This window comes from Pseudomonas sp. St316 (genome assembly GCF_018325905.1).
Lineage (GTDB): Bacteria > Pseudomonadota > Gammaproteobacteria > Pseudomonadales > Pseudomonadaceae > Aquipseudomonas.
On sequence record NZ_AP021901.1, the window covers coordinates 57,146 to 172,488 of the forward strand.

The window sequence follows — 115,343 nt, forward strand, 5'->3', positions numbered from 1 at the left end:
GCAGAAAATCGGCGACCTGCTCAAGGATTTCGACCTGGTTGCCCTGCAAGAAGCCGATGGCGGAAGCTTGCGCTCGGGCTACGTCAACCAGGTGGAACACCTGGCCCAATTGGGTGCCTTTCCCTACTGGTACCAGCAACTCAATCGCAACCTCGGACGCCTCGGCCAGCACAGCAATGGTGTGTTGAGTCGCTTGCGCCCGTGGGCGATCGAAGACCATCCGTTGCCCGGACCCAAGGGCCGCGGGGCGATCCTCGCGCGTTTCGGCGAAGGTCCCGAGGCGCTGGTCGTGGTCATGATGCACCTGGCGCTCGGGGCGCGTACCCGGACGATGCAGCTGGCATACATTCGCGAGCTGATCGGCGGCTACAAGCACCAGGTGTTGATGGGCGACATGAACACCCATGCCACCGATTTGCTGCAGACGTCGCCCCTGCGCGATCTCGGTCTGCTTGCGCCACAACTGGAAGCGACATTTCCCAGCTGGCGCCCCCAGCGCTGCCTGGACCATATCCTGTTGAGCCCGACCCTGACCCTCGAACGCGTCGAGGTGCTGGCCCAACCCATTTCCGATCACCTGCCGGTCGCGGTAGAAATTCGTTTGCCAGGTTCGCTCACGGCCGATGCATTCCCCGCGCTGAGTCCTGCCCCTCGCGGATCCGATGAATGAGCGACGACGCCGAACGCTGGAGAGAGAAATACCTCAAGAGTATCGAACAGCAGGAAAAGCTCGAGCGCCGCTGGGAGGCTCGGCTCGACTTGCTGCGGCGTGGCCTGGTGCGCAGCACCCTGGCCGCCGAGGGCACTGACCGGGCTGTCGATCAATGCATGAAAGAGATGCGCGAGGTGGTGCGCACCGATGACATGGATGCTGGCCTCGCTGCCCTGCTGCCGCGCCTGGAAAAAGCCGTGCTCGATTCCGAGCAACGCCGCGAAACCCGGGTCGAGCAAACGAGCACCGCGTTGATCGCCCTGGTTGCCCAGTTGCAGAGCCTGCCGCTGCCCAAGGAAGTCAGCCGGGCGCTGAAGAAGTTTGCCAAGCAACTGGAGGATCGGGCCGGCCAGGCTCGGGAGATTCCGCTGCTGCTCAGCGAATTGAGCGGTTTGCAAGGCAAGGCACTCAATGCCTTGGATGCCCCTGTCGAACCGAGTCGCCCTAGCCTGCTGCAACGGCTGTTTGGTGGCCAAGGCCATGAGGACGCGACGCCCCAACCCCACGAGCCAAACCAGGCCAGCGTGGCGCCTGCGTCAGAAACGGCCCTGCCTGTAGCCGTGGCGCCGGCAACGACCGCAGAATCCGCAGCACCAGCACCAGCACCAGCACCAGCACCAGCACCAGCACCAGCACCAGCACCGCAGCCATCGGTGGCAGAGCAAGCGCCAGCGTTGGAGGCGGCGCCCGAAGCGGTTGCCCTGACTGCGCCGCAGATCCAGATCGCTCCAGCGCCCGCTCCAACACCTGCGGCCGAAGTGGTTCAGCCCGCCAGTGAAGCGGACGACGAAGCAACCGAGCCCGAGCCGCTGCCGTCGCCGGTCGCCGAAGAACCTCCGAGTGCGGCGCCCACACTCGAGAATCCCGACGAGCTGATGCCCCAGGAGCCTAGCCAGGCCCTGCCCGTCCCCTCGCCGCCGCCCGCGGAGCTCGATGAGCCCCTGGCGGCCGTCGATGTGGCTGACGCCCAATACGCCCTGCCCGACTCGCCGGAGCCGTCCTACAGCTCGGTCGCCAAGCATATCGAAGACACGCTGTTGGGCCTCTTGGGCGACCTGACCTTGCCCGAGCGTCATCGACCACAAGCCGAAGCCATGTGTGAGCGTCTGCGAAATGGCTTGAACTGGTACGAATTGTTGCCGATCCTCGATGATCTGGCCGTGCTGATGCTGGCCATCACGGACTCCGGCCAGCATGAATTCGAAGCGTACCTGCAGCGCCTCAATGATCGGCTCGAGTCATTCCAGAGCAGTCTGCAGGCCGCCAGTGAAGACCACGCCGAAAACCTGTCCGCCTCCAGGGAAATGGACACCCAGATTCGTGAGAAGGTGGACGGCCTGCAAAGCAGCGTGAAGGAAGCCGATGACCTGGAAAGCCTCAAGCAGGTGCTCGAGAATCACCTCGAAGGCTTGCTCGGCACCATGGACCACCACCGCCAGCAACGCGATCAACGCGAGCAGGAGGTCTCGGCTCGCCTGAAAAGCCTGGCCGATCGCGTTGCGCTGATGGAGCAGGATGCCCAGGTCGTGCGGGAGAATCTCGAGGAACAGCGGCAAAAAGCCCTGATCGATCCGCTCACCGGCCTGCCCAACCGCGCCGCCTGGTCCGAGCGCCTGGAGCATGAAGTCGCCCAGTGGCAACAACACGGCAACAGCTTGCTGCTGGCTATGCTCGATCTCGATCATTTCAAGCGCATCAATGACAACTATGGCCATCTGGCCGGTGACCGGGTGTTGAAACTCATCGCCTCGGTCCTGCGCAAACGCCTGCGTGGCGGCGATTTCATTGCGCGTTTTGGTGGCGAGGAGTTTGTGCTGCTGGTGCCCAATACCTCCCTGACGGCCGGCGCCAAGCTGGCCGAGGCGCTGCGCCTGGCCATCGAAGCCTGTCCGTTTCATTTCAAAGGCGAGCCGGTGACGGTGACGGTATCCATTGGCCTGACCGCCTTCAAACCAGGCGAACACAGCGATTTGGTGCTTAAAAGAGCCGATCAGGCGCTTTATCGGGCAAAAAATTCCGGGCGCAACCATGTGGAATTAGGCTAAGGGCTAATTGTTCCAATTTGTTTAATATCGCCGCGCGCACCGGATCATCGCGAGGCGATACGTTACACTGTTGCATTACCTCCAGTACGTATTGCCTTCCACCATGAAATTTTTCTCGCTCATTGTTTCTTTATTTATCCTGGCCGGCTGCACCAGCGGCCCGCGATTCGACACCAGCCATCCATCCGTCAACCATGACAACCGTATCCAATTCGTGGTGGTGCATTACACCTCGGCTTCCCTGGAGCGCTCACTGGCCCTGCTGACTCATGGCGAAGTCAGTTCCCATTACCTGATCGGCGACGATAAAGACGCGACCCTCTACAAACTGGTGGATGAAAGCCGACGCGCCTGGCACGCCGGGGAAAGTGAATGGGAAGGCCGGACCTGGCTCAATTCCAGTTCCATCGGCATCGAAATCGTCAATCCGGGTTATGTCGACACGCCCACCGGGCGCCTCTGGTACCCCTACAGCGAAGCCCAGGTCCAGGCCTTGATCGTATTGCTCAAGGACATCATCCAGCGCAACGGGATCAACCCGCGCAGCATCATCGGCCACAGCGACATCGCGCCCCTGCGCAAACTCGATCCGGGCCCGCTGTTCCCTTGGAAGCGCCTGGCGCAAGCCGGCTTGGGGGTCTGGCCGGACGAACAGGCCGTGGCCCGCCAGCAGGCCGTCTTCGCGCCACAGCTGCCGCCTGCCAGTTGGTTCCAGGCCGAGCTGGCCCGCCTGGGCTACCCGACGCCGCAGACCGGTGAGTGGGACGTCGCCACCCACCATGTGCTGGCCGCCTTCCAGATGCACTACCGACCGACCCGCTTCGATGGCACGCCGGATGCGCAAAGCGCGGCGATCCTGCAGGTGCTCAACCAGACAAAATAATGACGCCCGTCTGACGAATCGGGCCAAATCCAAATCAGAAGCTATAACTCATTGGTAACTTTCGGATTACCCATGATGACGGCTGCCCGCGAAACCCTACACAGCTGGCTCCATCGCCCCGCTTTCCTGGCGATGGTGGCAACTGCCCTAAGTACTGTCCTGTTGCTGGCGGGGAGTCTGCTCGTGGTCGTGCAGCAGATCCAGCAGCGTGAAAGCGACCAGATGAATGCCCAGGGCGAGCGCTTTCTGCAGCGCCTGGAACAGCTGTTCGGGCAACTGCGTGAAAGCCTCGATGACCTGCAAAACCAGCCGTTGCGCGGATGCGACGACGACATGATCGCCACATTGCGACAGGTCAGCTTCAACTACCGCTTTGTCTATGAGGCGGAGTATATCGATGGCAGCGGCGTCTGCTCCAATCGTCCACGCCAGAGCGGATTGCCAGTGACCCGCCCGCCCGATATCCGCGGGCCGACCTACAATTACTGGCTCAACACCACCACAGAGCCCGACGAAGACCGCGCGGCCTTGATGCTGGGGCGCGGCAACTTTCGGGTGGCCACGTCCCGCGGGCATTTGACCGATGTGGTCGATTTACCACCGGGCAGCAGCCTGCTGGTCGTCCTGGATAACGGTAAACGGGCCATTCCCGTGCTCGGGACGGACCAGCACTGGCCGCCGGTCGAGCCTTGGCCACCGAAAAGCCACAGTGCCTTGCAAGTGACACAGAACCGGCTGATCTATCGAATGCCGACCGACAGCCCGGTCTATCAACTGGTGCTGATCGCCCAGCGCAACGGTTTTCAGGTTCCGACCAATGCCTGGTGGATGCTGCCCATCAGCCTGATGCTGGGCTTGGGGATTGGTTTCCAGGTGTTTCTGCTGGCGCGCCAGCGCCAGTCCATGGACGCCGAACTGCATGGGGCCATCCGGCGTGGTGAATTGCAGGTGCTTTACCAGCCGATTTTCGACCTGAGCAGTCGCAACTGCGTCGGGGCTGAGGCCTTGCTGCGCTGGCGACGACCGGACGGCACCCTGACCAGCCCGGACCTGTTTATCCCGATGGCCGAGAACACCGGGCAGATCCGCCAGATCACCGATTTCGTGCTGCAGCGGCTGTTCGATCAATTGGGCCAGCTGTTGCGGGCCAATCCGCAGCTGTATATCTCGGTGAATCTGGCGGCCTGCGATGTGATGGTGCCGCGTATTGGTGAGGTGATCGCCCGCCTGTTGGCGCTGCATCGCGTGTCGGCGCACCAGATTGCCTTCGAAGTGACCGAGCGTGGGTTGGTCGATGTGTTGGTCGCCCGGGATAACCTGCAATCGCTGCGCGACGTCGGGCATCAGGTGTTGATCGACGATTTCGGTACTGGTTATTGCAGCCTGGCCTACCTGCAAACCCTGCCGGTGGACTGCTTGAAAATCGACAAGGCCTTTATCGACGCCTTGGGCCACGATGCCGCCAGCAGCGGCGTGGCCCCGCATATCATTCGCATGGCCCATGCGTTGCAACTCAAGGTGATCGCCGAAGGCATCGAGCATGAAGCCCAGGCTTCCTATTTGAGCAGCGAAGGGGTGAGGTTCGGCCAGGGCTGGTTGTTCGCCCATGCCCTCAGCGCGGTGCAGCTCATCGAACTGATTACCCGTGGCCGACGCCTGCGTGGCCGCCGCCTAGATGACGAGGCCTGAGTCTCCTCAGGCCATGAGCTCAGACCGCCAGCGCCATGTAGAACTGTGTGCCCTGCCCCGGCCTTGAATAAACGCCCATGCGCCCGCCGTGGAGCTGGACGATCTCCTTGCACAGCGCCAGGCCGAGGCCAGCACCACCCTTCTTGCGTCCGACCTGGACGAAAGGTTCGAAGATCCGTCCCTGCTGGCCGTAGGCAATGCCTTCACCGTTGTCTTCGACACTGATGATCACCCGCTCACCGTGACGCCGGGCTTGCAAGCGGATCTGGCCGTTTTCGGCGGTGTGGCGCAGGGCGTTATCGATCAGGTTATCGAGCACGCGATCCAGTTGCGCAGCGTCGGCATGCAGTCGCGGGAGCGGGCCCTGGATCGCCACGAGCAGCTCGATACCCTTGGTTTTAGCCTGCTCGGCAAACCGCAGCCGGGCCGCTTCCAAGAGCTCGTCGATGGAACAAGGTGCCAGGGTCAGCTTCTGCAGGCCGTTCTGGTAGCGAGAGAAGTTCAGCAGGTCATTGATGAGCTGCATCAGTCGCTGCATTTCTTCGGTGACGGTGTTGAGCAGGTCGGCCTCGCGCGACTCCTCTGGAAAATGAAGGCGCTCCCGTAACAGGCCGAAGGCCATGTGCATGCCCGTCACGGGCGTGCGCAGCTCATGGGAGGCGCGCAAGACGAACTCGCTGCGCACCCGTTCGAAGGCGCGTTGTTCGGTCACGTCATGCAGCACCATGACCGCGCCGAGAATGTGGCCTTGGGTATGACTGACCGGGGTGAGGCTGTAGGTGAGCAGCCGCGACTCGCCATCCACTTCGATGCTCAGGTCTTGCGGCGCGCGCTCCAGGCTTCTACCGCGCAGGACCAGGTGCAATTCTTCATCCAGTTCAAGGCGTCCCAGCGCCTCGCCCAGTCCTTGGCCCAGGCGCTCCTCATCCCAGCCCAATTGACGCTGGGCCACCGGGTTGAGGTGCTCCAGTTGACCTTGGCGGTCGATCATCAGCAAGCCGTCGTCGATGCTGTCGAGCACCGCTTGCAAACGTTGCTGGCCGGCGAGCAGCTCATCGACGTTGGTGGCCTGATGCTCACGCAAGGCCTCGGCCATGACCCCGAAGCGACGGGTCAGGAGATTCAACTCAGCGGCCGAGGAAACGGGTAGCGTAATCTCGAAATTGCCTTGGCCGATGTCGTCCGCCGCTGCGGCCAGTGCCTCGATCGGCGCGCCGAAACGTCGGGCAATGCCATGGGCCGTGATAAACCCGATGATCAGCACCGCAAACCCCACCAACCCCAGCAGTCCGGAAATCCACATCGCGCGTTCACGGGTGCGGTCCTGGGTTTCACTGATGTTGGTCAGGGCCTGGCGATAGCCCTCGATCAACCCGTTGCGCAGCACGTTGAATTTTTCGGTGAGGTCCTTGATGTTCGTGAGCTGGCTCGGCTGCTGGCGAGACGCGGTGAAGGCTTCAAAAAAATCAACGTAGTCGGCCTTGGCCCTGCTGAAGCTGACTGCCGCATCGTCCAGCGCTCGTTCGTGGGCGATGCCTTCGTCGATCAACGCCAGGTATTGCCGCTTGGAGGTCTCCAGCGCGGCCAGATCGGGCTTGTCGTCGAGCATGATCATCAACTGATCGCCGAGGGTCTGGCGCAGCTTGAGGCCCAGGTCCAGCAGGACGAAGTTGTCGCGTACCGATTGTTCCTGGGTGTTGGCCATCTGCATCACGCTGACCAAGCCAAGCACCAGTCCCAGCAAGGCTACGGTGATCAGGGCCGAGATACTGAGAAACAGTCGTGTGCGCAGCTTCATCGCCAGTTTCATAAGGTGCCGCTCACAAGTTGTACTGCTTGCGTTTGCGATACAGCGTGGAGGCATCGATACCCAGGGTCTTGGCCGCCTGGTCGAGGGTGTCGGCCGTGGCCAGCACCGCGCCGATGTGGGCTTTTTCCAATTCGTCGAGGCTCAGTGCTGCGCCGATGCGCGGCGCATTGTTGACCGGTTGCTCGGCCATGCCCAAGTGACTGATTTCGACTTTTTCCTGAGGGCAGATGATGCTGGCGCGCTCGACCACGTTGCGCAGTTCCCGGATGTTGCCCGGCCAGCGATAGCCTAGCAGCGCTTCGCGCGCCTCGTCGCTGAAGGCCCGGGCCGGGCGCGCGTATTCCTTGACGAAGCGGGCCAGGAAGCGGTCGGCCAGGGTCAGGATGTCTTCGGCGCGCTCTCGCAACGGCGGCAGGTGCAGGGTGATGACGTTCAGGCGATACAGCAGGTCTTCGCGAAAGCGTCCGTCGCGCACCATGTCTTCGAGGTTGAGGTTGGTCGCGGCGAGAATCCGCACGTCGGCGCGCCGGGTGACTGGGTCCCCTACCCGCTCATATTCCTTGTCCTGGATGAAACGCAATAACTTGGGTTGCAATGTCAGGGGAAAATCGCCGATCTCGTCGAGAAACAGCGTACCGCCGTCGGCCTGGTTGACCCGGCCCAGCGTACTCTCGCTGGCCCCGGTGAAAGCCCCACGGCTATGGCCGAACAATTCGCTTTCCATCAGTTCAGCGGTCAGCGACGGGCAATTGATCGTGACGCAGGACTTTTTCGCGCGCTTGCTCCAGCCATGGATAGCCCGGGCCAATTCGCCTTTACCGGTGCCGGACTCGCCGAGGATCAGGATGTTGGCATCGGTACTGGCGACCTGGCGCGCGGTTTCCAGGACGACTTTCATCGCCGGGCTGTGGGAGTCGAGGCCGTCCTTGGGCTTGCGCACCTCTCCTTCAAGGGCTTCGAGCCTTGCCGACAGCTGGCGTACTTCCAATTGCTTGGCGGTCGCCAGGCGCAATTGATCGGGGCTGCAAGGCTTGACCAGATAGTCGGCCGCCCCGGCCTGGATCGCATCGACCGCGGTATCGACGGCCGAGTGGGCGGTGACGATGACCACGCGCATCCAGGGCGCCTGGATACGCATTTGTGCCAGGACATCCAGGCCGTTGTCCTCCCCCAGGCGCAGGTCGAGAAAACACAGGTCGAACACCTGGCGCTGCAGGAGTGCGTCGGCCTGGGCGGCGCTGTTGGCAGTGGCGACGCTATAGCCTTCGTCTTCCAGGCAGTATCGGAATGTACGCAGGATGGCGGACTCGTCGTCTACCAGCAGAATGCGGCCTTGGTGCTCAGTGGCGGATTCCATTTTTCCTACGCTCCTTTAATGAATGATGTTGGTTAGTGTCAGAAAAATCGGGCAAGTTGCATGGTCGATTCTGAGGGAATATTACTCACCGAGAATGGCCCTGTGGACGTGTGACTCCTAAAAGACTGATTTGAGTTCCTTTTTTTATGAATCGTCTGGTTCGGACGGTTCTCATCGCCCATTCCGTCAGCTGTGTCTGACAGCCAATTCAAAAACAATCTAACGTCTTTTCTTGCTGATTCGTGCAATACGCACGACTGGCGCCTGCGCCATCGTGCAGGATGCGCTCCCGGCACGTTGCGTTTATTTGTTAACTTATTGATTTTAAAGGTTTTTAGTTGGTAAAAAATCCTGGCACGCCGACTGCAATGCTCTGGTCAACGTGGCGTTAGCGCGCCTCAACCAGATCACCGCACTCGGGTGGGGAGGAATTCCAGGATGAATCGTCAAAGTGTCGCCCAATTGCGCCTCTCTCCCCTGCACATCCAGCAGGGCCTATGGGCTGCCCTGGCGCTGCTGGTCACCCTCGTAACGGGCCAGCAATGGTTGCTCTGGCACGAAAGCCAACAGCCCGAAGCGCCGCAGGTGTCGATTCACCGTGCCCCGCAAACCCATTTCAGCGCCGTCAGTAGCCTTCAAGAAGCGTCCGCTTCAATGCGCATGATGGATGTCGAGCAGGTTCAGCCATTGACCGCCATGCCGCGTGAAGAGCGCTGGGTGTTTTAACCCGATGAACCGGTCGTCCGTTGCGCCGGAACCATCACCGCAAGACCCTCACTAAATAGAAAAGCGTAAGGAGAATCACCATGTTGAGCTGGGCAATTACCTTCCTGATCATTGCCATCATCGCCGCTGTACTGGGCTTCGGTGGTATCGCAGGCACCGCCACGGGCATCGCCAAGATTCTCTTTGTCGTGTTTCTGGTGATGTTCATCGCTTCCTTCTTCTTTGGCCGTCGTGGCCGAGGCTGACCATGAGCGTTTCACTCAAGGGACTGGCCGCCGCCCTGTTGCTGGGCGGCAGTGCCATGGCAATGGCTGCCAATGATGGGCAGATGCGCGTCAACCAGTTGCTGGAGGCCGACCCGCAATACCGCGAGACCTGGCAGCACGTCGTGAAAAAAGAAGAACGCCTGCCCGAATGGGTGATGAACCTGTCGGGCGATTCGGAGCAAATGAATGCTGTCGAGGAAGATGGCGACAAGTATTTGGTGGGACCGCTGTGTGAAACCCAGGCAACGTGTCGCAGCAAGCGCCTGATCGTCGCCTTCAGTTTCGACAAGGACGAGGCCTATGCCATGTTGGTGGAGGTCCCCGCCGGGCTGCCGGCCGACAAGTCCCCGACGCGGCATGCCGACTACCGATTCCTCGGCAAGCCCGATGAAGGTATGCAGAAACTGTTAATGGAACAACTCAAGAAAGATCCGAACTGGTACTGATTCTGAAAATGGGAAAAGCAGTCCTGCTTTTCTCTGCTGCACAGCCCGAGGAGGGCCGGTGCATGACCAGGGGGCTGGGACGTTCTGACCGATGAGGGTCGGAGTGACCTACGGGCACAAGGAGTGCCTGCGAAAGGGCCGGGTCAGGTAAAAGCTGCGACGCAAGTTCGCAAGGCCATCACGGCTTGGCGGACTTGCGTAGAGCTTTTTGTTCGCACAATGCGTGCGCCAGAGCGGTGGGTGGATTCACCGCGGCAATTGGCTCAGCGATGCGGCATTTTGTCTCCTCCCGCCGATTTTTTCCCCTTTCCCCAACCGTATATCGGAGAATGCCGGGGCAATTTCTCTCTTGGGCCGCGTCCCGATTCGCTGCTGTTTCATCGGTTCCCCACGTTTGCGAGAGAAAGCCCAGCACGCTGAAATGGCCGGTTCACGGCACTTATGCCTGCATAAATGTCGTATCCGAACCGCTTGGAAGGCGGGTTTCGTTTGAAAAATCTCATGCCGATTCGGCATAGGGTAGGCGTTTACGGCATTAGACGAGCCCCCCTTGCATCGCAATAGTTGCGCCTTTTTTCGCCTGCCAGTAAGCCGCTAACGCGCTCGGGGTGACCTTATACGGGGGCAGGGGCGCGAATGTTTTTCGTCATCGACGATCCGTTCGCGCCCCTGTCCGAGTCCAACTGAAGTAAGGGTAACGATATGAAGAAGGCACGACTAAGCCTCGCCTGGCAGATCCTCATCGGTCTGGTGCTCGGGATTGCATTGGGCGCGCTGCTCAACCATTTCAGTGCCGAGAAGGCCTGGTGGATCAGCAACGTGCTGCAACCGGCGGGCGATATCTTTATCCGTCTGATCAAGATGATCGTGATCCCGATCGTGATTTCTTCGTTGATCGTCGGCATTGCCGGGGTCGGTGATGCCAAGAAGCTCGGGCGCATTGGTCTCAAGACCATCCTTTACTTCGAAGTCGTCACCACCATCGCCATCGTCGTCGGCCTGCTGTTGGCCAACTTCTTCCACCCGGGCAGCGGCATCGACATGAGCACCCTGGGCACGGTAGATATTTCCAAGTACCAGGCCACGGCGGCGGAAGTCCAGCATGAGCATGCGTTCATCGAGACCATTCTCAACCTGATCCCATCCAATATCTTCGCCGCCGTCGCCCGTGGCGAGATGCTGCCGATCATTTTCTTCTCGGTATTGTTCGGCCTGGGCCTGTCCAGCTTGCAATCGGACCTGCGCGAACCGCTGGTGAAAATGTTCCAGGGCGTGTCGGAAAGCATGTTCAAGGTCACCCACATGATCATGAACTACGCCCCGATCGGCGTGTTTGCCCTGATCGCGGTAACGGTCGCCAACTTCGGCTTCGCGTCGCTGCTGCCGCTGGCGAAACTGGTGATCCTGGTTTACGTCGCCATCGCCTTCTTCGCCTTCGTGGTGCTGGGCCTGATCGCCCGCCTGTTCGGCTTCTCGGTGCTCAAGCTGATGCGCATCTTCAAGGATGAGCTGGTGCTGGCCTATTCCACCGCCAGTTCCGAAACCGTGCTGCCGCGCGTGATCGAGAAGATGGAAGCCTACGGCGCGCCGAAAGCCATCTGCAGTTTCGTGGTGCCCACCGGTTATTCGTTCAACCTCGACGGTTCGACCCTGTACCAGAGCATCGCGGCGATTTTCATTGCCCAGCTCTACGGCATCGACCTGTCCATCAGCCAGCAATTGCTGCTGGTGCTGACCTTGATGGTCACCTCCAAAGGCATCGCCGGTGTGCCGGGCGTTTCGTTCGTGGTGCTGCTGGCCACCTTGGGCAGTGTGGGCATTCCGCTGGAAGGCCTGGCCTTCATCGCCGGTGTCGACCGCATCATGGACATGGCCCGTACCGCGCTGAACGTCATCGGCAACGCGCTGGCCGTGCTGGTCATCTCCCGTTGGGAAGGCATGTACGACGATGCCAAGGGCCAGCGCTACTGGAACTCCCTGCCGCACTGGCGCAGCAAAGAGCCGCTGCCGGCGGGGGAAACCTCCAGCCATTGATCACCAAAGATCCATTGGGGGTGTTTGGGCCAGCAACAACGTGCCTGAACAACCCCGACCATTGTGGGAGCCGAGCTTGCTCGCGATGGCGTTGGATCAGTCAGCATTGATGTCGGCTGACACTCCGCCATCGCGAGCAAGCTCGGCTCCCACAAGGATCTCTGTGATCCCCTGAAGCAACAACCAAACCCCGGAGCAATCCGGGGTTTGTCGTTTCTGCCAGCCCCGCTATCATTCGCGGCATCTTCCGGGGGATTTAACTGATGCTCAATGGCCTGTGGCTTGGCTTCTTTATCGTGGCTGCCGTGTCGGCGCTGGCGCAGTGGTTGATCGGCGGCAACGCCGGGATCTTCGCCGCAATGGTGGAAAGCATCTTCGCCATGGCCAAGCTGTCGGTGGAGGTAATGGTCCTGTTGTTCGGCACCCTGACCCTGTGGTTGGGCTTCCTGCGCATCGCTGAAAAGGCCGGCATCGTCGACTGGCTGGCCAAGGCCCTCGGCCCGCTGTTCTTGCGCTTGATGCCGCAAGTGCCTGCCGGCCACCCGGCCATTGGCCTGATCACCCTCAACTTCGCCGCCAATGGCCTGGGGCTGGACAACGCGGCCACCCCCATCGGCCTCAAGGCCATGCGCGCCCTGCAAGACCTCAACCCCAGCCCGACCATCGCCAGCAATGCGCAGATCCTGTTCCTGGTGCTCAACGCCTCCTCGTTGACGCTGCTGCCGGTGACGATCTTCATGTACCGCGCCCAGCAAGGCGCGCCGGACCCGACCCTGGTGTTCCTGCCGATCCTGCTCGCCACCAGCGCCTCGACCCTGGTGGGGCTGCTGTCGGTGGCGTTCATGCAGCGCCTGCGGTTGTGGGATCCGGTGGTGCTGGCTTACCTGATTCCGGGTGCACTGGCGCTGGGCGGTTTCATGGCACTGCTGGCGACGCTCTCGGCCACGGCCCTGGCGGGACTGTCATCGATCCTCGGCAACCTGACGCTGTTCGGCTTGATCATTGTGTTCCTGGTGGTGGGTGCCCTGCGCAAGGTCAAGGTGTATGAGGCCTTCGTCGAAGGCGCCAAGGAGGGCTTCGACGTCGCCAAGACGTTGCTGCCCTACCTGGTAGCAATGCTCTGCGCGGTGGGCGTGCTGCGGGCTTCGGGGGCGCTGGATTTCGGCCTGGACGGCATCCGTCACCTGGTGCAGTGGGCCGGCTGGGACACGCGCTTCGTCGATGCCTTGCCGACCGCCATGGTCAAGCCGTTCTCCGGCAGCGCCGCCCGGGCGATGCTGATCGAGACCATGAAGACCTCCGGCGTCGACAGCTTCCCGGCCTTGGTGGCAGCGACCATCCAGGGCAGCACCGAGACCACGTTCTACGTGCTGGCGGTCTATTTCGGCGCCGTGGGCATCCAGCGGGCGCGCCATGCCGTGGGCTGCGCGCTGCTGGCGGAGTTGGCCGGGGTCGTGGCGGCGATTAGCGTTTGCTACTGGTTCTTCGGTTGACCTGAGTCTCCCCGCGGCCCCTAGGGTTGGGTCGGCGTTGCGAAACGCTGGCCTTGCTCCAATGTCCAGGCCACCACTTCGGCCGTCAGCCGGTCACCGGCCCGGCCAAAGCCGTCCACCACCGCCGGCACTTTCACATCGCTGAGCGGCTGGCGCACTTCAAAACGGCGACTGGCCAGGATGCGCTGGTCGAACCCGCGCACCAGCAGCGCGTCCAGGCGAATCACCACGTTGGCCGCAGTGCCCTGGTATTCGGTCTGGAACGCCTGCAATTGCCCGCCCAGCTCCAGGTCTGCTTGCAGGTTGCTGTCGGCGACGCTCAACAACCTGACGCGTCCATCCTGGGCGAAGCCATCGAGCAGGCGGTTGCGCAACAGCACGGGGGCAGGGTCGCTCCAGCGCGAAGCGGCGTAACTGCTGAACAGATTGCCCTGGGGGATCACCGCGATTTTCGGGCTGTTGAGCACCTCGCTGGCCTGGGGGCTGGCCAGGCGCAGCGACCAGCTCACCGCCGCGCCCGCAGATGCCGGGGTCTGGGTGGCGGGCAGGCGATAGACGTCCGCAGGTTCGCTCTTGGGCAGGATCGAACAACCGGCCAGCAGGATAAAACCTGTCAGCAACAGGGCAGGGCGGATGAGTCGATTGGACGGCTTCATGGCGTGAACTCCTTGTCCTTGTCATTGCCCAGCAAGTAACCGCTGGGGTTGGCATCCAGGCGCCGGGAGATCCCCCGCAGGGCGCTCAGGGTTTCGCGCAGTTCACGCACGGCTGGCGCCAGGGCATTGAGGCCCTGCATGCCGTTATTCAATGAATCGCGGTTGTCGTTCAGCAGCTTGTCGAGGGTCGCGGTGCTGCGAGCCAGGGACTGCATGGCCTGTCCGGCGCTGCCGAACGCCTGTTTGCCCTGGTCGTCGAGCAAGCCATTGGCGTTGCGCATCAACGCCGTGGTCTGCTCCAGCGTGGCACTGGCCTGTTTGCCGATGGACGCCAGTTGCTGCATGGCCTGGCGAATGTCGCCGCGCTGCTCGGCAATGACCCCGGTGGTTTGCTCCAGATGCTCAAGGGTCTTGCCCAGGCGCTGAACGTTGTCCGAGGAAAACACCTCGTTGGCGTTGTGCAGCAGCAGGTTGATGCTGGTCATCAAGTCATCGCTGTTGTTGAGCAGGCGGGCGATGGGCGAGGGCGCGGCGATGATCACCGGCGGTTCACCGTTGTGCCCGGTCAGCGCCGGGCTCTGGGGCGTACCGCCGCTGAGCTGGATGATCGAGGTGCCGGTGATGCCGGTCAGTGCCAGCTTGGCCTGGGTGTCCTGCTTGATCGGTGTTTCACCGCTCAAGCGCACCCGCGCCAGCACCCGGCGCGGGTCGTTCGGGTCCAGGCGCAGGTTGACGACGTCGCCGACCTTGATGCCGCTGTACTCCACCGAACTGCCCCGGGACAATCCGCTGACCGCCTCGTTGAACACCACTTCGTAATCCTTGAACTCGCTGTCCACGCTGGACTTGGCCAGCCATAGGCCAAACAGCAGGGCGCTGGCCACCACAATGACGGTGAACAGGCCGATCAGCACATGATGGGCTCGGGTTTCCATGTCAAACCTCGTTCGATTGTGTAGCGGCCGATAACGCCGCGCGGCCGCGCGGGCCATGGAAGTATTCGTGAATCCAGGCGTCGTCGGTTTCCGACACCTTGTCGATGACATCGGCCACCAGCACTTTTTTCTGCGCCAGTACCGCCACCCGGTCGGTGATGGTGTAGAGGGTGTCCAGGTCATGGGTGACCAGGAACACGCTCAAGCCCAGGGCATCGCGCAGCGTCAGGATCAACTGGTCGAACGCCGCCGCACCGATGGGGTCGAGGCCGGCGGTGGGTTCGTCGAGAAACAGGATGTCCGGGTCCAGGGCCAACGCCCGGGCCAGGGCGGCGCGCTTGATCATGCCGCCGGACAGCGAGGCGGGGTACTTGTCGGCGGCCGATAACGGCAGGCCGGCCAAGGCCAGTTTCACCGCCGCCAGGTGCTCGGCGTCGACGCGGCTGAGCCCGGCGTGTTCGATCAGTGGCAGGGCGACGTTTTCTGTCACGGTCAGTGACGAAAACAGCGCACCTTTCTGGAACAACACGCCAAAGCGTCGCTCCACCCGCGAACGTTGTTCCGGGGGCAGGCTCGGCAAGTCCTCGCCGAACACCCGCACAGAACCTTCGCTGGGCCGGTTCAGGCCGACGATGCTGCGCAGCAGCACCGATTTGCCGCTGCCGGAGCCGCCGACCACGGCGAGAATCTCGCCCTTGTACACATCAAGGTCGAGGTTTTCATGCACGCTCTGGCGGCCAAAGCGATTGCACAGGCCGCGCACTTGAATCACTGCCTCGGTGGGCGGTCGCGGGGGTTGGCTCACCAGTTCATCTCCATGAAAAACAACGCGGCCACGGCATCGAGCACGATCACCACGAAAATCGACTGCACCACGCTGGACGTGGTGTGGGCCCCGACCGATTCGGCACTGCCACTGACCTTGAAACCCTCCAGGCAGCCCACCGCAGCGATCAGGAAGGCAAAGATCGGCGCCTTGACCATCCCCACCACGAAATGCTGCACGCCAATGTCCGACTGCAACAGCGTCAGGAACATGGCCGGTGAAATACCCAGCGACAACGCGCAGACCACGCCGCCACCGATAATCCCGGAAAGCATGGCCACGAAGGTCAGCATCGGCAGCGCCACCAACAACGCCAGCACCCGTGGAATCACCAGCAACTCGACCGGATCGAGGCCCAGGGTGCGGATCGCGTCGATTTCTTCGTTGGCCTTCATCGAGCCGATCTGCGCGGTGAACGCGCTGGCGGTGCGGCCCGCCATGAGGATCGCCGTGAGCAACACGCCGAATTCGCGCAGGAACGAGAACGCCACCAGGTCCACGGTAAAGATGCTGGCGCCGAAATCGGCCAGCACGGTCGCCCCGAGGAACGCTACCACCGCGCCCACCAGGAACGTCAGCAGGGCGACGATGGGAGCCGCGTCCAGGCCGGTCTGTTCGATGTGGACGACCATCGGGGTCATGCGCCAGCGCCGGGGGTGAAACAGGTTGCGGGCCAGGGTTTCCAGGATCAGGCCGACAAAACCCAGCAATTGCAGGGTGTCTTGCCAGACTTTGTCCACAGCGCGACCGATGCGCGTCAGCAACTGTGTCATCACGCTGACCTGGGGCTCTTTCACCGGCACACAGAAGTCCGTCAGCGAGCGATAGACCGTCTGCAACAGCGCTCGCTCGGCGGCCGGCAAGCTGCAATCAGGGTGCTCGGCGGTCCTGCCCAGCCGTTCGGAACCCAGCAGTTCCACCAGCAACGAAGCCCCGGCGGTGTCGAGGGTGCCGAGGCCATTGAGGTCGATCAGGGTGTTTTCGTCGTATTGGCCGCGCAAGGATTCGCTCAAGCGCTTGAGCTGCGCGTAATGAGCCAGCGTCCAGTCGCCGCTGACCCATAGCTTCGCCGCAGGGCCGGACTTATCCAGTCGGGCAGTGCCAATGGGGGATCCTGGGGTCATACGCTCCATGCTCGTTCGACTTGAACAGCGCTACCTAATAACACGACCGCCGTCATTTTGCCTCGGGGGTGGCGGCGCTCACATTGAACCGCAGCACACCGATCATCTGGCCATTTTCCGTCAGCACCCGCACCTGCCATTTGCCGGTCGGGTCTTGCGGGAAGTTCTGTTTGTGGGTCCAGGCGCGATAGCCTTCCTTGCGGCCGCCGTGAATGTCCAGGGCAATGCGGTCGACTTCTTTGCCGTTGAACTGCCAGACGTGATAAATCCGCTCGTCGAGCCCGCGCGGCGCGTTGATGGCGGTGTAGGCGTACAGGCCATTGCTACGGATCTGGTCGGCGCTGACCTCTTTGAGACTGTCGCCCGGCGTGCGGTCCTCCACTTGGGTACTGATCGCCACTTCGGTCATCCACAGCGTGGCCGGCGGCACCCAGGAACGCAGCACCCAGCCAGTGGCGCCAATCCCCAGGGTGATGCACAGGATTGCCAAGGCGTTGCGCACGGTGCGGATCGGGAAGATCGAGGCCAGGCTCGGGAACGACAGCAGCATGGCAATGCCCAGCGCCAGCTTGAAACTTTGGTCGGTGGTCAGGTGCAGGATGACCGGTAACGCGGTGAGCAGGGCGGCGAACAGCGTCAGCGTGTGCAACGCCAGGAACGCCCAGCGCCGCGGTGCCAGCCATTTGTAATAGAGCGGGTCGGTGATCGAGATCAGCGCCGCGATCGTCAGCAGGCCGGTGAAAATCAGCTGGCTGCTGTTCCAGGTGGTGGTAATGAAGAAAAACGGCAGGACAAAAAACAGGCTTTCCTGGTGAATCATCTGCGTGGCGTAGCGCAACAGCGGCTGGGGTATTTCCCGTTTGAAAATCCGCGTGAACAGCCGGGTCATGCTGTTCTCGACCATCAGCCAGAGCCAGCTCACCAGCATCATGATGGCGATCCAGGTCGCCAGGCCCTGCTGGCGGTCCACCAGCATGAAGCTGCCGAGTCCGGAGATGAAACCACCGAGCGCAATGACCCCTGGATAGCGCTTCATTAGTTCGAGGAGGCGCTGGATGTAGAGCGTCAGGTTTTGCATTCGGTGGTTTCACAGTAAGTCGTAGGAAATATCCCTGACAGAGTATCGTCAGGGCATCGATGTGACGAGCGCGCTTTTGTGGCGAGGGGATTTATCCCCGCTGGGTTGTGGGAGCACAGCTTGCGCGCGAAACCGGCGTCTCGATGTAAAGATCGCATCGCCCCCATCGCGGGCAAGCCTTGCCCACTGAAGGGCAACACCATCGCGAACCTATTCTTCGTTCGTTCGAGCCCTGCGGCGCACCTGCCACACCACCAACCCGAGCAACAGCAACCCCAACAAGCCGCCCAGCCCCCAGACGAGCTCATCGTCACCGAGCAACGGCTTTTCGATGCGCAGGTAACCCGGGTCCTTGAGCAGTTCGCGCAGGGCCACGTTGGCCTGTTCCAGGCTCACCTCCTGCAGTCGCAGGGCCGGGTTGGCGAAGCGGCCGTCTTCATAATCGCCCAGGGCGCCCCAGTAGTAATCGGCCAGTGCGCTGTTGCCTTGAACCGCCCAGGACTGATGGGCAATGGCCGCGCGCTTGATGCGCACGAAATCGGCGGGGTCCAGGCCATCCTTGAGCAATCTCTTGCGCAGTTCTTCCAGCGCCTGTTCGGCTTCGGGCAAGTCTTCGCGGGACAGATCGGCGTTCAGGCTGAAGAAGCCAACGCCGCCGAACACCTCGCGTTCGGTCCACGGCCCGTAGGACAGGCCGCGGGCCAGGCGCAATTGGCGATAGAGCGCCCAGTCCAGGTAATCCTTGAGCAGGTCGAAGGTTTCGTCATGCTGCTCATCCAGCACCGGCTCCGGGAACAGCCAATGTAGCTTGGCGCTGTTGCCGACCAGGCCATGGATCAGGTTGCGCTTGGTGACCGCCTTGTAGCGGATCTGCGGCAGCGCCTCATGTTCGCTGGGCTCCACCGGCTCGAGTTCGCCAAAGGCGCGCTCCAGGTAGGCCGGCAACAGTCGGTCGAGGTCGCCGACCACGATCAGCGTCATGTTGTTCGGCGCATACCAGTCCTTGCGCACCTGCTTGAGCCGGGCAAGGGTGAGGTGTTCGACCTCGGCCCGTTCCGCGCAGCGCAGGCCCAACTCAACCGCCAGCTGGTTGCTGGCCTTGTGGCCCAGGTCTTGGTGATCGAGCCAGCGTTGCAGGTGGGTGTAGTGGCCGCCGTCTTCGCGTTCCACCACCCGCTTGGCCGCTTCCAGGGCTTTTTCATCGACGCGGGTGCGGGTCAACAGCGCCAGCAGCAAGTCCAGGACCTTGCGTTGATTACGCGCCGGCGCTTCGATGACGAACGTGGTGTCGGCGTTGCTGGTGAAGGCATTCCACTCGCCACCCAAGGCCTGCATGCGCTCTTCCAGGCCGCCTTCACCGCTTTCATCGACGCCGCTGAACAGCAAGTGTTCGAGCAGATGCGGCAGTTCCTTGTCGGCGCAACTGAAGTCGTCCAGGCCCACGCCGACCACCAGGCGAATGGCCACGTGCCCGCGTTCGCTACCGGGCTTGAGCAGCAATTGCATCCCGTTGGGCAAGGCGTAACCCTCGACCTGAAACCGGTCCAGGGCAACTGCAGGCAAGGCACCGAGCAAGAAAAGGGTGAATAACAGAGCACGCATAAACGGCTTCCTGGCGACTGACAGTCCAATCCTACTGACTGGTCAATGCGTCAGATGTTCAAGGCGAATGGGTAATGTCGGAAATTTCATCCGCCGCCAGTGCGCCGATCTCGGCCGTCTCCAGCACCACATAAGCGCTGCCGCAAAACAGCGAGTTGAGGCGTCTCATGTCGGCGATCAGCTCCAGGTGCAGGGAACTGGTCTCCAGGCTTTGTACGACCTTGCGCTGCAGGCGGCTGACATGGGCGTGGGCCATGCGCCGCTCCTGCGCCCGAAAGCGCCGTTTCTCACGCAGCAACTGGCGGGCGCTTTCCCGGTCGGCACTGAGAAATACCGACAGCCCCAGCCGCAGGTTGGCGATCAAGTGGCTGTGCAGCCCCGCCAACTCCTCCAGGCCTACGTCGGAAAAGGAGCGACGTTGCGAGGTTTTCTGCTGCTGGACCTTGCGCAACATGCGCTCGATGAGGTCGCTGGCCAGCTTGAGGTTGATCGCCAGCTCGATGATTTCCGCCCAACGGCGGCTGTCCTGTTCGCTGAGGTCCTCGCGGGGCATTTGCGCCATGTACAACTTGATTGCACTGCACAGCGCTTCGACGTCGTCGCTCATGCGCCGCATATCCTGGGTCACCGCCGTCTGCGCGCCGCGCAGCACGTCCAGCATGGCTTCGAGCATGCTTTCGATCAGATCGCCGATGCGCAGGGTTTCTCGGGCCGCGTTCGCCAGCGCCAGGCTTGGGGTGACGAGGGCCGTGAGGTCCAGGTGCCGTGGCTTGGCCGTGCCGTTGGTCTCGGGTCGTTCCGGCATCAGCCAGGCGCAGAGCCTGGCCATGGGGGCAACGCTGGGCAGCAGTACCAGGCAACGCACGGCGTTATAGAGCAGATGAAAACCGATCACCGTTTCCTGAGGGCTGAAATCCAGGCTGTCGAGCCAGACCACCAGCGGATCGAGCACCGGAATGATCAACAACAGCCCGATCAGCTTGTACAGCAGGCTGCCCAGCGCCACCTGGCGCCCGGCGGTGTTCTGCATGCTGGTGCTGAGAAACGCCAGGACGCCGCTGCCGATGTTGGCGCCGATCACCAGGCCGATGGCCACTGGCAGGCTGATCACCGCGGCCCCGGCCAATGTCGCGGTCAACAGCACGGCGGCCAGGCTGGAATAGGAGATCATCGCGAACAGCGCGCCGACCAGCGCATCGAGCAGGATGTCACCGGTCAGCGAGGCGAAGATCACTTTCACGCCCTGGGCATGGGTGATGGGAGCGGCGGCCTCGACGATCAATTGCAGGGCCAGGATGATCAGGCCCAGGCCGATGCCGACCCGGCCCATTTGCCCGACGCGCGTCTGTTTGCGCGACAGGAAAAAAATCACCCCGAGGAAAATCAGCAGCGGCGACAGCCACGACAGGTCGAGGGTCAGCACCCGTGCCATCAGCGCGGTGCCGACATCGGCGCCGAGCATGGTCGCCAGGGCAGGAGTCAGCGCCATCAGCCCCTGGCCGACGAACGAGGTGACGAGCATGGCCGTGGCGTTGCTGCTCTGGACCATGGCCGTGACCATGATGCCCGCGACAAACGCCAGCCAGCGCCTGGACATGTTCTGGCCGATGACATGGCGCAGGTTCGAGCCATAGACCCGCAAGATGCCGGTACGCACGATATGCGTGCCCCAGATCAGCAGGGCCACAGCGGAGAGCAAATTGAGCAGGGTCAGCATGAGAAGCCCCCTGTTAGCGTCCCAAAGGAACAAATTGACGATGTCACATTCTTCTTTCTTGTACTTAAGCTGTAGTTGGCGAACGGTTCGGGCGCCAGCATTGCACAGCTAAAGAATCGTTTGAAACAAAACTGTCATGAAAACCCGGTCGATGGCTATCTTCAAAACGATGAGATCCCTGTGGGAGCGAGCTTGCTCGCGATGGCGGCCTGACAGTCAATGAAGAGGTCGACTGTCCTGCCCTCATCGCGAGCAAGCTCGCTCCCACAGGGACACGGGCATGAAAAAGGGGCTGCGAAAGCCCCTTCATTCACTGCCCCGCAACCCTTACTGGCCCGGAATATCCTTACGCAGTTTCACCGGATCCTGCTGCTTGCGCTTGCGCGCAATGGCGGTACGCATCTTGATGTTGATCGCTTCCACCGCCAGGGAGAACGCCATGGCGAAGTAGACGTAGCCTTTTGGCACGTGCACGTCGAACGACTCGGCGATCAGCACGGTGCCGACCACCAGCAGGAACGACAGCGCCAGCATCTTCAGCGACGGGTGCTTGTCGATGAACTCACTGATGGTGCCCGAAGCCAGCATCATCACCAGCACCGCCACGATGATCGCGGCGACCATCACCGGTACATGGGAAACCATGCCGACCGCGGTGATGACCGAGTCCAGGGAGAACACGATGTCGATGATCGCGATCTGGATGATGGTATAGAGAAAGTTGCCGCCCTTGCCCGAAGGCTCGTCGCCGCTTTCGTCTTCGCCTTCCAGCGCGTGGTACATCTCCTGGGAGCTTTTCCACAGCAGGAACAGGCCACCGAAGAACAGGATCAGGTCACGACCGGAGATGCCTTGGCCGAAGACTTCGAACAAATCGGCGGTCAGGCGCATGACCCAGGTGATGGACAGCAGCAACAGGATCCGCGTGACCATGGCCAGCGCCAGGCCGAAGATCCGGGTGCGCGCCTGCATGTGCTTGGGCATGCGGCTGACCAGGATCGAGATCATGATGATGTTGTCGATGCCCAGGACAATTTCCAGGGCGGTCAAGGTAAAGAAGGCAACCCAGATTTCCGGGTTGGTCAGCCATTCCATGTGAATTCCTTTGAGCGAGTGTTAAACCACGACGCCAGCGATGAGCTGGCGGCGTAGTCGTTTGATGCCGTTACAGTTACAGAGTGCTGAACAGTGGGAAAGTCCCCAACAGCAATGCTGCAACCAGTATGCACAGGCAGACCAGTACTGCCCACTTCAGGGTGAAACGTTGGTGATCGCCGAACTCGATCCCGGCCAGCGCGACCAGCAGGTAGGTCGATGGCACCAGCGGGCTCAGCAGATGGACCGGTTGGCCAACGATCGAGGCGCGGGCCATTTCCACCGCCGTGATGCCGTAGTGGCTGGCCGCTTCGGAAAGCACTGGCAACACACCATAGTAAAACGCGTCGTTCGACATGAAGAACGTGAATGGCATGCTGACCAGCGCCGTGATCACCGCCAGGTACGGGCCGAGGAAATCAGGGATCACCGCCAGCAGGCTTTTCGACATGGCATCGACCATGCCGGTGCCGGACAGGATACCAGTGAAGATACCTGCTGCGAAAATCAGGCTGACCACCGACAACACGCTGCCGGCATGCGCCGCGACGCGATCCTTCTGCTGTTGCAGGCAAGGGTAGTTGACGATCATCGCGATGCTGAAGGCCACCATGAACAGCACTGGAAGTGGCAGGAGACCGGCGATCAGGGTACACATCAACACCAGGGTCAACAGGCCGTTGAACCAGATCAGTTTCGGACGGCGCGCATCCGGGAACTGCGAAACGCTGAGTTCACTGTGATCGATTTCGTCGCCGATCAGATGCAGCTCACCCAGGCGCGCACGTTCACGCTTGCCGTAGAAATAGGCGATGACCAGGATCGCCACCACACCGGCGGCCATTGCCGGGATCATCGGCACGAAGATGTCGGACGGGTCCACGTGCAGGGCACTGGCCGCACGGGCCGTCGGGCCGCCCCACGGGGTCATGTTCATCACGCCGCCAGCGAGGATGATCAGGCCAGCCATGATGCGCGGGCTCATGCCGATACGGCTGTAGAGCGGCAGCATCGCGGCCACGCAGATCATGTAAGTGGTCGCGCCGTCACCATCAAGGGAAACGACGAGCGCCAGAACGGCGGTACCGACCGAAACTTTCAACGGGTCGCCCTTGACCAGCTTGAGGATCTTGCGCACGGCCGGGTCGAACAGGCCGGAGTCGATCATCAGGGCAAAATACAGAATCGCGAACATCAGCATCACCCCGGTCGGGGCGAGCTTGGTGATGCCTTCGAGCATCATCGGGCCGATTTTCGGCGCAAAACCGCCGAACAGGGCGAACAGGATCGGGATGATGATCAAGGCGATCAGCGCGGACAGGCGCTTGGTCATGATCAGGAACATGAACGTGATGACCATGGCGAAGCCAAGGAAAGTCAGCATAGGAAATACTCCAGGCGTGGCACGGCGGGCAAAAGCGAACCGAAAGGGTCAGCGCAGGATGCAAGGCTCGAGACGGACGGATGGAGTGGGTGCAGCGGGACGGGTAGCAGCGGACATCAGAATCACCATTGTTGTTGTTAAAAGGGCCGAACGAGCCTTGAAAACTCGCTTTTGGCCGACCGGTCTTTTGCCGGGAGTGAGTCGATCCTAATCGCGCAAGCTTTCAGCAAGCTTTCGCCGCTGCAATGGAGTTTTTCTGTAGGGCAAGGCTTACCTGTGGGAGCAAAGCTTGCTCGCGATGAAATTGACACATTCCTGATTGAGCGCCGCGGTGTCTTTATCGCGAGCAAGCTTTGCTCCCACGGACAATCTGCGCTCCACCGATAAATCAAAATACTGAAAGATCCAACGGCCGCACCGCCCCCATCCAGATCGCATGCTCGGTATGGTCGATCAGGTCATCGCCGGTCTCCGGGTGCAGGAAAATCACCAGTCCTTTGCGATTGAGCGCCAGCCACGGCAAGACCACGCCGATGTACTGCGGATCGAACGCCAATTGGCAACTCCAGTCCGGGTGCGGGCCGACCGGGCGCTGATGGACGCGGCCCATTTTCAGCGGGAACAGCTGCGCCGCTTCCTCGCACAGGGCGCGCGCCTGGTCGAGGGTATTGGCGTCGAAATACACGTGGGCGTGGTAGCCCTTGATCCGCTGCATCTGTCACTCCTTGAAAAAGGGGCCGAACCCTCGCCGTTTTCCGCGGGTCAGAGGCCTTATACGCGGAAAAAAAAAGGAAAAAAGCCATGAAAAACGCCGAAACCCCGGTCATCAAAGTGGTGCTCTATGGTGCCATGAGCAGCCTCGGCAGTGCGTTGATGGCTGAAATGCTGCGGCGCCAGCACGAAGTCATCGCCATTCTCGACGATCTTACTGCCCTGGCTCCACGCCCGGGCCTGCGGACCAAGACCGGTGATCTCTTCGATCCCGAGCGGGTCAAGCAAAGTGTTGCCGGTGCCAGCGCCGTGGTGTGTCTGCTGAACGCGCCGGGGTTGCCGATGAACAGCGAACAAGTGGAGCGCACATTGATTCCCGGCCCGGTGGAGCAAGTATTGGCCGTGGATGCACTGATCGCCGGCATGCAGGCGGTGAATGTTCCCCGGCTGTTCCTGGTGGGCGACTTTGCGATGCTCGACGAGGAGCCGACGGACGACGATTTGCAGCGCCATGCCGCCGAAGAAGTGCTCGATGCCCTGAAGAACAGCCCGTTGCAGTGGACCTTGATCAACGCACCCTATGCCGCGCCAGGCTTGGGCATCGAGCATTTCAGCCAGGTCAGTACCAGCCTCGAACCCGGCATGGCCGAATCCTTGGAGCGGCTCAACCGGGTGGCGGTCGGCATCGCCGATGAGCTGCGCCTGAACCTGCATGTGGGCGAGCACGTCAGTTTTGTCGCGGCGGTGTAGTGCATTAAACGGCAATGGAAGGCAGCGGCAGTCCGGTGAGCGATTCGGCACTGTTGGCCTGTTCTTCCATCAGCCAATCCACGAATTGCCTGATCAATACGCCGCGCCGTTTGCGCTGGGGCAAGACCACGTAATAACCCAGCCGCGACAGCACCGTTTCAGCGATCGGACGACACAGCAGGCCCTGGGCCAATAAGTTATCCACAAGGTGCCGCCAGCCGATGGCCACGCCCTGGCCGCCAATCGCCGCCTGGATCAGCAACGTGTAGTTGTCGAAGCGCAACTGCCCGGGGGCCGGCGGTGACGTGATGCCCAGCTCGCGAAATACGCCACTCCAGTCGAACCAACTGCTGCTGTTGCCCGCACGCAGGTGCAGCAACGGAAATTCCGCCAAGGCCTGGGCGGGCAAGGGCATGGGGCGTTCCTTGAGCAGCAGCGGGCTGCACACCGGAAAGACTTCTTCGCTGAACAGCCAGCGACTTTCGCCTTGTTTGAAGCGACCGTCGCCGAACAATACGGCAACGTCGATATCGGTGCGCAGCATGTTGTGGTTGCGCTCGCTGGTCACCAGGCTGACGTCCACCTGCGGGTTGGCCGCGTGAAAGCGATGCAGGCGTGGCATCAGCCAATAAGCGGCGAAGGCGAAGTCCGTGGCGACCTGCAGCACCTCATGCTGGTGCTGGGCGGTGATCGCGCTCAGCCCGGCATCGATGCTCTGCAAGCCGGCCTGCACCTGCTCGAACAGGATCGTCCCGGCCTCGGTCAGTTCGATACCGCGATAGATACGGTCGAACAACCGCGTACCCAGTTGCTCTTCCAGGCGCTTGATCTGCTGGCTGATGGCCGGTTGCGTAGTGCCCAGCTCAATCGCCGCCGCCGTAAAGCTTTGTTGGCGAGCTGCGGCTTCAAAGACACGGAACAGTTCCAGGGACAGGTCACCCAGGGCGTCATACATAAGCTGTGCTTATCCTAGTCATTATCCTGCATGGGCTTTACCCCAAAACCCGGGGGCTACATGCTCAATCGCAGCAATATCGCATAACTGCCTACTATGGAATGCCGCGAATACATGAAGCGCAAGAACATTCTTTTCATCATGGCCGATCAAATGGCCGCGCCAATGTTGCCGATCTACGGTCCTTCGCCGATCAAGCTGCCGAACCTGTCGCGCCTGGCCGCCGAGGGCGTGGTGTTCGATGCTGCCTATTGCAACAGCCCGCTGTGTGCCCCGTCGCGCTTTACCTTGGTGAGCGGCCAGTTGCCGAGCAAGATCGGTGCGTATGACAACGCGGCGGATTTTCCTGCAGACGTGCCGACCTACGCTCATTACCTGCGCCGCCTCGGCTACCGCACGGCGCTGTCCGGCAAGATGCACTTTTGCGGGCCGGACCAGCTGCACGGCTACGAAGAGCGCTTGACCAGTGACATTTACCCGGCCGACTACGGCTGGGCGGTGAACTGGGACGAGCCGCACGTGCGGCCCAGTTGGTACCACAACATGTCGTCGGTGTTGCAGGCCGGGCCGTGCGTGCGCACCAATCAGCTGGATTTCGATGAAGAAGTGGTGTTCAAGGCCCAGCAATACCTGTTTGACCACATCCGTGAGGACGGTGACCAGCCGTTTTGCCTCACCGTATCGATGACCCACCCACACGACCCGTACACGATTCCCAAGGCGTTCTGGGATTTGTATGACGACAACGACATACCGTTGCCGCAGACCCCGGCGCAAACGGCGCTCGATCCCCACTCCCAGCGGCTGCTGAAGGTCTATGACCTGTGGGACAAGCCACTGCCTGTGGATAAGATTCGGGATGCCCGCCGCGCCTATTTCGGCGCGTGCAGCTACATCGACAGCAACGTCGGCAAGCTCCTGCAAACCCTGGAAGACACCGGTCTGCTGGACGATACGATCATCGTGTTCTCCGGCGATCATGGAGACATGCTCGGCGAAAAAGGGCTCTGGTACAAAATGCACTGGTTCGAAATGGCTGCCCGCGTACCCTTGCTTATCAGCGCGCCGGGGCAGTTCGCCAGCGGCCGGGTGGGCGCGGCGGTGTCTACCGCCGACTTGCTGCCGACCTTGGTGGAGCTGGCTGGCGGCACGCTGGAACCGGGTTTGCCGCTGGATGGCCGTTCGCTGGTGCCGCATCTACAAGGGCAGGGCGGGCATGACGAAGTATTCGGTGAATACATGGCCGAAGGCACCATCAGCCCCTTGATGATGATCCGTCGCGGTTCGTGGAAATTCATCTACAGCGAAGATGACCCGTGCCTGCTGTTCGACGTACACAACGACCCCAAGGAACTGGAAAATCTCAGCCAATCGCCTGAACATCAGTCCCTGTTCGCCGAATTTCTCGCCGAGGCGCGCGCCAAATGGGACATCCCGACGATTCACCGACAGGTGCTTGCCAGCCAGCGGCGGCGCCGTTTTGTCGCCCAGGCGCTGACCCTGGGCAAACTCAAGAGCTGGGATCACCAGCCGCTGGTGGACGCCAGCCAGCAATACATGCGCAATCACATCGACCTCGACGATCTGGAGCGCAAGGCCCGTTATCCACAACCCTGCCAAAACCAATAACGTAAGGGGCAAGCCATGCAAAAGTTATCCACAGTACTGACTGCTGGACTGTTGGCGTTGAGCAGTGTTTCGGCCTGGGCCGAGCAAAGCTGCGAAACGGTGAAGATGGCTGATCCGGGTTGGAGCGACATCGCCGCCACCAATGCCATCACCGGTTTCCTGCTGGACGGGATGGGCTACAAGGCCAAGGTCGATACCCTCGCGGTGCCGATCACCTTCGGTGGCCTCAAGGACGGTCAGGTGGATGTGTTTTTGGGTAACTGGATGCCGGCCCAGCAGGGCTTCTACGACAAGTTCGTGGCCAATGGCGATGTCACGCAACTGGCCAAGAACCTGGACGGCACCGAGTTCACCCTGGCGGTCCCGGACTACGTCTGGGATGCCGGTGTGCATAACTTCGCCGACCTGAACAAATTCGCCGACAAGTTCGACAAAAAGATCTACGGCATCGGCTCCGGCGCCCCGGCCAACCTCTCCCTGAAAGAAATCATCAAGACCAATGATTTCGGCATGGGCGAGTGGAAACTGGTGGAATCCAGCGAGCAGGCGATGCTGGCGGAAGTCTCCCGGGCGGTGAAGAAACAGAAATTCGTGACGTTCCTCGGCTGGACCCCGCACCCGATGAACGTGCAATTGAAAATGCACTACCTCAAAGGCGGCGAGAAATACTTCGGCGAAACCGGCAGCGTCTACACCCTGACTCGCAAGGGTTATGCACAGGCCTGCCCGAACGTGGGCAAGTTGTTGACCAACCTGAGCTTCACCCAGGACATGGAAAACAGCATCATGGCGAACGTGCTGAACAACAAGGTCAGCAACACCGAAGCGGCCAAGGCCTGGATCAAGGCCAACCCGGCGGTGCTGGATAAATGGCTGGACGGTGTGCAAACCCTGGATGGCAAGGATGCGCTGGCGGCGGTGAAGGCCAAGCTCTGACAGCCCCGCTGCTTTGCGTGTTCTTTCGAGGGGCGCGTAGCACTGTCGCGAGGAAAACCATGTGGGAGCAAGGCTTGCCCGCGATGAAGACAACTCCGTCTTTCAGAGACCGAGGTGCCTGTTTCGCGAGCGAGCTTTGCTCCCACATAAATCCCCGCGGCACAAGGAGAGCAGTGCCTTGTCCTGATACTCTTGCGCCAAACCCCATCCTTGAGGCCCCATGGCAATCCCCACTCGCCATTCACTCTTTCCTTTCCTGAGCTGGCTGCCCCGGCAGACCCGCGCCAGTGTCGGTCGCGACCTGATCGTTGGCCTGAGCGGCGCGATTCTGGCGTTGCCGCAATCCATTGCCTACGCGCTGATCGCCGGTCTGCCGCCTGAATACGGGCTGTACGCGGCGATCGTCCCGGTGCTGATCGCCTGCCTGTGGGGTTCGTCATGGCACCTGATCTGCGGTCCTACGGCGGCAATCTCCATCGTCCTGTATGCCAGCGTCAGCCCTCTGGCCGTGCCCGCCACCCAGGACTACATTACCTTGATCCTGCTACTGACGGTGTTGGCCGGTATTTTCCAATGGCTGCTGGGGCTGTTGCGGTTCGGAGCGCTGGTGAATTTCGTTTCGCACTCGGTGGTGCTGGGTTTCACCCTGGGTGCGGCGGTGGTGATTGCGCTGGGGCAGTTGCCGAACCTGCTGGGCCTCGACCTGCCGAACGAAGCCACGGCGTTGAAAGGCCTGTTGATGTTGGTCAGCCACATCGAAGCTGTGGATAAACCGTCATTGCTGCTGGGATTGGGGACGCTGGTGCTGGGTGTCGTGCTCAAGCGGTTGCTGCCGCGCTGGCCGAGCCTGTTGATAACTTTGGTGATCAGCAGCCTGGTGGTCTGGTTGTGGCCGGTGATGTTCGGCCATGTGGCGCTGGTCAGCGCTTTCGCCGGGCGCCTGCCACCTCTCACGCCACTGCCGCTGGATCTGGAGCTGATCCTGCGCCTGCTGCCCGGTGCCGTCGCGGTGGGCATGCTCGGGCTGGTCACCAGCCTGTCCATCGCCCGTTCGCTGTCGATACGCTCCGGGCAATTACTCGATGCGAATCAAGAGGTGAGGGCGCAGGGGCTTTCCAACATTATTGGCGGATTTTTCTCCGGATCCTTGTCGGCCGGTTCCTTTACCCGTTCCGGCCTCAGCTATGAAGCCGGGGCCTGTTCGCCCCTGGCCGGGGTGTTCTCGGCCTTATGGGTGGCGCTGTTTGCGGTGGCGGGGGCGAAACTGATCGCGCACATTCCGATCCCGGCCATGGCCGGCAGCATTCTGCTGATCGCCTGGGGGTTGGTGGACCATCGCGGTATCCGGGCGTTGTACCGTGTGAGCCGCGCCGAATTCGTGGTGATGAGCCTGACCTGCCTGGCCACGTTGCTGCTGGAGCTGCAAACCGCCATCTATGCCGGTGTGCTGGCCTCGTTGTTCTTTTACCTCAAGCGCACTTCACAGCCGCGGGTGCAGCATTTTCGCGAAGGGGAGGCGGAAATCCTGCGGGTCGGCGGCTCGATCTTTTTCGGCGCTAGCCACTACCTGCAAGCGCGCCTGCAACGGTTGCAGGCGCAGCGGGTCGTCATCGATGCCCAGCAGATCAACTTCATCGATTATTCCGGGGTGGAAATGCTCCACCAGGAAGCCCGGCGCCTGCGCAGCCAGGGGCGAAGCCTGACCTTGCGCATGGCCCGGCCGCAGGTGGTGGAGGAGTTGAAGAAGCTGGAAGGGCCGCAGAACTGCCCGATTCACTTCGAGGACTGAAAAAGGCTCAGGCACACAAAACTTGGTGCAAGAGGACTTGTGGGAGCACAGCTTGCTCGCGATGAATGCGACGCGGTCTTTTGGAAACCGAGGTGCCTGCGTCGCGAGCAAGCTTTGCTCCCACAACAGCTTAAAGTGCCAACTGGCGGCGCAGCTCGGCCAGCACTGGCGCGGTGTCCGGGCGTACCCCGCGCCACAGGTAAAACGCTTCGCCGGCCTGTTCGGCGAGCATGCCCAGGCCATCCATCGCCACCGCCGCGCCGTGTTCCTTGGCCCAACGGCAGAACGAGGTCGGTTCCTTGCCATACATCATGTCGTAGCAAACCGTCTTGCCGGGCTCGATCAAACTTCCAGCAATCGGCGGCACATCCCCTGACAGACTGGCGGATGTGGCATTGATGATCAGGTCCACTGGCTCTTGCAGCCAGTCGAAACCACTGGCCGACACCGGGCCCAGGTCCGCAAACAACTCAGCCAGCAATTCGGCTTTTTCCACCGTGCGATTGGCGATGATCACCGAGGCTGGCGCTTCGGCCAGCAGCGGTTCCAAGGCACCACGCACCGCACCGCCGGCCCCCAGCAACAGGATGCGCTTGCCCTTGAGGCTAAAGCCCGCGTTGACGGTCAGGTCCCGGACCAGCCCGGCGCCATCGGTGTTGTCGCCCAACAGGCGACCGTCGGCCAACTTGCTCAACGTGTTGACCGCCCCGGCCCTCTGGGCTCGCTCGGTCAGGCTGTCGGCCAGGCGGAAGGCGTCTTCCTTGAACGGCACCGTGACATTCGCCCCACACCCCTCGCGGAAAAATTCCCGGGCGCAACCGGCAAAATTCTCCAGGGGCGCCAACAGCGTGCTGTAGTCCAGCACGTGCCCGGTCTGTTCGGCGAACAGGCGGTGGATCAATGGCGACTTGCTGTGGCCGATCGGGTTACCCATTACAACGTAGCGGTCCATGGATAATCCTCGTTCAGGCCGTTGCCAGCCAATCGCGATCCTGCAGGAAATACTCGGTCAACCGCGCTTCTTCACTGCCCGGCTCGGCTTTCCAGTCGTAGCCCCAGCGCACTTGCGGTGGCAGGGACATCAGGATCGATTCGGTACGTCCACCCGATTGCAGCCCGAACAGGGTGCCGCGGTCGTAGACCAGGTTGAATTCCACGTAGCGGCCACGGCGAAACTCCTGGAACTCCCGCTGTTTGGCGGTGAACGCGTCGTGCTTGCGGCGGCGCACGATCGGCAGGTACGCATCAATGAAGGCGTCGCCGATGGCGCGGATAAAGGCAAAGCAGGTGTCGAAATCCCACGCGTTCAGGTCGTCGAAAAACAGGCCGCCGATGCCCCGGGGCTCGTTGCGATGCTTGAGGTGGAAATAGCTGTCGCACCAAGCCTTGTAGCGCGGGTACACCTCGGGACCGAACGGCGCGCAGGCCTGCTCGGCGACACGGTGCCAATGGACGCAGTCCTCCTCCACGCCGTAGTAAGGCGTCAGGTCGAAGCCGCCGCCAAACCACCAGACCGGCTCTTCGCCTTCCTTTTCGGCGATGAAGAAGCGCACGTTGGCGTGGGAGGTCGGCACGTGCGGGTTGTGCGGATGGATCACCAGCGACACGCCCAAGGCTTCGAAGCCGCGTCCGGCCAGTTCTGGCCGGTGGGCGCTGGCCGAGGGTGGCAGACCGCTGCCGAAGACGTGGGAAAAGTTGACGCCGCCCTTTTCGATCACCGTGCCGTTCTCGATCACCCGCGTGCGCCCGCCGCCACCGGCCGGCCGGGTCCAGGCATCTTCGACGAAGCGCGTGCCGCCGTCCTCGGTTTCCAGGGCGGCGCAAATACGGTCTTGCAGGTCGAGCAGGTAGGCTTTCACGGCCTCGGTGCGAGTGGACATGACATCACCTTGATCAGGGCTACGCTACGCGGCGTATAGCGGGCCGGTGGCAAATGGGCGCACAGGATACCACCGCACTTGCCCACACCACAGTTGACGACGGTCAAGCTTAGGAGTCCGATAGCAGGCTCGGTAAAAGTCTTGCGACAAGGAGAAAGTGAAGATGGCCAAACGTATCCAGTTCAGTTCCCACGGCGGTCCCGAAGTGCTCGAGTACGTCGATTACTCGCCTGCCGAGCCCGGCCCGCAGCAGGTACGCGTCAGCAACAAGGCGATCGGCCTGAATTTCATCGACACCTACTACCGCAGCGGCCTTTATCCGCCACCGGCGTTGCCATCAGGCCTGGGTGCCGAAGGCGCGGGCGTGGTCGAGGCGATCGGCTCGGACGTGACGCGGTTCAAGGTCGGCGACCGGGTGGCGTACGGCAGCGGCCCGCTGGGGGCCTACAGCGATGTGCATGTGTTGCCCGAGGCCAACCTGGTTCATCTGCCCGAATCCATCAGTTTCGAACAGGCCGCCGGGGTGATGCTCAAGGGCCTGACTGTGCAATACCTGTTGCGCCAGACCTATGAACTCAAGGGCGGCGAAACCATCCTGTTCCACGCCGCCGCGGGTGGTGTGGGTTCCCTGGCCTGCCAGTGGGCCAAGGCCTTGGGCGTGAAGCTGATCGGCACCGTCAGCTCGCCGGAAAAGGCCGCCATCGCCAAGGCCCACGGCGCGTGGGAAACCATCGACTACAGCAAGGAAAACGTCGCACAGCGAGTGCTGGAACTGACTGACGGCAAGAAGGTGCCCGTGGTGTACGACGGGGTTGGCAAGGACACCTGGCTGACCTCCCTGGACAGCGTTGCCCCCCGTGGCCTGGTGGTGAGCTTCGGCAATGCCTCCGGGGCGGTGGACGGTGTGAACCTGGGGATCCTTTCGGCCAAGGGCTCGCTGTATGTCACCCGCCCGACCCTGGCGACCTACGCCAACAACGCGCAAAACCTGCAGCGCATGGCCGACGAACTGTTCGGGATGATCGCCAGCGGCAAGCTCACGGTGGACATCAACCAGCGTTATCCACTGGCGGAAGCGGCCAAGGCCCAGGCCGAACTGTCGGCACGGCGCACGACCGGCTCGACCATTCTCCTGCCCTGAAATTCGGTGATCCTGAGTTGAAAACCCTGTGGGAGCGAGCTTGCTCGCGATAGCGTTGGATCAGCCGACATCGATGCTAACTGACCCGACGCCATCGCGAGCAAGCTCGCTCCCACATTCGGTCTGTGGTGTTCATAAATACTTGTGCAACACAAAAAACCTGTGGGAGCGAGCTTGCTCGCGATAGCGGTAGATCAGCCGCCATCGATGCTAACTGACCCGACGCTATCGCGAGCAGACTCGCTCCCACATTCGGTCTGTGGTGTTCATAAATACTTGAGCAACACAAAAAACCTGTGGGAGAGAGCTTGCTCGCGATAGCGGTGGGTCAGTCAGCATCAATGTTGGATGTGCCGACGCCATCGCGAGCAAGCTCGCTCCCACATTCGGTCTGCGGTGTTCATAAATACTTGTGCAACACAAAAAACCTGTGGGCGCGATCTTGCTCGCGATAGCGCTGGATCAGCCGACATCGATGCTAACTGACCCGACGCCATCGCGAGCAGGCTCGCTCCCACATTCGGTCTGTGGTGTTCATAAATACTTGTGCAACACAAAAAACCTGTGGGAGCGAGCCTGCTCGCGATAGCGGTGGGTCAGTCAGCATCAATGTTGGATGTGCCGCCGCTATCGCGAGCAAGCTCGCTCCCACAGTGGTTTCAGGCAAGCTGGAGAATGTGTGTGCGGGTTCAGTCCGGCCGCACCACTTTGCCGGTCGCCAGGTCGCGAATCACGCTGGGGTTCTTGCGCCCGCCCAGGTTGCCGCCCAGCACCAGGTCGATCTGCCCGCGGAAATACTGTTCGACGCGAATCCGCGTGCGCGCCGCCGGGCGCCCTTGTGGGTTGGCCGAGGTGGACACCAGCGGCCCGACCAACGAGCACAAGTCGCGTACGGTGGGATGATCGCTGACCCGCAGCGCGACAGTATCGTGCACCCCGGTGATCCATTCGGGCAGCAAATTCTGGTGCGGCACCAGCCAGGTATTGGGCCCCGGCCAGGTGCTGGCCATGCGGTCCATCCAGGTGTCGGGGAAGTCTTCGAACAGAAAGTCGAACTGGTGGATGTTGTCAGCCACCAGGATCAGCCCTTTATCGGGCAGCCGCGACTTGATCGCCAGCAGGCGCTCCACCGCCTCCTCGTTCCATGGGTCACAACCCAGGCCCCAGACCGCTTCGGTTGGATAGGCAATCACCGCCCCGGCGCGAATTTCTCGCGCGGCTTGTTGCACACGCCAACTGTTGACCATGAAAGATTCTCCCGCAACGCAAATAAGGCTGTGGGCAGTTTACCGATCTTCCCCATAAAACCTAGCGCGCAAACCAACGTCCGTTGTCACAGGTGGCGCGTCCTTCCATCTCCAGCTCGGTCAACGCCGCCAGCACTTTGGGCAAGCTCCAGCCACTGGCGTTGGCCAGTGCCTCACTGCTCTGCGGCGCGGCATGCAGCAGGCGCAGCAGCGGATGGGTCACGGGCACAGGCTCCGAGGCCGGCGGCAACCGCTGCCAACCGCGCAGCGCTTCGAGGATGTGCTCGACGGTTTCCACCAGCGCCGCACCGTCGCGGATCAGCTGATGACAGCCTCGGGCCCCGGGGTGATGGATCGATCCAGGAATGGCATACACCTCGCGTCCCTGTTCCGCCGCCAGTCGCGCGGTGATCAGCGAGCCGCTGGCGACACTGGCCTCCACCACCAGCACACCCAGGGACAAGCCGCTGATGATCCGGTTGCGCCGCGGAAAGTTGCTGGCATGGGGCGGTGCGTCCAACGGGAACTCCGACAGCACCGCGCTGCCCTGGGCAATCATCGCGTCCGCCAGCCGACGATTGCGCTGTGGATAAAAATTTTCCAGGCCAGTGCCCAACACGCCGACGGTGCGCCCGCCGACATCCAGCGCGGCCTGATGAGCCGCCGCATCAATGCCCAGGGCCAGGCCGCTGGTGATGACAAAACCGGCCCCGGCCAGGCTGCGGGAAAACGCCGCCGCGGTGTCCATGCCGGGGCGTGATGCCCGGCGACTGCCGACCATCGCCAGCTGAGGTTTTTCCAGGATCGAGGTGTCGCCAGCAACGAACAGCAGCGGTGGCGCATCGCTGATCTGCGCCAACAGCGCCGGGTAGTCAGGTTGGTCCCACATCAGTAAATGCTGGCCCGCACGCTCCAGCCAGGCCAATGCATGGGAGGCGCCGTCACGCACATCCGGGTTGCGCCGAGACTCGGCACAGGCCAGTGGCAAGCCCAGCGCTCGCCAGGCGCTGGCCGGTGCACTGATGGCCTTGGAGGCCGAGCCGAAGGCCTCCATCAGGGTCATGAAACGCTTGGGTCCCAGCTCCGGCAAGCGGTGAAGGCGTAGCCGGGCCTCCAGTTCCGCAGGGGAAACCGGCGTAGATTCAGGTAATGACATGCGATCATCCTTGACCGTTATAAGTCCCGTACAAACGGGAACAAGCTGTGGATAACTCTGTTGGTAACTTGTGAAACCCGTTATGGATTACGGACCTTGTCGAGCACCGCCAACGAGCGCGATGCGTACAGCACCAGGCCATAGCTGAGCTTGTCGTAGGTGCGGAAAACCATCAGCAGGCCGGCCCGCTCATCGGGGATCTTCACCCGCTCGCCCGTGAGGCGGTCGCGTACGGTTTCACCGGTCTTCATGACCGCCAGCACGTTGCCTTCGGTCAGTCCGTCGCGCCGGCCCTTGTTCAGGGTGACCACGTCCAGCGCGCCGATCTGGGTCACGCCCCGGGGCACGTCCAGGATCACCCCGTGGATGTCTGATTTTGGCGCGCTGGGCATGAAGGTCGAGTTGATCGAGCGCTCTTCGCCACTGAACAAGCGATCACCCAGGCGCACTTCCTGGGTGGTGCGTTGCAGGGCCAGGGTGGTGACATCGCCTTCGGTGGCGACCACCTCGCCGCCGCCGATGTCGTCGGCGTTGATGCCCAAAAACTCCTTGGTCTCGGGGTCGGTGTAGACCTTGCCCTGGCGAAAGATGCCGTATGCCGTCTGGTTCGCATCGAACGAGCCACGGGCGAAGACCCGATCCCCCATGCCGCTGAGTACCCGTTCGGCATTGCCGGCGACGACGTAGGGGGCCTTGTTGAAATCCTCAGGCGTGTCGACGATGCGGTTGCTCAGCAGGAAGCTGTTGATCGCTTGCAGTGGAATGCTTGGGATGGCGTCGGCCACTGGCGAACTGCGAATGCGCGGCGACAGCTTGATGGTGCCGCGCGAGGTGCCGCGATTGAGGGTCAGGCGCGGCTGGCCGTTGACGTAGACCAGCGACAGGGTGTCGCCCGGATAAATCAGGTTGGGGTTTTCGATCTGCGGGTTGGCCTGCCAGAGTTCCGGCCATTTCCACGGTTCGCGCAGGTATTTGCCGGAAATGTCCCACAGCGTGTCCCCCGTCACCACCGTGTATTGCTGGGGAAAACCTTCCCGAAGTTGCACTTGCCCGTGCGCGATACCGACCGAGGCCAGGAGCAGCAGGGCGAGTAGTGATTTCCTCATGCGGTGAATCCCTTTATTATGTGCGTTCGCGTAAAACGCCAGAGCCCCCGTGGCTCGCTGCCCAAGGAGCTATTCTCCACAAGAGCAACGTTTTACAACGGTAGCCTGCATCCCAAGACACGCCAGGCCAGCCACCCGACTTTACCTCACACGTGCATTTATCAAGCTTATGGCCATTTTGAACATTCTCGAATTTCCGGACCCGCGCCTGCGCACTATCGCCAAACCAGTGGCCGTAGTGGACGACGAAGTGCGTCAGTTGGTCGATGACATGTTTGAAACAATGTATGAAGCGCCAGGCATCGGCCTCGCCGCGACCCAGGTCAACGTGCACAAGCGCATCGTCGTGATGGACCTCTCCGAAGACCGCAGCGAGCCGCGGGTGTTCATCAACCCCGAGTTCGAAACCCTGACCGACGAGATGGACCAATATCAGGAAGGCTGCCTCTCGGTGCCGGGTTTCTACGAAAACGTCGACCGCCCGCAGAAGGTCAAGATCAAGGCCCTGGACCGTGACGGCCAGCCTTATGAACTGATCGCCGAGGGCTTGCTGGCCGTGTGCATCCAGCACGAGTGTGACCACCTCAACGGCAAGTTGTTCGTCGATTACCTGTCTACCCTCAAGCGCGACCGGATCAAGAAGAAACTGGAAAAACTTCATCGCCAGAATGCTTGATGCCCCCCTTCAAAGGCTTGCCGCGGCAAGCCTTTTTCTTTTTGCGACTGCTTTGTAATTGAGAGCTACCCATGACTGAGCCACTGCGCATCGTCTTTGCCGGCACTCCCGAATTTGCCGCCGAACACCTCAAGGCCCTGCTGGCCAGCCCCCACGACATCGTCGCGGTCTATACCCAGCCGGACCGGCCAGCCGGTCGCGGGCAAAAACTGATGCCCAGCCCGGTCAAGCAGCTGGCCCTGGAGCACGGCATCGAGGTGCTGCAGCCGCCGACCCTGCGCGATGCCCAGGCTCAAGCCGAACTGGCGGCGCTCAAGCCAGACTTGATGGTGGTGGTCGCCTACGGCCTGATCCTGCCCCAAGTGGTGCTGGATATCCCGCGCCTGGGTTGCATCAACAGCCACGCCTCGCTGCTGCCACGCTGGCGCGGTGCGGCGCCGATCCAACGCGCCGTGGAAGCGGGCGATGCGATGAGCGGCGTGACCGTGATGCGCATGGAAGCCGGCCTGGACACCGGGCCGATGCTGCTCAAGGTCAGCACGCCCATCAGCGCCGAAGACACCGGCGGTAGCCTGCACGATCGCCTTGCGCTCATCGGCCCGCCGGCCGTGGTCCAGGCCATTGCCGGCCTGGCCGCTGGCACGTTGGAAGGCGAGGTGCAGGATGACAGCCTCGCCACCTATGCACACAAACTGAACAAGGACGAAGCCCGCATCGACTGGAGCCGCCCAGCCGTTGAGCTGGAGCGCCTGGTGCGGGCCTTCAACCCTTGGCCGATCTGCCACAGCACCTTGAACGGCGAAGCCCTGAAAGTGCTGGCGGCCAGTTATGCCGAAGGGAAGGGCGCACCGGGTGAGATCCTCAGCGCCAGCAAGGACGGCCTCGTCGTGGCCTGCGGTGAACAGGCGTTGTGCCTGACGCGCCTGCAACTGCCCGGTGGCAAGGCGCTGAACTTCAGCGACCTGTTCAACAGTCGCCGTGAGAAATTTGCCGTCGGCACGGTCCTGGGCCAAGCGGCGGATGCCTCATGAACCCACGTCTGGCCGCCGCCAAGGCACTTGCCGCCGTCCTCAGTGGCAAGGCCTCCCTCAACAGCTCCCTGCCGACCCAACTGGACAAGGTAGAAGACCGTGATCGCGGTTTCACCCAGGACCTGGCGTTCGGCACCGCCCGCTGGCAGCCACGGCTGTCAGCCCTGGCGGCCAAGCTGTTGCAGAAGCCGTTCAAGGCCGCCGATGCAGACGTCGAGGCGTTGCTGCTGGTGGGGCTCTATCAGTTGCTCTACACCCGCGTCCCGGCCCACGCCGCCATCGGCGAAACCGTGGGCTGCGCCGACAAGCTGAAAAAGCCCTGGGCCAAGGCCCTGATCAATGCCGTGTTGCGCCGCGCCCAGCGCGAAAGCGAAAGCCTGTTGGCCGAGCTGGAGCACGACCCGGTGGTACGCACGGCGCACCCGCGCTGGCTGCAGAAATCCCTCAAGGCGTTCTGGCCCGAGCAATGGGAAGCCATCTGCGCGGCCAATAACGCCCATCCGCCGATGATCCTGCGGGTCAACCGCCGTCACCATACGCGCGATGCCTACTTGGCATTGCTGGGCGCGGCGGGCATCCCGGCCATCCCGTGCCAGTACAGCCGCGACGGCATCGTCCTGGAAACCCCGGGCGATGTGCGCGCCTTGCCGGGCTTTGCCGAGGGCTGGATCAGCGTCCAGGACGAAGCCGCCCAACTGGCCGCCGACCTGCTGGAACTGGCGCCGGGCCAACGGGTGCTGGACGCCTGCTGCGCGCCGGGCGGCAAGACCTGTCACATCCTCGAAGCCGAACCGAAGCTGGCCGGCGTGGTGGCGGTGGACCTGGAAGCCAAGCGCCTGGTGCGGGTGAAGGAAAACCTCGAACGCCTTGGGCTGGACGCCCAATTGATCGCCGCCGATGGCCGCGACACCGCGACCTGGTGGGACGGCAAGCCGTTCCAGCGCATCCTCCTGGACGCGCCATGCTCGGCCACCGGCGTGATCCGTCGCCATCCGGACATCAAGCTCACCCGCCAGCCGGACGACATTGTTGCGCTGGCCGTGTTGCAGGGCGAACTGCTCGATGCCCTGTGGCCGACCCTGGAAGTGGGTGGCATGCTGCTCTACGCCACGTGCTCGACCTTGCCGACCGAGAACACCGACGTGATCGACGCCTTCCTCGCCCGCACCCCGGGCGCCCGGGAGCTGGACATTGCCACTCAGGCTGGCCTCAAGCAGCCCCATGGTCGCCAATTGCTGGCCCAGGAGGGCGGTCATGACGGGTTCTATTACGCCAAACTGATCAAGATCGCCGCCGCACGTGGTTAAAACGATTCGATAGGGAGTGACTGGATGAAAATCATCATCCTCGGCGCAGGGCAGGTCGGCGGTTCGCTGGCGGAACACCTGGCCAGCGAGGCCAACGACATCACCGTGGTCGACACCGACGGCGAACGCCTGCGGGACTTGGGCGACCGCCTCGACATTCGCACCGTGCAAGGTCGCGGGTCATTGCCGACGGTATTGCGCCAGGCCGGCGCCGACGATGCCGACATGCTCGTGGCCGTGACCAACAGTGACGAAACCAACATGGTCGCCTGCCAGGTCGCCCACACGTTGTTCCACACCCCGACCAAGATCGCCCGGGTGCGCGAAGCGGCCTACCTGACCCGCGCCGACCTGTTCGACAACGACGCGATCCCGGTGGATGTGCTGATCAGCCCCGAGCAGGTGGTGACCAACTACATCAAGCGCCTGATCCAACACCCGGGCGCCTTGCAGGTGATCGACTTTGCCGAAGGCAAGGCCCAACTGGTGGCGGTCAAGGCCTACTACGGCGGGCCGCTGGTGGGCCAGCAACTGCGCCAGTTGCGCGAGCACATGCCGAATGTGGAGACCCGGGTCGCGGCGATTTTTCGTCGTGACCGGCCGATCCTGCCCCAGGGCGACACGGTGATCGAAGCCGACGACGAGGTGTTTTTCATCGCCGCCAAGGCGAACATTCGCGCGGTCATGAGCGAAATGCGCCGCCTGGACGAAAACTACAAACGCATCGTCATCGCCGGCGGCGGGCAGATCGGCGAGCGCCTGGCCGAAGCCATCGAAAGCCGCTACCAGGTCAAGATCATCGAGATGAACCCGGCCCGCTGCCGCTACCTCTCGGACACCCTCGACAGCACCGTGGTATTGCAAGGCAGTGCCTCGGACCGCGACCTGTTGTTGGAAGAGAACATCGCCGACGCCGACATCTTCCTGGCCCTGACCAACGACGACGAAGCCAACATCATGTCGTCGCTGCTGGCCAAGCGCCTGGGGGCGAAGAAGGTCATGACCATCATCAACAACCCGGCCTACGTCGACCTGATCCAGGGCGGCGACATCGACATCGCCATCAGCCCGCAACTGGCAACCATCGGCACCTTGCTCGCCCACGTGCGCCGCGGCGACATCGTCAGCGTGCACTCCCTGCGTCGCGGCGCGGCCGAAGCCATCGAGGCGATTGCCCATGGCGACGCCAAGTCCAGCAAAGTCATCGGCAAGGCCATCCGCGACATCGGCCTGCCGCCGGGCACCACCATCGGCGCGATCATCCGCGACGAAGAAGTGCTGATCGCCCACGACGACACCATGATCCAGACCGGCGACCATGTGATCCTGTTCCTGGTGGACAAAAAGCACATTCGCGATGTCGAGAAGCTGTTCCATGTGGGGTTGAGCTTCTTCTGATCCAGAGTATGCAGTGACAGGAAGGCCCTCATCGCGGGCAAGCCTTGCTCCCACAGAGGATCGGTGTTGTTCACAGCATTTGTGAGCAACGAAGATCCCCTGTGGGAGCAAGGCTTGCCCGCGATGGCCATCTAACATTCAACCGATCAACCACAGACTCAACGCCAAAGGACCTCCATCCATGCTCGATTCCCTGGAAAAAATGCTCGCCAAGGGTGTGGATAACCCACTGCTGCGCTTCGGCCTGGGCAAGGGCTATCTGGACTTGGGGGAATTCACCCGCGCCGCCGAACACCTCCAACGCTGCGTCGAACTCGACCCCAAGTATTCAGCCGCCTGGAAACTATTGGGCAAGGCCCAGCAAGGCCAAGGCGATCTACCGGCCGCCCGCCAAGCCTGGGAACAAGGCCTTGAAGCCGCCCGCGCCCACGGCGACAAACAGGCCGAAAAAGAAATGACCGTGTTCCTCAAAAAACTCGATCGCCAGCCCTGAGCTCACGCAAAACAGCTTTTGTGGCGAGGGAGCTTGCTCCCGCTTGACCGGGCTGGCGCTCCAGTGCGAAGCACTCACAAAAAAGCCCACCTCCCAATCCACTGCCAATCCGCCAAAAGTTCAGCCGGCGCAAAATCTGTGGGAGCAAAGCTTGCTCGCGATAGCGGTAGACCAGCCAAACCAGATGTCGACTGACCTGTCCCAATCGCGAGCAAGCTTTGCTCCCACAGGTGAAGGAAACCGGGGACAGACCACGATTTGGACTCATCTGTAATCAGACTGTCTAGTAATCGTGGTCTTTCCCCGGTTTCCCTCACAGCCCCCCTTACACGATAGCGTCTTCTCTTGAGTTTGATGCCGGCCTTCGATTAGATATGAGGCGTAAACGTTGTGACGTGAGTAGCACCATCAAACACAGGGAATAGCACTAAATGGCAAGGATAGAACCCGTTTTCGGCAGCATCAGCAGCGAAATCGAAAACCCATACCAAACGGGCGACGCCCAACTGATTGACGACGAAGTTGTCACGTTTTCAAAACCCAAGATTTTTGATTTTTCCGGGCGTATTTCTCTGGCGCGCTTCTGGCTGATTCGTGTGCCCTTGGTGCTGGTTCTTCCGTGCATTTTGCTGGCGTTCTTTATGGTGGGGTTGCGCCATCAACTGGTGGTTTTGCTGATAGTCGGTGTCACCGTTGTCGTTCCTGCCATCCTGCTCGACGTGTCTCTACTGGTACGCAGGGCACGTGATCTGGGCTGGAGTCCGAAATGGGCAATTCTCCTCGCGTTCCCTGTTATCGGCTTTGTGATAACGCTTCCGCTCATCATGCTTCCAGGGCGTAAAGCGATTAATAAATACGGCCCGCCCAATCCACCTCTCTCGACGTTGGTAAAGCTACTTACCGCGCTGTTGGTGGTGCTGATGCTTGTAACTACAACCGTGCTAGTTGCGTATTTTCCCCAATACCACCCACAGGCAATCTACGAGTGGTTCTTTAATGCATTGGTTCAGGCATAACGTTAGCGTACGCGGAGTCCATGCTTCGCCTCATTGCGCGGCGCCAAGTGCTCAGGTGCCTTTGTAGAGAGCGCTGCGCGCACCACGCGATAGCCCTGCGTACGCCGCGGTGATGTCCATTGGGAAAAGAGAACAGATTTATTTCTCTGCTCTAAACGTCCGCTCTTGGCCGTATGCGGCCTATCGCTACGAAGGACAGTGGTGAATAGTTAGAACCTTGTTCGTCCGCGTTTACACATAGAAAAACCAAAACCCGACGCAAAACGTCGGGTTTTTTCGTTGAGGAATAAATCCTACTGCCGCGGCTCCACGTTATCCAACACCCGATTCGCCAGCAGCGAACTCAACTCAATCAACTGCTGAATCCCAAGCGCCACATGACGCCTCGATCCATCCAGATCAAACGCCAGCTCACTCACCATGGCATCCGCCGAAGCCAGGGTTTCGCTGAGGTTGGCGAGCAAGCATTCGTTGTCGAGGCCTTTCACGACGGTGAATAGCTGCCCCGGTTTGGGGTCGTCTTTGGATTTATCCGGTTTCGGTAGCAAGTAGTGATCGAGCACGCGTTTGGTGGTTTCGTCTTGCTGCTTGGCTTTGGATTTTGCGGACTTTAAGGTGGAATCTGTTTCAGGCGGATTGGGCGTTATTTTGAACATAAGCTTCGGTTCCGGATTGGTGCCGACGCCCCGAAGCTACTAAACAATGGGGTGGCAGCTGTACGCAGGTTAGTAGACCGGGGAACCGAAGAAGCCGGCGCGCCTAAGCGCCCTGCGTACAGCCGCCATCAAGAACAGGGTCGGGCCCTGTTTTAGAAGCGCTTGTACAACTTCGATTACCTCGGGCTACTAAACCCGACCACTGATGGGCAGTGGCAGGAAGACAATAGAACCCGGGTGCAAGGCGCACAAGCGGGCGGATTCTGGCGTAGTTGTAGGCAAAGGCGCAAGGATGCGTAGCTTGATAGAGGGTGTAGGTGGGGGCTGTAGGAGGGAGGTTTTTGGGTGATGCGGGTGGCTGGTTTTGCTTTGGAATTGGGGCGATTTCATCGCGAGCAAGCTCGCTCCCACAGGGGATCGGGGGCTGTTGAAGGTATTGTGTTCGTCACCGCCCGGTGTGGGAGCGAGCTTGCTCGCGATAGCTATCTGGTGGAAATGAGGGGGCTTCTGAAAAAACTGGATCGCCATCCCTGAGCTACACCTCAGCCCCCCTGATTGTTGCAGTCGGCTGCGTGCTTGAGGTACGTCAGGGCGCGCTGCTCACCCATTGAATCGAGGTAGGTGAGTTGCGCGTTCACCAAGCCGCAGTTCTGGCCGCTGTCTTCGGTCAGCGAGATCACCTGCTTGATATCCAGGTGGGTGCCGTAGGCGTAGGTTTCGCTAGCTGCCTCGGCCTGGGCCATGGCGGGTAATGCGCCGGCGCCCAGAGCGGTGATCAGGCAAGCGGCAGCGATGTTTTTCAGGTTCATGGTCGTTTTCCTTCAATGAGTTCGATGGTTTCATCGAGGCGATTCATGTTGTCTCGATGGGCTCATTAAAGGCCCGCGAGGTATCTCGGCTGTGTCGAGAAATAACTCGGTTGGATGGGTTACGTATCTGAGGTGGGTTGCGATACAGAGCGATACAATCGCCACTCTTTTTGCGTCGGAGAGCAGGGAATGGAACATGTCGATCACGTATTGATCGTGGATGATGATCGTGAAATCAGGGAGCTGGTCGGCAACTACCTGAAGAAGAATGGTCTGCGCACCACCGTGGTCGCGGATGGTCGCCAGATGCGGGCCTTTCTCGAAACCAATCAGGTGGACCTGATCGTGCTCGACATCATGATGCCGGGGGATGACGGGCTGCTGCTGTGCCGTGAACTGCGCGCCGGCAAGCATAAGGCGACACCCGTGCTGATGCTGACGGCTCGCACCGACGAGACCGACCGCATCATCGGCCTGGAAATGGGCGCCGACGATTATCTGACCAAACCCTTCGCTGCCCGGGAGCTGCTCGCGCGCATCAACGCCGTGCTGCGGCGTACCCGCATGCTGCCGCCCAACTTCGTCGTTTCCGAAAGCGGCCGCCTGCTCAAGTTCGGCCGCTGGCGCCTCGACACCACCGCCCGCCATCTGCTTGATGAAGACGACACGCTTGTCTCGCTGAGCGGCGCCGAGTACAGGCTGCTGCGGGTATTTCTCGATCACCCTCAGCGGGTGCAGAGTCGCGACCAGTTGCTCAACCTGACCCAGGGCCGTGACGCGGACATCTTCGACCGATCCATTGATCTGCTGGTCAGCCGCGTGCGCCAGCGTTTGCTGGATGACGCGCGCGAACCGCTCTACGTAAAGACCGTGCGCAATGAAGGCTACGTCTTTACCTTTGCGGTCGAAATCCTTGGGGAGCAGGCATGAAACTCGCCTTGCAATGGCCCCGCACGCTGGCTTCGCGGTTGTGGCTGGTGTTCCTTGTCGGCCTGATACTCGCCCAGTCCCTGACGTTCGCCGCCCAGTACTACGAACGCTATCAAAGCACCAAGACGGCCATGCTGGGCAATTTCGAACACGACACGGCGACGTCCATCGCCATCCTCGACCGTCTGCCGGCCGCCGAGCGCCTGGAATGGACCCAACGTCTGCAGCGCCGCAACTATGATTATTTGCTGCGCGAACATGACCCTGGCATTCCACTCACTTCGAACGATCTCGCGGCGACGGCGGCGCAATCGCTTCAAGTCTCGCTGGGCAACAACTATGACCTGACCATTGTCGAGATCCCGGGTCCATTCCAGCATTTCCAGGCCCAGGTGCGACTGGCAGACGGCAGCCCGGTCACCATCGACGTGCGCCCCTCGGTCAGGCCGTTGTCGCCCTGGCTGCCCTTTGCCCTGTTCGGTCAGTTAGTGTTGATGATCGGCTGCACCTGGCTTGCCGTGCGGATCGCGATACGCCCGCTCAGCCGCCTGGCCGAGGCGGTCGAGAACCTCGACCCGAACGCACACCCCGTGCAGTTGGATGAAAGCGGCCCACGGGAAGTGGCCTACGCCGCCCGGGCCTTCAACAGCATGCAGACGCGTATCGCCGCTTACTTGAAAGAGCGCATGCAATTGCTGGCGGCCATTTCCCACGACTTGCAGACGCCCATCACGCGCATGAAGCTGCGCGCCGAGTTCATGGACGACTCGTTAGAGAAAGACAAACTGGGCAACGACCTGAACGAAATCGAGCACCTGGTGCGCGAGGGTGTCGCTTACGCCCGCAGTGTTCATGGCGCGACCGAGGCCAGTTGCCGGGTCAGCCTGGACTCCTTTCTCGACAGCCTGGTCTGTGATTACCAGGACACTGGTCGGGAGGTCAGCCTGAGCGGCAAGAACGGCGCGATCATCGAGACACGGCCCCATGCCCTGCGCCGAATCCTGGTGAACCTGGTGGATAACGCGCTGAAGTACGCTGGCACCGCCGAAGTGGAAATCAGCGGTGACGCGAGCACGGGCGTTTCGATCAGCGTACTTGACCGAGGCTCGGGCATACCCGAGGAGGTCCTGGCGGAGGTGGTCAAGCCGTTCTATCGAGTGGAAAGCTCACGCAACCGTAACACCGGCGGCACCGGCCTGGGCCTTGCCATCGCTCAGCAGTTGGCCGTTGCGATTGGTGGCTCACTGAGCCTGCGCAACCGCGACGGCGGCGGTCTTTGCGTGACCCTCGACTTCGGCCTCGATCGGTAGGCCGCGCGGGCTGCACGCCCTGTGCAGCCCTACGACCGGGTTCATGGCCCGCGTTTGTAAGCCATTGTATCCAGTGCATTGGCGTACTCAAAAGAACGCATAACCACCGGTTTGCAAACATAGCCGGTATACATGCCCTTGCAAGAATTCTCCCCATCGACTCGCCATCGGATCCCCGAATGGCGAGCCCTTACTCAGGAGATCTTGCCATGACTATCCAATCCTACCGCCCCCAAGGCTGGCAGCTGTTCGGCCTGATCGCCGCCCTGGTGGTGGCGATGAGCATCACGGCTGTCGCTGTACAACCCGACCTGGTCGAGGGCCTGCGCAGCGCCATTCGCGCCACCGCCCGTTCCTCCTTCGCCTTGTTCCTGATCGCGTTCACTGCGTCGGCCTTTGCCGTACTGGTGCCTTCAGCGTTCTCCAAGGCACTGGTGCGTGAGAGGCGCTTCATTGGCCTGGCTTTTGCCTTCTCCCACTTGGTGCATGCCGTGCTGATCTACGGGTATGGACAGCTCAATACCGAATTCTGGCCAGCCCGCACCGTTGCCAACAACATCCCGGGCGGGACCGCCTACGCCTTCATCCTGCTGATGGCCCTGACGTCATTCAAAGGACCCGCCCGACTGCTGGGCCCCAAGGCCTGGAAGGCGTTGCACGTCACCGGCATGTGGGTCATCGCCGCCGTCTTCGCCCTCTCCAACTTCAAACGCATCCCGATGAGCGACTGGTACGTGCTGCCCTTCGGCCTCACCTGCGCCGCCGTGGCGATCCGACTGGTCGGCAAGCTGGCCATCGCCAACAAACGTAGCCAAACCAGGCAGGCATCGATGCGCCGCGCGGCAGTCGCCTCCTGACAGGCCCGCGATCCGCAACAAACGAAGCCGCCTTCTCAGGCACGACATATCCGTTCAATACATTCTCAGAAGCAGTCATCCCGGCTGCCAAAAACAAGGAAGCAAAAAATGAGCAACAGCACCCCAACCCCTCAGGCCGGCAGCTACATCACCACCCAGGACGGCGTACAGCTCTACTACAAGGACTGGGGCCCGAAAGATGGGCCAGTCGTTACCTTCAGCCATGGCTGGCCGCTGAATTCGGATAGCTGGGAATCGCAGATGTTGTTCCTGGCCGACAAAGGCTTCCGGGTGATCGCCCATGACCGTCGCGGCCATGGCCGCTCCAGCCAGCCGTGGGAAGGCAACGACATGGATCACTACGCCGATGACCTGGCCGCTGTGATCAACACCCTGGATCTTAGCGACGTCACCCTGGTGGGTTTCTCGACCGGTGGTGGCGAAGTCGCCCGCTACATCGGCCGCCACGGCACCGCTCGGGTGAAAAAGGCCGCACTGATCAGCGCCGTTCCGCCAATGATGCTCAAGACTGCTGACTACCCGGGCGGCCTGCCGATCGAAGTGTTCGACGGCCTGCGCCAGGCCTCGCTGGACAACCGCTCGCAGCTGTATCGCGACATCGCGGCTGGCCCGTTCTTCGGCTTCAACCGCGACGGGGCAAAAGTCTCCCAGGGGTTGATCGATTCGTTCTGGGTGCAGGGCATGCAAGCCGGCCACAAAAACACCTACGACTGCATCGCGGCGTTCTCGGCGACGGACTTTCGCGCCGACCTGGCCAAGTTCGACGTGCCGACACTGATCGTGCACGGCGACGATGACCAGATCGTCCCAATTGAAGCCTCCGCCCATGCCGCCGCCGAGCGGGTGCAGAACGCCGAGTTGATCGTCTATCCGGGTGCGCCGCACGGCCTGACCGACACCCACAAGGACCGCCTCAACCAGGATCTGTTGGACTTCCTGGGCAAGTAAGCCCATCGCCCCCTCCAATCAATGAATGAAAAGGAATGATCATGCCTACTCTCAAATCGCTCTTGGCCGCCACCATCACCGCAGCCGTGGCCCTGACATCGCTGCATAGCGTCGCCGCACAACCCGACACCACCAAACCCACCGTTGTGCTGGTGCACGGCGCATTCGCCGAATCCTCCAGTTGGAATGGCGTTGCTGCTCAGTTGCTGAACCAGGGTTACCCGGTCGTCGCAGCAGCCAACCCGCTGCGCGGCGTGAAGCAGGACGCCGATTACGTTGCCGACATCGTCGAGCACACCGCCGGCCCGGTGATCCTCGTGGGTCACTCTTACGGCGGCGCCGTGATCACCAACGCGGTGCACAACAACCCCAGGGTCAAGGCGCTGGTCTACGTCGCGGCCTTCGCGCCGGACAAAGGCGAAACCGCCATCGAACTGTCCGGTCGCTACCCTGGCGGCACCCTTGGGCCGACCTTGGCCGCCCCGGTGCCGCTGGACGACGGCAACAAAGACCTCTACATCCAGCAAGACAAATTCGGCCAACAATTTGCCGCCGACGTTCCAGCGGCCGACGCCGCCCTGATGGCCGCCACCCAACGCCCCATCAGCGAAGCTGCACTGAAGGAAGCGTCTGGCGACCCGGCCTGGAAAAAAACGCCGTCGTGGTTCATCTACGGCTCGGCGGACAAAAACATCCCCGAGGCCGCGCTGAAATTCATGGCCGACCGCGCCGGCTCGAAAAAAACCGTCACCGTCCAAGGCGCTTCCCACGTGGTGATGACGTCCAACCCGGGGAAAGTTGCAGAGCTGATCATTGAAGCGGCGCAGGCCAGTTCCAAAGGTTGATCGCGGCGACCCGGGCCTTTTGACCCAAAGGTCCGGTTTTCTCATCCGTCAGTTGCTTCTAAAAACCCGGCACACTAGGCCGGGTTTTTTCATTGCAAAACTCTCCGTGGCGAGGGGGCTGTTGGCCCCGAATCTGGTTGCTACACCACCCAATCCATTATCATCAGCCCGCTATTCGGCAGCCCCAAGCCCCGCAATGGACAGGGCACCCAATGGAATCAAGGAGAGATGGATGTACCTCAATCAAAAGCCCAGCCGCTGTATCGTGCTAGCCGGTGCGTTGGTCATCAGCGGTTGCACTTCGTTCTTACAGGGCAAGCAATACGTCGTCCCCGGCCCCGACGAACCCTCCGCAACGGTTCGCCTCAAGGCTGGAAGTGGTGCCAGGCTGGACGCCATGACCTTCAGCGATAATGGATGCTATGCGGGTTACACAGTCCTGCCCTCGAACGGCGACTACATCGAATCCCCGGTCGCCGTGAATAAGGAGCTGATCCTGACCTATTGGCAGATCGCAGGAAGCAGCGCGTGTCAAATACCGTTCTCCTTCACCCCCAGAACGGCGCCACCTATACCTTGATCCAAGGCTCCTGGAGCAAGCCGAAGGCGGGCATTCTGCCGATCTTCAACCGTGACGAACATTTCTGCGGCGTAGGCGTGATCAAGAAAGTCGGCGACCAAGAAAGCGTCGAGCCGATACAGCAGCTGCAAATCAAGACTGGGTTCGCATGCCTGAGGTTTGTTAAATAGAGGCACCGTACGGCATGCGTTGAGAGTGGGTTGAACCATTTCGGGTGGAGACTGCTCTGCCCGGATAATGTCTGGACGCGCAGGCTCAGTTATCCACACAGCGCTTCATCAGACCATGTAACACGTTCGGTCATGCGGTTTTGGCGAGACGTTCAAACTGGCACTGATCCTGGGCGTCCTTGAGGCTGGTTTCAAACTCATCGAGCGCGGCGTATACCTTCTGCAACCCTTGAATCTGGGTCATCAGCTCCAGTTTTTTGTCGGCGATCGCCTTATTCGCCAAATCCCAGGGCAGTGCCTTGCCCCGGTGATCCTGGAGGATCGCCTGCATTTCCTTAAGTTTGAAGCCCAATTGCTGGGCGCATTTGATGAACATCAGCAGTTCGACGCTCTGCTGGCTATAAACTCGATATTTGCCTTCGCGCTGGGGCGGTGGTAGCAAGCCAATATCTTCATAGTGGCGGATGGTTTTAACTGTCGTGCCCGACAACTGGGCTGCTTTGCCTATATACATGAAAAGTCCTTTTTGTCGCATAAGACGTGGTGCGTGCACTGGCGCGCCGCATCTTTACATAGGCATACGGAGTCGGTCACCTGAGGTGTCAAAGGGTAGAACTGGCAAGGATGAAGCTGGCATCGCCTGTTGCATGGGGATGCTGCATAGGTGTGCTTCAGTGGCTGGCGATATCCCGGGATTGCTTGAGCCAGGCTTCCCGCTGGTTGGGCCTGGAACCGAGTAGCGGTCCAAACGTCAGGGTCTTTAACGGTTTGATGCCACAGAACTCCAGCGTGGTCTTGCGCATCTGGTGCAGGCCAGGCATGCGATAGACCCATTTGAAGTACCACGGTGGAGTATCCATCGTGACCAGCAGGTGAGCGGTTCGTCCTTTCAGGAGCTTGTCGGGAAAGGCTTTACCTTCCCGGTACTTGAAGGCAAAACCGGGCAGGAATATCCGATCGAAAAAGCCTTTCATCAAGGCCGGAATCCCGCCCCACCAAATCGGAAAGACAAATGCCAAGTGCTCAGCCCACGTGATATCGGCTTGAGCCTTGAGCAGATCGGGTTCCAGTTGCTGAGTCTGTTTGTAGCCATCGTGCAGGACCGGATCGAAGCTCAATGCATCCAGTCGTAACAGACGCACATCATGCCCGGCACGCCTTGCCGCCTCGACATAGCTCTCGGTCAACGCACCACAGAAACTGTCAGTTGAGGGGTGACCCAGAATCACCAGTACCCGTTTGCTCATCATCACTACACCCTGAAAGTTGATCTTTCAGCATAGGGTGTGCCCGTAACGGGAGAGTCAATGGTTTGTAGCAGGCACAGCCATTACTGAAGCAAAGAAGATGGAAAAACCCTAGTAAAAATCATAATAAAGCGCCCATTCCCCCGTTTCGCGGTGCTTCCAGAACATCAGGCTCCCACTGTCGACCACGTTCAGATTGATCTTCGCGTCCGATGAGATCTGGAACACAAACTCAAAGCCTTCACCAGGATCAACACCTGACTGGCAGAACGAGGGATAACCGCCGATCTTGTGTTCGTAGGTGTGGGTGACCAGATCGTAGTAGCTCTCTATGTCTCCCGCGCGTTCCAGCGTGAGGATTTCCTGCTCGAGGTCCTCCGGGACACCACCGCCATCCCACAGTGGATAGTCCTCCGGCACCGCTTGCGCATCGAGCGGAAACGGTTTGAGAAATGCACCTGCCACCGGCAGGTTCTTGCGCACCAACACATCCTCCGGCCCATATTCACGGATGACCCAATTATTCCCCATCGGCTCGAAGTGATCGGGAAGCGTGTCTGAAATAAACACCGTCAGCACACGAACCCCTTCCAGCAGCGGGTTTTTGAAGGGCAGGGCGGGCAAATAAAACTGCGCATAGGGAAGCAAGGGTTGCCCGGCCTGATCGGTGGGCACCGCTTCATCAGGCCGGAACAGGAAGACGTTGCCCAGCCAGCTTTCTTCATCGGTCCCGGCAGGACGAAAGCCACCGGCAACGAACTTCACGGCGGGGCGGGCCAGGCGTTGCTTGATTTCCTGAATGTCCATGGCGATATAAACCTTCCTTTTGCTACTGGTGTAATGGATTTCGCATAAAGCGGTCAGCCCTCTCTCGCACACCGCGGGGGCCTACGACGTTCCCGAGGGCCCTACGAGTGTCCGAGTGTCTGGCCAGTGATGGGAGACGATAGAGGCCGAGGGCAAAGCGCACAAGCCGGCGGTTTCTGGTCAAGTTGTAGGCAAAGGCGCAAGGATGCGTGGCTGGGTGGAAGGTCGGCGGTGGGGCGCATGTTCGCTCCCGCTTGAGGGCAATCTTCCATTTCCTGATACCAACCCCGTGGCGAGGGAGCTTGCTCCCGCTCGGCTGCGCAGCAGCCGCAAACCGAGCGATGCGGTTTGCCTGAAGAAATGCTGGGGCCTGCTGCGCAGGCCAGCGGGAGCAAGCTCCCTCGCCACGGGTTACCTGGGCTGGCGTCATCGGCGAGCAACCAAAATTCTCCTTGAGCAAACCCGGCTAGGCACGCTCTCCCGCTATAGTCGACTCTATCGTCGACCACCCTCCAGGAGCCTCTCTCAGTGTCCGAAACGCCGACCCACCTCGCCTACACCAAACGTTTCAACACCGTCCTCGCCTACATCGATGCCAATCTCGAAGGTGACCTGTCGGTGAAAACGTTGAGCCATGTGGCGAACTTTTCGGCGTTTCACTTCCACCGACAATTCACCGCGTTCGTTGGCGTGCCGGTGTCACGTTATGTGCAACTGATGCGGCTGCGACGCGCGGCACACAGCTTGGCGTCTGTCGCGGATTATTCGGTATTGGACGCCGCGCTCTGTGCCGGTTTTGAAAGCCCGGAGGCATTTTCCAGGGCGTTCAGGCGGGCGTTCGGTATGGCGCCGAGTGCGTTCAGGAAGGCACCGAACTGGCAGACCTGGAATGCGGTGTTCGCCATCCCTCACTTTTCCAGGACGATCATCATGCAACTACAAATCGTGGAGTTCCCCGAAACCAAGGTCGCCGCGCTTGAGCACTGCGGGCCCACTGGGCTCGTCAATCAGACGACGAGCCGGTTTATCGAGTGGCGCAAGCAGAGCGGGCAGTCACCGGTGGCGTCGAGTCGCACGTTTGGGATCCCGTATAACAACCCCGATACCACCGCTCCAGAAGACTTTCGCTTCGCCATCTGTGGCGAGATTCACGAGGCCGTGGCGCCGAACGGGTTTGGCGTGCACGAGCGCGTCATTCCTGCCGGTCGTTGCGTCGTGGTGCGGCACGTGGGGTCGCCGGACCATATCGGCGAAACGATCTATCCGATTTATCGCGATTGGCTGCCTGCCAGTGGAGAAGAGCTTCGTGACCATCCGCTGTTCTTCCATTACCTGAGCGTCTACCCCGAGACGCCGCAGGATCAGTGGCAGACGGATGTGTATGTTCCGCTGCAATAGCGGAGTATCAGCAAACAGGGATTTATTTCTCAGGAAATAAATCCCTGTTTTCATCTACCAAGCTTCGTTATTGCCTTGGTCAGTAAAGTGCCTGTAACGTCGATCCTCAGCGAGCGAGGATATGTCATTGAACGACTCTGAACATCTGAAGGACCTGTGCACCCGTTTCAACTCTGGAGAACATCTGGAGTTCACTTTTTTCTGGGGGCACCAGCGCAGCAAAACCGGCGTCACGGCTTCGTGCTTCAGCCAGTGGTTCGAGGCCGGCTTCACTGTCGACGGTCAGTATTACCCGACAGCCGAGCACTTCATGATGGCTGAGAAAGCAGCCCTGTTCGACGATCAGGAAATCCGTACACAGGTGCTCCACGCGCCTACTCCTAATGCCGCCAAAGCACTTGGCCGCAACGTGCGCGGATTCAATGACAAGATTTGGCTGCAACACCGCTACGACATCGTCGTCCGAGCGAACCAGGCCAAGTTCTCTCAGAATCCGCCGTTGAACGAATACCTTCTGCAAACCGGTTCGCGCGTTATTGTCGAAGCCAGTCCGGTTGATAACGTCTGGGGGATAGGGCTCGCGCAGGACAACGCGGATGTGAACAATCCGAATCTGTGGAAAGGTTTGAATCTGCTGGGGTTTGCGCTGATGCAGGTGCGGGATGGGGCTGGTATGGCAGCCGAGATGTGATGTTCTGACCTTGCGCGTGAAAAACGAAAAAGGGATAGATTTATCTTATGCGCCCGGGGGAACAGGTCGTCGGTTCACATAGAAATAAATCTGACCCCTTTTCTTCTTTCTTCATGGCCAAATGACATTGTTAGCGCTACATTTTAGTCTGTATCGCCATGGACGTGGATTGAGGCCGATTGGCGACAAATCATGCTAAGGGAATGGGGGGCCGGTGGTGGAGAAAAGGAATGTATTTATCAGCCATGTTCACAAGGATGATCATGGACTACAAAAACTCAAGGATTTGTTGGCTCCAAAAGGAATGGATATTAGAGACTCCTCCATCCATACGGGGAAATTCAATAATGCCACTGATGAGAACTACATAAAGACACAGATTCTTGCGCCAGCTATAAACTGGGCTGGTGTATTTATTTGCTACATTTCCCCCCAAACCCAGAACAGTGATTGGGTTAACTGGGAGATCGAATATGCCGCCAAACAGGGAAAACGCATTGTTGGTGTTTGGGAGCATGGCGAGAAAGAATGTGATCTCCCTAGGGCCCTAAAAGAGTATGCAGACGCTTTGGTCGGGTGGAACGGTGATGCCATTATTAATGCTATCAACGGGAAGGACTCTTGGGAAAAGCCTGATGGCGATGTATGTGACCCGGTGCCACTGAAGAGGCACCCCTGTTGATGTCTCGTATCCATTCCTATGTTGTGCGGTATGACAGCGGTTTCGCCCCCAATCCGTTCTACGACTACTGCACGCTTGCGACCTGCAAGCCCGGAATTCGTCGAGCAGCTCAAATTGGCGATTGGGTAGTCGGTAGTGGAAGTAACGACCGAAATGTTCGACTCGGCGGGCATCTCGTTTACGCAATGCGTGTAACGGAAGCGATGACATTTGATGAATACTGCTTAGATCCTCGGTTTGAAGCCAAGAAACCATATCGAAATGGCAGTCGGAAGCAAAGCTGTGGAGACAATATATATTTCAGGGCTGAGGATGGAGCGGGCTGGCAACAGCGAGATTCGTTTCACTCCCGTTCGGATGGTTCGGTCAACCCAGATCACGTGGCTCGTGATTCGAGAGTTAACAGGGTACTGATTAGCGACGACTTCGTATATTTTGGGGGTGGTGGCCCTGAGTTTCCCGATAATTTAAAAGATCGGTACGGTCGCCATCTATGTAAGAAAGGAATAGGGCTAACTACTTTCGCGGATGCACAACTGATTGGGGATTTTGAAAAATGGATTCGTAGCTTTGGTGTGCATGGCTATCAGGTTGCTCCATTCGAATGGTTGAATCTTCGCAGGTGACCTATGAAAAAAGAAGGCTCCCTACTGCTCTCAGATTACACTGCGGAAATTGTTGCCACCGACGTACTTGATCCGAATGACTTTAATTCTGTTCTCCAGGGTTTATACGGAGAGGTCGGCGGAATAATGGCTACGGCCAAAAAAAACGTTCGAGAGGGGGCTGCTTACCCTGGGTTCAGGAAGGCCGCAGAAGAAGAGTTTGGCGATACTCTTTGGTATTTTGCTGCAATATGCAGACGTCTGCAGATATCTCTTGAAGATATATTTAAGGAAGCCGCGAATCACGGAAATTTCCGAAATGTGGGGGCTGCAAGCGACGTAATCGAAGGTGCGTTAGCCTATATTGCTGTGCCAGTAGACCCCACTACTTCCTTGGATTCCTCATTGGTGCGCCTTGGGCAGGCAGCGGCAGCTTTACTGGGAAATACGCCTGTTCCCGCTGATTTGATTTCTTTCGCACGGGCCTACCTAGACGCGATGTATGCGGCCAAGCTTGCATTTTCCGAGGTAGCTCGTGGAAATCTTCGGAAAGCCCGTGGTGCGTTCTTGTATCCGCAGGTAGAGGATTTAGTTGGTCTTGATTTCGATAGTGAGTTTGGAGTTGAAGAACAGCTACCTAGAAACTTCAAGATCCGGGTGAATCAGCGGGGAAGTGGTAAGAGTTATCTCCAATGGAATGAAGTATTCATAGGAGACCCTCTGACAGACAACATTGCCGACCCAGATGGCTATCGGTTCCACGATGTGTTTCATTTCGCATATGCAGCAATTCTTCACTGGTCACCTGTGACGCGGGCACTCATCAAGCATAAGCGAAAGAGTAATCCGAGGTATGATGAAGAACAGGATAGCGGTCGCGCCATGGTCGTGGAGGAAGGGCTTTCGGCTTGGATATTTTCCAGAGCCAAGGAGCTGAATTTTTTCGAAAGCCAAGATAAGGTTTCACTTGAATTTCTTAAGACAATTGGTGAATTCGTGGTTGGTTACGAAGTGGAAAAATGCCCGCTGAAGCTCTGGGAGAAAGCAATTTTGGATGGCTATGCTGTGTTTCGTCAGCTTAAGACGAATAAAGGCGGTTGGATCATTGGCAACCGAGAAGAACGCACCATAACGTACATGCCGCTTGAGTCTGAAAAATGAAAATTCACCCGTTTGTTGATGCAGTTGCTTCGCTGCGTTTTGAGGACTGTTTCAATCCATATTCGGATCGTTGCGAAATACATGATCGGCGCGATGCGCCGCGGCGTCGTGCTGCCGCGTTGTCCGCCATGTTGCGTCGCGCATCCGAAGACTCTGTAGACGCTATATGGATCGGGAGAGATCTCGGATACCGCGGAGGGCGTCGTACAGGGTTAGCTCTGACCGACGACGTCCACATAAGCGAGCACGTTAGACGTTGGAATCTTGATCTGCTCCATGAACGGCCGACTATAGGTGCTGCTGTGACCGAACGCACTGCTGCGGTCATATGGAACATGCTTGAACAAATTGACGCTCGTATATTTCTCTGGAATGTCTTTCCTCTTCATCCGCATCAATCTGGAGATCCGTTCACAAACCGGCAACACAACGCCAGTGAAAGGCGAGCAGGGGAAGAGTTGCTTCAACAGCTTATCGCCTTGTTAGGGCCCTCGCGCATTGTGGCGATTGGCAACGATGCTGCCGCTGCGGCACATCGCATCACCGATTCGATACCCGTGGTTTGCGTGAGGCATCCTAGCTACGGAGGGCAAAGCCAGTTCCAGAAGCAGATCACGGATCTCTATGGGAGCTCCATGAGGAGCTCCGCGTCGTTGTTCTGACGAGCTTCGCTTCTTAGAGCGAAGCGATTATCGGTTTAATTCCGTCTGGTACTCTTCTCTGACTTGGTTTTAGGTCATCGTTGCAGTTATTCGTGCTTCTACCTTCACCACTACGTTACGCGCACGCAGTGGTTAAAGGATCGAATCTAATTTTGTGAGGGATCTATATATGGTCTATCGGCTGTAGCGTTGCCACAACGGAGCACCGCGCGCAAAGCTCTTGAGATTGCTCCACTGATTACCTCGGTCTTCCACAAAATGATGCGTGACATAGTTCTCCAGTTTTTTAGTTACCACCGGATATAACCCAAGGTATTCCTGCCCCTCAAAGCTTTGACCCTCCGAGTCCAGCAGCGGGAGGATTGCGACTTGACCAGGTTTGTGACCATCAAAGAAGCCCAGCTCCCAAGGCATCCATTTCGATCCTGATGAGTTGTCAGTGGCGATATACACCATGGCTCGTGAAGACTTCATTCGTTCCCGCAGAACTGCAGCGGTCTCTTTGTCCACCCAGCTGCGGTCCAGCTTTTTGTCAACGACCCAATCCACATAGACCTTTAGGCCCTGTTTTTGTAGCAACAGCATCACCCCCAAGACGAGGTCAGAGTCATCAATCGAATGAGACAGAAAAATGTCGAACTCCTCGCGAGGTTTATAGTTCTCCATTGATTCGGTCAGAACAGCTTGTGACGTGCGATAGCCACGAGCCCCGGCCGCAGCCGCACGCGCCTCGCTTTTGGTGAAGAAGGCCATATGTCTTATTTCCTATTAGCTAAAACTTGATAGCGTTTTCGATCCAGATCGCCAAATTTTCTTTGATGTCAGCGTAGGCATCGCTAGCCTTGGGCTCGTACACCAGTGGTTTGACTACTACGCCGTTACGTCTAAAAGTGAAACTGTCGAAGGGATTGGGACCTTTCGAGCTATATCCATTTCGGGGGCAATTTAGCCTATGGATATAGACGCCTACGACCGGTTTATTGAGCTCCCAGGCACGCTGAATCTCGTATTTGACCCAAGGACGTTCTGCTGTCTGGCTACCAATAAGTACCACTAGACAGGATTTTCCGTTGAGATTCTGATCGATCCAGTCTTTCACCCCTTTTTCTGTGCGTTTAATCTGCTCCCAGGTATTGGGGCTAACGGGTTCGTCTCCTTCCAATGCGCCCATTTGGCGAATCTGTTGCACTCGCATCACATCATTATCGAAGTGGAAACTATAAAAGACCTTGCGCTTCATCCCTAACCCCCAAGCTTCTTGATGATGGACAGAACTTGTTTCTCGATAGTGGTACGATCAACTGCTGGATCTGCGAGCTTTGCTAGTGCCTGCTCTAACCAAGGGTGCTGGGAAAAGTGTTCAGCGGGATTGGCTAGCATCTCGTCAGCTAGCTCTTTGGCCATGTAACCGGTCGCGCCAATAGGTAATGCAATTCCTCCCTTCTCCTGGGTGATAGAAAACTCAATACGTACGCCACCAGCATTAACAATGGTGTTGTCGTTGATCTTATTGCCGAAGATAAACAGAGCAATACCAGAAAGCCCAATCATGCGGTGCCTATACTCGTGCCACAGTTCTTGGATGTCTTGGCCATGCGAGGCGACTTGCGGGAACGGCCGCATGATGAGCTGGTCCTCTGAGTACTTTTCAGGCCTGGCGTAGATTGCATCGAGCGCTCCGTTGATGACTGCGCTACCTATGCCCCACCCAAATCCATTGACGACTCGATAACCTCCTTTAACCAAGGAGGCCGAGAGGGAGTGTACAAAATTTAGGGCTTCTTGCTTGTCCCAGGTACCATATTCCTCTGCGCTGCCTGAGATGAATATGGTCTTCTTGAGGAAGCGACTTTCGATCTCCTTCAGAATGAGCGGAATGTCCTCATAGTTATCGACCAATAGCGCCTGGATTCCAAATCGCAACAGATCGCGGACATGGTGCTCCTGTCGTCGCTGTCGATACTTCGCGGCGTCTGCGTCTTCTTTCCATTGTGGCTCCGCAGGTTCCTTGCGAAGAAAGCAGTAGTGGGTTCGCCGGTAATCATCCGGCACGTGCAGTCGACTCAGGACATAGTCGAGATTCGGGTCCGTGAAGCTGAAGCCAATAAATAGAAATGTTTTTGAGATCAGGTCCCCACTAAGGGCCGTTACGAAGGCTTCATGGGTTTTATGATACTTCTCATACTGGGATTTGTAGAGGATGGCTGCACCTGGCGAAGACACGTCACCATGCATCTTATAGACGACCGCGTCTCGTTTAGGGCGAGTGGTCACGAGGTCATCAACCTTGCGTTTTGTATCTGCGACACGGTAGTTCGCTTTGAGGCTGTCCTCAATCAGCGTGTCATAGTTGGTCGTCCAGTATGTCCTGATCGGAAGCCGCGCCACGATATTGTGAGCTTCTGAAGGTTCCGCCTGTTCCGAAAATTCCTCGAGGATTTTCCGAGCCAGCCCGGTCGAGCTGTTCTTCTTGTTGACATGATACTGCGCGACAGAAATGAGATCGTGTTCCAACTCAACCTTGAGACCCAGTTCTTCGGCAATCTCGCTGAGCAGCTCGCTCCAGTTTACGAAGCCACAACTTTTAGAGAAGCCGGCACCGGCGAATATCGCCGCTACGCCATCCTCAAGATCTTTAACGTACGTTCTGATGAACGCATCAATTTCAGGTGAAAATTTTTTAGTCACAATCTAAAACCTCCATGTTGAAGCCGCATGGCCACTGGCCAGCTTACGTTAAGATGTGCCGGTGTCAACGTAGCCGTAATACAAAATCTCTCCTTGTTGATGTACAGCAATATTTGTGTCGTTGCTATTGCATTAATGGCTTCATCGAACATCTGATGACAGATGTTTTGCGGCCTACCCTTAGAGGAAAGGGTTGGAATGTGGAGAAGGGTTATTGGTTGGAAAAAATCTCCAAAATATCTAGATATTGCTTGGCTGCTTTTGGGGCCGGAAAAACAAAACCCGGCGCGGAACGCCGGATTTTTCGTTGGAAAGCGTCGACCTACCGCCCCGGCTCCACATTATCCAACACCCGATTCGCCAACAACGAGCTCAGCTCAATCAACTGCTGAATCCCAAGCGCCATATGACGCCTCGACCCATCCAGATCAAACGCCAGCTCACTCACCATGGCATCCGCCGAGGCCAGGGTTTCGCTGAGGTTGGCGAGCAAGCATTCGTTGTCGAGGCCTTTCACGACGGTGAATAGCTGCCCCGGTTTGGGGTCGTCTTGGGATTTATCCGGCTTCGGCAGCAAGTAGTGATCGAGCACGCGTTTGGTGGTTTCGTCTTGCTGCTTGGCTTTGGATTTTGCGGATTGTGGGGTGGGGTCTGCTTCTGGAGGATTTGGAGTTGCTTTGAACATTTGAATATTTCCGTTAGTAGGGCCGCAACCGCCTCGCTACTAAACGAAATGGTGGCAGCTGTGCGCAAGTTAGTAGACCGGTGAAATACACAAAGCCCGGCGCGCCCGAGGGCGCCATGCGCACAGCTACCATCGAGTGCAGGCAAATGCCCGACTGATGAGACCTGTGCAACCGCCGTGTATTTCCTGGGCTACTAAACCCGACCACTGATGGGCAGTGGCAGGAAGACAATAGAACCCCGGGACAAGGCGCACAAGCGGGCGGATTCTGGCGTAGTTGTAGGCAAAGGCGCAAGGATGCGTAGCTTGATAGGGGGTGTAGGTGGGGGCTGTAGGAGGGAGGTGTTTTGGGTGATGCGGGTGGCTTGGTTTGCTTTGGAATTGGGGGGATTTCATCGCGAGCAGGCTCGCTCCCACAGGGATTGAAGGCTGTTTCAGATATTGTGTTCACCGCCGCCCGGTGTGGGGGCGAGCTTGCTCGCGAGGGCAATCTTCCATTTCCTGACACCCAACCCCCTGTGGCGAGGGAGCTTGCTCCCGCTGGCCTGCGCAGCAGGCCTCTGCATTTTTTCAGGCAAACCGCATCGTTTGGTTTTGCGACTGCTGCGCAGCCGAGCGGGAGCAAGCTCCCTCGCCACGGGGGATGTCTGGGCGGGCGTCATCGCGAGCAAGCTCGCTCCCACAGGAGGCGGGTTGGATGCAGTATCTGTGGATGCCCCGGGCAGGGCCTCGCCTTGGCCTTATTTACGCTTAAGCATCTCCGGCAACTGCGCCACCAATTTCTGATTATTCAACGGCGCGCGGATGAACCCGCGTTGCTTGCCGTCTGGGCCGATGACGGCGAGGTTGCCGCTGTGGTCGACGGTGTAGTTGGGTTTGCTGGTGTCCGCCGGGATGAACGGGATGCTCACGGCATTGGCGAGTTTTTGCAGGTCTTCGACGGAGGCCGCGGTCAGGCCTTTGAATTGGGGATCGAAGTAGCCCAGGTATTGTTTGAGCTGCTTGGGTGTGTCGCGGTTGGGGTCGACGCTCACCAGTACGATCTGCAATTTATCCACAGCCTCGGGCGGCAGTTCGCTCTTGATCTGGCGCAGTTGGGCGAGGGTGGTCGGGCAGATGTCCGGGCAGAAGGTGTAGCCGAAGAACAGCAGGCTCCACTTGTCTTTCAAACCATCCATCACTACGGGCTGGCCGTCCTGGTCGGTCATTTTCACGTCCGGCAGGTTGCGGCTCTGGGGCAGCAGGATGATGCCGGCATCGATCAGCGCCGTCGGGTCGCCCTGGCCTTTGCCGGACAGCACCTTATTGATGGTGAGGCCGAGGATCAGCGCGATCACGGCCACGAGGATGAAGACGGTTTTCTGGGTTCGAGTCATAGGCTCAACAGTAAGTAGTGATCTACAAGCAGGGCGATGAACAGCAGGAACAGGTACCAGATAGAGTACTTGAACGTATTGATCGCCGCGTGCGGCCGACTGCCACGGTACAACACTACGGCCCATTGCAGGAACCGGGCGCCGAGTACCAGCGCGCACACCAGGTAGAGCAGGCCGCTCATCTGGATCACGAATGGCATCAGGCTCACCGCCAGCAGCACCAGGGTGTACAGCAGGATATGGACCTTGGTGTAGTGCTCGCCGTGGGTCACCGGCAGCATCGGGATGTCGGCCTTGGCGTATTCCTCCTTGCGGTGGATCGCCAGGGCCCAGAAGTGCGGCGGGGTCCAGGCGAAGATGATCAGCACCAGCAATAGCGGTTCGGCGCTGACGTGACCGGTGGCGGCCACCCAGCCCAGCAGTGGCGGCGCCGCGCCAGCGAGGCCGCCGATGACGATGTTCTGTGGCGTCGCCCGTTTGAGGAAGCCGGTGTAGACCACTGCGTAGCCCAACAGGGAAGCCAGGGTCAGCCAGGCGGTCAGTGGGTTGGTGAAGGCCAGCAGCAGCGCTTGCCCGGCCACGGCCAGGGCCAAGGCGAACGTCAGGGCCGCCGCCGGGGAAACCCGGCCCTCGGCCAGTGGGCGCTTGTGGGTGCGCGCCATGACCGCGTCGATACGCCGATCCACCACGTGGTTGACCGCCGCTGCGCCGCCGGCACACAGGGCGATGCCCAGGTTGCCGAATACCAGCACCGTCCACGGCACGCCGGCGCGGGTGGCGAGGAACATGCCCACCAGCGAGGTGATGAGCATCAGCACCACCACTTTGGGCTTGGTCAGTTCCAGGTAATCGCGCCAGATCGCTTGGCTGTGGCGTTCACCGGTCAAGGTTGCCATGGCATCTCTCCTTTTATTGTTATGGGGCTGGCGCCGTGTTTAGGCGGGGTGAACCGCCAGCGCAGCGGGACCTGATGCTTGACCCGGACCAGGCTGGTCCGGGCGTGATAATTGACCAGCACCAGGGTCAGCAACAGCGCCGCGCCCCCGGCGTTGTGGGCGACGGCCACCGGCAACGGCAAGTGGAACAGTACGTTGCTGATGCCCAAGGTGATTTGCGCTGCCAGGGCGGCCAACACCAGGCCGGCCAGGCGGGTCATGCCGACGGTTTTCAACTGCCAGGCCAACCCGAGCAGTACGACGGTCACCAGCAGTGCGCCGATGCGATGAGTCAGGTGGATGGCGGTGCGGGCGTCGCTGTCCAGTTGCCCGCCCAGGTAGTTGGGGCCGATGTGCTGGGTCAGGTGGAAGCCGTTGGCAAAATCGGCCGGTGGCAGCCATTGGCCGTGGCAGGTGGGGAAGTCGATGCAGGCCACGGCGGCGTAGTTGGAGCTGACCCAACCGCCCAGGGCGATCTGGCCGATCACCAGCAGCAACCCGGCGGTGGCCCAATGTTGCAGGCGCTTGGGCACGGTCAGCGCCGGCAATACGCCGGACAAGCGCAAGGTCAGCAGGAACAGCAGGCTCAGGGTGGCGAAGCCGCCGAGCAAATGCCCGGTGACGACTTGCGGCCAGAGCTTGAGGGTGACGGTCCACATGCCGAATGCCGCTTGGGCGAACACCACCGCCAGCAGGAACAGCGGCAGTTTCAACGGCAGGCCGGGGTGCCGACGGTTCATCCAGGCCCGGGCGGCCAGCACGGTAATCAACAGCCCCAGGGTCCCGGCGAAGTAGCGATGGACCATCTCGTTCCAGCCCTTGTGGGCTTCCACCGGGGTGTCGGGGAAATGCAGCTCGGCATGGGCCAGTTGGGCTTCGCTCTTGGGCACGCTGATGAAACCGTAGCAACCGGGCCAGTCCGGGCAACCGAGGCCGGCGTGGGTGAGCCGGGTGTAGGCGCCCAGCAGCACGACGATCAGTGCCAGCAGCGTGGCAAACAGCGCGAGGTGAAATCCAGGTTTGGCCATGTCGATGCCCTCATCCGATGTTCGACAGTTTCAGCAGGTGGCGCAGGTCGTTGAGCAGGTCCTTGCCCTTGACCCGGGCGTCGTAGCGCAATACCAGGTTGCTGTGGGGGTCGATGATCCACAGTTGCGCGCCGCCGGAGCCCTGGGCACCTTTCTGATAGGCCGGCAGGTCCAGTGGGTAGCGTTGCAATTGCGGGTACTCACGCTGCAGTTGCGCGTCATAGTCGGCGTCCAGAGGTTGCGCAATGGCCAAGGCGTGGCTGGCGCGAGACGCGTCGCGGCCCAGGCCGATCTGCACCTGGCGGGCCAAGTACACCAGTTGCCGGCAATCCACCGAGCACTCCTGCGGCGCCGTGACCAGGATCTGCCAGCGCTGCTCATCGGCCTGTACGCCAATCTCGGCGCGGGTCTGGCCGTTGCCGATCAGTTCGCCGTGGTAGCTGCGGCTGTCGGGCACCCAGAATTGGAATTTGTACATGCCGGTGGCCAGGATCATCGGGCCGACCACCCCGAGTACGATCAGCAGCAATTGCAGACGTCCCTTGCGACGGTTGTGCGCCACGGGCGCCTCAGACGTGTTGGTTGGATTCATGGTGCTTCCCATGGTGTCTCCCTGCGTTGTGCCATCCGAGATAAAGGAACAGGCCGAACAGTGCCGTCGCCATGGCGAACCACTGCACGGCATAGCCCAAGTGTTTTTCCGGACCCATGGCCACCACCGGCCAATCGGTCCGGTAGGCGCCGGGGCCGCTTTGTTGGCGTAATTCATAGGCGAAGCCGTCGCGGCCCAGCTCGGCCCAGAGCTTGTCCGGCTCGATAGCGGTGACCAGCCGCGGCCAAGGCGCGCCGGCCGGGTCGGCGTGGAGCTGGAACGTCGCGCCCGGGGCGACGTAGACCCAGGCCTGGAGGCTCACCGGTTGTTCCGGCGTATTGAAGACTGGCGGGGTGCGCCGGTCCGGCCAGGGTAGCCAGCCGCGATTGACCAGCAGCCACAGCCCGGTGCGGTGGTCGAGGAACGGTTGCAGCAACTCGACGCCGACCTTGCCGTCGTGCTGGCGGTTATCCAGCAGGATGCTGTGCTCGACGTCGAACTGGCCCTGCAGCGTGACCGGTCGAAAGGCCGGATCGCTGGTGTGCGCCAGCTCGCTGCTGTCCATCGGTGGGGCCACGCGGCGCTCGGCATAATTGTCCATGAGCACGCGCTTCTGTTCGCCCCGGCTCAATTGCCAGAACCCCAGGCACACCATCACCGGCACCAGCACGGCCACCACCAGCGACGGCACGAGGCCTGGCCGGAAGCCTTTCATGGCGCCGTCCGAAAGTGCTCGAACGGGATAGCTATACTCACGTGCATCGCGTCCCCCCGGAGTGTCCCTAATGCTAAAAGCAGCCATCGTCCTGATGCTGATCGCCACGGTTACCAGCCTGTTCAGCGGCCTGTTTTTTTTGGTCAAGGACGACAGCGACTCCAATCGCCTGCTCATCGCCCTGGCGGTGCGGGTCAGCCTGGCCGCTGTCACCGTCGGCTTGGTTGCCTGGGGTTTTTTCAGCGGCCAGTTGGTGTCTCACGCGCCCTGGTAGCCGTGCCTCAGAGCACGTAGACGAAGATGAACAAGCCGATCCACACCACGTCGACGAAGTGCCAATACCAACTCGCCGCCTCGAAGCCGAACTGGTGCTCGTTGTCGAAGTGCCCGCGCATGATCCGCATCAGCATGACGAACAGGATGATCGTGCCGATGGTGACGTGGGCGCCGTGGAAACCGGTGAGCATGAAGAAGGTCGCGCCGTAGACGCCGGAGCCCAGGGTCAGGCCCAGTTCCTTGTAGGCGTGGATGTATTCCTCGGCCTGGAAGCTCAGGAAGGCGCAGCCCAGCAGCACGGTGATCGCCAGCCAGAGTTTCAAGGCACCGCGATGGCCTTTTTTCAGGGCGTGGTGGGCGATGGTGACGGTGACGCTGGAACTGACCAGCAGCACGGTGTTGAGCAGTGGCAAGCCCCAGGGGCTGATGACCTCCTTGGGCGCTGGGAAGAGTTTCGGGTCGGGGTTGTTCAGCAAGGGCCAGGCGTACTGGAAGTTCGGCCAGAGCATGTGGGCCAGGCCTTTGGCGCCTTCACCCGCCAGGGCCGGCGCCGAGATGTGCCGCACATAAAACAGCGCGCCGAAGAAGGCGATGAAGAACATCACTTCGGAAAAGATGAACCAGCTCATGCCCCAGCGGAACGAGCGGTCGAGCTGCGGGCTGTACAGCCCGGCGCGGCTTTCCTTGATCACCGCGCCGAACCAGCCGAACAGCATGTAGGCCACCAGCAGGCCGCCGACGAAGAAGATCAGCGGGCCATGGGATTCCGGTCGCGCGGCCTTCAGGTCGTTGAACCAGGTCGCCAGGCCATACACCGTGACGAACATCCCGACCGTGGCGATGATCGGCCATTTGCTTTGGGCCGGAACGTAATAGTGTTCATGAGTTGCCATTTATTGTTCTCCTTATCGGGCACGCTATCGGTCAGTGTTTAGAGCCACCGGTGGATGACGAGCGGTGATATCGAACAGCGTGTAGGACAGCGTCAGGTGCTTCACTTCCTTGGGCATGTCCCGGTCGACGATGAAGCGCATGGGCATTTCGATGCGTTCGCCGGGTTGCAGCACTTGCTGGGTAAAACAGAAACATTCGGTCTTGTGGAAATACGCCGCCGCAGTGCTCGGCGCGATGCTCGGCACGGCCTGGGCACTCATGGGCCGGTTGGTGGGGTTGTGGGCGACGAAGACCATCTCGTTCACCGCGCCCGGTCGCACCACCAGTTGTTCGCCCTTGGGGTAGAAGTCCCAGGGCATGTCCACCGAATTGGTCGACACGAACTGCACGCGCACCTGCCGCGACTCATCGACCACTTGCTCGCCTTCGTACTGCCCGGCGGTCTTGCCGTTGATGCCGAACGCCTTGCACATCACGTCGTAGATCGGCACCAGGGCAAAACCGAAGATGAACATCGCCACCACCACGATCAGCAGGCGGGTGACCAGTTTCTTCAGCGAAATCGAGTCAGCCATGGTGTCCAGTCCTCACCAAGAACCCTGTGGGAGCGAGCTTGCTCGCGATGCAGGCAGCGCGGTGTATCAGGTACACCGCCATCGCGAGCAAGCTCGCTCCCACAGGGGCTCCCTGTGTCATCTATTTCACTTCCGGCGGCGTCGTGAAGGTGTGATAAGGCGCCGGCGACGGCACGCTCCACTCCAGCCCTTCAGCCCCATCCCACGGCTTGGCCGGTGCGGGCGGGCCGCCACGGATGGTCTTGATCACGATGAACAGGAAGAAGATCTGCGTGGTGCCGAACATGAACGCGCCGATGGACGAGACCATGTTGAAGTCGGCGAACTGCAGGTTGTAGTCGGGGATACGCCGGGGCATGCCCGCCAGGCCGACGAAGTGCATCGGGAAGAACGCCATGTTCATCCCGATGAACGACAGCCAGAAGTGCAGCTTTCCGAGGGTTTCGTCGTACATGTGGCCGGTCCATTTCGGCAGCCAGTAGTAGGCCGAGGCGAAGATCCCGAAGATCGCGCCGGGCACCAGCACATAGTGGAAGTGTGCGACCACGAAGTAGGTGTCCTGGTACTGGAAGTCCGCCGGGGCGATGGCCAGCATCAACCCGGAGAAACCACCGATGGAGAACAGGATCACGAACGCCACGGCAAACAGCATCGGCGTTTCGAAGGTCAGCGAGCCTTGCCACATGGTGCTGGCCCAGTTGAACACCTTCACCCCGGTGGGCACGGCGATCAGCAGGGTCGCGTACATGAAGAACAGCTCGCCCACCAGCGGGATGCCGACCACGAACATGTGGTGCGCCCAGACGATGAACGACAGGAACGCAATGGCGGCCGTGGCGTAGACCATCGAGGTGTAGCCGAACAACGGCTTGCGCGAGAAGGCCGGGATGATCGAGCTGACGGCGCCGAAGGCCGGCAGGATCATGATGTACACCTCGGGGTGGCCGAAGAACCAGAACACATGCTGGAACAGCACCGGGTCACCGCCGCCGGCGGCACTGAAGAAGCTGGTGCCGAAGTGGATGTCCATCAGCATCATCGTCACGCAGCCGGCCAGCACCGGCATCACCGCGATCAGCAGGAACGCGGTGATCAGCCAGGTCCAGACGAACAGCGGCATTTTCATCAGGGTCATGCCGGGGGCGCGCAGGTTGAGGATGGTGGCGATCACGTTGATCGCGCCCATGATCGAGCTGATGCCCATCAGGTGGATGGCAAAGATGAAGAACGTCACGCTTTCCGGCGCATAGGTGGTGGACAGCGGCGCATAGAAGGTCCAGCCGAAATTCGGCCCGCCCCCGGCGGTGAACAAGGTCGAGACCAGTAGCAGGAACGCCGCCGGCAACAGCCAGAAGCTGAAGTTGTTCATGCGCGGCAGGGCCATGTCCGGCGCGCCGATCATCAGCGGGATCATCCAGTTGGCGAGGCCGACGAAGGCCGGCATCACCGCACCGAAGACCATCACCAGGCCATGCATGGTGGTCATCTGGTTGAAGAACGCCGGCTCCACGATCTGCAGGCCGGGCTGGAACAGCTCGGCGCGGATCACCATGGCGAACGAGCCGCCGAGCAGGAACATGGAGAACGCGAACCACAGGTACAGCGTGCCGATATCCTTGTGGTTGGTGGTCAGTACCCAGCGCATCAGGCCCTTGGCGGGGCCGTGGGCGTGGTCGGCGCCGGCATGACCGTGGTCATCGATCACAGCACTCATGTCCTGTCTCCTTCGAACGAATGGGCTGGACGGCACGGGGCAATCAGCCCCGACCGGTTGCGGAAACACACGTCAGGCCGGCTCATTTGCTTTCTGCCTGTTTGAGTTCCAGCACTTCTTTAGGCGTGACCATGTCGCCCTTGTTGTTGCCCCAGGCGTTGCGTTCATAGGTCACGACGGCGGCGATATCGACTTCCGACAATTGCTTGCCGAACGCGGCCATGGCGGTGCCGGGCTTGCCATGGAAGACCAGGCTCAAGTGATCGGCCTTGGGCCCGGTGGCGATCTTCGAACCCTTGAGGGCCGGGAACATCGGTGGCAGGCCCTGGCCCTCGGCCTGGTGACAGGCCACGCAGGTGGTGTGGTAGATCTTGTCGCCACGTTCCTTGAGTTCGTCCAGGGTCCATTCCTTGCTGGTCAGCTCCTTGAGCTGCGCGGCTTCGGCCTTGCGTTCGCCCAGCCATTTCTCGTAGTCGGGCTTGCTCTTGACCTCGACCACGATGGGCATGAACCCGTGGTCCTTGCCGCACAGCTCGGCGCATTGGCCGCGATAGATGCCGGGCTTGTCGACGCGGGTCCAGGCTTCGTTGACGAACCCGGGAATCGCATCGCGCTTGACCGCGAAGGCCGGCACCCACCAGGAGTGGATGACGTCGGCGGAGGTCACCAGAAAGCGCACCTTGGCATCGACCGGCAGCACCAGCGGCTTGTCGACCTCCAGCAGGTAGTGCTCGCCCTTGGCGCTCTGGTTATGGATTTGTTCGGCGGGGGTCGTCAGGTTGCTGAAGAACTCGACGTCCTGGCCCAGGTACTTGTAGTGCCACTTCCATTGATAGCCGGTGATCTGGATATCGATGTCCGACTCGCTGGAGTCGTACATCTTGATCAGCGTGGCGGTGGCAGGAATCGCCATGGCGACCAGGATCACGAAAGGCACGATCGTCCAGAGGATCTCGACGCGGGTGTTTTCGTGGAAGTGGGCCGCATTCTGGCCGGTTGAGCGGCGGTGCATCATCATCGACCAGAACATGGCGCCGAAGACGATGATGCCGATGACTACACAGATCCAGAAGATGGTCATGTGCAGGTCGAACACTGCGTGGCTGATCTGTGTCGCTCCAGGCGCCATATTCACAGTCCAGGCCGCTTGTGCCTGGCTGAAAATCGACCACAACAGGAGGCCCATCCATACGTGTGGATGTCGCGTCATTGCGGGTTCCCCTTATCGTTCTTGTTATCCCGTAGGCGTAAAGCCTGCGGCAAGGGATCGGCTATCTCAGACTGCTTACTTGACTCGCCGCGCCTTGCTGCACATGCAATCGGGTGTCATCAGCTAACTCCATTCCAAACCGAGTATAGACAGCACCTGCAACCTCGCAACGCGATGGCGTAAATCGTTTGAAACAGCCGGGGCTTGCGCTAGAGCCCACGAATGGAGAAGGATGCGAACTGAGTGATGGCAAACCGATATAACTGTGACGTAGCAAGGAAGGGGCGGTTATGAAAAATAGGTCTTAGGAGTGTTTTTGCGCCAGCTAAGTTATGTCTTCCCTATTTCATTGCCTTTGTTTCCTGGAGTTGTCATGAACACCGCCGCATTGCGCGAGCAGATCCAAAAAGCCCAACAACACGAAGCCGAGACCGGCCAATTGACCCGCCAACTGGAGGCCCAGTTACCGCATCTGCATGCCGCGATCCAATTGCCAGACATCGACGCGAAGGGCGTCATGACCCGTTTTGTTACCGCCTACATCGAGCAAGTGCCGGACCTGCTGGACGCCGCCAACGAGGTGGCCCGCGAAGCCGGTATCGAATCGCAGATCAAACCGGTGCTGAAAATCGCCGAACAGTTTTTTCTTCAGCCACCGAAGCTGATGGACGGCCACGTTGGCCTGGACAGCCTCCTGGACGAAGCCTACCTGGCCCACCGGCTGGTGGAGGAAGTCAACGATCTGTATATCAAGCACTTCAGCCAGCCGCTAATCCCGCTGGATATGACGGTCGCCAACCTGATCGCTCACCATTTGATCGGCGAACCATTCGCCAACCAGCTGGATGAAGCCGTGCATCACGCCGTGGATGAAATGCTCGACGAAGACAGCTTCGCGCTGGAGTCGGTGGAGTCTTACCGGGAGAAATTGGGCAGCCCGGACACGGGCGCTGCCTGGAAGCGCTGGCCTTGCCTGTCGCGCCAGTTGGGCGTTGGGCTGGAACTGGATCAGCCGGCGGCCTGATCCAGCAGGAAACCAGGTAACCCTGTGGGAGCAAGCTTGCTCGCGATAGTGGTTGGGCAGTCAACGTCTATGTCGACTGATCCAATGCAATCGCGAGCAGGCTCGCTCCCACATTTTTTTGAGTGGCTGATTAAGGCCCGTCCGCCTTGATCTCCTGGTAGCGTCGCTCCAGTTCCTGGCGAATCTGCCGACGTTGCTGGGCTTGTTCGTAGCGGCGTTTTGCTTCGCTGTTTTGCGGCTGCAAGGGCGGCACGGCTGTGGGTTTACGTAGGTCATCCACCGCAACCATGGTGAAGAAGCAACTGTTGGTGTGGCGCACCGAGCGTTCGCGAATATTTTCGGTCACGACTTTGATGCCCACTTCCATCGACGTGTTGCCGGTGTAGTTCACCGATGCGAGGAAGGTCACCAACTCGCCGACATGAATCGGCTCACGAAAGATCACCTGGTCAACCGACAAGGTCACCACGTAGCGCCCGGCGTAACGGCTGGCGCAGGCGTAGGCGACTTCGTCGAGGTATTTGAGCAAGGTGCCGCCATGGACATTGCCAGAGAAGTTGGCCATATCGGGGGTCATCAACACCGTCATCGACAGCTGGGCGTTTCCGGGTTCCATAACGTACTCACGGTTCAAGGCAGTCATTCGGGAGTGCACCTCTGCGGGTGCTGGGGAGTCGTGCCCTGCGAACAGGTCACCAGGTTTTAAACCCACCGATATCGGGACGCTGCGCCTGTGGTTGCCGTCACGCGCCGATGGATCTGTTTCCATATATTGCACCGTCTTTTTGTCGGAAGTCGCGGTGTTACCCTTCAAAAGCCCGTTGCGAGGGCAATTCCTACAGACGAAACGGATTTCTCCAGCTCTGCAGTGCGTCATTTTGAACAGGGAGCCCCGACATGCATGCCATCAGTTTCATTCAAGACTTGGCGTTCATCATGATGGCGGCGGGGCTGGTAACCGTACTCTTTCATCGTTTCAAGCAACCGGTGGTATTGGGCTACATTGTGGCCGGCTTCATCATTGGCCCGCATACGCCGCCGTTCGGTTTTATCCACGACGAAGACACGATCAAGACCCTGGCCGAGCTTGGGGTGATCTTCCTGATGTTTTGCCTGGGCCTGGAGTTCAGCCTGCGCAAACTGTTCAAGGTCGGGGCCACGGCGTTCATCGCGGCGTTTCTCGAAATCGTGCTGATGATCTGGATCGGTTATGAAATCGGCCGCTGGTTCGAGTGGAGCACCATGGACTCGCTGTTCCTCGGCGCGATCCTGGCCATTTCCTCCACCACCATCATCGTCAAGGCCCTCAACGACCTGAAGATGAAGAACGAGCGTTTCGCGCAGCTGATTTTTGGGGTGTTGATCGTCGAGGACATCCTCGGTATTGGCATCATCGCCTTGCTGTCGAGCATTGCCGTCAGCGGCACCGTGAGCCCCGGCGAGGTGTTTTCCACGGTCGGCAAGTTGTCGTTGTTCATGATCGTCGCGTTGGTCATCGGTATTGTGCTGGTGCCGAGGGTGCTGGCCTACGTGGCGAAGTTCGACAGCAACGAAATGCTGCTGATTACCGTACTGGGCCTGTGCTTCGGCTTCTGTCTGCTGGTGGTGAAGCTGGAATACAGCATGGTGTTGGGGGCGTTTCTGATCGGTGCGATCATGGCCGAGTCCCGGCAACTGCTGAAAATCGAGCGGCTGGTGGAGCCGGTGCGTGATCTGTTCAGCGCGATTTTCTTCGTCGCCATCGGGCTGATGCTCGATCCGGCGATATTGCTGCAGTACGCCTGGCCGATTGCGGTGATCACGGGCGCAGTGGTACTCGGCAAGATGTTGTCCTGCGGCCTCGGTGCCTTTATTGCCGGCAACGACGGACGCACCTCGCTGCGCGTTGGGATGGGCCTTTCGCAGATCGGCGAATTCTCCTTCATCATCGCAGCATTGGGGATGACCCTGCAGGTCACCAGTGATTTCCTCTATCCGGTCGCGGTCGCCGTCTCGGTGTTGACCACACTGCTCACGCCCTACCTGATTCGAGCCGCCGACCCGCTGTCCGTCAAGTTGGCGACGGTCATGCCGCAACGGCTGACGCGCGTACTGGGGATGTATGGCGAATGGCTGCGCAGCATCCAGCCTCATGGCGAAGGGGTGATGGTGGCGTCGATGATCAGGCGGATCTTGCTGCAGGTCGGGGTCAACCTGGCGCTGGTGATTGCGATTTTTGTCTCGGGTGGTTATTTCGCCGAGCGCATGTCGGCTTACCTGCAAGCGTGGATCAGCGACCCGAGCTGGCAGAAAGCATTGGTCTGGGGTGGGGCGTTGCTGCTGTCGCTACCGTTCCTGATCGCCGCCTATCGCAAGCTCAAGGCGCTGTCGATGCTGCTGGCGGAGATGGGCGTGAAGCCGCAGATGGCTGGCCGCCACACCCAGCGTGTGCGTCGGGTGATCGCCGAAGTGATCCCGATTCTCTCGTTGCTGGTGATTTTCCTGCTATTGGCAGCCTTGTCGGCCAGCATTCTGCCGACCAACAAGTTGCTCATACTGATCGCCGTGGTGGCGACTGCCGTGGTGGCATTGCTCTGGCGCTGGTTCATCCGCCTGCATACGCGGATGCAGGTGGCCTTGCTTGAAACCCTGGACAATCACGATGAATCGTCCGGGCATTGACCGGCCGTGGGGCTCAGCTTTCCAGCCAGACATCCCGCGCCCAGTGCCAGACCGATTCCCAGGTTTCTTCGGCGATCAGTTCTTCTTCGGCCTGCCACAACACCACCGTGCCGTCCTCTTCGACGCAATAATAATCGTCGCCGTCCTGGCAGATCGGGATCAGGCTGCGGTCGACACCGGCATCCCAGGCATTGGCGGCCACATCCGGCAGGTAGGTGTGGGATTGTGGATCGGTGACGGTCACCGGTTCCAGGCTGCCATAGACGACATCGCTGACGGTCAGCAAAAACTCCCTGAAGACGAATGGGATATCGATGAACAGCTGCTCTTCGATCTCTACCAGCAAGTCTTCGTCGGGCAACTCCAGCGGGACCGGTACGGGCTCGTTGGCTTCACGCAATTGTTCGATGATTTCTTCCACGTCCGGGGATCCTCTTTCTCGATGGCGCGGTTTTATATGGAGCGGTTTATACAGTAGCTCGCTATAGATGCAACTGTGAAATAGAAAACCCCGGCCTGAGCCGGGGTTCTTTTATTTCAACATGCAAAACGGGCAAAGGTTCAACCGTTCTGGCGGATACCGGCCACCAGCCAAGGTTGGTCATCGCCCTGGGCACGTTCCATGTTCCAGCTTTCGCTGAACGCTTCGCCCTTGTCGAAGCGAGAATCCTTCGACACACCGCTGAAGGTCAGGGTGGCGATGGTCTTGTCGGCGCGATCGTCGACGCCGTCCAGTTGCACGTGCAGGTTATCGATGTAAGTGGACTGGAAGCCATCACCCAGCTCGGCCCGCTCGCGCTTGAGGAACTCCAGCAGTTGCGGGGTCACGAATTCGGAGATCTTGTCCATTTCATTCGCGTCCCAATGTTGCTGCAGGGACATGAAGTGGCTGCGCGCGGCTTCGATGAAGCGTTGCTCGTTGAACCAGGCCGGCGCATTGATGACCGGACGGGCGGCCACAGGCGCTGCCGAGCCACCGAAGATCGAACCACTGGCGGGCTGCTGGTTGAACACTTCACGCTGCATCGGCGCGCCGGCCGGAGCGAGTTGCTCCTGCTGCTTGCGACGACGGGCGGCAAAGAAGCGGAAGGCCAGGAAGGCGATGACCGCCATGATCAGGATGTCGAAGAACTGCATGCCCTGGAAGCCGTCGCCCATGAACATGGAGGCGAGCAGGCCACCGGCGGCGATGCCGGCCAGGGGGCCGAGCCAGCGCGAAGCACCGCTGGCCTTGGTGGCTGCGCCTGCGGCACCGGCCGCGCCTGCGGTGGCAGCAGTGGACCCGGCGGCAGAGGACGGCGCCATCTGGCTGGTCTGGTGAGTCGGGGCAGCGCCCGAGCTTTTACCACCGCCAAAGCGCTTGGCGGCATTGGCGTCGATGGCCATCGTCAGGCCGATGCACAACGCCATGGCGATGCTAAGAAAACGTTTCATATAAAGGCATTCCCATTTGTGGATAGCACGCGCGCCATGTTGCACAGCTGAACTGTTGCTGGCTAGCGACAGAGTGTTTCGGGCTTTTGCGTGACAGCTTAGGTTCAGCTTCGGCTGTGCAAGAAGGCTTGTTCGCTTTGGGCTGTAGGAAAGGGGAACAAGTTCTATCGGAAATACTTCGGCGTCCAACGAACAAACTGTGGGAGCGAGCTTGCTCGCGATAGCGGTGTGTCAGTCAGCATCAATATTGACAGATCCAGCGCTATCGCGAGCAAGCTCGCTCCCACAGGGTTCTATGCAAATCTTTAGATTGCTTCCAGCTTGGCATACCCCAGCATCAGCCACTTGCTGCCTTCGCTGAAGTTCACCTGCACCCGCGCCTGGGCGCCGGCACCCTCGAAGTTGAGGATCACGCCGTCGCCGAATACCGAATGCCGTACGGTCTGGCCGAGGCTGAAGCCGGTTTCCGGGATGTCGCTGCCGCCGAACAGGCTGCTGGTGCTTTGCTGCTGGCCACCACCGAACGGACGGCTGACACTGTTGGACAGCCGCACTTCCTGGATCAGGCCCTTCGGTACTTCACGTACGAAGCGCGACACCTTGTTGTAGGTCTCACTGCCATACAGACGTCGGGTTTCGGCGTAGGTCAGTACCAGGTTCTGCATGGCGCGGGTGATACCGACATAGGCCAGGCGCCGTTCCTCTTCCAGGCGTCCCGGTTCTTCCAGGCTCATCTTGTGAGGGAACAGGCCTTCCTCCATGCCTACGAGGAACACGTAGGGGAATTCCAGGCCCTTGGCGCTGTGCAGGGTCATCAGCTGGATGCTGTCTTCATGCTCGTCCGCCTGGGTGTCACCGGCCTCCAGAGAGGCGTGGCCCAGGAAGGCCGCAAGCGGCGACAGGTCCGCGTCTTCTTCAGTGTTCTCGAAGTTGCGCGCGGCGCTGACCAGTTCCTCGAGGTTTTCCACCCGGGCCTGGCCTTTCTCGCCTTTTTCCGCTTCGTGGTAGGCGATCAGGCCGGACTGCTCGATGACCGTCTGGGTCATCAAGTGCAGCGGCATTTCCCCGCACTTGGCGGCCAGGTCTTCGATCAGGTCCATGAAGGCCTTCAGGGCGCCAGCGGCGCGACCGGTCATGCCTTTGTTGGCGACCAGTTGGTGCATGGCTTCCCACATGGACACGTGGCTGTGGCGGGCGTGATCACGAATGGCTTCGACGGTTTTTTCGCCAATGCCCCGCGTCGGCACGTTGATCACCCGCTCCAGGGCCGCGTCGTTGCCGCGCCCTTCGATCAGGCGCAGGTAGGCCATGGCGTTCTTGATTTCGGCGCGCTCGAAGAAGCGCTGGCCGCCGTAGATGCGGTACGGGATCCGTTCGCGCAGCAACGCCTCTTCCAGCACCCGCGACTGGGCGTTGGAACGATACAGGATGGCGATATCGCTGCGGGCCAGGCCGGTTTTCAGCGCGCTCTCGATGGTTTCCACCACGTAGCGGGCTTCGTCGTGCTCGTTGAAGGCGGCATAGAGGTTGATCGCTTCGCCTTCGCCGCCGTCGGTCCACAATTCCTTGCCCAGGCGCCCGGTATTGTTGGCGATCAGGGCGTTGGCGGCCTTGAGGATACCGGCGGTGGAGCGGTAGTTCTGTTCCAGACGGATGACTTCGGCGTCGGGAAAGTCCGCCGAGTACTGGTGAATGTTCTCGATCTTGGCGCCGCGCCAGCCGTAGATCGACTGGTCGTCGTCACCCACCACCATCAGGCTGTCGCCGCCCTTGGCGAGCAGGCGCAACCAGGCATATTGCACGGCGTTGGTGTCCTGGAATTCGTCCACCAGGACATGCCGGAAGCGCTTCTGGTAATGGGCCAGCAGGCCTGGGTGGTCGCGCCACAGGTCCAGCGCCCGTAGCAGCAGCTCGGAGAAGTCGATGACTCCAGCACGCTGGCACGCCGCCTCGTAGGCTTCGTAGATGCTGCGCATGGTCGCCAGGAACAGGTCGCCACTGGCCTGGATGTGCTGCGGGCGCAGGCCTTCGTCTTTCTGGCCGTTGATGAACCATTGGGCCTGGCGAGCGGGCCAGCGCTGTTCGTCCAGGCCCAGCTCGCGGATCACCCGCTTGACCAGGCGCTGCTGGTCGTCGCTGTCCAGGATCTGGAAGGTCTGGCTCAGCCCGGCTTCCTGCCAATGCGCCCGCAACAAACGGTGCGCCAGGCCGTGGAACGTGCCGACCCACATGCCGGCCGGGTTGATGCCCATCAGTTGCTCGATGCGATGGCGCATCTCGGCCGCGGCCTTGTTGGTGAACGTCACCGACAGGATCGAATGGGGCGAGGCGTTCTCGACCTGGATCAACCAGGCGATACGGTGCACCAGCACTCGGGTTTTACCGGAACCGGCACCGGCCAGGACCAACTGACGACCCACGGAGGCCGCTACGGCCTGACGTTGGGCATCGTTGAGGGAGTTCAGCAGAAGGGAGAGATCATCGCGCATCGGGGCATTCTAGGGTGCGACGTCACCCCCGGGCAAACCGAGCTTTGCATCAGCCGATAAAAGACCGGTTGTGGATGACCGGTGGGTCACAGGCTACAGCCATTGTCTGGGCTCGCTCAGGAGGGGTTCGACCCAATGAAACAGCGACTTTTTCAGTGTTTTTTAGAGCTGGGGCAGTGTGGGATGGCCCATGGCTTGTGTATGCTCGGTGCTCGCTTCAGGTTCTCCATGCTCCACTGAATAAGAACAAGAACGGTGCCAATGACCCTCAATCCAGATCCGGCGCGCCCCTGTGTGGAACCGCGGGTCATCTATAAGCAGTACGCCACGGAGATGGCGGTCGAGCGCACACGTCTGCTGTATCAAGGCTCGCTGCTGCCTACGCTGTTCATGTTGCTCAACGGTCTGGTCTGCGCCGCGCTGTTATGGGAGCCACGGCGCTATTTCCTGGTCAGCGTCTGGCTCGTCTGGTTGTTGTCGCTGGTGGCCTTACGGGTGATCCAGGTGGCGGCTTTCGATTCGGCGATGCCGAGCCGCCAGGCGCACCCGATCTGGTTGCGCATGTTCTTGCTGGGCTCGGCGATGACCGGTCTGACGCTGGCTGGGGCGGGTATCGCGCTGGTGCCTGCCGACAGCTTCCAGCAGCAGGCCTGGGTGTTCGGCCTGATTGGCGCGGCCGCGCTGTCGGCCAGCGTGGCCTACGCCGTGAGTCTGCCTGCATTCCTGTCTTTTACCTTGCCCTGCCTGTTACCGGCCATCGGCTATCTCTTCTGGGGCGGCGATGAGCAGCAACGCGGGTGGGGCTGGCTTGGGCTGATTGTGCTGGTCTCGCTGAGCGTGGTTGCCTGGCAAGTCAACCGCTTGATCCAGAGTGGCCTGTTGCGACGCTTCCAGAACCAGGCGCTGATAGAACATCTGCAGCAAGCACAAACCCGCAGCGCCCAGCTCAACGACGCGCTGGCCCGGGAGGTCGAGCAACGCCGTTGCGCGGAGGAAAAACTGCGGGCGGCCCAGGTTGGCCTCGAGGCGCGGGTAGCGCAGCGCGGTCTTGAACTGGAAGTCGCCAGCCAGGCGTTGAGCAAGAGTGAGGCGCGTCTGGCCCTGGCGCTCAAGGCCAGTGAGCTGGGGTTGTGGGATTGGAACCTGCAGACTGACGAAGTTCATCACACTCAGCTCAAGGAGCTCTTCGGCCTGGAGCCCGAATACATCACGGCGATGCTCACTCACCTCACTCCGCGCCTGCACCCTCAGGATCTGCCGGCGCTCAAGCGGGCTTTGGTCGAACATCTCAAGGGCCGCAGCGAGGATTACCAGATTGAATACCGTGTGCGTCACGGCGATGGCCACTGGGTCTGGATCGAAGACCGCGGTCGGGCCGTGGAGCGCAGCGTGAACGGACGGGTGCTGCGTATGGTCGGCACCCGGCGAGACATCAGCGCCAGCAAGGAACTTGAGCAGCAACGGCAACTGGCGGCCACGGTGTTCGAAGCCGCCAGCGAAGGTATCGTGATTTTCGACCCCCACTACGTGCTACTCGCTGCCAATCAGGCGTTCACGCGGGTCACCGGTTTCAATATCGATGACATGCTTGGGCGCAACGTGGTGGACCTGCCGTGCAGTCGCGACGCGCGCCGGCATTACCCCATCATCCGCCAAGCGCTCAAGCAACACGGCACCTGGCAGGGTGAGTTGGTGGAGGCGCGGGCCAATGGCGAGTTGTATCCGCAATGGCTGCAACTGAACGTCGTACGCAATGCTCGGGGAAATGTCAGCCATATAGTGGGCTTCTTCGCCGATCTTTCGGCGCGACGCGAATCCGAAGAGCGGATGCGCTACCTGACCCATTACGACGAATTGACCGGGCTGGCCAATCGCTCGCTGTTTCGTGAGCGCCTGCACGAAGCTCATCAGCGTGTGCGCCAAGGCGGACGGCGCAGCCTGGCGTTGCTGCATATCAACCTGGACCGTTTCAAGTTGCTCAACGACAGCCTCGGCCATGACATCGCCGACCAGTTGTTGCAGAAAATGGCACGACGCCTGATCAATGCGCTGCCCGAGGCGGATACCATCGCCCGGCTATCGGGCGATGAGTTTGCGGTGTTGTTCGATGCCTATGGCAACCTTTCGAGCCTGGCGCGGGTGGCGACCCGACTGGCCGCCAAGCTGCGTGTGCCGCTGACGATAGAAGGCCATGAACTGGTGCTCAGTGCCTCGATCGGCATCAGCCTGTTGCCCGACAACACGCGGGAAGTTGCCATGCTGGTCAGCCAGGCGAACATGGCCATGCAACATGCCAAGCATTTGGGGGCAACAATTTCCAGTTCTACACCGACAGCCTCCAGGCCAGCACGCTGGAGCGCCTGCAACTGGAGAATCAGCTGCGCAAGGCTCTGGAAGAGCAGCAACTGAAGGTTTTTTATCAGCCAAAACTGTGCCTGGCAACCGGTCGCCTGAACGCCGCCGAGGCGTTGGTGCGTTGGGATCATCCGGCCATGGGCCGGGTGCCGCCGGGGGATTTCATTGGCCTGGCCGAAGAGACAGGGTTGATCGGGCCGATTGGTGAATTCGTATTGCGCCAGGCTTGTTGGCAGGCATGCGAATGGCAACGCCAAGGGCTCGCGCCGATCAGGGTGTCCGTCAATCTGTCGGTGCATCAATTGCGCCAGGGCAAGCTGGTCAGTCTGGTTCGGCAGGTACTGGAAGAAACCGGTCTGGCTCCCGAATACCTGGAGCTGGAGTTGACCGAGAGCCAGTTGCTCGACAGCGTTGAACACATCATCGCCACGTTCCAGCAATTGCGTGATCTTGGGGTCAAGCTGGCGATCGACGATTTTGGTACCGGTTACTCATCGCTGAGTTACCTCAAGCGTATCCCGGTGGATTACGTGAAAATCGACCAGGCATTCATTCGTGGGTTGGGCGAGGGCAGCGTGGATGCGGCAATTACCCGGGCAATCATTGCAATGGCTCATGGGTTGTCGCTCAAGGTTGTGGCCGAGGGCGTTGAGCGGCGGGAGCAACTCGAGTTCCTCAGGAATGAACGTTGCGATGAGGTTCAAGGGTATCTGATCAGCCGGCCGGTGGAGGCTGAGGGGTTGGCGGAGTTGTTGCGGGCGCAATACTTGGGTTGAAGTTGATCAGGAGCATTCCCGTCAGGCAACGAAACGGCCTGACGGGAAGTTATGGGATGTACGCTTAGTGGGTTACGAGTACTTCATCGATGTGGTGCAGTAACTCCCCTTCGAAAAAAATACTGACGCCCGTGACATTGGAGTCGCCCAGTTCCTTGTATTCGACGAACTTGTCGGTGATGACCGACGCTGCGGCATCCCCGGAATGTTCAAGTTTCAATTCCAGGCGCAAATCAAAGGATTTGTCCTGTAGTTCGCTTCGTACCAGCGTTGGGATAACACCGCTATTGGCTACAGTTACCGTGCCAAAGGTACGGAAAGACGCAGCACCTGGCATGCGGTCGATTTGTGCGGTCCAATCTTTAGTCGTGATTTTCATGAGAGTAACTCCTGTAGTTATTTTATTGCGTCCTGCGGGAGCGAATATATCGACTTTAACTTGGTAGTGTCTTGGGGGATGACGGTTGGTATTGTAAGGAGACGTTAGTTCTTGGCGATTATTAGTTGGCTGGCAAAGGTTATTGTCGAGATATTGTTGGCGTTAGTCGCAAATCTTGAGTCGTCGACTCAATCGCGGACAAACGCTTCTTTCCCACGTTGGAGGTTCGGGTCGTGGCTGGAAATCATCGGATCGGCGGCCTTGATGGTCTGCGCTATGGCAGAGGCTGCTACATCAGGGGATCCTCGGCAAAACAAAGGGGCAGCGAGGTCATCCAGTTACGTTTTGGACGGGCAAAAAGCCAATTCTTGTAGTATAACTACAAGCTTGCTACATCCCGGCATCTGCCCATAACAAGAGTCCAGCCCCTTGAACCTGTTGCAACACATCGCCCAGTCACGCCACTTGCTACGCAAGTCGGAGCTGAAAGTCGCTGATCACGTACTGCTTGATCCTGCGGCCGTGATGCATAGCTCCATGGCAGATCTTGCCCACAGCGTCGGCATCAGCGAACCGACCATCGTGCGTTTCTGCCGGGCCATCGGTTGCTCGGGTTTCCAGGACCTGAAACTCAAGCTGGCGCAAAGCCTGGCCGCCGGCGCGAGCTTCGGTCAGTTTGCGATCCATGAAGACGATTCGGTTGCGGACTACAGCCTGAAAATCTTCGACACCACCCTGCACACCCTGATGGAGGTTCGCGAGAAGCTCGACCCGGTGGCGTTGCAAAAAGCCGTCACGGCCATGTCCCAGGCCCAGCGTGTCGAGTTTTATGGCTTCGGTGCCTCGGGCGCGGTGGCAGCCGATGCCCAGCACAAGTTCTTCCGGTTGCTGCTGACGGCAGCGGCCTATTCCGACCCGCACATGCAGGCCATGTCAGCGGTGACCCTGAAACCCACCGATGTGGCGATCTGCATTTCCCAGTCGGGGCGTTCCAAGGACTTGTTGATCACCGCGAACCTGGTGCGCGAAAGCGGTGCCTCGCTGATCACCTTGTGCCCGAGCCAGACGCCGTTGGCGGAACTGTCCACGGTGAACCTGGCCATCGACGTGCATGAAGACACCGAGATCTACACGCCGCTGACCTCGCGCATCGCCCACCTGGTGGTGATCGACGTGCTGGCAATGGGTGTCGCCATGGCCCGTGGTCCAAGCCTGGTCAACCACCTCAAGAGCGTGAAGCGCAGCCTTCGCAGCCTGCGGCTGTCGCCCAAGTCGGTGAAGGCGCTGGACGACTGAGCGCAGGTGTTGAAGTCGGGGCGCTTCTGTGGCGAGGGGATAAATCCCCTCGCCACAACTTGAGTGAACGACATGACTCGCCACGGAAGGTGCCTTTTGTGAATTCATCGTTCTGTCACCGTCGCGCCGCCAAACAGTCATCCCGCGCCGTCATCGTAAAGCTCCCGTATACGTCTTGGGAGTCTCGACATGACCCAGCCCTACGAAGAACGCAGCGCCGTCAAAACCCGTCGTCAGCAGGAAGACCAGCGCCGCATGGCGTTCCGTCGTGCAATCGAAGACCGCTATGAGCAGCGCCAACTTCTGGCCGAAATCAGCGAATTCCCTGACGCAACAGAGTTCAATTACTGGCAGGCAACGCCGGTGGCTTCCCGTCGAAACGCTCAACCAGGCCGATGATCTGAGCGCGCTCACCGCGAACGAACGCCAGGAAGGCGTGGGCCACCGGTGACAGGCGCTTGGCCCTGGCCTGCACCAGGCACCAACTGCGGTACAGCGGCAGTTCCTCCACCGGCAACTCGATGAGTGCGCCGGACGACAGTTCCCGGCTCACGGCGTGGCGCGTCAACAGCGCCACGCCCAGCCCGGCCACAACACACTCGCGCTGGGCCTCCGCCGACGCCACTTCCAGGGTCTGGGTGAAATGCACCCGCTTCTCCTTGAAGTACTCCTCGCAGGCCAGTCGCGTACCTGAGCCCGGTTCGCGCAATAGCAGTGTATAGGGCTCCAAATCCTGCAAACGCAACGCGCCCATGTGGCACAGCGGATGATCCGGTGGCGCCACGGCGACGATTGGATTGTTCAGGAATGGCAGGAATTCCAGGCCCATGTCCTGGGGCACCATGGACATGATGACCAGGTCATCACGGTTGTCCGAAAGCCGGCGAATGACCTGGCCGCGATTGACCACGGTGAGGTTGAGATTGACTTCCGGGTGCTGGCGCTTGAACGCGGCGAACAGGTGCGGGACGAAGTACTTGGCGCTGGACTCCACTGCAAGCTTGAGCTGGCCTTGCAGCGAGCCCTGCATGTCCGAGAGCTGCATGTCGAGGTTTTCCAGGCGCCCGAAGATGTCCCGGCTGGCGCGTTGCAGCGCTTCGGCGGCTTCGGTCATGTAGAGTTTTTTGCCGACGTACTCGAACAGTGGCTGGCCAATCAACTCTTCCAGGGAACGAATCTGTAGGCTAACGGCCGGTTGTGTGAGAGACATTTCATCAGCTGCACGGCTGTAGGACCTCAGGTCGCACACCTCGTTGAAAATCTGCAATTGACGCAATGTCATACGCATCAATGACTTACGCATTTTAAAAGCACCCTGGGCCGAGACGGATAGCGCAACTATAAGTCTTTGCTTATGCACGACCCAATAAATATTCATTTTTGTTAATCAACAGCCAGGGCTAGTGTGGGGCTGCGACCAATTGTTACATCTGGTCACGCGTCGGCCTGAACCCCAGGCCGTGGTATCACCGGCTCAAGGGAACCTCCAATTGATAACAAAGATCCTGATCGCCAACCGTGGTGAGATTGCCGTCCGCATCGTGCGCGCTTGCGCCGAGATGGGCATTCGCTCGGTCGCGGTCTACTCCGACGCGGACCGCCATGCGTTGCATGTCAAGCGTGCGGACGAGGCCCACAGCATCGGCGCCGATCCGCTGGCCGGCTACCTCAACCCGCGCAAACTGGTGAACCTGGCGGTAGAAACCGGCTGCGATGCTCTGCACCCCGGCTACGGTTTTCTCTCGGAAAACGCCGAACTGGCAGACATCTGCGCTGAACGCGGAATCAAATTCATTGGCCCATCGGCCGAAGTCATTCGCCGCATGGGCGACAAGACCGAAGCGCGCCGCAGCATGATCAAGGCCGGCGTACCGGTCACGCCGGGCACCGAAGGCAACGTTTCGGGCATTGAAGAAGCGCTGACCGAAGGTGATCGGATCGGTTACCCGGTGATGCTCAAGGCCACGTCCGGCGGCGGCGGTCGTGGTATCCGTCGCTGCAACAGTCGCGAAGAACTCGAACAAGCCTTCCCGCGGGTCATTTCCGAAGCCACCAAGGCATTCGGTTCGGCGGAAGTGTTCCTGGAAAAGTGCATCGTCAATCCCAAGCACATCGAAGCGCAGATCCTGGGCGACAGTTTTGGCAACGTGGTGCACTTGTTCGAACGTGACTGCTCGATCCAGCGCCGCAACCAGAAGCTGATCGAGATCGCCCCGAGCCCGCAACTGACCCCCGAGCAGCGTGCCTACATCGGCGACCTCTCGGTACGCGCCGCCAAGGCCGTGGGCTACGAGAATGCCGGCACCGTGGAGTTCCTGCTCGCCGAAGGCGAGGTGTACTTCATGGAGATGAACACCCGGGTGCAGGTGGAACACACCATCACCGAAGAAATCACCGGTATCGACATTGTTCGCGAGCAGATCCGCGTCGCCTCCGGGTTGCCGCTGTCGGTCAAGCAGGAAGACATCCAGCACCGTGGCTTTGCGTTGCAGTTCCGCATCAACGCCGAGGACCCGAAAAACAACTTCCTGCCCAGCTTCGGCAAGATCACCCGCTACTACGCCCCTGGCGGCCCGGGTGTGCGCACCGACACGGCGATCTACACCGGCTACACCATTCCGCCGTTCTACGATTCGATGTGCCTGAAGCTGGTGGTCTGGGCGTTGACCTGGGAAGAAGCAATGGACCGTGGCCTGCGGGCCCTGGATGACATGCGCCTGCAGGGGGTCAAGACCACCGCCGCGTATTACCAGGAGATTCTGCGCAATCCGGAATTCCGCAGCGGCCAGTTCAATACCAGCTTCGTTGAAAGCCATCCTGAACTGACCAACTACTCGATCAAGCGCAAACCCGAAGAGCTGGCCCTGGCCATCGCCGCCGCCATTGCCGCCCACGCAGGCCTGTAAGGAATCATGACCATGTCCAAGAAGATCTTTGTTACCGACACAATCCTGCGCGACGCCCACCAATCGCTGCTCGCCACTCGTATGCGCACCGAAGACATGCTGCCGATCTGCGACAAGCTCGACAAAGTCGGCTATTGGTCGCTGGAAGTGTGGGGCGGCGCGACATTCGACGCTTGCGTGCGCTTCCTGAAAGAAGACCCGTGGGAGCGCCTGCGCCAACTGCGCGCGGCGCTGCCCAACACCCGTTTGCAAATGCTCCTGCGCGGCCAGAATCTGCTGGGCTACCGCCATTACAGCGATGACGTGGTCAAGGCGTTCGTCGCCAAGGCCGCCGTCAACGGCATCGACGTGTTCCGTATTTTCGACGCGATGAACGACGTGCGTAACCTGAAGGTCGCCATCGAAGCCGTGAAGGCCGCCGGCAAGCACGCCCAGGGCACCATTGCCTACACCACCAGCCCGGTGCACACCATCGACGCGTTCGTGGCCCAAGCCAAGCAAATGGAAGCCATGGGTTGCGACTCGGTGGCGATCAAGGACATGGCCGGCCTGCTGACGCCGTACGCCACCGGCGAACTGGTCAAGGCGTTGAAAAGCGAACAGTCGCTGCCGATCTTTATCCACTCCCACGACACTGCCGGCCTGGCCGCGATGTGCCAGCTCAAGGCTGTCGAGAACGGCGCCGATCACATCGACACCGCGATCTCCAGCTTCGCCTGGGGCACCAGCCATCCGGGCACTGAATCAATGGTCGCGGCCCTCAAGGGCAGTGAGTTCGACACGGGGCTGGACCTGGAGCTGTTGCAGGAGATTGGCCTGTACTTCTATGCCGTGCGCAAGAAGTACCACCAGTTCGAAAGCGAGTTCACCGCGGTGGACACCCGCGTCCAGGTCAACCAGGTACCGGGCGGGATGATCTCCAACCTCGCCAACCAGTTGAAAGAGCAGGGCGCGTTGAACCGCATGAACGAAGTGCTGGCGGAGATCCCGCGCGTGCGCGAAGACCTCGGCTTCCCGCCGCTGGTGACCCCGACCTCGCAGATCGTCGGCACCCAGGCGTTCTTCAACGTGTTGGCCGGTGAGCGCTACAAGACCATCACCAACGAAGTGAAGCTCTATCTGCAGGGCGGCTACGGCAAGGCGCCAGGTTCGGTGAGCGAGAAGCTGCGCCGCCAGGCCATCGGCAGCGAAGAGGTGATCGATGTGCGTCCAGCCGATCTGCTCAAGCCGGAAATGACCAAGCTGCGCGGTGAAATCGGTGCACTGGCCAAGTCCGAAGAGGACGTGCTGACCTATGCCATGTTCCCGGACATCGGTCGCAAGTTCCTCGAAGAGCGCGAAGCCGGCACCCTGACCCCGGAAGTACTGCTGCCAATCCCCGAGGCAGGCAGCGTGAACTCTGCCGGCGGCGAAGGCGTGCCGACGGAATTTGTCATCGACGTCCACGGCGAAACTTACCGCGTCGACATCACCGGTGTGGGCGTCAAGGCCGAAGGCAAGCGTCACTTCTACCTCTCCATCGATGGCATGCCCGAAGAGGTCGTGTTCGAACCGCTCAATGAGTTTGTCGGCGGCGGCAGCAGCAAGCGCAAGCAGGCCACCGCGCCAGGCCACGTCAGCACCACCATGCCGGGCAACATCGTCGATGTGCTGGTCAAGGAAGGCGACGTGGTCAAGGCCGGCCAGGCAGTGCTGATCACCGAAGCCATGAAGATGGAAACCGAAGTGCAGGCGGCCATCGCCGGCAAGGTCAGCGCGATTCATGTGGCCAAGGGCGACCGGGTCAACCCGGGCGAGATCCTGATCGAGATCGAAGGCTGACTAAACAGCCTCGATACAACGTTTTAACCTCGGGGGGGCATGTGCTCCCCTTTTTTTTGCCTGTCAGAACATCATTCGCCACTGGCCCATCAGCGCCCCGTTGCGGTTGTCCTGCCCCGTTTCGCCGTTGTAGCTCAATCCCAGGGTATGGCGCGGTGATACGGCCAGGTCCAGCCCGACTTCCATGAGCAGGCTGTCACGGTCCAGTTCAAGGCCTTCGACGGTATAGATGCCACTTGCGCTAGCCATACGCTGGTGTGAGGTGCCCTTTACGTCGCCATACAGGTGCTTCCAGCCGACATCCAGTCGCGGCGTCAACCGCATGCCCCGGTCGAAAATCAAAGGGCGGGCGAGGCGCAGGCCGAGGTCGCTGCTGTAGTGCTCCTGTGCCTGGCCGTTGTACTGCAACGCGGCGTCCCCACCTTTTTCGGTATACGCGTCGCGTTGATAGCGCTGGTAACCCACTTGGACATAGGGTTCGATATCGAAATATCCAACATCCAGTTTGTAGCCGACCTGTCCAAAGACCTGCTGTGTCGTGGCATCGTAACGACCCTTCAGCCGATCCCTGAATCCGTTGAAGGCAACGTGGCGCTTGGTGCTGCCGTCATGGCTGCCATAGACAGCGCCCAGGCGCAGCGCCAGCGGCCCGTCCTGGCGCAAGGCGTACGCGCCTGCGAGCCAACTGTCCATGGCCCCGTCGAACTGATAACTGTCCATCCGCGTCTGGGTTTTGCTGCCGATGATGCCCAGCCGCCAATCGGGGCTGACGGCCCAGTCGGTTCCCAGCATCAGGCCTTTTGTCGAATGCTTGAGGGCATGACTGCCCAGTTGCCTGGCGAGGCTGCCGCTGTTGCCGATGGCCTGGACCCAGACTTGGCCGTTGTCGTACCCAGCCGCCGATTTTCTCTGGCTCATGGCCGAGAGCATTCCTGTGCGGATCGGGGTGATGCTGCTCAGGGTGGCGCTGCCGAGGTCGGCGATGTTGTAGCTGCCCAGTTGGTCGATGGCGTCAGCGACGGTAACCATATGGGTGCCGAGCAAGGCGTTTATGGCCGCGTTGGGTTTGGGGGCTGGCTCGATCGTCTGCACCTGGGTGACGGGCTTGGGGTGGGCGCTGGAAACAACTTTTGGCGGCTCGACGGACTTTGATGCAGGGCGATCGGCTGGTGGCTCAAGGGCAGGAGAGGCGGTAGGTGGTGAGGTGATGAAGCGTTCCGGTTGCAATGGTTTGGTCTGTTCGGATTGCAAGATGGCGTCTAAGACACGTTGGCCATTATCAGTGGGCGCGATTTCATTGAGCGGAACATCTTTGAGCGTGAGCGTCAGTCCGACTTGTTTCATGGCGCTGTAGTCAGGTGTCGCGGTCACTAAGGCGAGCTCGTTGACGACTTTCCCGAATTCCCCATCGATGTTTTCCGCCTGGATCACGATGTGTTTTCCCGCGCCGATGGACTCGCCTGGCAGCGACGTAATTTTCAGCGTCGCGCTGCCTAGCGTCGCGGTGCCGCCGACTTTGATCGTGCTACTGCCGCTGTCTGGATAGATGCCATAGAGCAGCGTTGCGCCTTGCGACAGTTCAAGGTTCTTCTTGATCGTAGGAGCCCCGTTTGCAGGGTCGACCTGCAACAGACCGTCCTTCACGTTCAGTGCGTCGACTGTGCCATTGCCGCTGAAACTGCCGGTCTCGTTCACGAAGACAGACTTGCCCACGCCTCCTTCGTTATGAAACTGGCCGGCAACGTGTACCTCGGCACTCATTTGACCGAGATTGCGAAATTGCGAGCCTGCTTCTACCAGGCCTTTACTGAACCGGGTGGTGCGCGATGATTCGCCCTCCAATGTTGTGAACTTGGGTGGCTTGCTGGGCGCCTTGGTCGAATGAGTGGGTTGGGTTTCTTTCTGGAGCGCTGTTTCAGAGGGGAGCGTCGTAGCGTCATCAGTCGATTGCCGGGCCATCGAAACATCGGCGCAACCGAGTACCAAGGCAATTGCCAGGGCGAGGCGTTGGGGTGGGTAGACATGTTGGGTAGACATCGAAGTGCGGCCTCTCGTGGAGTGAGTCCGCACTTTAAAAAATCAATCCGGAACGCGATGCCGGCCATCTCCTCGCGGTAAGCAAGACACGCAGGATGAGATCTGTAGGTTGCCGATGCTGCGATCAGCGTGTTGTCTCGTTGGCTTTCATGGCCCGAAGCTTTGCCCTACAACCGGCATGGACCTTTCTACCTTCCTTCACCCTGTGGGAGCGAGCTTGCTCGCGATGACGGTGGTCCAGTCACATGGATGTTGGGCTTGTTGGCCTCATCGCGAGCAAGCTCGCTCCCACAGGGGGTCTTTGCCGGACATGAATGTGGTGTCCACTGAAGAGTGATGTGGAGCCACAGGTACATTTAGCGGGGCCAGTATTTCGGTTGTGTGCAGCTTTGCGAGCTTACTCAACGATTATTCAGATACGCCTTCCCATAATGCCGCTCCATCCGCGCCTGGATCAGCTCCAGCGCAATGGACATCAACCAGTAAATAATCGCCGCCGTCGTCAGCATCTCGATATAGCGATAACTGGACCGACCATAAGACTGCGCCAAAAACATCACTTCCCAGACCCCCATCACCGAGATCAGGGAGGAGTCCTTGAGCATCGAGATGAATTGATTGGTGGTCGGCGGGATGATGGTGCGCATCGCCTGGGGCAGGGTGACGCGCCAGAAGATCACGGTTTCGCTCAAGCCCAGCGCCAGCGAGGCTTCGCGTTGGCCGTTGGGGACGCCGAGGATGCCGGCGCGGAAGATTTCGCTCAGGTAGGCGCCGTAATTCAGCGACAGGGCGATGATCCCGGCGGCGATGGCGCCGGGAACCACGCCCAGTTGCGGTAGGCCCAGGTAGATCAGCAAGATCTGGATCAGCAGCGGGGTGCCACGGAAGAAGGATGCGTAGAAACTGGCGATGCCGAACGCCACGGCGCTTTTGGACAACCGCGCCAGGGCAGTGACAAAGCCCAGCAACGACGACGCGACGATCGAGCACAGGCACAGAAACAGCGTCAGCACCGCGCCTTGCAGAAAGCCATTGGGAGCCAGGTGCACGCCCACCAGGTTCGGCAGTTTGTCGAGGATGATGGAGAACTTCAGGTCGAAGCTCAGGAAAAAACTCGCGAACAGCACCAGCATCGCCGCCCAGGTCAGGTACAGCCGGGTGCGAAAGCCGAAGATTTTTTGCAGACGCGACTCAGCCACCGGGTGCGGTGGCCGAGACGGAGACGGAAAAGAGGTCATTGGGTGATGTCGGCGCCGATCCATTTCTGCGAGAGTTTGCTCAAGGTGCCGTCCTGTTTCAACTGTGCGAAGACTTCACGCACCTTGGCGTCCCACTGGGCGTCGCCCTTTTCGATGGCCACCGAGTTCGGTTCGGAATAGAGGGCATTGCCCGCCAGTTTGAAACGCTTGTCTTCGGTCAGGCGTGGCTGCGCGGTCACCAGGTTGGTCAGCACCGCATCCAAACGCACCCCGGCGCCCAGGCCAAGGTCCTGGAACGCTACGTTGTCGGTGTCGTACGGGGCGATCTGCACGTTCTCGAAGGGGTAGCTCAGGCGGGTGTCTTCAGCGCCTTCGATCACCAGGTTCTTGTTCAGGTAACTCTCGTAGCTGGACGCGCTGGTGAGGCCGACTTTCTTGCCGCTCAGGTCTTTGGCGCCGTGGATGCTATCGTCCTTGGCGTTGACCACGATCACCGCTGGCGAGGCGTAATACTGCACCGGGAAATCGAACACTTCGGCGCGGGCCTTGCTCGGCGTCATGGAGCAGATGCAGATGTCATAGCGCCCGCTCCAGTGCCCGGCAGCGATCACGTCCCAGGACGGTGTTTCCAGGCGCAGCTTCACGCCCAGCTTTTCAGCGACTGCTTTGGCGACATCTACGTCAAAACCGTCGAGTTGGTTCTGATCGTTCAGGAAAGAGAAGGGCGGGTAGCTTTCCATCAATACACCGACCAGTTCTTTTTTCTGTTCGATGCGATCCAGGGTGGTGCCGGCGAAGGCTTGCGACGAAGCGGCCAGCAGGGTCAGGCCCAGGGCCAGCAATGGTTGTAGTTTCACGTGAAGTCCCTGGTAGAAAAATAAGTTGTAGTTAGCCGATTGGTGCGTATTAAATAGTTATAAGAACAACTCCGGTAGTGAGTATTTTTCATAAGCTTATGAGTGAATCGCATATGGGCTCAGCAACGACAGTCATTCTCGATGGCGGCATGGGCCGCGAACTTCAACGCCGGGGCGCGCCGTTCCGACAGCCCGAGTGGTCGGCCCTGGCCTTGAGCGAAGCGCCTCAGGCCGTAGAGGCCGTGCATGCAGCCTACATCGCCAGCGGCGCCAATGTAATCACCAGCAACAGCTACGCCGTAGTGCCGTTTCACATTGGTGAAGCGCGCTTCGCTGCAGAAGGCCAGGCCCTGGCCGCGCTGGCGGGAGAGCTGGCGCGGCGGGCGGTGCAAGCTTCAGGCAAAGCGGTACGGGTGGCCGGGTCGCTGCCGCCGTTGTTCGGTTCCTATCGGCCCGATCTGTTCGACGCTTCCCGTGCCAGTGAGCTGTTGACGCCATTGGTGACCGGCCTGGCGCCCCATGTCGACCTGTGGTTGGCCGAAACCCAAAGCTCGACGATTGAAGCGCGGGCCATTCACGCCGGGCTGCCCAAGGATGGCAAGCCGTTCTGGCTGTCGTTTACCTTGAAAGATGAAGACACCGATGAAGTGCCGCGCCTGCGCTCCGGTGAGCCGGTGGCGGATGCCGCGGCGGTCGCCGCCGAGCTCGGCGTCGAGACCCTGCTGTTCAACTGCAGCCAGCCGGAAGTGATCGGCGCGGCGATTGATGCCGCTCGGGAAACCTTCGAGCACCTGGGGGTGAAGATCCACATTGGTGCCTACGCCAACGCCTTCCCACCACAGCCGAAGGAAGCGACGGCCAACGATGGCCTGGATCCACTGCGCGAAGACCTCGATCCACCGGGCTACCTGCAGTGGGCGGCGGATTGGCGCCAGCGTGGGGCCAGCCACCTGGGCGGTTGCTGCGGGATCGGGCCAGAGCACATCGCGGTGTTGGCGCAAAAGCTGACCTGAACCCATTGAAGCCGACATGGCGGCTTACACATTCTCGCCCTCGCCATACATATGTATGTCATCGCTGATCGGATGAGGCGATAGGTTCCCGGTTCCTCAACAACAACCGGGACCTATCCTTGAAACCCATCAGCCTGTTACCTAACGGTACTCGATTTCAACCGCATAAATTCGCCGATCCATGGCTCGGTCAATGGGGCCTCACCGGTGACGCGCAAGTGCAGGTCACCTACCAAGAGGTCGTGACAGTCGACTCGGCCGCTGAACGCAAGACCGCCTCGGTTCCGTTGCGCGACGCCGTCACCCAAGGCTTTCTGATCGCTCATCAAAGCAGCGCCTCCTCCTCGGCTTTTTCGCCGCGCGAGGGTTGGGTGTATCCCCACCGAAGCCACCTGTCCCTGGACTTCTCTTCACTGCGGGCCCACGGCAAAGCCCTCTCGCCAGATGTCCTGCAGCAACTGCAAGCGGGCATTGCGCCTGGCTATCAAGGCATCGGACATGCCGTCATCACCGAGGTGGATGCCCAGGGCAATCTGCTCGGCGCCCGTGAAAAAGAGCAACTCAAGCAATTGGACCTCCTGGACGCCAATCAGGTGAAACTGGCCCGGCTGTTCGCCGCGCTTCCAACGTTCGACACGGTGCTCAAGAGCCTGTTGGTCAGTCGACTCAAGGCAAGGATTCCCGCGGGGAAATTCCGTGCATCGGCGCTTGAGCACATGGACCCGGACCACTGCTACGTGAATCACTTCGCCGTCGATGCGCTGGGCACGCGTTCGTTGACGTCCTCGCAGCGTTTCAGCGACGTCATGTCGAGCAGCCTGACAACCGATACACCGCCGATCTACACGGCCGGTGGCGTGGGGTTCTTCACCCGTCCGGATACCGTGCAAGAGGCTGACAGCCTGTTTGCCAGCCCACTGGATCGCAAGACCGCAGCCACCCTGGAGTCGGTCTTCTACATCGCCGAACCGGTTACCAACGAAAGCTTCAAGCATCAGTTCCTTGAAGACTTGCTCACGTTTCGCCAGAGCAAAAGCGTAGGGGCCGCGCGCGATGCGCCGAGCCCCTCCACGGCAGAGGCGGCGCTTGCTCATCTGCTGGCCCGACGCTTCATGTCCCTGTTTGATCTGTACAAGGTTGATCGGGATCCGGCCTTGCAACTGACCCCGGATGAGCGCGTCCTGCAACACGATGAGGACCGCCTGCTGGACCTCATCACCACCCATCCCAGCCAGGCGGACAGAAACCGCCTGTTGCGGGCGCCCATTCCCCATGTCTACGCCGTGATGCTCGACATGGATACCGCGGCGCCGTGCAAATGGCCCGCGGCAATGGTTATCAAGCGCGCGGACCAGCCTGCTTTGTTCCTCTATTCACTGGAAGGGGGAATACAGAAGTTTCGCTCCTTCCAGGACCTGGTCAAGAAAACCAGCCCGGTCTACGCGGGGCAAAAACGCATGATCCGGGATGTGTCCACTGAACTGGCCGGGCATGTCTTTGAAACCGCGGCGGATGACCTGTTGCAGTTCCAAAGCGCCGCGCTGGAAGCGTTTCTGAATGCGCCGGCGAACGAAACGCTCGCCTTGCCCGCCTTTGCCCTGGCTGTCGATGATGCGCTCGACCTGCCCATGCTGTCCCTTGCCGGGCCGCTGGCCGTGCGCCAGCAAACCCTGGTTGAAGCCAATCGCCCCGACTTCTTCAAAAAGGCGACCTCTTCGCAGCAATCCCATTACCGCAATCTGGAACTGCTGGTATTGGATGCCGCCTATGCCTTGGCGGGTAGCGATATCAAGACGTTGTTGCAGTTCACCCGCCAGAAGATCAGGCAATACCTGCAAAAAACCGTGCACCCGGACATCGACCCGGATCCGGACCAGACCCTGGTCACTTTTTTCTATGGAAAATCGGCCAACCCAAGGCAGTCCCGTGTCACCAGCCTGACCCAGTTGCTGCTCGATAACCTGCGGCCGTCCCAGCACCCGAACGCCATGAGGGAAGTGTGGAGCGCCTACGTCGTGGATTCAGACGGTGATCGTCTCCGCAACCCGGTCAATGGTTATTTTGTCACGCTGAGCGGGCACCAACTGGCCAGGATGGTGACGAGCATCGATGCCGGTGGACGTTATGAAGCCATGCTCAGGGAGCAAATGAACACACCTGCCTACAAGAAGGCCTGGCGGACAGCGTATCTGGCGAATCTGAAATTCAAGGGCTATGAGGCCTCGCTCAAGGGCGACGCGGTGTTCAAGAGCACGCTTGTCGACAAGGCGCTCAACCCACCAAAACCGGCAAAGCAACTCGCCCTCTGGCTGGACGCCGTCCTGCGCGCGTCATCGGCTGAGGCGCGTACGCCGGTCATGGGGCGCCGGGTGCATGTCTACGGCCTGGTACTGGGCGGCAGCATGGCCGCCGCAGGCCAGCACGGGCACATGGGCAATGCGGTCAGTATCAACGGTGCCCTGATGTTCTCCGATCAGCTGGGGCCGTCGATCAAGGGCACCGTGGGCGTCTATTTTCCCGATAGCCCCGAGGGTGAGGATTTCCACGAGTTTACCGACTTGAGCGAGGGTATTGCCGAGTTGTTGCCACGGGAAGACTGGCAGGCCTATTTCCGTTCACGCATCTCTACCAATGACCCGGCGCAGATAAAACGTACCTTGGGGCAACAAGGCGGCCGTCCATTGATTCGCGGTGCGTTGATCACCGGCGATCTGCTTGAAGCCCTTCATCGGGCCCACGTCGACTTTCACAGCGCCCATGCCGATCACCGCTCCAGCAGCAACCGCGACGTGCGTCATCAAACCTATGGCAGGCTCGGGCAAATGGTGATCGAGATTGTCATGGAGCTGGCCGGTATGTTCCTGGCGCCGGGTTTCCAGATGCTCAAGAGCGCCATCAAGACTGGCTTGCTGGTGTACCGGACAGGGGCGATCCCACTGAACCTCAAGACCCTGGCATTTGTGCATGCCGTGGCAAACCATGGTGGGTGGCGTCTTACCCGGGGCACGGCCGTGTCCACCCGCGGTCAATCGTTTTTCCGGGCGGTGACGGCTCGCCAGCTTAAGGATGAAGCCATGACCGGGTTGCCATTGGACATGGCGATCTATGGTCCTTATGCCGTGACGGATGCCTCGGTGATCGCCGGACTGACCGCAGATGCGCGAGGCTTCTATCGCGCCACGATCAGCCATGCAGCCACCGGTGCTGTGACAGCTCGCCCCGTGTACGTGCGACAACCCGACGGCACGGTGTTTCGGGTGCACGACCATACCAAGCTCGATGCCACTGAAGCCACCTTGGTGAGCCCGATGACCGGGTTGACGATCCGCGCCAGCGGGGTGATGCGCAGCACCGTGGCCCGGATGGCCGACGGGGAGTGGCGTGCCGTGGGCTTTGGCCGTGGAGGTGGTAAACGGCCGGGGGATCCAGACCCGCAGCCGGGGCCTTCGAAGCCCAAGATCGCGGCGCTCTCGTCTACCGTCCTGTCCGAGCAGATTCGGACCCCCGGCACCTGGAATAACCAGCTGATGGACCTGATTCCGTCGCTCATGCCCCGTCTCTCCAGCTGGCCACAAAACCGGAGCCTGCTGGTCATCAATCGCCAGACGCCGGAACAGCTCTGGTCGGTGCGTTTCAGCCCCGGGCAGGAAGAAACCATCTATCCGATGGATATCCACCCGGAGAGAGTCGATACGGACATCGTCCTGATTCGCATGACCCAGGACCATTACAGCGTGGAGCTGGGGGGTAGAACCGTGGAGATTCCGGGCGATGGCGATTGCTTCTTCAATGCCGTCACCCGCGGGTTGAACGAAGGGCAAGCCGGGGAAGCGTTCTCGATGCAGGGCTTGCGCAACGAAGTGGCTGACTATATCGCCCGGCATCCCCATATCGGCCAATACGTGGCGCCGTTACCCAGTCGGACCCAGCAGGCGCTCGCCGAGAATGCCCCTTCGCTGGACAACCTATTGGGCCCTGCGGCGGTGCTCGATTTGACCCGGATCGTGTATGGCGCGCCCAACCCCCATGGCCTGTTCCAGCCGACCTTGCATTACCTGGACCTGCATGCAAATAACACGGTGCGTCAGGCAATCACCGCAGCCCCGTCCTCCAGGTTACCGCCGGAAATCCTCCAGCAAGTCGGGCGTATCTTGTCGCAGCGACCTCCGGCCAGATTGATGCCCAGCGTCAACACGCCTTTTTCCGGGCAGGAAAGGCAGTCGATGCAACACCTGTTCGAAGACATCCTGCTGGGCCCTGCTGACAATGGGCTGATCCAGCAGCTGCTCGATGACCCGTTCCTGCTGATTTCCAGCGATGTGGCGCATATCCTGCTCGAATATGGCGTGACCGCAAGACAACTGGTCGACCACCATCCGAGGAACAGCTCGGCCTACATCCTGTACGAAGAAGCGCTGCACGGTCATCTGGACGAGGACCAGATGGAGGCGCTGCTCGATGGGGCTTACCTGGTCAATAGCGACGACCTGGATGATGTCAAGGACCTGCTGGTGGCTGATGCCGGCAGGTACGTCAATGACACTTCGCAGCTGTTCGACCACTTCATCTACACGGACATGGCCGAACGGACCGTCGATTTGTTCAAGACCGCTCTTCGCCGTTTCCCCCACTTGTTGAGGCGGGCGAATCTGCTTTTCAGGTCGCCTGTCCTCTCGCACAACCTGGGCGGCCTGTTGCGCGTGAGTGAAGTAGCCAGGTGGATACGTAACCCCGCCCTGTCCGACCTGCGGTTCCAGCTCATCGCGGAGTATGCCAGCACCCGCTACAGCGAATTGCAACGCATGGAAAGCATCGACCTCGATTGGATGCAGCTGTTTGACGACCGAAACCTGCGCAGTATCGTCACGCATCAAGAGCAACTGGCGGATTTCCTGACATTCCTGGGGGGCGCCTGGGGGAACGCCAGGGACAGCGATATACCGGCTGTGGCCAAACTGTTCAGCTTTGCGGGGCAGCTTCCGTCCAACGACAGGGTCGCCTTGCTGTTCGCCACCCCGAATCTCTGGGGCGCCCTGCAGAAACTTCGGCAGGATTACGCCAGCCAGATCTGGGCCGACCTGATTGGACCGCATTTCAGTGATGCCACCATCGGCAAGGTACTCGCCCAGTCTGGGTCACTGAATTCGGAGTTGCATCTTGCCGTTGCCTTGAGAAGCAGCCTCGAACCGGAGGAGTTTCGCGCGAACCAGATCATGCAACGGCTGCTCTCGATCGGCCAGCGTCGGGCCCAGCAGTATCTCTACAACTTCGATTTCCCGACCAATCGCCTGGGGCATAGCCGTCTGGATTTCGCCGTGTACGTGGAAAGCCATCTGGTCATACCGGACTGGGCCTGGCAGTACGCAAGGCGTGGCGTCACCCCGGAATCGCTCAAGAAAATTGGCGAGGTGAAGCCGAAACCGGAGTGAAGATCATTGTTGTAATGGAGGGGCGGTGGCTGTGCTGCCGCCATCGCGAGCAGGCTCGCTCCCACAAAGGATTTGCGGTGTTTTACCGGATTTGTAGACACCCCTGACCCTTGTGGGAGCGGGCTTGCTCGCGATGGCGGACCGTCAGTCCTCCACCTGCGCCCGGCACTCCACCAGGCTTCGCACCTGGCCGCCCTCGCGCTGGTTTTCGTCGCTCAACCAACGCTCGAACCCCGCACCAATGGCGGGCCATTCCGAGTCCAGCATCGAGTACCAGGCCGTATCGCGGTTCTGTCCCTTGACCACCATGTGCTGGCGGAACACCCCTTCGAACGTGAAGCCCAGCCGTTCGGCGGCGTATCTGGAGCGGGCGTTGGCGTTGTTGCACTTCCATTCCAGGCGGCGATAACCCAGGGCGAAGGACTCCTTGGCCAGCAGATAAACCGCCTCGGTGCTTTTCGGTGAGCGCTGCATCGGTGCACCGAAGGTCACGTGGCCGATCTCGATGCGGCCCTGGGCCGGTACGATGGACATCAGGCTGAGAATGCCCTGCACGTCGCCGCTGGCACGGTCGATCACGGTGAAGAAATACGGGTCGGCATTGGCCGCATGATTGTGCAGCCAGGCACCGAAAGCGTCGCGATCCTTGAAGGGCCCGTAGGGCAAGTAATCCCAGAGCTTCGGGTCGGCGCCGGGGCCTTCGAGGGCTTGCCACAGGCCATCGGCATGACGCGCCGGATCGAGTTTTTCCAGGCGGATGAAGCGCCCTTCGATCAGTTGCGTAGACGGTGCGGGGACACCTTTCCAATCGGCGAGTGAAGTCGACATGCTGCGCTCCTTAAAGGGCTTTGCGAAATTGAATGTAGCCTGGGCGTTCGGCGATGCGCTCGTAGAGTTGGATCGCCGTGGCGTTGGTTTCGTGGGTCAACCAGTGCACCTTGCAGCAACCGTCGGCCTTGGCGGTGGCATAGACGAACTCGATCAACTGGCGACCCACGCCACTGCCACGGGTGTGTTCGGCCACCAACAAGTCTTGCAGGTAGCAGGAGTTCTCGATGCTCCAGTTCGAACGGTGATAGATGAAGTGCACCAGGCCCACCGCCGTGTCGCCGTTCCAGGCCAGGGCCCCGTGGGTCGGCTCGCGGTCATCGAGCAGGCGTTGCCAGGTGCTCTGGCTCACCGCCTCCGGCAACTCGGTGTTGTAGAACCGCAGGTAGGCCTGCCATAACGGCAGCCAGGCGGCGTGATCGTCGGCGCTGACGCGGCGGATTTCGACTGGGTTCATGTTCACTCCTTGGGCGATAGGTCTGGCATCAGGCGTGCGAGCGCCTGGTCCTGTGGATCGGGGCTGGCGGTGAGCCCGTTGCGTACGCCGGCGACATCCATCGGGCTGCGGTTCTGGTTGAGCTTGCGTTTGCCTTCCAGGCGCTGGATGGGCAAGGCGAAACCGACGATCGCCTTGAGCATGCTGTCGATGTACTCAGCCGGTGCATCATCGATTGTCCAGGGCTGGGCGCGGCCGGTTTCGTGGCGGTCGGTGAGGGCGGCGACCAGGTTGCGCAGGCGATGTGGGTCGCTGAACACCTCGGCGCAGCCATAGGCGTGTACCGCCAGGTAATTCCAGGTCGGCACGACTTTGCCGTGTTCGGCCTTGCTGGAGTAGAAGCTTGGGCTCACGTAGGCATCGGCCCCGCTGAAGACCACCAGGGCTTCGGCGCCGGCTTCCAGGTCGCGCCATTGTGGATTGGCCCGGGCCATGTGCCCGTACAGGCTCCCATTGGGACCTTGTCGCGGGTCCAGCAACAACGGCAAGTGGCTGGCCTGCAAGCCGTGTTCACCCTGCGTGATCAATACGGCCAGGCGGCAGTCCCCCATCATGCTATGCAGCTGGGGCAGGTCTTCGACGGCAAAGGCTTTAGGGGTGTACATGACGATTTTCCTTGGCGAATGCGAGCATCCTAGGCAGGCTATTGGTCTGTTGTAAGAGCCACTTTCAGTCAATTTCACAGGTCCATTTTCGGGAGCTGTCATGAACAACGCCGTGCCGCCACTGTCGTTCAACCCCGCTGGCATCGAGCTCGATCGCCGCCAGGGGCTCAGCCGTCAGCTTTACCAGGCCTTGCGGGCCCGGGTACTGGACGGGCGCCTGGCGAGCGGCACGCGCCTGCCGGCCAGTCGTGACCTGGCGGCGGCCTTGTCGATTTCGCGCAACAGTGTGGTGCGCGCCTACGACCAGCTCTACGCCGAGGGTTTCATCGAAGGACGGGTCGGTGACGGGACTTATGTGGCGAAACTGTCCTCGACGACACTGCCGCTGAAAAACATATCCACAAAACTATCCACAGGGTTTTCAACAGGCTTACCCACAGCCTTATCCACAGATTGGCTCGATTTACCTGTGGGCCCATCCAGTAAAGTTATCCACAGCGACGGCTTGAATCGTGTTGAAAAGCACCATTTGCCCCAGCCCCCAGCGGTCCGCCGCGAGCGTTCAGGGTCGGTGTCCCGGCTTTCGATCTGTTCCCTTTCGACGTCTGGGCCAAGCTGAATGCGGCTTTCTGGCGCAAGCCGGATCTGCAACAGCTGTGTTATGGCGATCCTCAAGGCGATGCACGCTTGCGCGGCCTGATCGCCGCTTACCTACGCAGTTCCCGGGGCCTGCACTGCACCGCTGAACAAATTGTGATCACCAGCGGTGCCCAGCAGGGCATTAGCCTTTGTGCACAGCTGCTGGTCGACCCAGGTGACGTCGTGGCGGTGGAGAACCCCGGCTATCGCGCCGCCGGGCATGCGTTTGCGGTCGCCGGTGCTGAAGTAACAGGCGTGCCGGTGGATAACGATGGCCTCGATTGCACGGCGCTGGGGTTGTTGAGCCATTGTCGGCTGGCCTATGTCACACCGTCCCATCAGTATCCGAGCGGGGTGGTCATGAGCCTGGCACGGCGGCTGGAGCTGTTGGCCTGGGCCGAGCGCAACGACGGCTGGATTGTCGAAGATGACTACGACGGCGAATACCGTTACAGCGGCGCGCCGCTGGCGCCTTTGGCGGCGCTGGATCGCCAGGGCCGCGTGCTTTATGTCGGTACGTTCGGCAAAGTGGCTTTTCCGGCCTTGCGCCTGGGCTATTTGGTGTTGCCGCCGGGTTTGGTCAACGCCTTCGCCCGACGTCGCGCCGTGGATGTGCGCCACTCTGAAGTCAGTACCCAGGCGGTGATGGCCGAATTCATGGCGGCGGGGCATTTCCAGCGGCACATCCGGCGCATGCGCCGGGCCGCCCTGGCCCGGCGTGACGCACTGCTGGCCGGCTGGCCGAAAGCAGTGGCGGGCGTTGGGCTCATGCCCACGGTCGTGGCCGGGTTGCATGTCACCGTGCCGGTGGACAGTGTCGAGCGCGAGCAGCAGTTGATCGGCCAAGCCACCCAGGCCGGGATCGAAATCAACGGCTTGAGTGGTTATTGGTTGCCCACCACCACTACGCCAGTGCGAGCCGGGCTGGTGCTGGGGTTCGCGGCCGTCCCGCCAGCGGCGATAGGCACGGCGCTGGCGAGCCTGGCAGAGGCCTGGAAACCAGGAGGCTGAGCGCCTGGCACAATCCCTGTGGGAGCTGAGCTTGCTCGCGATAGCGGTGTAACAGACAACAGGGATATTGACTGGAAGGGCCTCATCGCGAGCAAGCTTCGCTCCCACATTGGATCTGTGGTGTTCACGACTTTCCGGCTCAACTCTGGGGCCCTGTGGGAGCTGAGCTTGCTCGCGATAGCGGTGTAACAGACAACAGAGATATTGACTGGAAGGGCCTCATCGCGAGCAAGCTCGCTCCCACAGAGCCAGGCCCTGAGCGTTATGTCGGTCGCTTTGGAAAGAACACTTCCCTGGCCTGATCCACCGCAATTTCGCTGCGGTAAAGATCAATCAGTTGACGCTGGGTGAGCTCCTGGGTGGCGTTGGCGCTCGTTCCCTTGCTGACTTGCTCCGGTGTTTTCAAGCGCCCGGAAAGGTAGGCGTGGGCGGGGGTCCAGTCGGTTGAGTAACGGAAATCGGCGAACCACAGCGTTTTATTTTCCTTCACGTCCTTGATCTCATACCGGTCGAGATAGCCGTGAAGCGGGCCTTTGTTTTTTTGTCGGTTCTTTAGTTTGGTGATGGAGAGACGGTTGCGGCTTTTAAGCCATATGACGCCATCCATGGTCGGAGAGCGATGCTTGATGACATTCAGCACGGCATCGAAGGCTTCTTCATAAAGGGTCTTCGCTTGGGTCTTGAGTTCCGTACGCAGGGCTTCGGCCGTGCGCTTTTGTTTTACTGAAACTTCAACGGTTTCATTCGAGGCACTGTCTATCGCCTTTTTGATTGCAATGCCGACTTTCTCCATCCTGTTTGCATGAGCGTTCAGAATCATCCCCAGACCGGTGGGCGATCGGCCTGGCGCATTCATGTGCTCCTCGACCTGCGTCTGGAACGCCGCCAGTCCGTCGATCAGGGCTTGGCCCTTCGCGAGGCTGACGGCCAGGGGCGGGACGATCTGTGGCGTATCGGTGAGCGCATGGGGCACCCACTCACCCGTTCCCTTGCGGTGGAAGGTGGCGATGATCTTGTCTGTGACCGGGTTCTTCACATCGACCCAATCGGTTTCTTCCTGCATTTTCGTTAAACGAGGTTCACCGCTGACAAGGCCCCAAAAACGGGCCCTGATGAATTTCTTCCTGAACCTGGGGCGTGGCTCGTAAGGGTTGCCCAAGCTGCGCCGGTTGCTTCTCTCGTCGAGGGCCTGGGCCAGATGCAGCAATGCCCGTTTTTTCAGGCCGCCGATCTGCTTGCTCAGCCGATTGAGTTCGGCCGGGCGGGCGCTGTCCTTGTATTCAGTGCCCACGTATTCGAGTTGTTCTTCAAGGGCCGTGAACTGTTCGGTGAGGCTGCCAAATGCATCAATTTGCTCATCCAGGCGGATCACGCTGCGTTCCTCAATGGCATCGTGCAGGCTTTGGAAGGCAATCGTGGCGCTATCAACCAGTTGGTTAATGACGGCCCAGCCTTCGGGCATGGTATGGACGCTCTCGAGCGACAGGCAGAGGTGGCGATACATGTCCAACTGGATAAGCCGAATACCGTCGCTTTTGTAGGTCGGCATTCTTCCACGGTGCTGGCGGATAAACTCAAAACCTTCACGCCCCAGTACCTTGAGCCTGGAAAAACGAGTCTCCATGTAATCCAGGCGCTCGTTCATGGCCTCGCCCACCCGGATCATGTTTTCGGCTGCATCGACGTGCTGTTGCTCCATGACCGCGACGTCGATGGTGGCCATGTCCATGGCTGTTCTGAGGGCTGGGGTAAAGCGCTCTTTCAGCGCGTCTATTTCTTCGAACGTGAAGTTGATCTGTGCGTTCAGGTAGCCAAGCCTGGCTTTGGGAGCGTCGGGTCTTGATTGGAAGACGGGCCATTGAGTCAGTATGTTCAACGCTTCTTCGTAGCTTTCGCGCTGGGTTTTCAAGGTGCTCAGGTAAACGTTGCGCTTGATCTCCCTGGCGGGGCCCGAGGCGCTGTTCAGCTCTTGCGCGTTCATGGTCAGCAGCGCCTGGTGCTCCGGTTTTTTTTCTTCAAAGTGGTTCAGTTCGGCCAGTAGTTGAACGCTGCGGCGGTGAGTGTCGGCGATGACTTTTTGCATCGCGCCTTTTGATCCGCTGCCGCGCAGGCGCAGGCGGTTGTCGATATGCCAGTGGTCGTGTGTATCCAACCGCAGAGGCGGGCCCAGGCGCGAGGGATCCTTGCCGTCGACGATGCAGACCTTCTCGCCCACCATCGTCACGTTGAACCATTTGTTTTCCACTTTGGCGTACCTCAGCCCCTGTCGTTCATAGAGCCCTTTGAGCATGCCATCGGCATGGGGTTGCCCTGGATTTTCGGGGGCCTCGACGCTGAACGTCTCAAGGTGCTTGGCACCCTCTGCCGATTTGCCCGTCAAGGCACCGCTGGAGTGGATGGATGCATAGTGCTCGGTGGACAGTTCCTTGCCGGTGGAGGGTGTGAGTTTTTCAATGGTGAGCTTGGGTTTTACCAGCTCGACTGGCTTCTCTATCACCTCCGGCGCCGCTGCTCTACGACTGCGGGTGCCTTCCCTGGCATGGTCGATAGCGTGAGAGGTGATGGCCATGGCCAGGTTCAGCAACAAGTCGACGAACGCCTCCCATGTGGCCTGCTCGTTGGCGTGTTCGCTGTCCTGCATCAGCGTTTCAATGTCATCCAGAATTTGCCAGAACCAGACGGCAGTCCCCACGGCAGCGCCCAGGTAAGGCAGGGCCAGGTTGAAAATCAACCAGCCGGCCTGCTTGAAAGTGCTCCAGCGGGTTTCGCTGTTGGAGACCGATTGCCGATCTGCAAGCTCGACCAGGGCATTGGCATTGGCCTTGAACAACACCGGCAGGAAGTCGGGCCCCAGGGTTTCTTCGCTCAAACCGACAGGGGCACTGTTGAGCAATGACGCAAAGGGGTCCGTCACAAACTCAACGATGATCCAGGGCGAGGGCAGGGGACCCGAAAAGATGTATCGGCTGTAATTGCTGCGCACTTCATCGGGCAGCCAGGCCAGGACCGATTGGCGCAACTCAGGGGTTTGCCTGATCGCATACAACAGGTTGCTGGAGGAGGGGTACTGGCACAGTTGCGGCTCAAGCAACGGCCGATAAAGCAGGCAGGGACCGGCGTCTGGATTCTTCGGACCGATCACGAACATATTGGTCACGATGTCTTCGGCAGGGAGCAGTTGCTGTTTGGATATGAACGCCAGCCTGCGCAGGACGATGGGTTGTCCGTCGACCTTGCGATCGGCTTCCTCGGGCTCCATCAGTGCGGCGACATAACGGTAACCCCGTTCGTCGATGTTCCCGTGCCCACGCATCTTTCCCTCCAGCGCCAGCATGGGCAGTTGAATGCGCAATTGGGAGGTGTACAACTCTTCGCGGCGGGCCGATTCGCTGGGATCGTCGAGCAGTTTGCGCTTCACCAGATCGGGATAGACGCGACCGATATCGATTTTGGTGATGAGGCTTTCGACGTAGTCGGTCGTCATCCAGGTGGGCAACACCTTGCCGTCCAGGGACCTGAGGGTTTTGTTGCCCAGGGGCAGTGCAATCAGGTTTTGCAAGGCCAGCTCAACGAGATTGAAGCGGGTGGTGTCAAATTTGCCCGGAACGATAAACGAACCCCAGGCCACGAGGCTGCGTATCTGGATCTCGATGTTCTCCGGGTCGAGGGTTGCGGCGTCGGCATGGTCCGCTTGCATCTGCTGCTTGAGGGCGTTCAACGCAAACGCCCGGATAGGCGCAATACCGTCCAGGTAAGTCTTGCCAGCATGGGAACTGCTCAACGCCGACAGGTTTTTCATGTTCTGTGCGAACAGAATCTGATCGGAAACCGACGCTGCCAGCAGCCAGTCGGGTATTTTTTTTTCGAACCATGTCGCGCCGAGGCCTTTATCTTCGTCCAGCCCGCTGGTCACTGGCTGTTCGTTCTCGGTGGATTCGATTTTTTCCAGAGCGGGCGTACCAAGGATCTTGACCTGCATGGCGATCAACCCGCAGGCCTTGTGATCGAAAATGTTGCCGGCGGGTTCATACAGCCGCCACTGGATTTTCTTGCGCAACGAGGTGTCCAGTTGCGTCGGGAGAAATTGCCCCAGCGCTTGCTGCGACTCGAATTTTTTGTAGCCGTCGCGCAGCGAGTACGCAAGGATGACGTCTTTGCTGGAGATCGTTCCGATCAGTACCACCAGCGAGTTTTCGTTCAGGCGATACAGCTCGGTCCCGTCAACTTCATCGATGTCGATCAGGTACGCGTGAGTGTCGTAGCGATCATGTTGCTTGCGGTCCTCCAGGTCGGGGTAAAGGAACAATTGCCGGGCCATGTTGCATTCAGTCGCCGTCCAGCCATTGACCTCATTGACGTCCCAGATCTTGCGCAGCGTTCTGGAGAGTTCATGCCAGCGTGGGCCGGATGTGCCCACTGGAGCGTTCCAGTACGCCAATTGTTGTTCTTGGCAGGCGCTCAACATGACGGGCTCCAGTTCGTTGATCAGTGCCCCGATCTGTTCGATCCGCACCGGTAGGTGCACTTCCGGGGTTCTGATCGGTAGCTGGGTCAGAAAGTGCACGCCTTCGATCAGCAGGGTCGATTCGCTCACGCCCACTCGTTCGGCCACCATATCGCTAAGGGTTTCGTAGCGAGTGGGCAGTTCCACGATTTCGCCGTCGATAATGTCCCAGCGAGGTTCGCCAACAACCGTGTTGCGCGGATCGAGGTCCAATGTCGGATACATTTTCTTGAGGGCCCTGCGCAGGAGCACAGCGGCGACTTCCGGGGAGGTGGGGCCTGCGAGGAGCTGATTGAACACAGCATTCTTGAGGCTGGCCTCGGGTGTAGCGTTCGTGGTTGTAGAGGTTCTGGTCATCTGACGCTCCCTGTCTTGCGAGAGGTGGAATCCCCACCGCTGAATGCGTTGGGGATTCCATGCTAGGGAGGGACAAGACAGGGAAGGTGGTAACTATGTATATGCCCAGCAAACCTTGTGGCGAGGGGATTTAGCGAGCCGTCGCACCGCCCCGCTGAGGCTGCAAGGCTTTCTCCTCGCCACAGGCGTATCTACTGCCCGGATTTGATCCGGGTCCAGGCCCGTGTCCGTGCCCGTTCGGCATCCCTGGGCAATGGTTGCAAGGTGTAAAGCGTGGCCATCGCCGCCTCGGTCGGGTACAGGTTGGGATTGCCGCGGATCGCCGGGTCGACCATTTCCGTGGCGTCTTTGTTCGGGTTCGGGTAGCCGACGAAATCACTGACCGGCGCGATCACCTGCGGCTGCAACAAGTAGTTGATGAAGGTGTAGGCGTCGTTCGGGTTTTTCGCCCCCTTGGGGATGGCGAGCATGTCGAACCAGATCGGCGCGCCTTCCTTGGGCAGGCGCATGTCCACCGTCACGCCATTCTTGGCTTCCTTGGCGCGGTTGGCCGCCTGGGAGAAGCTGCCGGAGTAACCGACGGCTACGCAGATGTCGCCGTTGGCGATGTCGGCCATGTACTTGGACGAATGGAAATAGGTGATGTACGGCCGGATCTTCAGCAACAACGCCTCGGCCTTGGCATAGTCCGCTGGCTTCTTGCTGTTGGGGTCCAGGCCCAGGTGCTGCAAGGCCAGCGGCAGGATCTCCGAGGGTGAATCGAGCAGCGCCACGCCGCACTGCTTGAGCTTGCTGATGTTCTCTTCCTTGAAGATCAGGTCCCAGCTGTCCACCGGCGCGTTATCACCCAGGGCCGCCTTGACCTTGTCCGGGTTGAAGCCGATCAGGATGGTGCCGTACATGTAGGGCACGGCGAACTTGTTGCCCGGGTCGTTGGCTTCGATCAGCTTCATCAGCTTGGGATCGAGGTGGTTCCAGTTCGGCAGCTTGTTGCGGTCCAGGGGTTGGAATACCCCGGCCTCGATCTGCTTGGCCAGGAACACGTTGGACGGTACCACCACGTCATAGCCGGAATTACCCGTCAGCAGCTTGGCCTCCAGGGCCTCGTTGGTGTCGAAGATGTCGTAGACCAGCTTGACCTGGCTGTTCTGCGCCTTGAAATCGTCCAGGGCCTTGGGCGTGATGTAGTCGAACCAGTTGTAGACGCGCAAGGTGCGCTCCTCGGCCTGGACCGCGCCGCTAAGCAGCGCGGCGCACAGGGCCGGGGCCATTAAACGCTTGAGTCTGTTCATGCTGTTATTCCTCATGGGGCGCTTTGGAAACCTTCAAGAACGTTCACGGCATTGATGCCGATTTCTGCCACCGCGTAGCCGCCTTCCATCACGAACAGCGTCGGTTTGCCGAGCGCCGCGATGCGCTTGCCCATCGCCAGGTAGTCCGGGCTGTCGAGCTTGAATTGCGAGATGGGGTCGTCCTTGAAGGTGTCCACGCCCAGGGACACGACGATGACATCGGCACCGTAGCCCTGGATTTGCCCGCAGGCCTGCTCCAGCGCCGCGCTCCAGGTGTCCCAGCCTGAGCCGGCCGGCAAAGGGTAGTTGAAGTTGAAACCCTCGCCTTCACCCTCACCCTGCTCATCCGCATAACCCAGGAAAAACGGAAACTCCGCCTCCGGATGACCATGGATCGACGCGAACAACACATCGCTGCGCCCGTAGAAAATCGATTGGGTGCCGTTGCCGTGGTGGTAATCCACATCGAGGATCGCGACCTTCTTATGACCCTGGTCGAGAAAGGCCTGGGCGGCGATGGCGGCGTTGTTCAAGTAGCAATAACCGCCCATCAAATCGCCAGCGGCGTGGTGCCCCGGCGGACGGCACAACGCAAAGGCACCGCGCGCCCCGCGTTGGATGTCCGCCTGGGCGGTCAGGGCGACTTGCGCAGCGCTGTAAGCCGCCTGCCAAGTGCCGGCGGTAATCGGCGCGCCACCGTCGAAACTGTAATAACCCAGTTGGCCGTGCAGGCTCGTCGGTATGACCGTGCGCAAGGTCCGCGCCGGCCAGGTGTAGGGCAACAAATCACCGTCGCGGTTGTACTTGGCCCAACGGTCCCAGGCGCCTTTGAAGAATTCCAGGTACGCCGCGCTGTGAATGCGCTGGATCGGCCCCAGGCCAAAATCCAGCGGCGCCTCCACCGGCCCCAACGCCTGCGCCTTGACCCGCGCCAACACATGATCGGCCCGGGACGGCATTTCGAAGCAAGGCATTAATTGCCCATCCATCAACTCGCAGCGCCCGTGGTGCAGGTGGTGATCATCTGAATAGATCGTCAGCATTTTTGTTCTCCGCAAGGCTGATCCGGTAGCTCACAGTCTTGCGGTGCGCGGGGGGTTTGGAGAACGGCAGGAGAGGCCAAAAGGGGATCGAAATGGCCAAAAGGTTTGACCGTAAATCGCCCCTTGTTGGCGCGGGTGTGCGCGGGGTTGGGGCATGGAGGTTTGTGTGGAACCCGCATTGAGCTCGATACCTCAACTCACCGGCTTTCGCCTGAGGCGGTCAGCATTGATAGATTGATTAAAAACGCACTTTATATTTTAAGGGGCTACTTATTATTAGGAAATCGTATATAAAACTGTCATTTCTGACAGTGCTTAAGTTTATAAATGTTTTCTAGTCTATCTGGCAATGGTCATCAGGCAACATGAATGGAGCCAGCATGAAGAGTAAAAGCACACCCGATGCAGATAAAGCACCTGAACAGACAAAAGGAGCCCCTGGGCCTTCCCTCATAATCCAACCAGGAATCTATAAAATATATTCATTTTTAAGCAACTACAAACTAGTCGACATGGCCCTAAACGAAGATAGTCAAGGTAGACACAATGTTAAATTACATGACGACAGTAATGCGCCGGAAGCCACATGGCACATTAAGTATAATGGCAACGGAGAACATTGGATCGCCAATGGACGATACCAAGCAAGGGTAGTCCGGGTCTACGATGGAAATGTAATTACCTCCCCCTTGCAGGGTAGCATGGGCCCGGAATTTTATTGGATATTCAAGGATGCAGGTTCCGGAGGTTTTTTCTATATCCAAAACAAACGCTACGGCACAGTAATGGATGTAAGGGGGGGGCAAACAGCGAACAATACCAACATTATCGACTACGCTTATGGTGGAACGGAAAATCAAAGATTTAGATTGTGGAGAATAGGAGACACTCCTGGCTGAAGCCATACACATGAAGGATATGCCAGGCTCTGTACGAAACTCTTCGAACCCATTCCAACTGTGTGAACCCAGGATCCAGTAAAGTTCGCGACCATCGAAGGCAGGAGTCTCCGAAGGCAAAGCGATACAAACTCCCTGATGAGTCCTGTTGGTGGAAAAGAGATTGGAATAGAAAAAGGCATATCGAATTGATATGCCTTTTTCTTTGCTCTGGTTGCTAGCGCGGGTCGACTTTATCCAGCACTCAATTCGCTAGCAATTAACTCAGTTCAATCAGTTGCTCAATACCTGTGGGAGCGAGCTTGCTCGCGATTGCATTGTATCAGCCACATCGCAGTTGACTGACACACCGCCATCGCGAGCAAGCTCGCTCCCACACTGGATCTTGGTATTCATCAAATAGCTGTCCAAGCCCAGCCCCCTTATGGGAGCGGGCTTGGGTATCAGGCAGAGGCTGCGCCAACCCCCACCGTGGTACGCAACCGCCCTTCCAACCGGCGCTTGAGCCCGCGGGATTCGATCAGCAGTTTCGAACCCTTGCTGGCGTTCGCCCGGCCCCATTCTTCCAGCAACTCCAGGCACGAGTGGTCGATGTAGCTCAGGTTATTGAGCGGCACATGCACGGTCGAGCCCGTCGGTATGCTGCCCAGCACTTGGGTCAGCGCCGGCACCTTGAGGAAGGTCGCCGCCCCGACCAGGCGCAGCTCCATCTCGCCTTCCCGGGGCAGGTCGATCAGGCTGATTTTCAGTCGCGAGGCTTTCCAGGCAAGCTTCGCCAGGGTCAGGCCGAAACCGATCAGCACGCCGGTCAGCAGGTCGGTGAAGATGATCGCCAGTGCCGTGGCGGCGTAGGTGAACATCGGCATCCGGCCATAGCGGCCCAGGCTGCGAAACGCCTTGAGGTCCACCAGTTTGAAACCGGTGTACACCAGCACACCCGCCAGGCTCGCCACCGGAATGCTTTGCAGCACGCTGGATAGCAACAGCACGAAGAGCAACAACCACAGGCCGTGGAAAATCGTCGACATGCGCGTGGTGGCACCGGCCTGGACGTTGGCCGAGCTGCGCACGATCACGCCGGTCATTGGCAAGGCGCCGAGCAGGCCGCAGAGCATGTTGCCGATACCTTGCGCCGACAGTTCCCGGTCGAAGTCTGCACGTTCACCGCTGTGCATGCGATCCACGGCGGCGGCTGACAGCAGGGTTTCGGCACTGGCAATGAAGGCGACCGCGAACGCGGCGATCAGCAGTGTCGGGTCGGCCAGGTTCAACAGGTCCGCCGGGCGCAGCCAGTCAATGGCTTCGGCGAGGTTCTCGGGGACTTCCACACGTTTGACCTGCAAGGCCAACATCAGGCTGGCGATGGTCGCCAGGCCTACGCCAAGCAAGGCGCCTGGAATGAAGCGCAGGCTGTGGGGACGAAATTTTTCCCACAGCCACATCACCGCAATCGTCGACAACCCGAGCAGGCCGGCCTGCCAGCCCAAGGATGGCAAGGCCTGGGCCACTGCCGCCGGGAACGCCGCCAGGTTATCCAGCCCTGACGGCTTGGGCGCGGCGTCGAGCATCACGTGGACTTGGGACAACACGATCAGCACGCCGATACCCGCGAGCATCCCGTACACCACCGCAGGTGCGGTGACCCGGAACCAGCAGCCGAGGCGAAAGCGCCCGGCCAACAATTGCAGCAGACCGGCCAGCAGCAGGATCGGCCCGAGCATTGCCACGCCATGTTGGCGCACCAACTCGAAGACCAACACCGCCAACCCAGCGGCCGGGCCACTGACTTGCAGTTTCGAACCGGCCAGGAAACCCACCACCAAACCACCGATGATCCCAGTGATCAGGCCTTTGGCCGGTGGCAGGCCGGAGGCGATGGCAATGCCCATGCACAAGGGCAGCGCCACCAGGAAAACAACCACCGAAGCCAGCAGCTCCCGTGGCAGAACAGCTTTTAATTGAGCAGCACGCATGGCGACTCTCCCGCAGTTTTCTTCAGGCATGGCGAGGCCCTACCGCGCAAATAGCGGTAAGGCTGAACCACACAAGGATGTTTAGGAGTGGTTAGAAGCGCGCTTTGGGCGTCGCCACCGGTATCGGATGGCTGCCATCGAGCGGTAGGAAACGTCCCTGGTCCGCGTCGTAGGCTTTGATCTCGCTGGTCTCGATGTTGTACACCCAGCCGTGGATGAACAACTGACCGTTGGCCATGCGCGAGGCCACCGAAGGGTGCGTTCGCAAATGCTGCAACTGTGCGATCACGTTCTCTTCGGTGAGGATGGGCATGGTCTGCTTTTCGTCACCGCACGGACAGTTGTCGTGGACCATGGTCTTGGCCACTTCGGCGTGGCGCAGCCAGGCTTTTACCGTGGGCATTTTTTCCAGGGTGTCGGGGTTGAGCACCGCACGCATGGCGCCGCAATCGGAATGGCCGCAGACAATGATGTGCTGCACGCCGAGGGCCAGCACGGCGTATTCGATGGCGGTGGAGACGCCGCCGTTCATTTGCCCGTAAGGCGGAACGACGTTGCCGACGTTACGGGTCACGAACAGGTCGCCGGGGGAGCTATGGGTGATCAACTCGGGCACGATGCGCGAATCGGCGCAGGTGATGAACATCGCCCGGGGTTTCTGGGCGGTGGCGAGTTTCTTGAAGAGTTCTTCCTGCTGCGGAAAGATCTCGTGATGGAAATGCAAAAAGCCGTCAACAATATGCTGCAGCGCTGCATCGGCGGTTTCCGCCTCGGGTTGGGCTGAAGCCGACGCAGCCAACGGCTGTTTATCCTTGTCACTCATGATTCATCCTCTTTGACGGGTATGACGCCAGTGGCTGGTTAAAAAACGTCCAGGTCGAAAGGCCCGACCTGTCAGTCACTCGCTGAACAAGGTAGCGGTCGAAACTTAACTCAAACTGAATCGAAGGCTCTAGGACAACGATTGCAGAGGTGGCAAAACACTGGCGCAGATCATGTCCAGCAGCCGTTCCAAGGTCAACTTTAATCAAATCAAAGACATTTGTCGGCCCGGCGGACAGAAGGCATCGCAATCCAGATTGTATCCGTCACGGCGCTCAAGCCCCAAGCGCTTGAGCGCCTTGGCGAAACGCTGGGCCAACAGGTCGGCGAACGGGCCTTCGCCGCGCATGCGTGCACCGAAGCGGCTGTCATACAGTTCGCCGCCACGGCTCTGGCGAACCAGGCTCAGCACATGGGCGGCGCGTTGCGGGTAGTGCGCCTGCAACCACTCCTCGAACAGCGGCGCGACTTCCAGCGGCAGACGCAGCATGACGTACGCGGCGTTCTGCGCGCCGGCGGCGTGTGCTTCGGCCAGCAGGCTTTCGATCTCGCTGTCATTGATCATCGGGATCATCGGCGCACACAGCACCCCCACGGCAATACCCGCCTCGCGCATGACCTTGATCGCCCGCAACCGCGCCTTGGGTGCCGCCGCGCGGGGTTCGAGAATGCGCTTGAGCTCATCGTCCAGGGTCGTGAGGCTGATCATCACGTGCACCAGGCGCTGTTGCGCCAGTTCGGTCAGCAGGTCCAGGTCGCGCAGGATCAGCGACCCCTTGGTGACGATGGTCACCGGATGCCGATAGCGCAGCAGCACCTCGAGAATCCGGCGGGTGATCCGTTGTTCGCGCTCGATAGGCTGATAGGGATCGGTGTTGGAACCCAGTGCGATCGGCGCGCATTGATAGCCGCGCCGGGACAATTGCTCTTCCAGCACATCGGCGGCATTGGTCTTGGCGATCAGCTTCGTTTCGAAATCCAGCCCCGGCGACATGTCCCAATAGGCATGGCTCGGCCGCGCATAGCAGTAGATGCAGCCGTGTTCGCAGCCTCGGTACGGGTTGATCGAGCGGTCGAAGGGGATATCGGACGAGGTGTTGCGGGTAATGATGGTCTTTGCCATTTCGATGCGCACTTCGGTGCCCTGGGTCGGCGGGACTTCCTGATACCAGCCGTCATCTTCGGCCACCGAGCGACTTGGGGCGAAGCGGTTGTGGGGGTTGGTGGCGGTGCCGCGACCGCGCGGCGCAGGAGAGACAGGCATGGGGATGCTCCGAAGGCTGTATATGTGTACAGTATTCGAGCGCGTTGTTTTCAGCCAGCGCCGTTCAGCAGTTGATTGGCTTCTGAAGGTGGCACTCTTCGATTCAAAATTCGTTTATACAAACCTCAACCACTGTCCCGAACAAGATTACAGCTACGCTAGTTCACCTTTGACGGACCCACATCCATGTAACTGAGGGAGACCCGTAGGTCTCCCGCAGTTTGTACCTAGTACCAGTTGGCGGCGAGCACCGGCTGTAGGGCATGTGCCTGAGATACGTCGAAATTGCCGGAAATGGCGGTAGACAGCTCGAACGGAGCCATGGCATGGACCAGGTTTTCGACATTGCGCTCCGCTAGACGCTGGCCGTTGCCGGCGATGATATCGCCCGGACGAGCGGGTGAGACGGCATACCAGTCATGTACGGTGACCTGTTGAGCGGTGCCAATCCGACTCACCACCGCGGCTAAGATGAATATGCTGGCCTACGTTTTCTGCCAGATCATCCGAAGCCTTCTGAAATTGCGCGTCAGTGAGTGGTCGTTTTTTTGCAGCAGCCGCAAATTGCATTGACCCTCGAACCATTTCGTTACTGAAGTTGCCGTCGTTTGCATTGATGCTGGTGGCAACACTTAGCCAGTTCTCGGCGATTCTCATGTCATCGAGTAGTGCGGGGTCTGTGGCTGCTCGGCGATGGGCAGCGACTAAGCCACGTAGGTACTGATACATCTGAGGGTAACGCTTGGCTTGACGCAGGCGCTCGACTTCCGACAGCTGTTCAGCTGTCATATTGATCATGTTCATCCGTTAACCTTTAATCAATAAGGGTGCGTTTCAGGAACTCCAGGGCAAAGTCGTCCATAGCCTTGAAGTCTGTATGGGTGGCTCGGTATTGGTAGCTGACTGCAAGTCCATGGAACATCCGCCTCGCTACCCACGAGATTCCCATCTGGCCGATGGCGACGCTTTCACCATCTGAGCCCCTGAAGTGAAGGCTTGTATATCCTCCCCTCTTGTAAATGAAGAGGCCGTTTTCTTCGCGGGTAGGAGTGAGTCCTTCGAATGACCTAACGACGCTATATCCGACGTCCACCTCCTTTAGCCAAAACAACATGTATCGATCCCCAATAGCGTTTGGGACGACTTTGGCCGAGGGAAATTCAACAGTCATCTCTAACAGTGCCAAAGTGCTAGGATCTATCGTCCGGCACTCGTCGGTACTCAAGTTAAGACGTGTGAGTCGCGATGACTTTCCGCCTATATCAGGTGTGCAGTCGGCGAATGAAAGTTGCTGGTATAGAATAATTAGTGCGGCCATCGACAGTTTAATGATGTGCAGCATCCATGCTCCTTGTTTTTAAGTTGTGGGAAATGTTTGTTTCAGAAAGCTCAGTACAGCTTCGTCCATGTCTCGGAAGTCTGAGCATGTTATCGAGTATTTATAGTCGACAATGTATGTATGAAATGTCCTATTTGCCATCCAAGTGTTGTCTAATTTACTGACATACACCTTGTTACCATCTGAGCCAGTGAATTGGTACCAACTGACTTTTCCGTTCCAATAGATTTTCATGCCTTGCTCTTCTCGAGCCGGGATCGCGTCATCGAAGATCGCCAGAAAATCATGGTTTTGGTCTGCTTCGACGATGTGCACCCTTACGTCGGGATGGCCAACGGTTTCCGGTGCGCTCCATTCTAACGGGTAGTCGATTGTCATCGCGACGTTGGGGTAATCGCTGCGCTCGCTACGAGAACAACTCTCCTCCCG

General features: G+C 60.0%; 99 protein-coding genes and 2 pseudogenes (2 of these 101 running past the window's edge). 44 read left to right on the forward strand and 57 right to left on the reverse strand.

What is annotated here, in order from left to right; translation table 11 throughout:
• The 4 genes from KI237_RS00275 to KI237_RS00290 form a co-directional block, all read left to right on the forward strand.
• Nucleotides 1-670: the 3' portion of an endonuclease/exonuclease/phosphatase family protein gene (locus KI237_RS00275; RefSeq protein WP_003196237.1), read on the forward strand. 209 nt of this gene lie to the left of the window's left edge; only the last 670 of its 879 coding nucleotides appear in the window; the start codon falls outside the window, past its left edge; the stop codon is at nucleotides 668-670.
• On the forward strand, nucleotides 667-2,757 hold the full coding sequence (locus KI237_RS00280; RefSeq protein ID WP_212798312.1) for a GGDEF domain-containing protein: 2,091 nt from the start codon (nucleotides 667-669) through the stop codon (nucleotides 2,755-2,757). Before KI237_RS00275 ends, KI237_RS00280 begins: the two co-directional genes overlap by 4 nt.
• A 103-nt stretch (nucleotides 2,758-2,860) precedes the next feature.
• Complete coding sequence (locus KI237_RS00285) at nucleotides 2,861-3,640, forward strand: N-acetylmuramoyl-L-alanine amidase (RefSeq protein WP_212798313.1); 780 nt, start codon at nucleotides 2,861-2,863, stop codon at nucleotides 3,638-3,640.
• Between the two features lie 75 nt (nucleotides 3,641-3,715).
• Nucleotides 3,716-5,329 (forward strand): EAL domain-containing protein, encoded by a 1,614-nt coding sequence (locus KI237_RS00290; protein WP_212800526.1) that lies wholly within the window; start codon nucleotides 3,716-3,718, stop codon nucleotides 5,327-5,329.
• A gap of 19 nt (nucleotides 5,330-5,348) precedes the next feature.
• Here the strand turns inward: KI237_RS00290 and KI237_RS00295 are convergent, their stop codons facing one another.
• On the reverse strand, nucleotides 5,349-7,139 hold the full coding sequence (locus KI237_RS00295; protein ID WP_212798314.1) for an ATP-binding protein: 1,791 nt from the start codon (nucleotides 7,137-7,139) through the stop codon (nucleotides 5,349-5,351).
• Nucleotides 7,140-7,149: 10 nt separating this feature from the next.
• Nucleotides 7,150-8,496, reverse strand: a complete 1,347-nt coding sequence (gene algB / locus KI237_RS00300; RefSeq protein WP_212798315.1) for a sigma-54-dependent response regulator transcription factor AlgB — start codon at nucleotides 8,494-8,496, stop codon at nucleotides 7,150-7,152.
• Nucleotides 8,497-8,934: 438 nt separating this feature from the next.
• On the opposite strand from algB, the gene KI237_RS00305 reads away from it, so the two are divergent.
• The 5 genes from KI237_RS00305 to KI237_RS00325 all read left to right on the forward strand — a co-directional run bounded on the left by KI237_RS00305 (nucleotide 8,935) and on the right by KI237_RS00325 (nucleotide 13,461).
• Entirely contained in the window at nucleotides 8,935-9,222 is a 288-nt protein-coding gene (locus tag KI237_RS00305) for a hypothetical protein (RefSeq protein WP_212798316.1), read from the forward strand.
• Between the two features lie 80 nt (nucleotides 9,223-9,302).
• A complete protein-coding gene (locus tag KI237_RS00310; protein ID WP_003177151.1) occupies nucleotides 9,303-9,467 on the forward strand; it encodes a DUF1328 domain-containing protein in 165 nt (54 codons plus the stop codon).
• A 2-nt stretch (nucleotides 9,468-9,469) separates the two neighbouring features.
• Nucleotides 9,470-9,934 (forward strand): inhibitor of vertebrate lysozyme family protein, encoded by a 465-nt coding sequence (locus KI237_RS00315; protein WP_212798317.1) that lies wholly within the window; start codon nucleotides 9,470-9,472, stop codon nucleotides 9,932-9,934.
• 702 nt (nucleotides 9,935-10,636) lie between these two features.
• Complete coding sequence (gene gltP, locus KI237_RS00320) at nucleotides 10,637-11,968, forward strand: glutamate/aspartate:proton symporter GltP (RefSeq protein ID WP_212798318.1); 1,332 nt, start codon at nucleotides 10,637-10,639, stop codon at nucleotides 11,966-11,968.
• A 263-nt stretch (nucleotides 11,969-12,231) separates the two neighbouring features.
• Entirely contained in the window at nucleotides 12,232-13,461 is a 1,230-nt protein-coding gene (locus KI237_RS00325; protein WP_212798319.1) for a spore maturation protein, read from the forward strand.
• A 20-nt stretch (nucleotides 13,462-13,481) separates the two neighbouring features.
• Here the strand turns inward: KI237_RS00325 and KI237_RS00330 are convergent, their stop codons facing one another.
• From KI237_RS00330 to KI237_RS00375, 10 genes are all read right to left on the reverse strand, one after another.
• A complete protein-coding gene (locus KI237_RS00330; RefSeq protein WP_212798320.1) occupies nucleotides 13,482-14,117 on the reverse strand; it encodes an ABC-type transport auxiliary lipoprotein family protein in 636 nt (211 codons plus the stop codon).
• Complete coding sequence (locus KI237_RS00335) at nucleotides 14,114-15,052, reverse strand: MlaD family protein (RefSeq protein ID WP_212798321.1); 939 nt, start codon at nucleotides 15,050-15,052, stop codon at nucleotides 14,114-14,116. The genes KI237_RS00330 and KI237_RS00335 overlap by 4 nt, the downstream gene beginning before the upstream one ends.
• 1 nt (nucleotide 15,053) lies before the next feature.
• On the reverse strand, nucleotides 15,054-15,857 hold the full coding sequence (locus tag KI237_RS00340) for an ABC transporter ATP-binding protein (RefSeq protein ID WP_212798322.1): 804 nt from the start codon (nucleotides 15,855-15,857) through the stop codon (nucleotides 15,054-15,056).
• Nucleotides 15,854-17,002: an ABC transporter permease gene (locus tag KI237_RS00345; protein ID WP_212798323.1), complete on the reverse strand. Its 1,149-nt coding sequence runs from the start codon at nucleotides 17,000-17,002 to the stop codon at nucleotides 15,854-15,856. Before KI237_RS00345 ends, KI237_RS00340 begins: the two co-directional genes overlap by 4 nt.
• Before the next feature lie 52 nt (nucleotides 17,003-17,054).
• Nucleotides 17,055-18,080 carry a DUF5924 family protein gene (locus tag KI237_RS00350; RefSeq protein WP_212798324.1) on the reverse strand — a complete coding sequence of 342 codons (1,026 nt, stop codon included), beginning with the start codon at nucleotides 18,078-18,080 and terminating at the stop codon, nucleotides 17,055-17,057.
• Between the two features lie 210 nt (nucleotides 18,081-18,290).
• Nucleotides 18,291-19,682 carry a M16 family metallopeptidase gene (locus KI237_RS00355; protein ID WP_212798325.1) on the reverse strand — a complete coding sequence of 464 codons (1,392 nt, stop codon included), beginning with the start codon at nucleotides 19,680-19,682 and terminating at the stop codon, nucleotides 18,291-18,293.
• Between the two features lie 58 nt (nucleotides 19,683-19,740).
• Nucleotides 19,741-21,399 (reverse strand): Na/Pi cotransporter family protein, encoded by a 1,659-nt coding sequence (locus tag KI237_RS00360; protein WP_212798326.1) that lies wholly within the window; start codon nucleotides 21,397-21,399, stop codon nucleotides 19,741-19,743.
• A 327-nt stretch (nucleotides 21,400-21,726) separates the two neighbouring features.
• On the reverse strand, nucleotides 21,727-22,494 hold the full coding sequence (locus tag KI237_RS00365; protein ID WP_212798327.1) for a TerC family protein: 768 nt from the start codon (nucleotides 22,492-22,494) through the stop codon (nucleotides 21,727-21,729).
• 76 nt (nucleotides 22,495-22,570) lie between these two features.
• A complete protein-coding gene (locus tag KI237_RS00370) occupies nucleotides 22,571-23,878 on the reverse strand; it encodes a CitMHS family transporter (protein WP_212798328.1) in 1,308 nt (435 codons plus the stop codon).
• A gap of 388 nt (nucleotides 23,879-24,266) precedes the next feature.
• Nucleotides 24,267-24,593 carry a DOPA 4,5-dioxygenase family protein gene (locus KI237_RS00375; RefSeq protein ID WP_212798329.1) on the reverse strand — a complete coding sequence of 109 codons (327 nt, stop codon included), beginning with the start codon at nucleotides 24,591-24,593 and terminating at the stop codon, nucleotides 24,267-24,269.
• 86 nt (nucleotides 24,594-24,679) lie between these two features.
• On the opposite strand from KI237_RS00375, the gene KI237_RS00380 reads away from it, so the two are divergent.
• The gene (locus KI237_RS00380; protein WP_212798330.1) at nucleotides 24,680-25,339 is read left to right on the forward strand and encodes an NAD(P)-dependent oxidoreductase; all 660 of its coding nucleotides are present in this window, start codon (nucleotides 24,680-24,682) and stop codon (nucleotides 25,337-25,339) included.
• Nucleotides 25,340-25,343: 4 nt separating this feature from the next.
• On the opposite strand, the gene KI237_RS00385 is transcribed toward KI237_RS00380, so the two are convergent.
• The gene (locus KI237_RS00385) at nucleotides 25,344-26,294 is read right to left on the reverse strand and encodes a choline sulfate utilization transcriptional regulator (protein WP_212798331.1); all 951 of its coding nucleotides are present in this window, start codon (nucleotides 26,292-26,294) and stop codon (nucleotides 25,344-25,346) included.
• A 114-nt stretch (nucleotides 26,295-26,408) separates the two neighbouring features.
• On the opposite strand from KI237_RS00385, the gene betC reads away from it, so the two are divergent.
• From betC to KI237_RS00400, 3 genes are all read left to right on the forward strand, one after another.
• Nucleotides 26,409-27,923 carry a choline-sulfatase gene (gene betC, locus KI237_RS00390; protein ID WP_212798332.1) on the forward strand — a complete coding sequence of 505 codons (1,515 nt, stop codon included), beginning with the start codon at nucleotides 26,409-26,411 and terminating at the stop codon, nucleotides 27,921-27,923.
• Nucleotides 27,924-27,938: 15 nt separating this feature from the next.
• Complete coding sequence (gene choX / locus KI237_RS00395) at nucleotides 27,939-28,859, forward strand: choline ABC transporter substrate-binding protein (protein ID WP_212798333.1); 921 nt, start codon at nucleotides 27,939-27,941, stop codon at nucleotides 28,857-28,859.
• 220 nt (nucleotides 28,860-29,079) lie between these two features.
• Complete coding sequence (locus tag KI237_RS00400; RefSeq protein ID WP_212798334.1) at nucleotides 29,080-30,648, forward strand: SulP family inorganic anion transporter; 1,569 nt, start codon at nucleotides 29,080-29,082, stop codon at nucleotides 30,646-30,648.
• Nucleotides 30,649-30,778: 130 nt separating this feature from the next.
• On the opposite strand, the gene aroE is transcribed toward KI237_RS00400, so the two are convergent.
• Together aroE and hemF are read right to left on the reverse strand one after the other, a co-directional pair.
• Nucleotides 30,779-31,600 carry a shikimate dehydrogenase gene (aroE, locus tag KI237_RS00405; protein ID WP_212798335.1) on the reverse strand — a complete coding sequence of 274 codons (822 nt, stop codon included), beginning with the start codon at nucleotides 31,598-31,600 and terminating at the stop codon, nucleotides 30,779-30,781.
• Nucleotides 31,601-31,613: 13 nt separating this feature from the next.
• Nucleotides 31,614-32,528 (reverse strand): oxygen-dependent coproporphyrinogen oxidase, encoded by a 915-nt coding sequence (gene hemF / locus KI237_RS00410; RefSeq protein ID WP_212798336.1) that lies wholly within the window; start codon nucleotides 32,526-32,528, stop codon nucleotides 31,614-31,616.
• Nucleotides 32,529-32,691: 163 nt separating this feature from the next.
• On the opposite strand from hemF, the gene KI237_RS00415 reads away from it, so the two are divergent.
• Nucleotides 32,692-33,669, forward strand: a complete 978-nt coding sequence (locus KI237_RS00415; RefSeq protein ID WP_212798337.1) for an NADPH:quinone reductase — start codon at nucleotides 32,692-32,694, stop codon at nucleotides 33,667-33,669.
• A gap of 689 nt (nucleotides 33,670-34,358) precedes the next feature.
• On the opposite strand, the gene tsaC is transcribed toward KI237_RS00415, so the two are convergent.
• From tsaC to KI237_RS00430, 3 genes are all read right to left on the reverse strand, one after another.
• The gene (gene tsaC / locus KI237_RS00420; protein ID WP_003196294.1) at nucleotides 34,359-34,916 is read right to left on the reverse strand and encodes an L-threonylcarbamoyladenylate synthase type 1 TsaC; all 558 of its coding nucleotides are present in this window, start codon (nucleotides 34,914-34,916) and stop codon (nucleotides 34,359-34,361) included.
• A gap of 61 nt (nucleotides 34,917-34,977) precedes the next feature.
• A complete protein-coding gene (gene dprA, locus KI237_RS00425; protein ID WP_212798338.1) occupies nucleotides 34,978-36,072 on the reverse strand; it encodes a DNA-processing protein DprA in 1,095 nt (364 codons plus the stop codon).
• A gap of 80 nt (nucleotides 36,073-36,152) precedes the next feature.
• Nucleotides 36,153-37,178: a LysM peptidoglycan-binding domain-containing protein gene (locus tag KI237_RS00430; protein ID WP_212798339.1), complete on the reverse strand. Its 1,026-nt coding sequence runs from the start codon at nucleotides 37,176-37,178 to the stop codon at nucleotides 36,153-36,155.
• Between the two features lie 169 nt (nucleotides 37,179-37,347).
• Here KI237_RS00430 and def point away from each other — a divergent pair, with 169 nt between their 5' ends.
• The 6 genes from def to KI237_RS00460 all read left to right on the forward strand — a co-directional run bounded on the left by def (nucleotide 37,348) and on the right by KI237_RS00460 (nucleotide 43,099).
• Nucleotides 37,348-37,854, forward strand: coding sequence for a peptide deformylase (gene def, locus KI237_RS00435; protein WP_003196300.1), 507 nt, complete (start codon nucleotides 37,348-37,350; stop codon nucleotides 37,852-37,854).
• Nucleotides 37,855-37,925: 71 nt separating this feature from the next.
• Nucleotides 37,926-38,885, forward strand: a complete 960-nt coding sequence (gene fmt, locus KI237_RS00440; protein WP_212798340.1) for a methionyl-tRNA formyltransferase — start codon at nucleotides 37,926-37,928, stop codon at nucleotides 38,883-38,885.
• Complete coding sequence (gene rsmB, locus KI237_RS00445) at nucleotides 38,882-40,192, forward strand: 16S rRNA (cytosine(967)-C(5))-methyltransferase RsmB (protein ID WP_212798341.1); 1,311 nt, start codon at nucleotides 38,882-38,884, stop codon at nucleotides 40,190-40,192. The genes fmt and rsmB overlap by 4 nt, the downstream gene beginning before the upstream one ends.
• A gap of 24 nt (nucleotides 40,193-40,216) precedes the next feature.
• The gene (trkA, locus tag KI237_RS00450) at nucleotides 40,217-41,590 is read left to right on the forward strand and encodes a Trk system potassium transporter TrkA (RefSeq protein ID WP_212798342.1); all 1,374 of its coding nucleotides are present in this window, start codon (nucleotides 40,217-40,219) and stop codon (nucleotides 41,588-41,590) included.
• Nucleotides 41,591-41,771: 181 nt separating this feature from the next.
• Nucleotides 41,772-42,083: a tetratricopeptide repeat protein gene (locus KI237_RS00455; protein WP_212798343.1), complete on the forward strand. Its 312-nt coding sequence runs from the start codon at nucleotides 41,772-41,774 to the stop codon at nucleotides 42,081-42,083.
• 431 nt (nucleotides 42,084-42,514) lie between these two features.
• Entirely contained in the window at nucleotides 42,515-43,099 is a 585-nt protein-coding gene (locus KI237_RS00460; RefSeq protein WP_212798344.1) for a DUF805 domain-containing protein, read from the forward strand.
• A 293-nt stretch (nucleotides 43,100-43,392) separates the two neighbouring features.
• Here the strand turns inward: KI237_RS00460 and KI237_RS00465 are convergent, their stop codons facing one another.
• Nucleotides 43,393-43,755, reverse strand: coding sequence for a DUF6124 family protein (locus KI237_RS00465; RefSeq protein WP_212798345.1), 363 nt, complete (start codon nucleotides 43,753-43,755; stop codon nucleotides 43,393-43,395).
• Between the two features lie 542 nt (nucleotides 43,756-44,297).
• A complete protein-coding gene (locus KI237_RS00470; protein WP_212798346.1) occupies nucleotides 44,298-44,564 on the reverse strand; it encodes a DUF2790 domain-containing protein in 267 nt (88 codons plus the stop codon).
• 189 nt (nucleotides 44,565-44,753) lie between these two features.
• Between KI237_RS00470 and KI237_RS00475 the strand changes: the two genes are divergently transcribed.
• From KI237_RS00475 to KI237_RS00500, 6 genes are all read left to right on the forward strand, one after another.
• Nucleotides 44,754-45,494: a response regulator gene (locus KI237_RS00475; protein WP_212798347.1), complete on the forward strand. Its 741-nt coding sequence runs from the start codon at nucleotides 44,754-44,756 to the stop codon at nucleotides 45,492-45,494.
• Nucleotides 45,491-46,804, forward strand: a complete 1,314-nt coding sequence (locus KI237_RS00480; RefSeq protein WP_212798348.1) for an ATP-binding protein — start codon at nucleotides 45,491-45,493, stop codon at nucleotides 46,802-46,804. Before KI237_RS00475 ends, KI237_RS00480 begins: the two co-directional genes overlap by 4 nt.
• Before the next feature lie 209 nt (nucleotides 46,805-47,013).
• Nucleotides 47,014-47,661 (forward strand): ferric reductase-like transmembrane domain-containing protein, encoded by a 648-nt coding sequence (locus KI237_RS00485; RefSeq protein WP_212798349.1) that lies wholly within the window; start codon nucleotides 47,014-47,016, stop codon nucleotides 47,659-47,661.
• 108 nt (nucleotides 47,662-47,769) lie between these two features.
• Nucleotides 47,770-48,630 carry an alpha/beta fold hydrolase gene (locus tag KI237_RS00490; RefSeq protein WP_212798350.1) on the forward strand — a complete coding sequence of 287 codons (861 nt, stop codon included), beginning with the start codon at nucleotides 47,770-47,772 and terminating at the stop codon, nucleotides 48,628-48,630.
• Between the two features lie 41 nt (nucleotides 48,631-48,671).
• Entirely contained in the window at nucleotides 48,672-49,475 is an 804-nt protein-coding gene (locus tag KI237_RS00495; RefSeq protein ID WP_212798351.1) for an alpha/beta fold hydrolase, read from the forward strand.
• A 232-nt stretch (nucleotides 49,476-49,707) separates the two neighbouring features.
• On the forward strand, nucleotides 49,708-50,055 hold the full coding sequence (locus KI237_RS00500; protein WP_249410679.1) for a hypothetical protein: 348 nt from the start codon (nucleotides 49,708-49,710) through the stop codon (nucleotides 50,053-50,055).
• Between the two features lie 300 nt (nucleotides 50,056-50,355).
• On the opposite strand, the gene KI237_RS00505 is transcribed toward KI237_RS00500, so the two are convergent.
• The 3 genes from KI237_RS00505 to KI237_RS00515 all read right to left on the reverse strand — a co-directional run bounded on the left by KI237_RS00505 (nucleotide 50,356) and on the right by KI237_RS00515 (nucleotide 52,279).
• On the reverse strand, nucleotides 50,356-50,739 hold the full coding sequence (locus KI237_RS00505) for a MerR family transcriptional regulator (RefSeq protein ID WP_212798352.1): 384 nt from the start codon (nucleotides 50,737-50,739) through the stop codon (nucleotides 50,356-50,358).
• Nucleotides 50,740-50,896: 157 nt separating this feature from the next.
• A complete protein-coding gene (locus KI237_RS00510) occupies nucleotides 50,897-51,475 on the reverse strand; it encodes an NAD(P)H-dependent oxidoreductase (protein WP_212798353.1) in 579 nt (192 codons plus the stop codon).
• 108 nt (nucleotides 51,476-51,583) lie between these two features.
• Nucleotides 51,584-52,279: a DUF1963 domain-containing protein gene (locus tag KI237_RS00515; RefSeq protein ID WP_212798354.1), complete on the reverse strand. Its 696-nt coding sequence runs from the start codon at nucleotides 52,277-52,279 to the stop codon at nucleotides 51,584-51,586.
• Nucleotides 52,280-52,807: 528 nt separating this feature from the next.
• On the opposite strand from KI237_RS00515, the gene KI237_RS00520 reads away from it, so the two are divergent.
• From KI237_RS00520 to KI237_RS00545, 6 genes are all read left to right on the forward strand, one after another.
• The gene (locus tag KI237_RS00520) at nucleotides 52,808-53,677 is read left to right on the forward strand and encodes an AraC family transcriptional regulator (RefSeq protein ID WP_212798355.1); all 870 of its coding nucleotides are present in this window, start codon (nucleotides 52,808-52,810) and stop codon (nucleotides 53,675-53,677) included.
• 127 nt (nucleotides 53,678-53,804) lie between these two features.
• Nucleotides 53,805-54,368 (forward strand): riboflavin biosynthesis intermediates N-glycosidase, encoded by a 564-nt coding sequence (gene ybiA / locus KI237_RS00525; RefSeq protein WP_212798356.1) that lies wholly within the window; start codon nucleotides 53,805-53,807, stop codon nucleotides 54,366-54,368.
• A 217-nt stretch (nucleotides 54,369-54,585) separates the two neighbouring features.
• Nucleotides 54,586-55,050, forward strand: coding sequence for a TIR domain-containing protein (locus KI237_RS00530; RefSeq protein WP_249410680.1), 465 nt, complete (start codon nucleotides 54,586-54,588; stop codon nucleotides 55,048-55,050).
• Complete coding sequence (locus KI237_RS00535) at nucleotides 55,050-55,676, forward strand: Nmad2 family putative nucleotide modification protein (protein WP_212798358.1); 627 nt, start codon at nucleotides 55,050-55,052, stop codon at nucleotides 55,674-55,676. The genes KI237_RS00530 and KI237_RS00535 overlap by 1 nt, the downstream gene beginning before the upstream one ends.
• Before the next feature lie 3 nt (nucleotides 55,677-55,679).
• Nucleotides 55,680-56,816, forward strand: coding sequence for a nucleoside triphosphate pyrophosphohydrolase family protein (locus KI237_RS00540; RefSeq protein ID WP_212798359.1), 1,137 nt, complete (start codon nucleotides 55,680-55,682; stop codon nucleotides 56,814-56,816).
• Nucleotides 56,813-57,478, forward strand: coding sequence for a uracil-DNA glycosylase (locus KI237_RS00545; protein ID WP_212798360.1), 666 nt, complete (start codon nucleotides 56,813-56,815; stop codon nucleotides 57,476-57,478). Before KI237_RS00540 ends, KI237_RS00545 begins: the two co-directional genes overlap by 4 nt.
• A gap of 174 nt (nucleotides 57,479-57,652) precedes the next feature.
• Here the strand turns inward: KI237_RS00545 and KI237_RS00550 are convergent, their stop codons facing one another.
• From KI237_RS00550 to KI237_RS00590, 9 genes are all read right to left on the reverse strand, one after another.
• Nucleotides 57,653-58,231, reverse strand: a complete 579-nt coding sequence (locus KI237_RS00550) for a toll/interleukin-1 receptor domain-containing protein (RefSeq protein WP_212798361.1) — start codon at nucleotides 58,229-58,231, stop codon at nucleotides 57,653-57,655.
• A gap of 19 nt (nucleotides 58,232-58,250) precedes the next feature.
• Entirely contained in the window at nucleotides 58,251-58,718 is a 468-nt protein-coding gene (locus KI237_RS00555) for a TIR domain-containing protein (protein ID WP_212798362.1), read from the reverse strand.
• A 2-nt stretch (nucleotides 58,719-58,720) separates the two neighbouring features.
• Nucleotides 58,721-60,166, reverse strand: coding sequence for an SIR2 family protein (locus KI237_RS00560; RefSeq protein WP_212798363.1), 1,446 nt, complete (start codon nucleotides 60,164-60,166; stop codon nucleotides 58,721-58,723).
• Between the two features lie 322 nt (nucleotides 60,167-60,488).
• Nucleotides 60,489-60,851 (reverse strand): DUF6124 family protein, encoded by a 363-nt coding sequence (locus tag KI237_RS00565; RefSeq protein ID WP_212798364.1) that lies wholly within the window; start codon nucleotides 60,849-60,851, stop codon nucleotides 60,489-60,491.
• 740 nt (nucleotides 60,852-61,591) lie between these two features.
• Nucleotides 61,592-62,227 carry an SCO family protein gene (locus KI237_RS00570; RefSeq protein ID WP_212798365.1) on the reverse strand — a complete coding sequence of 212 codons (636 nt, stop codon included), beginning with the start codon at nucleotides 62,225-62,227 and terminating at the stop codon, nucleotides 61,592-61,594.
• Nucleotides 62,224-63,123, reverse strand: a complete 900-nt coding sequence (gene cyoE / locus KI237_RS00575) for a heme o synthase (RefSeq protein ID WP_212798366.1) — start codon at nucleotides 63,121-63,123, stop codon at nucleotides 62,224-62,226. The genes KI237_RS00570 and cyoE overlap by 4 nt, the downstream gene beginning before the upstream one ends.
• Nucleotides 63,111-64,190, reverse strand: coding sequence for a COX15/CtaA family protein (locus KI237_RS00580; RefSeq protein ID WP_212798367.1), 1,080 nt, complete (start codon nucleotides 64,188-64,190; stop codon nucleotides 63,111-63,113). The genes cyoE and KI237_RS00580 overlap by 13 nt, the downstream gene beginning before the upstream one ends.
• Nucleotides 64,191-64,200: 10 nt before the next feature.
• Nucleotides 64,201-64,794, reverse strand: a complete 594-nt coding sequence (locus KI237_RS00585; protein ID WP_212798368.1) for a PA_0111/PP_0108 family redox-active disulfide protein — start codon at nucleotides 64,792-64,794, stop codon at nucleotides 64,201-64,203.
• Entirely contained in the window at nucleotides 64,760-65,497 is a 738-nt protein-coding gene (locus tag KI237_RS00590) for an SURF1 family protein (protein WP_212798369.1), read from the reverse strand. Before KI237_RS00590 ends, KI237_RS00585 begins: the two co-directional genes overlap by 35 nt.
• A gap of 70 nt (nucleotides 65,498-65,567) precedes the next feature.
• Here KI237_RS00590 and KI237_RS00595 point away from each other — a divergent pair, with 70 nt between their 5' ends.
• Nucleotides 65,568-65,771, forward strand: a complete 204-nt coding sequence (locus tag KI237_RS00595) for a twin transmembrane helix small protein (RefSeq protein WP_212798370.1) — start codon at nucleotides 65,568-65,570, stop codon at nucleotides 65,769-65,771.
• 7 nt (nucleotides 65,772-65,778) lie between these two features.
• On the opposite strand, the gene KI237_RS00600 is transcribed toward KI237_RS00595, so the two are convergent.
• The 4 genes from KI237_RS00600 to coxB all read right to left on the reverse strand — a co-directional run bounded on the left by KI237_RS00600 (nucleotide 65,779) and on the right by coxB (nucleotide 70,166).
• Nucleotides 65,779-66,666 carry a cytochrome c oxidase subunit 3 gene (locus tag KI237_RS00600; RefSeq protein WP_212798371.1) on the reverse strand — a complete coding sequence of 296 codons (888 nt, stop codon included), beginning with the start codon at nucleotides 66,664-66,666 and terminating at the stop codon, nucleotides 65,779-65,781.
• A 24-nt stretch (nucleotides 66,667-66,690) separates the two neighbouring features.
• Nucleotides 66,691-67,242, reverse strand: a complete 552-nt coding sequence (locus KI237_RS00605; protein ID WP_212798372.1) for a cytochrome c oxidase assembly protein — start codon at nucleotides 67,240-67,242, stop codon at nucleotides 66,691-66,693.
• A gap of 121 nt (nucleotides 67,243-67,363) precedes the next feature.
• Nucleotides 67,364-68,956: a cytochrome c oxidase subunit I gene (ctaD, locus tag KI237_RS00610; protein WP_024778458.1), complete on the reverse strand. Its 1,593-nt coding sequence runs from the start codon at nucleotides 68,954-68,956 to the stop codon at nucleotides 67,364-67,366.
• An 82-nt stretch (nucleotides 68,957-69,038) separates the two neighbouring features.
• Nucleotides 69,039-70,166 carry a cytochrome c oxidase subunit II gene (coxB, locus tag KI237_RS00615; RefSeq protein WP_212798373.1) on the reverse strand — a complete coding sequence of 376 codons (1,128 nt, stop codon included), beginning with the start codon at nucleotides 70,164-70,166 and terminating at the stop codon, nucleotides 69,039-69,041.
• Nucleotides 70,167-70,539: 373 nt separating this feature from the next.
• Here coxB and KI237_RS00620 point away from each other — a divergent pair, with 373 nt between their 5' ends.
• Complete coding sequence (locus tag KI237_RS00620) at nucleotides 70,540-71,190, forward strand: hypothetical protein (RefSeq protein WP_053189503.1); 651 nt, start codon at nucleotides 70,540-70,542, stop codon at nucleotides 71,188-71,190.
• A gap of 130 nt (nucleotides 71,191-71,320) precedes the next feature.
• On the opposite strand, the gene KI237_RS00625 is transcribed toward KI237_RS00620, so the two are convergent.
• Nucleotides 71,321-71,806, reverse strand: coding sequence for an acyl-CoA thioesterase (locus tag KI237_RS00625; RefSeq protein ID WP_212800527.1), 486 nt, complete (start codon nucleotides 71,804-71,806; stop codon nucleotides 71,321-71,323).
• Between the two features lie 281 nt (nucleotides 71,807-72,087).
• Between KI237_RS00625 and KI237_RS00630 the strand changes: the two genes are divergently transcribed.
• The gene (locus KI237_RS00630; RefSeq protein ID WP_212798374.1) at nucleotides 72,088-73,851 is read left to right on the forward strand and encodes a cation:proton antiporter; all 1,764 of its coding nucleotides are present in this window, start codon (nucleotides 72,088-72,090) and stop codon (nucleotides 73,849-73,851) included.
• Nucleotides 73,852-73,864: 13 nt separating this feature from the next.
• Here the strand turns inward: KI237_RS00630 and KI237_RS00635 are convergent, their stop codons facing one another.
• The 3 genes from KI237_RS00635 to uvrD form a co-directional block, all read right to left on the reverse strand.
• Nucleotides 73,865-74,272, reverse strand: coding sequence for an SMI1/KNR4 family protein (locus tag KI237_RS00635; protein WP_003187120.1), 408 nt, complete (start codon nucleotides 74,270-74,272; stop codon nucleotides 73,865-73,867).
• 140 nt (nucleotides 74,273-74,412) lie between these two features.
• The gene (locus KI237_RS00640) at nucleotides 74,413-75,285 is read right to left on the reverse strand and encodes a Tim44 domain-containing protein (RefSeq protein ID WP_212798375.1); all 873 of its coding nucleotides are present in this window, start codon (nucleotides 75,283-75,285) and stop codon (nucleotides 74,413-74,415) included.
• 305 nt (nucleotides 75,286-75,590) lie between these two features.
• A complete protein-coding gene (gene uvrD, locus KI237_RS00645; protein WP_212798376.1) occupies nucleotides 75,591-77,774 on the reverse strand; it encodes a DNA helicase II in 2,184 nt (727 codons plus the stop codon).
• 261 nt (nucleotides 77,775-78,035) lie between these two features.
• Between uvrD and KI237_RS00650 the strand changes: the two are divergent.
• Nucleotides 78,036-80,905, forward strand: a pseudogene (locus tag KI237_RS00650) (putative bifunctional diguanylate cyclase/phosphodiesterase).
• A 64-nt stretch (nucleotides 80,906-80,969) separates the two neighbouring features.
• Here the strand turns inward: KI237_RS00650 and KI237_RS00655 are convergent.
• Nucleotides 80,970-81,284, reverse strand: coding sequence for a hypothetical protein (locus KI237_RS00655; protein WP_212798377.1), 315 nt, complete (start codon nucleotides 81,282-81,284; stop codon nucleotides 80,970-80,972).
• A gap of 429 nt (nucleotides 81,285-81,713) precedes the next feature.
• Here KI237_RS00655 and hexR point away from each other — a divergent pair, with 429 nt between their 5' ends.
• Nucleotides 81,714-82,580 carry a transcriptional regulator HexR gene (gene hexR, locus KI237_RS00660; protein ID WP_003187110.1) on the forward strand — a complete coding sequence of 289 codons (867 nt, stop codon included), beginning with the start codon at nucleotides 81,714-81,716 and terminating at the stop codon, nucleotides 82,578-82,580.
• A 189-nt stretch (nucleotides 82,581-82,769) separates the two neighbouring features.
• Nucleotides 82,770-82,979 (forward strand): PA3496 family putative envelope integrity protein, encoded by a 210-nt coding sequence (locus KI237_RS00665; RefSeq protein ID WP_212798378.1) that lies wholly within the window; start codon nucleotides 82,770-82,772, stop codon nucleotides 82,977-82,979.
• Here KI237_RS00665 and KI237_RS00670 read toward each other — a convergent pair.
• Nucleotides 82,921-83,883: a LysR family transcriptional regulator gene (locus tag KI237_RS00670; protein WP_283246283.1), complete on the reverse strand. Its 963-nt coding sequence runs from the start codon at nucleotides 83,881-83,883 to the stop codon at nucleotides 82,921-82,923. The genes KI237_RS00665 and KI237_RS00670 overlap by 59 nt on opposite strands.
• Nucleotides 83,884-84,070: 187 nt before the next feature.
• Between KI237_RS00670 and KI237_RS00675 the strand changes: the two genes are divergently transcribed.
• Together KI237_RS00675 and oadA are read left to right on the forward strand one after the other, a co-directional pair.
• Complete coding sequence (locus KI237_RS00675; protein WP_212798379.1) at nucleotides 84,071-85,486, forward strand: acetyl-CoA carboxylase biotin carboxylase subunit; 1,416 nt, start codon at nucleotides 84,071-84,073, stop codon at nucleotides 85,484-85,486.
• 12 nt (nucleotides 85,487-85,498) lie between these two features.
• On the forward strand, nucleotides 85,499-87,307 hold the full coding sequence (gene oadA / locus KI237_RS00680; RefSeq protein ID WP_212798380.1) for a sodium-extruding oxaloacetate decarboxylase subunit alpha: 1,809 nt from the start codon (nucleotides 85,499-85,501) through the stop codon (nucleotides 87,305-87,307).
• A 63-nt stretch (nucleotides 87,308-87,370) separates the two neighbouring features.
• On the opposite strand, the gene KI237_RS00685 is transcribed toward oadA, so the two are convergent.
• The 3 genes from KI237_RS00685 to KI237_RS00695 form a co-directional block, all read right to left on the reverse strand.
• A complete protein-coding gene (locus KI237_RS00685) occupies nucleotides 87,371-89,344 on the reverse strand; it encodes an autotransporter domain-containing protein (RefSeq protein ID WP_212798381.1) in 1,974 nt (657 codons plus the stop codon).
• Between the two features lie 401 nt (nucleotides 89,345-89,745).
• Complete coding sequence (locus KI237_RS00690; protein WP_212798382.1) at nucleotides 89,746-90,582, reverse strand: amino acid ABC transporter permease; 837 nt, start codon at nucleotides 90,580-90,582, stop codon at nucleotides 89,746-89,748.
• Nucleotides 90,579-91,400 (reverse strand): ABC transporter substrate-binding protein, encoded by an 822-nt coding sequence (locus KI237_RS00695; protein WP_212798383.1) that lies wholly within the window; start codon nucleotides 91,398-91,400, stop codon nucleotides 90,579-90,581. The genes KI237_RS00690 and KI237_RS00695 overlap by 4 nt, the downstream gene beginning before the upstream one ends.
• 113 nt (nucleotides 91,401-91,513) lie before the next feature.
• Between KI237_RS00695 and KI237_RS00700 the strand changes: the two genes are divergently transcribed.
• Both KI237_RS00700 and KI237_RS00705 read left to right on the forward strand, forming a co-directional pair.
• Nucleotides 91,514-92,413 carry a homocysteine S-methyltransferase family protein gene (locus KI237_RS00700; protein WP_212798384.1) on the forward strand — a complete coding sequence of 300 codons (900 nt, stop codon included), beginning with the start codon at nucleotides 91,514-91,516 and terminating at the stop codon, nucleotides 92,411-92,413.
• 119 nt (nucleotides 92,414-92,532) lie between these two features.
• The gene (locus KI237_RS00705) at nucleotides 92,533-97,842 is read left to right on the forward strand and encodes an OTU domain-containing protein (RefSeq protein ID WP_249410681.1); all 5,310 of its coding nucleotides are present in this window, start codon (nucleotides 92,533-92,535) and stop codon (nucleotides 97,840-97,842) included.
• Nucleotides 97,843-97,986: 144 nt separating this feature from the next.
• Here the strand turns inward: KI237_RS00705 and KI237_RS00710 are convergent, their stop codons facing one another.
• From KI237_RS00710 to KI237_RS00720, 3 genes are read right to left on the reverse strand one after another with little or no spacing between them, the layout of a single operon-like run.
• Nucleotides 97,987-98,670 carry a GNAT family N-acetyltransferase gene (locus tag KI237_RS00710; protein WP_212798385.1) on the reverse strand — a complete coding sequence of 228 codons (684 nt, stop codon included), beginning with the start codon at nucleotides 98,668-98,670 and terminating at the stop codon, nucleotides 97,987-97,989.
• 10 nt (nucleotides 98,671-98,680) lie between these two features.
• Entirely contained in the window at nucleotides 98,681-99,127 is a 447-nt protein-coding gene (locus KI237_RS00715; RefSeq protein WP_212798386.1) for a GNAT family N-acetyltransferase, read from the reverse strand.
• Nucleotides 99,128-99,129: 2 nt separating this feature from the next.
• Nucleotides 99,130-99,771 carry an FMN-binding negative transcriptional regulator gene (locus KI237_RS00720; RefSeq protein ID WP_212798387.1) on the reverse strand — a complete coding sequence of 214 codons (642 nt, stop codon included), beginning with the start codon at nucleotides 99,769-99,771 and terminating at the stop codon, nucleotides 99,130-99,132.
• Between the two features lie 100 nt (nucleotides 99,772-99,871).
• On the opposite strand from KI237_RS00720, the pseudogene pdxR reads away from it, so the two are divergent.
• Nucleotides 99,872-101,421 (forward strand): annotated as a pseudogene (gene pdxR, locus KI237_RS00725) (MocR-like pyridoxine biosynthesis transcription factor PdxR).
• 262 nt (nucleotides 101,422-101,683) lie between these two features.
• Here pdxR and KI237_RS00730 read toward each other — a convergent pair.
• The 3 genes from KI237_RS00730 to KI237_RS00740 form a co-directional block, all read right to left on the reverse strand.
• Nucleotides 101,684-106,282 (reverse strand): dermonecrotic toxin domain-containing protein, encoded by a 4,599-nt coding sequence (locus KI237_RS00730; RefSeq protein ID WP_212798388.1) that lies wholly within the window; start codon nucleotides 106,280-106,282, stop codon nucleotides 101,684-101,686.
• A 191-nt stretch (nucleotides 106,283-106,473) separates the two neighbouring features.
• Nucleotides 106,474-107,574, reverse strand: coding sequence for a polyamine ABC transporter substrate-binding protein (locus KI237_RS00735; protein ID WP_212798389.1), 1,101 nt, complete (start codon nucleotides 107,572-107,574; stop codon nucleotides 106,474-106,476).
• An 11-nt stretch (nucleotides 107,575-107,585) separates the two neighbouring features.
• Nucleotides 107,586-108,617: a histone deacetylase family protein gene (locus KI237_RS00740; RefSeq protein ID WP_212798390.1), complete on the reverse strand. Its 1,032-nt coding sequence runs from the start codon at nucleotides 108,615-108,617 to the stop codon at nucleotides 107,586-107,588.
• A 380-nt stretch (nucleotides 108,618-108,997) separates the two neighbouring features.
• On the opposite strand from KI237_RS00740, the gene KI237_RS00745 reads away from it, so the two are divergent.
• The gene (locus tag KI237_RS00745; RefSeq protein ID WP_212798391.1) at nucleotides 108,998-109,516 is read left to right on the forward strand and encodes an RICIN domain-containing protein; all 519 of its coding nucleotides are present in this window, start codon (nucleotides 108,998-109,000) and stop codon (nucleotides 109,514-109,516) included.
• A 443-nt stretch (nucleotides 109,517-109,959) separates the two neighbouring features.
• On the opposite strand, the gene KI237_RS00750 is transcribed toward KI237_RS00745, so the two are convergent.
• The 6 genes from KI237_RS00750 to KI237_RS00775 form a co-directional block, all read right to left on the reverse strand.
• Nucleotides 109,960-111,489, reverse strand: a complete 1,530-nt coding sequence (locus tag KI237_RS00750) for a SulP family inorganic anion transporter (protein WP_212798392.1) — start codon at nucleotides 111,487-111,489, stop codon at nucleotides 109,960-109,962.
• 91 nt (nucleotides 111,490-111,580) lie between these two features.
• Entirely contained in the window at nucleotides 111,581-112,312 is a 732-nt protein-coding gene (locus tag KI237_RS00755; protein WP_063323564.1) for a carbonic anhydrase, read from the reverse strand.
• A gap of 204 nt (nucleotides 112,313-112,516) precedes the next feature.
• Nucleotides 112,517-113,575 (reverse strand): PA0069 family radical SAM protein, encoded by a 1,059-nt coding sequence (locus KI237_RS00760; RefSeq protein ID WP_212798393.1) that lies wholly within the window; start codon nucleotides 113,573-113,575, stop codon nucleotides 112,517-112,519.
• A 417-nt stretch (nucleotides 113,576-113,992) separates the two neighbouring features.
• Nucleotides 113,993-114,379: a hypothetical protein gene (locus KI237_RS00765; protein ID WP_212798394.1), complete on the reverse strand. Its 387-nt coding sequence runs from the start codon at nucleotides 114,377-114,379 to the stop codon at nucleotides 113,993-113,995.
• A gap of 10 nt (nucleotides 114,380-114,389) precedes the next feature.
• On the reverse strand, nucleotides 114,390-114,917 hold the full coding sequence (locus tag KI237_RS00770; protein ID WP_212798395.1) for a hypothetical protein: 528 nt from the start codon (nucleotides 114,915-114,917) through the stop codon (nucleotides 114,390-114,392).
• Between the two features lie 15 nt (nucleotides 114,918-114,932).
• A protein-coding gene (locus KI237_RS00775; protein ID WP_212798396.1) for a hypothetical protein crosses the window boundary here: on the reverse strand, nucleotides 114,933-115,343 show its 3' portion. 117 nt of this gene lie beyond the right edge of the window; 411 of the gene's 528 nt are visible here — the last part of the coding sequence; its start codon lies off the right edge, out of view; its stop codon occupies nucleotides 114,933-114,935.

Coding starts and splice junctions, on each gene's coding strand:
- KI237_RS00280 (WP_212798312.1), top strand. CDS start 667: ATGAGCGACGACGCCGAACGCTGGAGAGAGAAATACCTCAAGAGTATC.
- KI237_RS00285 (WP_212798313.1), top strand. CDS start 2,861: ATGAAATTTTTCTCGCTCATTGTTTCTTTATTTATCCTGGCCGGCTGC.
- KI237_RS00290 (WP_212800526.1), top strand. CDS start 3,716: ATGACGGCTGCCCGCGAAACCCTACACAGCTGGCTCCATCGCCCCGCT.
- KI237_RS00295 (WP_212798314.1), bottom strand. CDS start 7,139: ATGAAACTGGCGATGAAGCTGCGCACACGACTGTTTCTCAGTATCTCG.
- algB (WP_212798315.1), bottom strand. CDS start 8,496: ATGGAATCCGCCACTGAGCACCAAGGCCGCATTCTGCTGGTAGACGAC.
- KI237_RS00305 (WP_212798316.1), top strand. CDS start 8,935: ATGAATCGTCAAAGTGTCGCCCAATTGCGCCTCTCTCCCCTGCACATC.
- KI237_RS00310 (WP_003177151.1), top strand. CDS start 9,303: ATGTTGAGCTGGGCAATTACCTTCCTGATCATTGCCATCATCGCCGCT.
- KI237_RS00315 (WP_212798317.1), top strand. CDS start 9,470: ATGAGCGTTTCACTCAAGGGACTGGCCGCCGCCCTGTTGCTGGGCGGC.
- gltP (WP_212798318.1), top strand. CDS start 10,637: ATGAAGAAGGCACGACTAAGCCTCGCCTGGCAGATCCTCATCGGTCTG.
- KI237_RS00325 (WP_212798319.1), top strand. CDS start 12,232: ATGCTCAATGGCCTGTGGCTTGGCTTCTTTATCGTGGCTGCCGTGTCG.
- KI237_RS00330 (WP_212798320.1), bottom strand. CDS start 14,117: ATGAAGCCGTCCAATCGACTCATCCGCCCTGCCCTGTTGCTGACAGGT.
- KI237_RS00335 (WP_212798321.1), bottom strand. CDS start 15,052: ATGGAAACCCGAGCCCATCATGTGCTGATCGGCCTGTTCACCGTCATT.
- KI237_RS00345 (WP_212798323.1), bottom strand. CDS start 17,002: ATGACCCCAGGATCCCCCATTGGCACTGCCCGACTGGATAAGTCCGGC.
- KI237_RS00350 (WP_212798324.1), bottom strand. CDS start 18,080: ATGCAAAACCTGACGCTCTACATCCAGCGCCTCCTCGAACTAATGAAG.
- KI237_RS00355 (WP_212798325.1), bottom strand. CDS start 19,682: ATGCGTGCTCTGTTATTCACCCTTTTCTTGCTCGGTGCCTTGCCTGCA.
- KI237_RS00360 (WP_212798326.1), bottom strand. CDS start 21,399: ATGCTGACCCTGCTCAATTTGCTCTCCGCTGTGGCCCTGCTGATCTGG.
- KI237_RS00365 (WP_212798327.1), bottom strand. CDS start 22,494: ATGGAATGGCTGACCAACCCGGAAATCTGGGTTGCCTTCTTTACCTTG.
- KI237_RS00370 (WP_212798328.1), bottom strand. CDS start 23,878: ATGCTGACTTTCCTTGGCTTCGCCATGGTCATCACGTTCATGTTCCTG.
- KI237_RS00375 (WP_212798329.1), bottom strand. CDS start 24,593: ATGCAGCGGATCAAGGGCTACCACGCCCACGTGTATTTCGACGCCAAT.
- KI237_RS00380 (WP_212798330.1), top strand. CDS start 24,680: ATGAAAAACGCCGAAACCCCGGTCATCAAAGTGGTGCTCTATGGTGCC.
- KI237_RS00385 (WP_212798331.1), bottom strand. CDS start 26,294: ATGTATGACGCCCTGGGTGACCTGTCCCTGGAACTGTTCCGTGTCTTT.
- betC (WP_212798332.1), top strand. CDS start 26,409: ATGAAGCGCAAGAACATTCTTTTCATCATGGCCGATCAAATGGCCGCG.
- choX (WP_212798333.1), top strand. CDS start 27,939: ATGCAAAAGTTATCCACAGTACTGACTGCTGGACTGTTGGCGTTGAGC.
- KI237_RS00400 (WP_212798334.1), top strand. CDS start 29,080: ATGGCAATCCCCACTCGCCATTCACTCTTTCCTTTCCTGAGCTGGCTG.
- aroE (WP_212798335.1), bottom strand. CDS start 31,600: ATGGACCGCTACGTTGTAATGGGTAACCCGATCGGCCACAGCAAGTCG.
- hemF (WP_212798336.1), bottom strand. CDS start 32,528: ATGTCCACTCGCACCGAGGCCGTGAAAGCCTACCTGCTCGACCTGCAA.
- KI237_RS00415 (WP_212798337.1), top strand. CDS start 32,692: ATGGCCAAACGTATCCAGTTCAGTTCCCACGGCGGTCCCGAAGTGCTC.
- tsaC (WP_003196294.1), bottom strand. CDS start 34,916: ATGGTCAACAGTTGGCGTGTGCAACAAGCCGCGCGAGAAATTCGCGCC.
- dprA (WP_212798338.1), bottom strand. CDS start 36,072: ATGTCATTACCTGAATCTACGCCGGTTTCCCCTGCGGAACTGGAGGCC.
- KI237_RS00430 (WP_212798339.1), bottom strand. CDS start 37,178: ATGAGGAAATCACTACTCGCCCTGCTGCTCCTGGCCTCGGTCGGTATC.
- def (WP_003196300.1), top strand. CDS start 37,348: ATGGCCATTTTGAACATTCTCGAATTTCCGGACCCGCGCCTGCGCACT.
- fmt (WP_212798340.1), top strand. CDS start 37,926: ATGACTGAGCCACTGCGCATCGTCTTTGCCGGCACTCCCGAATTTGCC.
- rsmB (WP_212798341.1), top strand. CDS start 38,882: ATGAACCCACGTCTGGCCGCCGCCAAGGCACTTGCCGCCGTCCTCAGT.
- trkA (WP_212798342.1), top strand. CDS start 40,217: ATGAAAATCATCATCCTCGGCGCAGGGCAGGTCGGCGGTTCGCTGGCG.
- KI237_RS00455 (WP_212798343.1), top strand. CDS start 41,772: ATGCTCGATTCCCTGGAAAAAATGCTCGCCAAGGGTGTGGATAACCCA.
- KI237_RS00460 (WP_212798344.1), top strand. CDS start 42,515: ATGGCAAGGATAGAACCCGTTTTCGGCAGCATCAGCAGCGAAATCGAA.
- KI237_RS00465 (WP_212798345.1), bottom strand. CDS start 43,755: ATGTTCAAAATAACGCCCAATCCGCCTGAAACAGATTCCACCTTAAAG.
- KI237_RS00470 (WP_212798346.1), bottom strand. CDS start 44,564: ATGAACCTGAAAAACATCGCTGCCGCTTGCCTGATCACCGCTCTGGGC.
- KI237_RS00475 (WP_212798347.1), top strand. CDS start 44,754: ATGGAACATGTCGATCACGTATTGATCGTGGATGATGATCGTGAAATC.
- KI237_RS00480 (WP_212798348.1), top strand. CDS start 45,491: ATGAAACTCGCCTTGCAATGGCCCCGCACGCTGGCTTCGCGGTTGTGG.
- KI237_RS00485 (WP_212798349.1), top strand. CDS start 47,014: ATGACTATCCAATCCTACCGCCCCCAAGGCTGGCAGCTGTTCGGCCTG.
- KI237_RS00490 (WP_212798350.1), top strand. CDS start 47,770: ATGAGCAACAGCACCCCAACCCCTCAGGCCGGCAGCTACATCACCACC.
- KI237_RS00495 (WP_212798351.1), top strand. CDS start 48,672: ATGCCTACTCTCAAATCGCTCTTGGCCGCCACCATCACCGCAGCCGTG.
- KI237_RS00500 (WP_249410679.1), top strand. CDS start 49,708: ATGTACCTCAATCAAAAGCCCAGCCGCTGTATCGTGCTAGCCGGTGCG.
- KI237_RS00505 (WP_212798352.1), bottom strand. CDS start 50,739: ATGTATATAGGCAAAGCAGCCCAGTTGTCGGGCACGACAGTTAAAACC.
- KI237_RS00510 (WP_212798353.1), bottom strand. CDS start 51,475: ATGATGAGCAAACGGGTACTGGTGATTCTGGGTCACCCCTCAACTGAC.
- KI237_RS00515 (WP_212798354.1), bottom strand. CDS start 52,279: ATGGACATTCAGGAAATCAAGCAACGCCTGGCCCGCCCCGCCGTGAAG.
- KI237_RS00535 (WP_212798358.1), top strand. CDS start 55,050: ATGTCTCGTATCCATTCCTATGTTGTGCGGTATGACAGCGGTTTCGCC.
- KI237_RS00540 (WP_212798359.1), top strand. CDS start 55,680: ATGAAAAAAGAAGGCTCCCTACTGCTCTCAGATTACACTGCGGAAATT.
- KI237_RS00545 (WP_212798360.1), top strand. CDS start 56,813: ATGAAAATTCACCCGTTTGTTGATGCAGTTGCTTCGCTGCGTTTTGAG.
- KI237_RS00550 (WP_212798361.1), bottom strand. CDS start 58,231: ATGGCCTTCTTCACCAAAAGCGAGGCGCGTGCGGCTGCGGCCGGGGCT.
- KI237_RS00555 (WP_212798362.1), bottom strand. CDS start 58,718: ATGAAGCGCAAGGTCTTTTATAGTTTCCACTTCGATAATGATGTGATG.
- KI237_RS00565 (WP_212798364.1), bottom strand. CDS start 60,851: ATGTTCAAAGCAACTCCAAATCCTCCAGAAGCAGACCCCACCCCACAA.
- KI237_RS00570 (WP_212798365.1), bottom strand. CDS start 62,227: ATGACTCGAACCCAGAAAACCGTCTTCATCCTCGTGGCCGTGATCGCG.
- cyoE (WP_212798366.1), bottom strand. CDS start 63,123: ATGGCAACCTTGACCGGTGAACGCCACAGCCAAGCGATCTGGCGCGAT.
- KI237_RS00580 (WP_212798367.1), bottom strand. CDS start 64,190: ATGGCCAAACCTGGATTTCACCTCGCGCTGTTTGCCACGCTGCTGGCA.
- KI237_RS00585 (WP_212798368.1), bottom strand. CDS start 64,794: ATGGGAAGCACCATGAATCCAACCAACACGTCTGAGGCGCCCGTGGCG.
- KI237_RS00590 (WP_212798369.1), bottom strand. CDS start 65,497: ATGAAAGGCTTCCGGCCAGGCCTCGTGCCGTCGCTGGTGGTGGCCGTG.
- KI237_RS00595 (WP_212798370.1), top strand. CDS start 65,568: ATGCTAAAAGCAGCCATCGTCCTGATGCTGATCGCCACGGTTACCAGC.
- KI237_RS00600 (WP_212798371.1), bottom strand. CDS start 66,666: ATGGCAACTCATGAACACTATTACGTTCCGGCCCAAAGCAAATGGCCG.
- KI237_RS00605 (WP_212798372.1), bottom strand. CDS start 67,242: ATGGCTGACTCGATTTCGCTGAAGAAACTGGTCACCCGCCTGCTGATC.
- ctaD (WP_024778458.1), bottom strand. CDS start 68,956: ATGAGTGCTGTGATCGATGACCACGGTCATGCCGGCGCCGACCACGCC.
- coxB (WP_212798373.1), bottom strand. CDS start 70,166: ATGACGCGACATCCACACGTATGGATGGGCCTCCTGTTGTGGTCGATT.
- KI237_RS00620 (WP_053189503.1), top strand. CDS start 70,540: ATGAACACCGCCGCATTGCGCGAGCAGATCCAAAAAGCCCAACAACAC.
- KI237_RS00625 (WP_212800527.1), bottom strand. CDS start 71,806: ATGGAACCCGGAAACGCCCAGCTGTCGATGACGGTGTTGATGACCCCC.
- KI237_RS00630 (WP_212798374.1), top strand. CDS start 72,088: ATGCATGCCATCAGTTTCATTCAAGACTTGGCGTTCATCATGATGGCG.
- KI237_RS00640 (WP_212798375.1), bottom strand. CDS start 75,285: ATGAAACGTTTTCTTAGCATCGCCATGGCGTTGTGCATCGGCCTGACG.
- uvrD (WP_212798376.1), bottom strand. CDS start 77,774: ATGCGCGATGATCTCTCCCTTCTGCTGAACTCCCTCAACGATGCCCAA.
- KI237_RS00655 (WP_212798377.1), bottom strand. CDS start 81,284: ATGAAAATCACGACTAAAGATTGGACCGCACAAATCGACCGCATGCCA.
- KI237_RS00665 (WP_212798378.1), top strand. CDS start 82,770: ATGACCCAGCCCTACGAAGAACGCAGCGCCGTCAAAACCCGTCGTCAG.
- KI237_RS00670 (WP_283246283.1), bottom strand. CDS start 83,883: ATGCGTAAGTCATTGATGCGTATGACATTGCGTCAATTGCAGATTTTC.
- oadA (WP_212798380.1), top strand. CDS start 85,499: ATGTCCAAGAAGATCTTTGTTACCGACACAATCCTGCGCGACGCCCAC.
- KI237_RS00685 (WP_212798381.1), bottom strand. CDS start 89,344: ATGTCTACCCAACATGTCTACCCACCCCAACGCCTCGCCCTGGCAATT.
- KI237_RS00690 (WP_212798382.1), bottom strand. CDS start 90,582: ATGACCTCTTTTCCGTCTCCGTCTCGGCCACCGCACCCGGTGGCTGAG.
- KI237_RS00700 (WP_212798384.1), top strand. CDS start 91,514: ATGGGCTCAGCAACGACAGTCATTCTCGATGGCGGCATGGGCCGCGAA.
- KI237_RS00710 (WP_212798385.1), bottom strand. CDS start 98,670: ATGTCGACTTCACTCGCCGATTGGAAAGGTGTCCCCGCACCGTCTACG.
- KI237_RS00715 (WP_212798386.1), bottom strand. CDS start 99,127: ATGAACCCAGTCGAAATCCGCCGCGTCAGCGCCGACGATCACGCCGCC.
- KI237_RS00720 (WP_212798387.1), bottom strand. CDS start 99,771: ATGTACACCCCTAAAGCCTTTGCCGTCGAAGACCTGCCCCAGCTGCAT.
- KI237_RS00730 (WP_212798388.1), bottom strand. CDS start 106,282: ATGACCAGAACCTCTACAACCACGAACGCTACACCCGAGGCCAGCCTC.
- KI237_RS00735 (WP_212798389.1), bottom strand. CDS start 107,574: ATGAACAGACTCAAGCGTTTAATGGCCCCGGCCCTGTGCGCCGCGCTG.
- KI237_RS00740 (WP_212798390.1), bottom strand. CDS start 108,617: ATGCTGACGATCTATTCAGATGATCACCACCTGCACCACGGGCGCTGC.
- KI237_RS00745 (WP_212798391.1), top strand. CDS start 108,998: ATGAAGAGTAAAAGCACACCCGATGCAGATAAAGCACCTGAACAGACA.
- KI237_RS00750 (WP_212798392.1), bottom strand. CDS start 111,489: ATGCGTGCTGCTCAATTAAAAGCTGTTCTGCCACGGGAGCTGCTGGCT.
- KI237_RS00755 (WP_063323564.1), bottom strand. CDS start 112,312: ATGAGTGACAAGGATAAACAGCCGTTGGCTGCGTCGGCTTCAGCCCAA.
- KI237_RS00760 (WP_212798393.1), bottom strand. CDS start 113,575: ATGCCTGTCTCTCCTGCGCCGCGCGGTCGCGGCACCGCCACCAACCCC.
- KI237_RS00765 (WP_212798394.1), bottom strand. CDS start 114,379: ATGAACATGATCAATATGACAGCTGAACAGCTGTCGGAAGTCGAGCGC.
- KI237_RS00770 (WP_212798395.1), bottom strand. CDS start 114,917: ATGCTGCACATCATTAAACTGTCGATGGCCGCACTAATTATTCTATAC.